Here is a 115,343-nt window from a genome sequence, read left to right as displayed (position 1 = left end):
TTCATATTCTAAGGCAACTGATTTTTCTTCAGCTTCTAAAATCAAAGTCTCTAATTTTTTCAATTCCGGTGTAATGAACCGTTCAGCATTGGCTAACGTTTGTTTCCGCTCATACTTTCCTTCTTCCAAGTTGGCAAGATTTGATTTCGTAATCTCGATATAGTAACCAAATACGCGATTGTACCCAACTTTCAATGTCTTGATCCCAGTTTCTTTACGCTCGCGTGCTTCCAATTCAGCCAGCCACGTTTTTCCGTTTTTCATTGCTTCGCGGTATTGATCCAATTGTGTATCATAATCATCTTTGATAACATTTCCTTCAGTAATCTGCAGTGGTGCTTCTTCGTTGATGGCTTTTTCAATCAACGTAACTAAATCATCCATTGGCTCCATATCCACCAATAGTTCATTCCACTCTCCTTGATTGATCCCCAGCAACAATTGACGAATCTGCGGTACTTGCATCAATGACGTTTTTAATTGAATCAAATCTCGGCCGTTGACATTGCCAAAAGCAACACGTCCGGCCAAACGTTCTAAGTCATAGACTTTCGTTAGTGCTTCATTCAAATCCATCCGTTCAAAATAAGCAGCAAGTAAAGAAGCGACCATCGCTTGTCTGGCATTGATCTGACGTTTTTGTATCAATGGTCGATCAATCCATTGCTTCAACAAACGACCTCCCATTGCGGTTTTCGTTTCATCCAACAGCCATAACAGCGTCCCTTGTTTTTTTCCTGTCCGGATTGAACGAGTCAATTCTAAATTCGTCTTAGAGAAATAATCCAACTTCAAGAAATGTTCTGGTTGATATTCTTCTGCTTTTTGGATATGACCTAAACTGCGTTTTTGTGTAACCGATAAATAAGTCAGTAATTTTCCCGTTGCTTCTTTTTCAGCTTCATTCATAATATCAGCCGTTAAAAAACTAAATTCTGCGTTGTCTTCGATTGTCTCTTGCTTAGAAAAAACTAACCCTAACCGCTCTGCTAGATTTTTTTGCAGACCTGCTGGGATTTCACTGCCTAAAACAATTTCTTTTGTTTGTAAGGCGGTCGCTTCGTTCATCACTGCTTCTTCATCGTGTAATACAGCCGTTTTTAATTCACCCGTTGAAAGATCGACGTAAGCAAAACCAAAGGTATCCTTTACTTGAGTGACCGCGGTCAAAAAATTATTGGCTTTCGCTTCAATGCCCTTGCCTTCCATCAATGTCCCTGGAGTAATCAGTTGGACGACTTCTCGTTTGACCATGCCTTTTGCCTGTTTTGGATCTTCCATTTGTTCACAAATAGCGACTTTATATCCTTGCTCAACTAATGTGTCAATATAGCCTTGAGCAGAATGATGGGGTACGCCGCACATTGGGATTGGATCTTCTGCGTTTCGATTGCGACTTGTCAATGTTAACTCTAATAATTGTGAAACTTTGACCGCATCTTCATTGAAAAGTTCGTAAAAGTCTCCTAAACGATAAAATAAAAAGGCATCTTTATACTGTTCTTTGATCGCCAAATACTGTTCCATCATCGGCGTATTTTTCGTTTTTTGAGGCATCATTGCTCCCCTTCTCTTGTTAATTCGTCGGCTTCTAACGCAGCGTTGACTTCTTTTTGGATACTATTAGTCAAGTGCTGCAACAACTCATTTGCTTCGTATAACTGCTCACGATAAGCAATCACCAGTGGATGCTGATTGAACTCTTTGGTTAGCTGATCGGCTTTTTTTAATGCTGCCCGCTCTGCTTCGGGTTTATCATAATGAGCAAACTGAACTGCTTCTTTTTGAGCAGTCTTGATTCCTTCTTCCAATTCTTTAAGTGTCTCATTTTCAGCCACTCGTTTCTTGAGTTTTTGATAATCCTGAATGACTTCATTTTCACTTAATAATGCCGTTAAATGCGTTAAAGCCGCATCAACGGCGGCTTCATTTTTTAAATTCATTTCGTACCTCTGCTTCTATTCTCTAAATGGACGATCTTCATTGATCAAGATCGTTTCGATTTTCTGACCGTGACCATTTTTATCAATATCAATCACACAAGCTGATAATAACGTTCGGCCTTCTTCAACTACTTCAAAGCGACGCGGCAATGCCGTCATAAATTTTTCAATGACCGGCTCTCTTTTCATTCCTAAGATACCGTCATAAGGTCCGGTCATCCCGACATCAGTCAAATAAGCCGTTCCTTTAGGCAAAATTCGAGCATCATTTGTTTGAACATGTGTGTGGGTCCCAACAATCGCTGAAACGCGCCCATCGACAAACCAGCCCATCGCTTGTTTCTCACTAGTCGTTTCGCCATGAAAATCAATAAAAATATACGGTGTATGTTTTTGCGCTTCTGTAATTAATTGATCGCCGATGCGGAAGGGATCATCCAGATCCGTCATAAACGTCCGACCTTGTAAATTGATAATCGCTAGTTCTAAATCATTCACTTTCACATATAAATGACCTCTACCTGGTGTACCCGCTGGAAAATTTGCTGGCCGAATAATTTTTTTCGCTTCAGGAATAAAATCAAAAATCGCTCGGTTATCCCATGTGTGGTTGCCCATTGTCACAACATCTACACCGTCTTGCAAAAATTTCTTATAGATTTTTTCCGTAATTCCACGACCCGCGGCCGCATTTTCCCCGTTGACGATCGTCAACTGTGGATGATATTTCTTTTTCAGTCGTGGCAAATAATCACTTAACACTTGCCGACCTAAAGAACCAACAACATCCCCAATAAATAGTAAGCGCACTTTTTTTCCCCTTCTCTAGTTAAGCATCTCGTCTTATTATAGTTGTTTTCGTTGGAAAATAAAAGATTCCCTTAATCGCTACTTAGAAAATAGTTTTGTTTCTTTGCTTAAAAAAATTTAATCGAAGCTCTTGCAATTCATTTGATTCCTGTTATAATGATTAAAAATTAATTACAGAAAACGTAGAAGGAAACAGTAGATTTAGCATCGGATTCTCAGAGAGCCGTCACTAGTGGAAAGCGGCAGTCCAACTATTTTGAACATCATTCCTGAGTCAATGTCGATAAGTAGAACATTGTGGCTGCCACCATTATCAGGCTAGCAGATAGCTGTCATCGTCTGCGAAAGAGTTAAACAAAAGGTGGTACCGTTCATTCAAGAACCCTTTTTTCCGATACCGGAAAAAAGGGTTCTTTTTTTATCAAAACGTTGATGTACTGTAAAGAATTTAATTACTTGCTAGTTGAGAGGGGGGATTTTTTTGGATGTTGATATTTGCGACATTTTGAACAATTTGAAAAATTTGGGAGGAACTATCTATGATGGAAACAACAAAAAAAGTCTCTTGGAAACAATTATTCGTTTTAAGCTCTTTGATCTTCGGCATGTTTTTTGGTTCAGGTAATTTGATTTTTCCAGTTCATTTAGGACAAATGGCGGGCAGTCATTGGTTTGTGTCAGCTTTGGGATTTGCTATTTCTGGTGCACTTTTCCCACTACTGGCCATTCTTGCAGTAGTAGTAACAAAAAGCGATGGGCTTTATGATTTGGCAAGGCCGGTCGGAAAAACCTATGCTGCACTCTTTCTGATCCTCGTTCATTTAACGATTGGGCCATTCTTCGGCACACCAAGAACTGCTGCAACTGCTTTTGAAATTGGGCTTAAACCATTCTTAGCTGAAAAAAACTGGGGAATCGGGATGCTGCTTTTCTCAGCGGCTTTCTTTTCACTTGCTTACTTTTTAACGCTTCATCAAAACAAACTAGTTACTTATATCGGAAAATACTTAAACACAATCTTCCTTGTTCTGTTAGCGGTCATCTTCTTAATCGCTGTCTTTCATCCAATGGGGAATTTGACACACTCAGCAACTGTTAATTATGCACAGCATCCATTAACTAATGGGGTATTAGAAGGGTATAACACGGTTGATGCTGTCGCTTTACTTGCACTTAGTGTCACGTTTGTCCATGCAGTCAAAGCGATGGGTTTTCATAAAAATGATGCTCGTGTCACAGCTCAAGCCGGAATTTTCAGCGTCTTATTAGAAGTTTTGATCTACTTTGGTTTAGTATTAGTCGGTGCAATGAGTCTTAATCGTTTTAACCTTTCTGATAACGGTGGAACTGCACTTGCTCAAATCGTTCATTATTACTTATCTGATTTTGGCTCAGTATTCTTAGGAGTTTTAGTCACATTAGGTGTCTTTACTACTGCGATGGGTCTGCTTGTTTCTTTCGCGCAAGATTTTCATAAATTATTCCCGCGCGTCAATTATAAAACTTGGTTACGCATCACTACAGTCGTTTCTTTTGTTGTCGCTAATGCCGGATTAGATCGAATCATCCAATGGTCCTTACCAGTATTGATGCTCTTGTATCCTTTATCATTAGCCTTGATCTTATTATCACTGACAGCACGCTATTTCGATAATCATCCATTTGTTTATCAGTTGACTATCGGTTTCACCTTGCTTCCTGCTGTTTTAGACATGCTCGCTAATGCGCCAGAAATGATTGCAACACAACCAGCTGTTCAGACGGTACTTGCCTTGTATCATCACTATTTGCCTTTTGCTTCTTTAGGATTAGGGTGGATCGTGCCAACCTTAGTTGGTTTTGCCGTTGGTGTCTTCTATGTAAAAGTAATGCCTGTCGCTGTTTTAGAAACAAATAAATAAACTGTCATCCGTTTTCAGAATCAAACAGGAAGTCTGAAAATAACCAGAGGCTGTGACCGATAGTGGTCACAGCCTCTTCTATTAATGAACTAACTCTAATTTTCGTAATGCTTTATAAATACCATCTTGATCGTTTGTATCTGTTACAAGATTAGCCGCTTCTTTGACATGTGTTGCCGCATTTCCCATTGCAACACCCGTCCCAGCTAAATTCAGCATTTCAATATCATTGTTTCCGTCACCAAATGTGACGATATTTTCTGGTTTGATACCGACTCTTTTGGCTAAAGCTAAAATCGTTTGCGCTTTTGACCCGGGATTAGGAATGATATCGACACTATTTTCATGCCAACGAACTAAGCGGAATTCTGGAAATGCTGCTTCAAACTCAGCATCTTTTGACTGATCATAAAACGCACAGCCTTGGTAAACTTCGTGTTGAGAAAAATAATTTTCTTCATAATCTGGCGCTTTTTGACCAAAAGAACCCATCGCTTCTAATACTTTTGGCTCATCGAATCGAGTCACTCGGGCAAATGAATCTAATCCAAATAAAGCAATATCTACCTTACGTTCACTGGCAAAATCAATCATACGTGTCAATACTTCACGATCTAATGTATGTTTGTACACTTGTTCATGATCAAGAAACGCCGCTGATCCATTACAAATAATATAATTCGTACAGCCTAACTGATGGATCACGCTGCCAGCCAGTAAGCGGGAACGTCCAGTCGCAATAATCACTAGATGGCCAGCTTGACGCAATGCCTTCAACGCCTTTACAGTGCTGTCCAATGGTTTTCTTTGACTACTCAATAAGGTACCGTCAATGTCTAATGCGATTAATTTTCTTTCCAAAATTTTTCTCTCCATTTATATGTATTTGCTACCCTCACGTAAGGCTAGCTTACTTAATGAATGCTGTTGCATAAAATCTTTTACCCAATCAGGAGCCACTTTACTATAATCTCGCAGTGCCCAACCAATTGCTTTTTGGATAAAAAATTCATCCGTCGGCAGATCTGCTAAGATTGCTCGCGTCAATAACGCCGTATCGGTCTGTTCTTTAAAGCCAAGTTGTAAAATAATTGCTACCCGTCGATACCAAAAATTTTCATGTTGATAAAACCATCCAAAGATCTGCTCTAGCTCTGCTGGATGAGCAAGACCCCAAGTGGAATAGACTTTACGCCATGCATCGGTACTATCCCACCAACTTTTCTCAGCTAACAATGGGAGCAATTCAATCAGCTCCGCACGTGAAAATCGTTGGATATTCTTTTGTGCTAGATCAATCGCATAATAGTGGTATTCGCGTTCTGTTTGATGATAATTTCTAAAAATTTCGTGAATCAACGCAGGAATCGACAAAGTTAGACTCGCTTGCAAATACGGATATTCCAACTGTGCTCGTTGTGGTTTTTTGACTCCGCAAAAAGAAAACTGGTCTCTCATATAATGAGCCATTGCTTCTGCATTTTCTGCTAGTGTTGGAAAAATCAACGCATCCATTGCATTGCTCCTTAATAAATTTGTTGAACAGATATTTTTATCTCTACATTGTAGAGAACTTTCAAAACATTTGCAAAAAAATTATTCTATTGTTTCATTTACAGACACGTCAACTAACAGGTGTTGTTTTTTATCACCTCTCAACAATTAACATATTTTTTTCAAAAAAGCAACACCTGAACTTGACGTAGCTGACGCTTTTCCGTTATACTGACATTTGTGTAAAATAATGCAGCAGAAGAATAATAACCCGTCCCCAGTTCGTTGCCAATTTTGGTTCAATTGTGTAACTGCGGCTGCGAAGGTGAAGATTGAAGAACGAACTACACGGATATGAATTTTTCAACGGATTATTTTACTCCAAAACAATTTATTGGAGGAATTTTAAATGTCACGTTATACAGGACCATCATGGAAACAATCTCGTCGTCTTGGTATCTCATTATCAGGAACAGGAAAAGAATTAGCACGTCGTCCCTACGCTCCAGGTCAACATGGACCAAACAGCCGCGGAAAGAAATCTGAATACGGCTTGCAAATGTCAGAAAAACAAAAATTACGTTTCATCTACGGATTAAACGAACGTCAATTCCGTAACTTATTCGTACGCGCTAGCAAAATCAAAGAAGGTAAACACGGTGTTAACTTCATGATCTTACTAGAACGTCGTTTAGATAACGTTGTTTACCGTCTAGGTTTGGCTTCAACTCGTCGCCAAGCACGTCAATTAGTCAACCATGGTCACGTAACAGTCGATGGCAAACGTGTTGACATCGCTTCATACGAAGTAGAAGTTGGCCAAGTTATCGGTATCCGTGAAAAATCTAAAAACATGGTTACTGTAAAAGAAGCAGTTGAATCAGCTGTTGGTCGTCCGGCTTTTGTTAGCTTCGACGATGAAAAATTAGAAGGTTCATTGTCTCGTTTACCAGAACGTGATGAAATCAACCCAGAAATCGACGAATCATTAGTCGTTGAATTCTACAACAAATTAATGTAAGACTTCTTACAGACACTCAAGTCCTTGTGTTGCAGGGATTTGAGTGTTTTTTTGAATTCTTCAAACATTTGTTGACGAATATACTTTTATCAATGATAATTATCAAGTGAAAATTATTTGTACGTTTCAATGATAAAGAAAAGGGTGGGAAAATGAACTATTGTCCAAATTGCGGTGCGGAATTACGAGCGGGAGCAAAGTTTTGTCCGACATGCGGCTATAATGTAGTACAAGATGAGTCAATCGAGAATGAAGCAGCAGAAGCAGCAGAAGCAGCTACTCAAACTACTCAAGAGACCTTCAAACTTGAGCTTGAACAAGCAGAAGGACTAAATATTACTCGCGCGGCAATAAAAAAACGCGCCCAAGAAAAATTATCCGGCAGATACGGCGAATGGTGTAAAACAATCATCTTACTAGTTGTCGCTAGATTTATCGCGGGATTTCTTTTCCAAATTGCTTACGTCCATTTTTTTGCTAATGGTATGCTTCAATTATTTAGCGTATTTATGCCCTATAGTGCGTATGGTTACGGTTATAATTATGGGTACGGTAGTCCGTATGCTAGTTTTTCATTATTCTTATGGTTTTTACTGATGATCATTGCAATCATTTTAATTTTTTTGATTGCGGCTTTATCCACTGCAGTATTGCAATGGTGTGCAATCCATACGTTGAGAGGTAACCGTGCCGATGGCTTGAAAATATTTGCTTATTTTATCAAATCACAAAAAGATCGGATCCTAAAAGCAAACATCTTAATCGCAATCTATACCTTTTTATGGTCGTTATTGTTTGTTATCCCTGGAATCATAAAGTCAGCTTCCTATGCGATGACCAATTACTTGTTGGAAAAAGATGACCGTTTAAGTGCTTCTGAAGCGATTTTACTAAGTCGACAAATCATGCACGGCTATAAACTAGAATTTTTAATTCTGCGCTACTCATTTTTCTTCTGGCATATCGCTACTATTTTCCAGGTAACTAATTTTTATGTAATGCCCTATCAAAACGTGACTGAGATCCAATTTTTAGATATGCTGTATAATCATTACGTCGCACAAAACAAATAAAAAAGACATCAGCTGATGTCTTTTTTATTTGTTTTTTCTTATTCTGTTAAACAATGAAAGAGCGTTTTATTCCGTTAGTTACTAAAAAAAATGACAGCAATGAAATTTTCTCTTTACAACTTGTCAATCCTCCCTTATACTTTCGTTAACCTAAATATTTAATTGAGTTAACGAAGGAGTGAATCTATTGAAATTAAGTAGTCGAGAAATTGTTTTAGCTGGATTGTTCGCAGCTGTCATTAGTATTTTAGCACAATTTACTATCCCTCTTGGTCCAATCCCATTGACCTTACAAACTTTTGCGGTTGGATTTGTCGTGACCATTTTAGGAAAAAAGACTGGAACAATCGCTGTTTTGATTTATTTATTGATGGGGATGATCGGCTTGCCTGTACTAGCTGGCGGTGCTGCAGGAATCGCCCACTACTTTGGACCAACCGGCGGATTTTTAATTGGTTTTATTTTTCAAGCTTATTTTACTGCCTTGATTATTGAAAAAACCCAGTTCAATTATTTTTGGTCGATTGTTGCAAATATAATCGGCGCTTTTATTACGTTGCTGTTCGGTTCCCTCTGGTTGAAATTTAGTGGCGATTTGCCTTGGAACACAGCTTTTTCAGCAGGAATGATTCCATTTATCTTACCTGGTATCATCAAGGCGCTTGCTGCAGGTTATCTCGGCGTCCTACTCGGTAAAAGATTGCCCATCACAACATATGCCGCTCATTAAGTTTCCATTATTGGAAACTTTTTTTATCCAACTTTTTTAAGAAATTAGTTTTCTACTGATAAGAGATTTGCTTGGTTCGCCAGTTGGTAAATGGGCGCTAATTTTTCATAGGTAGCGCTCATAAAGTCTTGTGCTGCTTCAGGATTTTTCCACAAGGGATCACCTTTTGGGATAATTCTCCCAATTTGAAACTCGCCTTTTTTGACATCACGAAACCTTATCAACAATTTTTGGAGGGTTTCTGGTGATAACTTTTCGACTGTTGATTTCGTATGGTCTCCTGATAAAACAAAGTCTGGGGATAAATCCTCAAAAACTGCTTGATTCTCCAACAGCAATTGTGCGATCTCCCGTTCATTTTTTGGTTGATCAATACACGCTAGCCACATAAAGACATACTCTCCGCCAATTCCTAATTGAAAATGCGGTTCCATCTTGTAGCCTCGTTTTTGTCGACTCAATGCAGACCACGTATTTTCTGGTGGATACGTCGTTCGTCTGCGATGCTGTGCGATGTGGATAAATAATTTTTCATTTACCAATGGTTCAAGCAACTGTTGAAAACTTTCATTTAATTGTTGAAAAGTCGGTTGAATCTCTTGGCGGATCGCTGCCATACGTTCTTCTAATCCGGCAACTTCAAAAACTTCGAAACTCTGTTCATTAAACATCTTGTTCCTCCTCATTTCAAAATTCTCATTGTTAGATTTTATTTCCATTGTTTCATTCCGTTTTATGGTGATTTTCAAATAAAATTGGTATGCTATATAAGATGTGATTGCCAAATGCACCAATCTCATTTTACCTATCCCGCATTTGACTCACAAGAGAAGGATTCTTTTTCTGCAAATTTTTATTTTTGAGTGATCATGCTGCAGAAATTAGGAAAACGTTTCAATTCTTTCACTATTTTAAAGAAATTATTTCCCTCTCTTTGTTAAATCAAGTATATTATATAAGTAGCCATTTCATTATTGGAGATTCAGAAATTTATTTCTGAGGAGGATAACACGAATGATTTCAGACGCAGTAGGGTTCGAGAAAAAATTTCGTTTAAAAGAAGATACCAAATTTGAACAGTATAAAATCATGCTCCCCAAATTGCGAGAAAATGATCTAATGATAAAGATTTCCGCGATCTCTATCAGTACATTAGACACACAGATTCGCCAAACAATCAAAGGTGCGAAAAAACCGTATATTTTAGGTTTTGGTGGTGTAGGGATTATTACGCGCTTAGGTAGCAGCAACTCGCGATTGAACGTTGGAGATCGTGTATTGTATGTAAATAGAGTAGGAAAATACGGCAGCTACAGCAACTTTCAAATCGTTGATGTCCGCTCTGTCGTAAAACTACCAGACTCATTTCCTACCGATGAAGCTGCTGCTTTTTCTTATAGCTTTTTCCTAGCTTTCGAAGTATTGTTCAATCAGTTGAAATTGATTCCGCATCCAGGAAAAAATCAAGGAAACCTATTAATCTTAAACACTTCTGACGGACTGGGAGCGACTATTATCCAATTAGCTAAATGGGCTGGATTGAAAGTTGCCGCTACTATCAATAAAAACAATTCAGAAATCTGGATCAAAAACATGGGTGCTGATGTCGTATTTTCACAATCGACCCATTTGTCCCGTGAATTGACTAATGCAGAAATGATGCCAGTCGACTATGTGATTAACTTAGATACTGAAAAAGAGAAAAGTTTTGATCACCTAGCTGAATTCAAAGAAACTGCTAAAGTCCTTTTACTACATTTCGTCAAAAAGAAAACGAAAAATTTTGATCCTGATTATTTGCATTTTTATTGCGAAGAATTTTTAGAAACTTCTTTTGCAACGGAAGAAGGCATTGCTTATTCCCACAAAGCAATGGAATTACTGGTCTATTTATGGAGTAAAAATCAATTGACTTCTATTTTGACCGCACAATTAAATGGTTTTTCAGATAAAAATTTCTATGGAGCCCACAAATTGATTGAAAATAATCCAAATTTTCGTCACCTTGTTCTAATAAACTAAGAAAATCTCGTTCAATTGAATGAGATTTTTTTACTTAAAAGCAAATTTTTCCTTAAAAAGCTTAGATTCGTCACCTCCGCAACATTTATCGTCATTTATTAAATAAATTTACTGTTTTTTTGGAGTTAACATTTGCTAAATTTTGGAAATCAGATTAAGATATAAAATGAAATTTTCATTTGTATTTTCATTTCAATTATTTTTAGGAGGTCTTTATGGATTATTCACTGACTACTCGGTTAGCGGCTGAGTTTTTGGGAACTGCTTTGTTAGTTATGCTAGGAAATGGTGCAGTTGCCAATGTTGATTTAAGAGGGACGAAAGGTTACGGAAGTGACTGGATGTTGATTGCAGTAGGATACGGTTGTGGGGTCATGATTCCTGCCATGATTTTTGGTGGTATCAGCGGTAACCACATCAATCCAGCGTTTACAATTGGTTTAGCAGTTAGCGGTATGTTCCCTTGGTCGGAAGTTCTTCCTTACATCGTTGTACAATTCCTTGGTGCGATGGTTGGACAATTAGTCGTAGTAGCCAGCTACAAACCCTATTACGATCAAACTGAAGACAAATTACATGTGCTAGGAACATTTTCAACAATCAACAGTGTTGGTTCTAAGTTCAACGGCTTTGTAAATGAATTCTTCGGATCATTTATTTTATTCTTTGGTGCCCTTGGTATTACCAAAGCACCTTTTTTCCAAGACAATTTAGGGACTGCTCATTTGGCTTTAGGTTTCTTAGTTTGGACCTTAGTTGCTTCATTTGGCGGACCAACTGGACCAGGTTTGAATCCTGCACGTGATTTAGGTCCTCGTATTATGCATGCCTTATTACCATTAAAAAATAAAGGCGATTCACAATGGAGTTACTCTTGGGTCCCTGTAGTTGCCCCAATCGTTGCTTCAATCATTGCGATTGCTTTATATAAAGCCTTATTTATTTAAAAAGAAACTGCCGCAAATCTTGCGGCAGTTTTTTTATCCAACTTATTGTTTGGATTATCATACGACAAAAAAACTGCAGCCCTCAGTCAAGGCTGCAGTAAGAGATTAGTTACTTAAAGAAGTGAGTGCATTCTCGATTAACTGTTCTACCGTCGCTTTTGGCATAACAGATAAAATATCGGTAATTTGTGGTGCTGATTTGCTATCTGTAAAGACGACATTTAACGGCATATATAACTTACGGCCTTTTTGTCCCGTTTCCTTTTGAATCACTGACAAGATCGCTGGGTAATCCACAGGATCTGGTGCGTTCTTCAATTCTGCTGACATCACAGTCAAAATTTGTTTTACGCTTTCGCTATCAAATTCTGCTAAGTCGGTATAAGTGAAGGTCACTTGTTTCGCATTTTTGATAAACAAGATTTTTTCCATGAATGTCATCAACGTTTTGGCTTCAGTATGATAGATGTCTACGACTTTTTTTATAAAGTCTGGTTCGTTTTCGATTCCAATAGCTTTTAATTTTTCAGCAACATCGGTTTCTGCTGCACCAACTAAAGTCAAGATTCGTTTAGTCAATTCATCGACAGAAAGTTTTTTGATATATTCGGCATTGGTCCAGTCTAATTTCTTTTGATCGAAGTAAGCAGGCGAGGCTGACATCCGATTGATATCATAAGCTTCGATCAATTCATCCCGGGTGAATAATTCTTTTTCCCCAACTGGTGACCAGCCAAGAAAGGCGATAAAATTCAATAATGCTTCATTCAAATACCCATATTTACGGTATTGGCTAATGAATTGCAATGTATTTTTATCACGTTTACTTAATTTTTTATGTGTATCCAAACTATAAATCAATGTAATATGACCAAACAATGGCTTAGGAATGTCTAGTGCTTCATATACAGCGATTTGTTTTGGTGTATTCGCAATATGATCATCTCCACGCAACACGTGGCTAATCTTCATTAAATAGTCATCAATGACTACCGCAAAATTATATGTTGCCATTCCATTACTTTTTTCGATGATGAAGTCGCCACCAATATTGTCTGAATTAAATTCAACTCGACCTTTAATCATATCTTCCCAAGCATAGATATGATCTTCAGGAAGATGCAAACGAACAGTTGGTTTACGCCCTTCAGCTTTGGCTTGTTCGATTTGTTCTTCTGTTGCGCCATACCAACGACCATCATAATGCGGTGCGATTTTCGCTTCGATCTGTTGGTCATGTAATTCTTTTAGTTCTTCTTCTGTCGCATAGTCATAATAAGCAAGACCAGCGTCTAGTAATTGTTGTACATATTTATGATACAAGTTCACACGATCTTTTTGGTGGTAAGGGGCAAATTCTTTTTTAGGTTTATCCGGACCTTCATCCCAGTCGATACCCAGCCAATGAAGATTCTCCATCTGGCTTTCTTCGCCATGGGGTACATTACGTTTCAAGTCAGTATCTTCGATTCGCAAAACCCAAGTTCCCTTATAATGTTTCGCAAATAAGTAGTTGAATAACGCAGACTGCGCGTTTCCTAAATGCAAAAAACCTGTTGGACTTGGTGCGTATCTCACTCGTACGTCGCCGGTAACTTCTACTTTTTCTTTTTTCAATTTGATTCCCTCCAGTTTAAAAGTCCTGATGGTGAATTGCATTATCAGGACTTTAATAACAGTAGCTATTATAAGTTAAGATGCGTGATGAATCAAATGATTCTGATTTAAATCGTCGATTGCACGAGTCAAATCTTCCATAAAGTCATCACAAATGGCCATTGTCATGGATGGGCGAACAACGATCCGACTGATTGTCACATCGTCAAGATTTGCAGGAAGTGGATATGCTGGTACTTGCCAACCGTACTCTTTCAACTTGTCTTCTAAATCATAAAGATTCCAAGTTAATTCAACACTATCCGCAATTTTCCAGCAGTTGATTGGTAATTGTGAACCATCGTTGATGATTTCAAAAATACCTAGTTCTTTTAATTCCTTATTGATTCGTTGAGACACACTGCGTACATTGTTCATGATTGCAGTAAATCCTTCGCGACCAAAACGAATCAAATTGTAATATTGGGCAACGATATGGGCACCACTATGTGAGAAGTTGATTGCAATAGAATCCACGCTGCTGCCTAGATAAGGAACTGAGAAACGCATTTCTGCTGGTAAATATTCTTCCGTATTTTCGCGCCAAACAATCCAGCCAATACCAGGATAAACCATCCCGTATTTATGTCCTGAAACATTGATTGATGCTACATTTTTCAAACGGAAGTCCCATGGTTGGAAACCATCAATAAATGGTGCGAAGACGCCGCCAAATGCTGCATCGACATGGATCTTGATTGGTAATTTTGCTGTTTTGTTGTATTCAGAAACAAGTTCATCTAATTTTTGAATATCATCTACACGGCCAGTGTAAGTAATCCCTTGGATTCCTACAATACCAATGGTGTTTTCGTCAACATAATCCATGACAGTGTCAGTATTTAATGACATATGGTTTTCATCCATTGGAACTTCCCGCATCTCGACATTCCAGTACGTACAGAATTTTTCCCATACAACTTGGAACGCAGAATTGATGACTAAGTTAGGTTTGTGTTCATGTAAGTTGTCAATGTCTAAGCCAGCAGCTTTTGCACGATGTTTCCAGCTGTGTAATAACGCAAGACCACCTAGCATACAACCTTCAGAAGAACCTACTGTTGAAGTCCCGATAAAATCTTTATATAATTTTTTGCCTTCACCGATGTTCCACATATGAGCAATCATACTGATTGCATAATTTTCCATCGCTGCAGTTTTTGGATATTCTGATTTGTCAATCGCATTCGTTTCAAGTGAGCCCATCATCAAGCGATCTGCTTGCGGTTCCATTTGAGTTGTACAAAATGTAGCCAAGTTTTGATCTGCTTTTGCTTCATTCAACCGAATATGATTGACGAGCGTCTCGGCTGTGTCAGGGTTCATACCCTCATCAGGTAATACTTCTTTAGGCATGCTGCGAGCAGCTTCTTTACTTCCTAAAAATGAACTTTCTAAATAATCTGTATGCATATTAAAAATCTCCTTAGTTATGATGAAGGATCTTAAATCCTTTTTTGCAACACGATATTTCTTAATGTGCTGGATGATGCACATCGTTTCTAGCTTTATCTTGATGATGCACTGTCCAGTTTCCATGGAACAAATACATAATAAACGGAATAAAGAAAACGATAATAAACGCTGTTAATAATAAGGTCAGATACGTATGTTTTTGATGCATGTTGTATGCAGCTGGTGGGAAGAATGTTACGACAAATCCGAAAGCTGACAATACAAAACCTAGAACACCCATGATGACACGCATTACTTTAGATTTTGCTGCACGGAACGTACGCTCTAAATCATTGTGTTTGAAGACTAAAACTAAATAAGTAACGAACATCAGCATATACATTAAGGTATACAATGCAACAGTCAAACTCATAGCTGTTTGGAATGAAAGATTCGATTTATCTCCACCAGCACCGAATGTTAAAAGTGCTGCCATAATTGAAACAATCACACCTTGTAAGACCATAACGTTTGTCTCAACACCATACGCATTGGTTTTAGCAAAACGTTCTGGCAAATACCCTTCTTTTGCTGCTTCATACATGCCGGCATTTGGTCCGACAACCCAACTACTGATTTCACCGATGATTCCAATAGCAAGTAGCAATCCGATTACACGTTCAATAAAGACAACATTGATTCCTGGGAATTGTTGAACTAAAGCACCATATGCATAGACAATCCCTGTACTTAATTGGATTTTAGCGTTTGGAATCGTTGCAGCGATAGAGATTGTTCCGATAATATCAGAAACAATCGCACTGATTGCTAAAGCCAACATCACCTTAGGATAGATTGATGGTTTCTTTAAATCTTTTACATGAGTCGCTGATCCTTCAGCGCCAGCAAAAGCTAGAATAAATGGAACAAAACCGACCAAAACATTTCCACTCCAACTTGATGGTAAAATCGTATGCGGATTGATTTTGATCAACATTGGATTTCCTTTAACTAAATAAGTAATGGTTAAAAACAATAATAGGAAGACTGGAATAATAACACCAATCGTAAAACTCCATTGAGCAATTTTTCCGGTAATTTTTGTTCCGTGTTGTTGGGCGAAAATCAATCCCCACAAAATGACCATCATAATGATGAATTTGAATAATGGATTTGTATTAATCACGGGAACATTCAAAGTAATAGATAAACAGCCGATGATAAAATACATCATCGTACACATACCGACTGTAATATGAATCCATTGATAAAATAGTGCCGACCATCCAAGTCGTTCGCCGATCATGTGACGGCCCCATGTGAAGATCCCGCCTTTGCTCCAGCCATCGACTGAAGCCATTTCACCGGCAGTACGTGTTACAGGAATAAACCATAAAACACCTGCTAAAAATAGGAAGAACAAAGCAGTTGGTCCTTGTTTAGCAAAGGCCGCAAAACCGTACACAGTCATGACCATCGAAGTAGTCATTGAGAATAATTGAACACCTGTGAGCTGATTATGCTCGCTCAAAGATACGTTCTTCTCGTCGTTATTCATTTGTGACACATCCTTTAAATTCTTTGCAATCGAAGTGCGCACTTCCGGACTACAGCCATCATATTAGCCTTAAAAAAAACAAAGTCAAACGACCATTTACGCTTCTATTAGAAGATTTATTAAAAAAATTTCTGCCATGATAATGGAAGAAATCCTTTGATAATCACCACTCCAACTTTCAATTTTCTCCTGGCAATATGCGTTTTTTAAGAAAAAATAAAAAAGGTCCAAATTATGCAAGAATCCCTCGCAAATTTTTGGAACCTAATGCTTGATTTTTTCATTTAATCATAATATTTCTCACATAAAGCGCAACCAAAAGTACATTTTCGCAGACTTCTCTAAACGAACTTCCCTATGTTACTTAATCCAACCTTAATGAGACTAGACTATACTTTTAACACAAAGGAGTGTTGTTCATGAATATCGATCGATTATTAGATTTTGAAAGTCAGGCACTTTTTTCTATCTTCACTTATTTAAAAGAAAACTCTGGTTTTCACGATATCAATGAAATCTCAGAACAAGTCGGGTTCGAAAAGCGAACGACCTTAAAATACCTAGAACGACTTGCCAGCCTTTCTGATGAGGTGGAAAATCAGCTCGGCATCCCTCCACTCATCGTTTCTGAACGCATGTATCAAATATCCCGAGAACACTATACTGAAAACAAAGAACTTTCCTTGGCAATCTATCATATTTCAATCAAGATCAATTTATTAGAAGGACTCCTCTCAAATAAAGCAAATACAATGGCTAACTTGATGGAAAAATATAACTTAAGTTATTCTACTTTAAAAAAAGATGTTTACGAAGTTCGAGACTATCTTAAATAAGTCGAGATCGAACTGCATATTCGAAATGGTGAACTCGTGTTATCCGGACTAGAACCTGCAATCCGTCTATTCTTTTTAAGTTTTTTCTGGCAGCTTTATGGTGGGTACGGACAGCCTTTTGAACTTGACAGTTCTACTGAGAAGAATTTTATTTTTGAGAAGCTTAGTTTTTTACTTTCCGATCACATCGATCCGATCACTAAGCTCCAATACGACTATCTAGTTGATATCACTTTGATTCGCTACTTAGCTGGACATAAAATTGAAAACAATGAATTGCCGATTGAGTCAATCCTCATTGGAAATAAATTCGTTCAGCATTTTCACTTCATTACAGAGGAAAATGTCTCTGCTTATGAAAATTTTAAAGATGAGCTGTATTTTATCTTATTATTTCTACAATCAAAAATGGTCTTTTATCGTAACGATCAGTTCTTTCAAGAGCTAAAAAAATACCATCAATTGATTGACTCCAATATTTTCCAAGCCAATCAGTTCTTTTTTCAAAATATCGGCTTGCTCTTCAACGAGTTTCACTTTGATCATGATGAATTAGAAAAAGAATTATATGTAGTCCATACTCGATTACTGTTCAAAAGCTTTTACAATCATGTCCCGATTGGTGAATATTATAATCTTTATCCTGAAGACATAGCGATTGTACAAGAAAACCTGCGTTTACGACTGGAGAATATCCATTCTCGAAATAGTTTAATCTACTCTCAACTCGATTATGCAATCTTTCTATATGCCGCAATCAGCTTGGCAAATGAATTTATGACTGGATGTGAAATCTCGGTCTTCATTGATGATTCACAAGGAGAATTCAATTCTATTTGGTTGAAAAATTTCTTTACGGAAAGTATGAAGGGCTTGGTCAAACTAACTTTTGTCGATCCCAATCGCTTTTTGTTAGCAGATAATTCTGTCGATCTAGTCATCAGTACAAATAAATTTTTCCCAATCGAGAATGCTCAAAATAAACCGATTTTATTTTTAGAATGCAAAGATAAGTATGAAGATTTAAAAATCTTTCATTCGATGATCCGTAAAATTATGATAGAAAAAACCCGGGCACTCCAACCGAATTAAAATTATGCAGCCTTTTTAATCATAAATTTGACTTTTTTGGTAATTCTTAGAAAATCAACGATAAAATGCACTTCAGCCAATCACATCGTCAAAAGTGGCAACATACTTTTGTGCTATACTATCTTTAGTTAGTTTCTCTTTCCAATTTCAAACTAACTGACAAAGACGATCGACCGACATATTCGATCGTCTTTTTGTATGTTTTCCTCTGGAATTAATCGACTACACAAAAACCCCTCTTAGAATAAATTCTAAGAGGGGTTTTCCCAGTATCAACATGTGATAGAAAGGTTCTTCGTCCACTAAGCTTCTTTCCGACACCCTGAAATCCGACAGGTGACTTGCGTCGTGTGCCTCTGGTATCGAAGGATCATCAGATCCACTCGACTCGTCGCATGTGGTACACTATAGCACATTCTCTTCCTCATTGACAATCATTTTTGATTGTTCTCATAAATTGCTTCTGTAATCGCCACTGTTTTTAAGGTCAATTCTTTGGTAACTATCGGACTTTCCAACAGTCCTCGTTCCAAACAATCGTTCACATGGTCGATTTCAAACACAAATTCACTTTTTTGTGTGCTGCTTAACTCTTCTATCTGACCATCTGCATAATGAATTTCAGCCGTTGCTGTTTTCCAAAAATCCGGAACGATGATTTTTCCTTTTTCTCCATAAATGATCAACTGCTTTTTTAAATCTAGTTCTACTGTTAAAAAGAGCGTACCGACTATTTCTTTTGGAAAACGTAAAGTAATTTGAGCTTGCGCATCTGATTGCCCATCAGGAAAAACAAGCATTCCTTGATATTCTTCTGGCAAAGCAGCTAACAGATACTGCATGTATTCTAACGGATACGTGCCTGCACCGCGAAAGACACCGCCGCCTGCACTCAAATCACGAAACCATGAAATGTGATCGATATTAGGATACGCCATTACCGCATCTAACCAGTGGATCGTTCCGATTTTTCCTGTGTTGATTGCTTGCTGCACTTGTTTTGTGATCGGTAAGAAAAGCGATTTTTGGGCTTCCATTAAAAATAAACCGCGTTCTTGTGCAAGTAGAAATAATTCTTCGGCTTGGGCAAGCGTCATGGTAAAAGGCTTTTCCAATAGTACATGTTTGTGATTCATCAAAGCCAATTTTGCCGCATCGTAATGGCCCTTGTTATAGACTGCAATATAAACAATATCGACTTCTGTACTTTGACACAGCTCTTCATAGCTGCCAAAAGCACGAGGGATTGCTAATTTTTGGGCCATTTTTTGTGCTTTTTCGATGCCGCGTGAAGCAATTGCGGTCACGATTCCTTTTTGACTTTCTTCTACCCCCTTTACAAAACGAGGAACTACTTGTGCTGTACTCAAGATCCCGTAACGAATCATTCTTCCCATCTCCTATTTAGAACTATTGACAGTTATTTCTTATTTTATCCTCAAAACAATCGGTCTAAAAATTTGCGACGGTCTTATTCAAAATAAATAAACAAACATAGCCATAGGATGCCACCGACCAAAGTTTAAAGGTCAAAAGAATTTTCAAGTATTCGATAAAAGAAAGATCAGTCATCCCTGCTACTAGACAAACTAAATCATCGGGGAAAAAGGGAAAAATAAAACAGACAATCAATAATCTTTTGATGTCTTGCGTATGATCTTGTAATGTCGTTTCAAATTTTTGAAAATTCTTCTCAGATAGTACAAGGTGGGCAAATTTTGGACCAAAACGACGAATCAACAAAAAGAGCCCTATTTCTCCAACTACCAGTCCAATATAACTATATAAAATACCTGGGATATTACCAAACATCAGCATTCCAACGACTGTTGCAAAACCGCCGGGTAAAAAAGGAACAATCGGTTGGATGGCTTGAACGACAATAAATGCTGCTACTGCAAAACTGCCAAAATGTTTAATGAAATGTTGTAAATCCGCAATCGAGCTGAATACTCCAGATCTTCGAATATATATCAATAGCAGAATAAATGCTGCTAAACCAATGACAGGTAAAATCTGGATCACCTTTTGTTGCCACGGTGCCCGATAAGATTTTTTTGGTTTTATCTGCTCTCTTCTTTGCTTCTTATTAATCATTATTGATAAAACTCTCCTATTTGATCAACATACGGAAGTGATTCTTTTAATGGATAGATAACAAAATCATGCATCATGCCGACTACGACCTCTAAACGCATCGTCGTTCCCTGGCTACGCTTGATCCGATCTTGCAATCGCAAAACATCAGGATACAAAATCTCATCCGTTCCTGCTACTACTAATAATTCTCCTAACCAATCGAAATTCCCATAAATCGGTGAAACGACAGGATCAGTTAAAGACAGTTGCCCCGCATAATTTGCCCCAGCTTCAGCTAATAAATCTTTCTCCAACAAGACATCTTTTTCTTGAAGTTCTTGTGAGCGTGGATCACTCAGCGATGCATCCAGCCAAGGGGACGCTAGCGCAATTTTTTTAGGACGTTTTGGTAGGTCGATATCACGCAAATGCTGGGCCAAACTCATCGCTAATCCACCACCTGCAGAATCACCAAACAGATAGAAACAATCATCTGGATATAAATACGTCAATTGTTGAAACGCTTTTTTGGTCAAGGGAACCGTTTTTTCTGCCGTATTCTCCGGCGCCAACGGATAATCAAAATAACTGACCTTTAGATTATAACGCTTCACGAAACGTTCTTGAATCTCTTTATGAAATGGGGAAGCTTCCAATGCGTACCCGCCACCATGTAAATAAAAAACATGATGTTTAGTGGGTAATTTAGGAAATAATGTGATCAATTGATGTCCGTCAATCGCTGAGTTTTTTTGTGGGATGTCCGTCTGAGACAGCCGCCGACTGATCAACTGTCGTCGTTTCGGTGGATCGACCATCGTTGCACCGACAAGTTTTTTCATATTAATCACTTTAAAAACATTTTTTACAAATTTGGCTGAATAACGCATCGCTAACCTCCTCATATTAAAATTTTTATTCGTATCTGCTCTAAGATCGATGATTGCCTCGTAAAGTCCAGTTTTTACGAACTGACATTCAGAAAATAAGCCAGACGATTCTAATTCCTATAAAAACCACGTAGGGTCGCTTTTTTCATGCTACAATAGATATAAGAAACACTTGCCGTTTGCTCCTTAAGCATAACGGAATCCAAAGGAGGTGTCCACAATCACAAAACCAAATCGTGAATACCTTTATGATAATATTCGCGGTATTTTGATTTTACTCGTGGTCTTAGGACACGCATTGGAATATTTTCGTTTAGATAACATTGTGGGAGAATTTATCTACATCTTCATCTACTTGTTCCACATGCCTGTTTTTATTTTTATCTCTGGGTATTTTTCAAAAAATCTAGCCAAAGGACGTTCTACAGCAGTAGAAACCTTTCTCGTCCCTTATCTCTTATTAAATATGATTTTATCTCTCATCATGTTGGCTATTGGAAAAATCGATGAATTTACGATCTTAAGCCCTGGCTGGACACTTTGGTATCTATATTGTATGTTCATTTGGCGTTTATTGCTGCCGGATCTAGTAAAAGTTCGAAGAATTTTAATTTTAAGTTTTATTATCGGGATTTTTTCTGGGTTTTTGACCGAATTCGGAACCTATATGGCAATGGCTCGAACATTAGGCTTCTTGCCCTATTTCTTAGCTGGGTATTTTATGGATCGTTCTTTATTAGAAAAGATCCATCAACTGCGCTGGCGTAAAATCATCAGTGGGGGAATCATCCTAATCGGCTTAGGCGTCGCTTATTTTTGGGTCCAAACTGATCTTCCTCCAGAGATTTTATGGCGGGATCGTTCCTTCCTACTGTTCAAATTACCGATTTATCAAAATATATTAAATAGCCTGCTATTATACCTCGTAGGATTTGCTTTTGTCTTTGTCTTTTTGAGCTTAGCAGCACCAAAACCCCACTTCTTTACTTCATGGGGACAGAAGACCTTAGCAATCTACTTGCTCCATGTTTATTTAGTAGCACCGCTTGTGCAGTTTACTCAATATGTAAATAGTCCGCTGCTCCATTTAATTTTATTAGTAGTCGGGACGCTTTTGATCTTGTATGTATTATCTAGGCCAAAAGTAGCCACGACTTTACAAAAGACCATCGCCCGAATATTACATTTTATCATGCCAAACAACTGATTTACAAATGATGTTTCAAATAAAAAAACGGCGGCTCATCACGAGTCGCCGTCTTCTTTATTCAAAACTACTTTCAGTTAAACAATCAGTGTAGATTTCTTTGACTGCCACTTCATCTAACGGAACAAAAGCATCCGTTTTTATCTTACTGTGAGCTACTGCATGTTTCGCCATCTCATCAAATTTCTCATCAGTGATTCCCACTTCTGGCAAAGTCATTGGGATTCCGCAAGCTTTAAAATAATCATACAATTTTTGAATCCCGATACGCGCAGCGAGCATAGGAACTTTTTCCTCAACATTCCAGACATTCCAAGCAAAGCTGGCAAACTTATCAACAGTATCATCATTTAATACATATTCCATCCAGCGAGGAGTCAAGATTGCTAATCCTACACCATGTGTAATATCATAAAATGCACTTAATTCATGCTCCATCGGATGGCAAGACCATGCACCCGCCTTACCATTACCAGTTAACCCATTCAAAGCCAACGTACTAGCCCACATCAAATTTGCACGCGCATCATAATCTTCTGGTTGTTTCAATGCAATCGGACAATTTTTGATGACTGAACGCATCAATCCTTCAGAAATAGAATCTTGTACATCAGTTCCTTCTGTCCGTTTGAAATAATTTTCGATTAAGTGATTCATAATATCAGCTGAACCGGCTGCTGTTTGATACGTATTCACACTGAATGTATTTTTCGGATCTAAAAATGATACTTTAGGTAACATGACTTTGCTTCCCGTACCTAATTTTTGATGGGTCGTAAAATTAGTAATCACAGCTCCGCTATTCATTTCACTCCCAGTCGCTGCAAGTGTCAAAATGGTCACTAACGGCAACGCATCTCCTTGATAGTTTCGACGTTGTAAAACTAGATCCCAAGCATCTCCTTCAAATTTTGTAGCTGCTGCGACTACTTTCCCACAGTCGATAGTAGATCCGCCGCCAACTGCTAGCACTACATCGACCTGCTCTTTGCGGCAGATTTCTACGCCTCGCCGCACGGTTTCTACTCGAGGGTTAGGTTCGACTCCTGCTAATTCAAAAACATGATTGTCGTTTGCTTTTAACTGATCGATCACTCGATCGTATAAACCGATTTTCTTGATGCTGCCGCCACCATAAACAAGCAAAATATTTTTACCAAATTGGTTCAATACTTCCGGTAATTCTGCCAAACGATCTTTCCCAAAACGAATGTCTGTTGTTACATGAAAGTCAAAATTATCCATTAAAATTCCCTCCCTATTTACTTCTATTATTTATCATAAGCCAAATTTTTTTGAAATGAAACGAATTTCCCTCAATTTATCAAGCATTTTTGCTTTAAGAAATCTTATTCAAATTTGAAGCAAAAAACTCTGTGATCTGATCCATGGTCGCAATCTGAACAAAATGACGTTCTTCTGCACTGACAAACGTAATATTTGTTTGGGGATTCGCCTTAATAAAATCTGCTGTTTGTTGGTAAGGAACCTTTTCATCTTTTGTTCCATGCCAAAAAAAATAATGGTCGTCCAGCTACTTTTTCTGGAGATAAAGACAAATCATAGGTTTCCAGCCATGATGTCAACTGACGATAATCATTGGGCAAATAAAACCCTAATTCCTTTGCATGCATTCGAATACGTTCCCGATAGTTGATTGGAGCAGGAGACCCCATCACACAAGCAGCAACATCGATCTCCGTGTGTTGTGTCAACAACATACACGTTGTGATGCCACCCATCGAGATACCGCCAACCCCGATTTTCCCCACTGTTAAACCAAGATTTTCAAAATAATCCACTAAATAACCAAACTCATAAAGATTGGTTTGGATACTATCCCAAAAAGTTAGTGAAGGAATCTCCGACGTTTTTGTTTTACGTTCACCATGATTAGCAGCATCTGGCAATAACACACGAAATTTTTTTGCTGCTAATCTGCGTCCTTGTGTCAAGACCAATTCTTTGGCTGTCTGCCAGCCATGATAGTAAATAATCAAAGGGAGCGGTTCATAAATTTTATCTTCTGCGACTACTTCCAACAATGGGATATTCCCCACTGTTCGCTTACGTACAACAACTTTCATACAATCCTCCTTAGATTTTCTTTCCACATCCATACAAAAAACTGCCCTCAAAATAAAAGGGCAGTTTTTCTCTAAGCAATGATCGCTTCTAATCCAACATACATCATGTCTTTGAATGTATTTTGGCGTTCTTCTGAAGTTGTTTCTTCGCCAGTGATCATATGATCGCTGACAGTCATAATCCCTAGCGTTTGAACATTGAATTTTGCGCCTAAATAATACAAAATCGCCGCTTCCATCTCAACACCCAATACGCCATACTCTGCTAAGTTGAACGTAGAGGTCAGATCATCTTTATAGAATGTGTCTTCTGATAGTACATTCCCTACATGGGTAGTGAATCCTTTTTCTTGCGCTACTTTATAAGCTTGCATCATCAGATCAAAATCTGCAATCGGTGCAAAATGAAAACCAGGAAATTGTTTTTCTACCATTGATGAACTTGTCACCGCACCTTGAGCAATAATCAAATCACGAACATGGACATCTTTTGATAATGCGCCGCAAGTTCCGACACGAACCAATTTTTTCACACCATACGATTGGATCAATTCTTGTGCATAGATTCCGGCAGAAGGCATTCCCATACCGGTTCCCTGCACAGAAACACGCTCACCTTTATAGGTACCGGTATATCCTAGCATTCCTCGAACGTTGTTGTAGCACTTCGCATCCTCTAAAAAATTCTCTGCGATAAACTTTGCTCGCAGTGGATCTCCTGGTAATAAAATCTTATCGGCGATTTCATCTGGTTTTGCTTCAATATGAACGCTCATTTTATTCCTCCTCTTACTATAAAACAGCCAGTGTTTCTTTGATTAATTTTTTGAAGTCTTCTTTGACTCGTTCAGTCGTTTCCACTACTTCTGTATGATTTAAATTTGCCTGCATCCCAGCAGCTAAGTTAGTGATACAAGAGATTCCTAATACTTTCATGCCACTATGAGCTGCTACAATCACTTCTGGAACAGTCGACATGCCGACTGCATCTGCACCGATTGTTCGTGCCATTCGAATTTCGGCAGGTGTTTCATATGTCGGACCAGACATTCCAAGATAGACTCCTTCTTGCAGATCAATCGCTAATTTATCAGCAATCTGCCGAGCTTTTTCTTGGTATTCTTTCGTATAAGCTGTACTCATATCTGGAAAACGCGGCCCCATATTTTCATCGTTTGGTCCAATCAACGGATTGGTTCCCATAAAGTTGATGTGATCTGTAATCAACATCAGATTGCCTGGTTGGAAGGATTCATTGACCCCGCCAGCAGCATTTGTCACTACGATCGAGTGGATGCCCAATGCGGCCATCACACGAACTGGATACGTCACCGTCTTCATTGGATTGCCTTCATAATAATGGAAACGTCCTTGCATAGCCAAAACATTTTTTCCTGCCAAACGTCCATATACTAATTGTCCAGCATGACCAATTACGGTAGAGACTGGAAAATGAGGAATTTCATTGTACGGAATGACTACAGGATTTTCAATTTCTTCTGCTATCTCTCCTAGCCCTGATCCTAAAATTAATCCAAATGCGACATCTGCTACTCCTTTGTCTTGGATGTAACTAGCTGTTTGTTGAATTTTGTCTCGTAAGTCTGTCATAAAGACCTCCTATTTTATATTAATACCACAAATTTCTTTATGTTAAATTGTTGGTGTGCTTTTTAATCGCACACTCTTTAGTTACAGTTGCTTATCTATGGCTTACTTCAAAAGTTTTAAGAAACTTTCTCCATTTTCTGTTGCAGGAACAGCAAAATTTTCAGCAATCGTTGCAGCAATATCTGAATAATAGCCTTGTGGCAATTTCCCTTGTTCTGTCATTTTTTTGCTGTATACCAAAAATGGAACATATTCACGTGTATGGTCTGTTCCTGTAAAGGTTGGATCGTTACCGTGATCTGCAGTAATCATTAATAGGTCATCTTCTTGCATCGTCTCCAAAATTTCTGGAATCCGTAGATCAAATTCTTCAATGGCATGAGCATAACCTGTGACATCACGACGATGACCAAACAATGCATCAAAATCAACTAAGTTCGTAAAACTCAAACCAGTGAAGTCTTTCTTCATGACGTCTAATAATTTATCGACACCGTCCATATTGCTCTTTGTCCGAACCGCATCTGTGATTCCTTGTCCATTGAAGATATCATTAATCTTCCCAACAGCGATTACAGCTTTTCCATTATCTTTCAATGCATCTAGCACTGTTTTGCCAAATGGATCAAGGGCATAGTCATGACGATTGCTCGTACGCGTAAAGTCCCCAGGTTGACCTACATATGGACGAGCGATGATTCGGCCGATCATATAAGGATCATCTTTTGTAATGTCACGAACATACTGACAAATCTTATACAGTTCTTCGAGAGGAATGATTTCCTCATGCGCTGCAATTTGTAAAACTGGATCAGCAGAAGTATAGATGATCAAATCACCTGTCTTCATTTGTTCTTCACCAAAATCTTTGATAACTTCTGTACCACTGTAAGGTTTGTTTGCCCCCATAATAATTCCACGACCAGAAAATGCAGAAATCTTATCTAATAATTCTTGGGGAAATCCTTCTGGAAAAACACGGAATGGTGTTTTGATATTTAATCCAGCAATTTCCCAGTGCCCTGTCATCGTATCTTTCCCAACTGAGATTTCTTCCAATTTGGTCGCATAGCCATCGTGATCTGCTACATCTTTGACTCCTTGCAATGGACGAATTGTTCCAAGACCTAGTTGCTCCAAATGCGGGATATTCAATCCAGCTTTTTCCGCAATATGTCCCAATGTATCTGATCCAACATCTCCAAATTTATCTGCATCAGGTGCTTCCCCGATACCGACAGAATCCATAACAACTAAGTGAATGCGCTTAAACATTTCTATTCCCTCTTTCTATTAATTTATATCCAATAAGCAAGTCAATTTTTGCTCATAAATTAACGACGATCATCCCTTGCTAAAATAATCAACTCAGTTCCAGTATATTGAGTTAATCATATTCCGTAAACTGAAAGCTATTGTTCCTATTAAGTAAGAAAATCTAGCCAGAACCAGAATCCATAATAAACTGTGGAAAGTTAGACTGGTAGTTGATTCTATTTTCACCACACATCCGATTCCACTAATCATGTAGAAGTACGAAGCGAAATTCGCAAAAAGGGCACGACTAAGAACATTGTCCCATAGTCCCACCCTTTAATTACAAAAGAATTATTTTGATTTGATATAGTTGACGCCATCGGCTTTTGGTGCAGCTGATTTTCCTAAGAAAAGAACCAGTACGATGATAGTCAACACATATGGTGCTGATTGCAAATATACATCTGGGATTTTGTCGATGATTGGTAAATTTGAACCGGCAATACTCAAGTTTTGAGCAAATCCGAAGAAAATCGCCGCTCCCATCGCACCTAATGGATTCCACTTACCAAAGATCATTGCAGCCAATGAGATGAATCCTTGACCAGCAATCGTTGTTGCAGCAAATCGTCCAGCGATTGATTGTGCGAAAACTGCTCCACCCATCCCGCCTAGGAAACCAGAAAGCAAGACACCTGAATAACGCAAGGCGTAAACATTGATTCCTAACGTATCAGCTGCTTGTGGATTTTCACCAACTGAACGTAGACGTAGACCAAAACGTGTTTTAAAAATGACAAACCAAGAAATCACAGCAACCAAAATAGCAAAATATGCTGGTAAACTTGTATTTTTAAAGAACAACTCACCAAGGATAGGAATCTTACTTAGCCCTGGGAAATCAAAGTAGCCAAACTGTTGTTGAATCGTATCAGTTTGTCCTTTTCCATATAACACTTTGATTAAAAAGATTGCTAATGGAGGCGCTAAAAGATTCATAACTGTTCCGCTGATGATATGGTCTGCACGAAAATTGACCGTTGCTACAGCATGTAACAGTGAAAAGACCATCCCAGCTAGACCTCCGACTAAAACACCTAACCACGGCGTCATCGCGCCAAATTGTTCGGCAAAAGCTAGGTTGAAAACAACTGAGCTGAAGGCACCAGCTACCATGATTCCTTCCAAACCAACGTTAACGATTCCGCTGCGTTCAGAAAATACTCCGCCAAGAGCAGTTAGAATCAATGGTGCAGAATACACAAGTGTCTGAGCAATAATCGATGCTAATAAATCCATATTCATTAGACCTTGCCCCCTTTGTTAGATTCTTTGTTCGGAGCACTTTCTACTTCTTGAACTGTTTTGACTTCTTTTTTACCGCCCATTATTTTCGCAAGAGCGACTCGAACGATATAGTTGATTGCTACAAAGAAGATAATCAATGGGATAACACTATTGGCTAATTCACTAGGAATTCCTGAAAATTGCATTCCTTGTCCGCCAAGTTTCAAGATACTAAACAGCAACGCCGATAACAAGATACCGATTGAGCTGCCGTTTCCAAGTAACGAAACCGCCATCCCGTCAAACCCAATGCTGAGTGAAGAACCTTGAACAAAGTAGTTCATAAATGTTCCAAGTCCATAGACAACACCGCCGAGTCCAGCTAACGCACCTGAGATGATCATCGAGATCACGATTGTCCGTTTACTACTCATACCAGCATATTCTGAAGCAAAAGGATTCAACCCAACTGAGCGGATCTCAAATCCTAATGTTGTACGTTTCATCAAGAACCATACAAGTACTAGAAATACAATCGCTAAAATAATTCCCAAATTGACCCGCGAGCCCCCAAACAAATTAGTTAGCCAAGGTTCTCGTAACGATGCGTTCAATCCAACTGCTTTGGTGACGCCCTTATTAGAAATAATATCTGGAGACATCACATGATTGACGATATGGTTTGCGACGTACAAAATTACATAGTTCATCATAATCGTTACGATTACTTCACTCGTTCCAAAGAATGCTCGCAACAAACCAGGAATCGCTGCAGCTGCAGCTCCTGCCAATGCTCCGACAATGATTGCGACCGGCAAAACGATGATTTTGGGTGAATCTGCCATACTCAATGCGATCCAGATACTTGCGACCCAACCGCATAACGCTTGTCCAGACAGCCCGATATTGAAAAAACCTGCCGAATTGGCGACCGAAAAGCCTAACGCTGTAAAGATCAGCGGCCCGGCTCCCACTAAAATTTCTCCGATGGACATCTTACTTTGGAAAGCTGAATTGAACATCGCGCTGTAACCTTCGATTGGATTAAAACCAAACACGATCATCAAAATAGCTCCGAGAATAAATCCTAAAATAACTGAAACAATTGGTACTAAAATATTTCTAATTTTTTCTGAGCGATCATTCATTTGTCTCACCAGCCTTTGCTAATTCTGCTCGTGCTTCTTCTAAACTATACCCAGCCATCAATAAGCCAAGTTCATTTTCTGAAGTTTCTTTTGGATCCACGATTCCCACGATTTCACCCGCGTGGATAACTGCAATCCGGTCAGAGACATTTAAAATTTCATCTAGCTCAAAACTTACTAGCAATACACCTTTTTGTTTATTGCGTTGCTCAACTAAGCGTTTATGGATATACTCAATCGCTCCGACATCCAACCCGCGCGTCGGTTGTGAGACGATCAATAGATCAGGATCTCGATCAACTTCTCGTGCAATGATTGCTTTTTGTTGGTTCCCACCTGAAAGTGACGCAGCAGGAGCTTTTTCACTCGTTGTCCGCACGTCGTATTCTTCGATCAACTGTTTGGCGTAACGATCAATTTCACCATAATTTAAGATTCCATTTTTACTGAATGGTTCATGATAGTATGATTGCAAAGCGATATTTTCTGATAATGGCAATGGTAAAATCAATCCGTATTTGTGACGGTCTTCAGGAACATGACCTACACCTGTTTCTGTGATTTGACGCGGCGTTTTGCTAGTTACATCTTTACCGTTGATCGTCACTGTCCCACTTTCAACTTTGCGCAACCCTGTCAATGCTTGAATCAATTCTGATTGGCCATTGCCATCGATGCCGGCAATTCCGACAACTTCGCCTCGATGAACATCTAGTGACAAGCTCTTAACCGCTTCTAAACCGCGACTTTCTTTAACTACTAAGTCTTTGATTGATAGAACGACTTCACCTGGCGTTGCTTGTACTTTATCTGTTTTAAATGAAACAGAACGCCCAACCATCATATCCGCCAATTGTTGTGAACTGACATCTTTGACGTCGACAGTACCGATATATTGTCCGCGTCGAATAACAGAACAGCGATCAGCAACTTTTTTGATTTCGTCTAATTTATGCGTGATTAAAATAATTGATTTACCTTCTTTGATCAGACCTTCCATAATCGTGATCAATTCATCAATTTCTTGTGGCGTTAATACAGCCGTGGGTTCATCAAAAATCAAAATGTTCGCACCGCGATACAAAGTTTTTAAAATTTCTACCCGTTGCTGCATACCGACTGAAATATCTCGAATATACGCATCAGGATCTACCTTCAATCCATATTCACGGGATAAACGTTCAATTTCGGTTCTAGCTTTTTTTTGATCCAGTACGCCATTTTTACTTGGCTCACTGCCTAAAATAATATTTTCTGTGACGGTAAAAGCATCAACTAACATAAAATGCTGATGAACCATTCCTATCCCTAACTGATTTGCTTTAGTGGGACTTGAGATATCGACCTTTTGACCATCCATCAAAATCTCACCTGAAGTTGGCTGTAATAAACCTGACAAAACATTCATCAATGTCGATTTACCGGCACCATTTTCTCCTAAAAGAGCATGGATTTCGCCTTTTCGAACTTGTAGATTAATGTTGTCATTTGCTTTAAACGTGCCAAATTGTTTGGTGATATTGCGCATCTCAATGACATTTTGTTCTTCTGCCACTTTCTTTTCACATCCTATCGCTTTCTAAACCTAACAAACTATTGCAACGTTAAGGGCGTTCTTCCCTTAGACAAACCAAGCCCAAGCTGTGACTTGTCTAAAAAAAGAAGGCTTTTTTTAAAAGAGAACCATAGCCCCTTGGTTTAGGAGCTATGGTTACCTGAATTATTTTTCAGGAGTTTCTGGAACTTTGATGTCGCCGTTTGAAACTTGGTCTTTTGCTTCTTTAACAGCGGCTTTTGTGTCGTCAGAAAGGAATCCGTCAGTTAAAGAAACACCGCCGTCTTTCAACCCATAAGATAGGTGTTCGCCACCAGGGAATTTATCTTCTAATGCACGAGTTGAGATATCTTGTACAGCGGCACCTACACCTTTAAGTGTTGAAGTCAAACAGAAGTTGCTTTCTTTGCCATCTTTAGAAGTATATTTACCTTCTTTTTGTTGATCACTATCAACACCAATGACCCAAACTTTGTCTGCTTCGTCTAATTTTTCATTACGAGCTTTTGCTTCTGAGAAGACACCTTGACCAGTACCACCTGAAGCATGATAAATGATATCTACTCCACCGTTGTACATATTTGCTGCCAATGCTTTCCCTTTAGATGGGTCACCGAATGAAGCGGCATATTGTACATCTACAGAGATATCTTTATCTAATTTTTTAGCAGTATCTGCTACGCCTTTTTCAAAACCAGCTTGGAAGCGGTCGATTACGGCACCTTCTTCACCACCAACAAAACCTAATTTATTTGATTTTGTTGTTTCAGCTGCTGCAACACCTGCTAAGTAAGCAGCTTCTTGGTCTTTAAATGTTGCTGAAGCGACGTTATCTTTACCTTCAATAACTGAATCGATGATAACGAAGTTTGTGTCTGTGTTTTGATCTGCTGCTGCTGAGATTGGGTCAGCTAACAAGTAACCAATCCCAAAGACTGTTTTAAATCCGTTAGAAACAGCTTGTGAGATATTTTGTTCATATTCAGAAGCATCGTTTGATTGGATATAGTTGTATCCGCCGTTACCTTTTTTGATATCGTGGTCTTTCCCCCAAGCTTGAAGACCTTCCCAAGCGCTTTGGTTAAATGAACGGTCGTCCACTCCACCAATATCTGTTACGATTGCAACACTGTGTTTTGCATCTTCTTTAGCCGCTCCGCCTGAGGAATCAGTTGAACCGCTACCTCCGCCGCAAGCTCCTAGTGCTAGCAATGCTGCCATCGCTACAGTACCTAGGCCAAATAATTTTGCTTTTTTCATTTCTGTAAAGCCTCCTAAATATGTTTTTTTTCAACAGTCTTGCGACTGAATGAACATGGTTTATAAATCTTTGTCAGTGAAGATATACGGAAGTAATCCCTCAACGGTTGTCTCTTTAATCGTCCCGTTGTCACCAATCAAGGTTACTGGCATCGTTGGTTCACAAAATTCTGCCATAACTTGGCGACAAGCACCGCATGGAGAAATTGGTTCTGGTGTATGACCAGCAACGACTAAATGACTGAACTCTCTTTCGCCTTCCGATACTGCTTTAAAAAAGGCAGTACGTTCCGCACAATTGGTCAATCCGTAAGAAGCATTTTCAATATTGATTCCCTGATATGTCTTGCCTTCTTTTGTTACCAGACAAGCACCTACAGGAAATTTAGAATATGGAACATAAGCTTTATCAAGTGCTTCGACCGCGATGTCTATCCATTCTTGTTTGCTCATAAAACGCCTCCTAGTACCCCGTACCGGAAAGTCCGTTCATGATTGCCACACCGGAACTAACACCTAAACGAGTTGCACCTGCTTCGATCATTGCTTCTGCTTCTTTGGCATTATGGATACCTCCAGAAGCTTTCACACCCATTTCAGAGCCGACAGTTTCACGCATCAAGCGGACATCTTCCACTTTGGCACCACTTGTCGAAAAACCAGTAGATGTTTTAACAAAATCTGCCCCTGCTGCTTTTGATAATTGACAAGCTTTGATTTTTTCTTCGTTTGTTAATAGTGCTGTTTCAATGATGACTTTGACTAACGCTTTATCTTTAGCTGCTGCAACAACTGCTTCGATATCTTTTTGAACTTTTTCATCGTTGCCGCCTTTTAATTCGCCAACATTGATGACCATGTCAACTTCATCTGCACCATTTGCGATGGCATTTTCAGTTTCAAAAACTTTAGTCTCTGTCGTATTTGCCCCAAGAGGAAAGCCGATTACTGTACAGACCGCAACAGGTTCACCTTGCAATTCTTTTGCTGCAAGCGCTACCCAAGTAGGATTGATGCAGACTGAATAGAAACGATATTTTTTTGCCTCTTCGATAATTCGCATCACATCTGCTTGTGCAGCTTCTGGTTTTAAGATTGTGTGATCGATCATACGGTTGATTTCCATTGATGATTCCCCATTTCTTTTTTATTCATTTCTTTTATTATAATCTATTCCTTCATGTTATAAAGAAATTTTAAATACTTATTCAGTAATTATATCATGGATCAAAATAGGTTCTTCGGGTAGATCACCGATCGAAATATTTTGATACAATAATTTTTCAACTTCAGCAAGCTCTTTTGAATTGGCGTAAATCGTTAATAATGCTTCACCTTCAGCGACTGAATCGCCAATTTTTTTATGCAGTTTGATTCCTACTGCATGATCAATATCGTCTTCTTTTGTTTTACGTCCTGCACCTAGTAACATCGCAGCGATTCCAATTTCATTGGCAACTAATTTTGTAACATAGCCAGAAGACTTAGCTGGCAGATCAATTTCATACTCAGCTGTCAGGATTTTTTCGTTTTGATCGATCACAGTGACATCGCCACCCTGGTCTTTAACCATCTCACGGAATTTTTCCAATGCTTTTCCAGAATGTAAGGCTTCTTCCAACATTGCCCGAGCCTCTTCCAAGGTCTCAGCTTTTTTCGCCAAGACAACCATCTGGCTGCCTAAAACGTAACACATTTCTGTCAAATCAGCTGGGCCGTGTCCCTTTAGCGTATCAATGGCTTCAACGATTTCTAAACTGTTTCCGATCGCTTCACCTAACGGCTCTGACATATCTGAAATAACCGCCATTGTTTGGCGACCAGCAAGTTTCCCGATTCTTACCATCGTTTTCGCTAAACGTTTTGCGTCTTCGATGTTTTTCATGAAGGCACCTTCACCTGTCGTCACATCTAAAACGATCGCATCTGCACCTGCAGCGATTTTTTTACTCATGATTGAACTTGCAATCAATGGAATGGAATCCACAGTTGCTGTTACATCACGTAAAGCATAAAGTTTTTTATCTGCTGGTGCTAGATTTCCTGATTGACCGATTACTGCTACTTTGCTCTTATTTACAACATCAATAAATTCTTGATCCGACAATTCGATTTTAAAGCCGGGGATCGATTCAAACTTATCCAAAGTTCCGCCAGTAAAACCAAGGCCTCTGCCGGACATTTTTGCTACTGGCACACCGACACTTGCAACAAGCGGCGCTAAAACTAAAGTCGTCGTATCACCAACACCACCGGTTGAATGTTTGTCCACCTTGATTCCGTCAATAGAAGATAAGTCAATGATGTCCCCTGAATTTGCCATCGCTAAGGTTAAATGTGAAATTTCTTCATCGGTCATATCTTGATAAAAAATTGCCATCAGCAATGCACTCATTTGATAATCTGGAATATCACCAGCTGTATAACCTTCAATAATAAAATCAATTTCTTCTTTTGATAGAACATTTCCATCTCTTTTTTTCTCTATCAAATCTACCATTCTCATAGGTTTTCCTCCAAGCTTCACAAAATATTATACAATAAAATGGCGAAAGGTAAACCACTTTAGTAAAACAGTTTACTTAAAGAAGAAGCGCTTTCTGTTAGCGCTGCCATTACTACTATACCGAGTTGAAAACACCTTGTCAACCCCGGTCAGCTTTTTTTACACTCTCACGAATAATTAATTTAGTTTGAAAGATTTTATTCGGAATTCGCTGAGATGGAAAATTAATAGCATCCACTAAAAATTTTGCCGCAGAAAATCCAATCTCCGTACTTGGCTGAAAGACTGTCGTTAAAGGCGGAACCATGTATTGACTGACCTCCAGTCCATCAAAACCTACCACTGAGATATCCTCAGGAATTTTTAATCCAGCTTCATAGATAGCTTGATAACAGCCGATAGCCATTTCATCATTGCCACAAAAAATCGCTGTGATCTTTTCATTTTTCAAAACTTCTTTTGCGGCATGATATCCTCCAGCAATCGTCAATTGACCTGAACAAATATAACTTTCTTCAAAAGGCAGCTGATATTCAAAAATAACTTGACGATATGCTTTCACTCGTTCGGTCAATTGGTAATAACCTTGACTTTCTTTTAACATACCGATGTGTCGATGGCCTTTTTCCACCAACATACGCAAAACTTCTTGTGCTCCTGCATATTCTTCAACTAATAGCTGTCCCCAATCACGATCATTCAATCCACGATCGATTAAAACAATGGGATGTTTACGATAAAACTCACTGCCGAGTTTGTGTTCATCAGCTAAGTGGTTCGGTGTCGCTAATAAGATCCCATCTACTGATCGATGAGACAGTTCATTCAAATAACGTTTTTCTTGTTCGACATCGTGACGAGAGTTGCATAAAATAATCATATACCCCAAAGGATTCAAGTAACTTTCTACACCTTCAATCACTTTGGAAAAGAAGAAATCCGTCACGTCAGGTACGATCATCCCAATCGTTTTGGAGTGACGATTAATCAAATTTGCCGCAAAAAAATCTGGCTTGTATTGATATTCATCAACAATCGCCAGGACTTTTTTACGCGTTTGTTCACTGAAACGACTGCCCTTATTATTTAAAATCTGTGAAACTGTCGTTACCGAAACGCCAGCCATTTCAGCGATTTCTTTGATAGTGATCTTCATCACGGACCTTCTTTCTACATTTTTTTTAAGTGTAGCAAAGGAAAATTTAGAAAGAAAGGTTTTTTGGTCAAAAGCTAAGATTTCCTCGCTGTTAGATAAAAAGACCTACAAGTTCACCAGGATACTTGTAGGTTCACGGTTTATTCTTTTGTGCTGCGAATAATGTAATACCCTTTGTCTTTTGCTACGATCTCTGCGTTGCCGAAGACTTCTTCCATCTTACTCTTTGCGCTAGGTGCCCCTTGTTTTTTTTGAATCACGATTGTTAGTGTTCCACCGATTTTCAACAACGGTTCAGCCTCACTTAAAATCTGATGAACAACCTTTTTTCCTGCGCGAATCGGCGGATTGCTGACGATGGCCGCATACTCTTTTTGATGGACGTTTTCATAAATATTTGATTGATGGATATCTGCTTCGATGTTGTTTCGCTTCGCATTTTCTTGTGCTAGCGTCACCGCCCGATTATTCACATCGATCATTTCCACTGAATGTTCGGTTTGATGAGCGAGCGCCATACCGATTGGTCCATACCCGCAGCCAACATCTAACAACGTCCCTGCGGGTAGACCTTCTGTTTCAAAATGTTCAATCAAAGCTCGCGAACCATAGTCCACTGTATCACGAGAAAATACCCCGCTATCCGTAACAAACTGGAAATTTTTTCCTGCCAATTCAAATGACCACTGATGCAGGTCATGCGCAGTCTCAGGATTTTCTGAATAATAATGATTTGTCATAAACTTACCCTTCTGCTAATAATTTTTCTTTGATATCCCGTGCAATCAAGGCGCCTAAGAAATGATACCCTTCCGTCGATGGATGGATGCCGTCGAATGTCTGGATAAATTCATTGGGTTTAGGATAAACTGTTAGATGATGATAAAGATCGATCACGTTTACACCAATGTCTTCAGCAACTTGTTTGGCCTTTTGTACATACCGCTGCTGCCGATTATTGTCGCCCATCGTTATGATAGCTGTGTTGAGATAGCCAGTCGTCAATAAAATGACTTTGGAGGCGTCAAAGGACTCAATCATTTCTTTTATATTTTCTCCAAATACTTCCACTGTATTTTTTTGTCTCAACGAATCGTTCGTTCCAAAGGAGATGACGACAAAATCACCTTGAGCCTCCACCGCTTCATCGACCCTAGCCAAACCATCAGTAGAAGATTCTCCACGTTTTCCTAAATTGACTACTTCATAGCCGGGAAAGCCCATCTCTGTTAACTCATCAAGGATATAACGATTTAAAATCTCACTTGGTTCACCCTTCATTACACCAGCCAATAAGCTGTCGCCGAATAAAACAATTTTTTTCATCACTAACGCTCCTTTATGCTACCTTATCAATAAGCAACGGACTCTATAGTCTGTTAGGTTTTTTACTTATCTGATCCTCTTTATCATAGCACGAAACATCCGATTATTTAATCAAATAGTATGATGCAACTTGCTAGCATATTTTTTTGCCTGCTGACTTATCGCTATTTTGTTCCTGAGACTCAGAGATCTTTCTTACTTTTTCTTAATTTCTCACTAGTTTTCTCACCCACAACTAAAAAAACAATGAAACTCCTACCATTATAATAGCTTTTTATTGTTTCTTTCGGCTAAAATATAAAATAGTATTTTTTATCAAGAAATTATTCGGATTTCTTGAAAGCGAAATACTTTTACAGGTTTTTTTTATGGTAGAATAAGCGCAGTTATTAAAGGATGTCCGTTTACACTGCACATTTATAGTTTGTTTCAGTCAATCTGTAACATGGTGGCGGCAAAACCTACTCATTTTATCTTATTGGAAAATGAGTACCTTAATACGAATAAGGAGGTCATTATGAACGAAAGAGGGAACTATTTTCGAATTGCCCGCGACCAATGGCAAGATTTTTACACACCGGGAAATACACCACTAACACAAGCAGAACTTGATAGTATCAAGAGTTTGAACGACCGAATCTCAATGAAAGATGTAACAGATGTCTATGTACCGTTATGTCATTTGATCCATCTTTATATGAAAGATTTTGAGTCGTTGACGTTAAGTAAAGGGCTGTTTTTGCATCGCTATGTGAAGATGCCGCCATTTATTATCGGAATCGCCGGAAGTGTCGCTGTCGGAAAAAGTACCACCGCTCGTTTATTACAGACTTTATTGGATCGCTTATTCAAACATCAAACGGTACAATTGATTACCACTGATGGTTTTTTATATCCAAATGCCGTTTTAGAAGAGCGCGGCATCATGGATCGCAAAGGATTTCCTGAAAGTTATGATATGGAAAAACTGATCGATGTCTTAAATGAAGTGAAATCAGGCAAAGAAAAGATTCCGATTCCAAAATATTCTCATGATGTTTACGATATCGTCGAAGGCGAATACGAGCTGATCGATTCTCCAGATATTTTGATCGTTGAAGGGATCAATACTTTGCAGCTGCCAGCTAATCAACAAATCTATGTCAGCGACTTTTTTGATTTGTCGATTTTTGTCGATGCCGAACCAAAATTAGTAGAGAAATGGTATTTAGAACGTTTCGAATCTCTCTTAGATACCGCCTTTAAAGACCCCGACAACTATTACTATGACTATGCTGTCGGTGATCGGAAGAATGCATTAGCCATGGCGGAAGATGTCTGGAAAAATGTCAACTTGAAAAATTTGGAAGAGTATATCTTGCCAACAAGAGGGCGAGCTGATATCATCTTGCACAAGGCAAAGCATCATATCATTGATGAAATCTATTTGCGTAAATACTAGCTTATAAAGAAAGCTTGCTTTCTTTTATAATAAAACTTGAAAAGGGGTAATAATTGTGACAAATGTTTCTACTGAATTAACAAACGTAGAAAAAATCATTGTACTTGATTATGGTAGTCAGTATAACCAATTAATCACTCGTCGTATCCGTGAATTCGGTGTTTTCTCAGAACTTATGAGCCATCGCATCACTGCTGAAGAAGTCAAAGCCATGAATCCAAAAGGGATCATCTTATCAGGTGGCCCAAATAGTGTTTATGACGAAGATGCCTTCTCTATCGATCCAAAAATTTTTGAATTAGGGATCCCAATTTTAGGTATTTGCTACGGCATGCAACTTATCACATATAACTTAGGCGGGAAAGTAGAGCCTGCGAAAAATCGTGAATACGGTCAAGCAACTTTGGAGATTCTCTCTGACGATGCTGTGCTGTTTGCCGACACTCCAAAAGAACAAACAGTTTGGATGAGTCACGGTGATTTAGTTACCCAATTACCAGAAGGCTTTGAAAAAGTCGGTACTAGCAAAGATTGTCCGATTGCTGCGATCCAAGATACTAAACGGAACTTTTTCGGAATCCAGTTTCATGCTGAAGTTCGCCATTCAGAATACGGCAATGACTTATTGCGTCACTTTGCCTTAGACGTTTGTCAATGCAAAGGTGATTGGACGATGGACAACTTCATCGATATGCAGATTGCCAAGATCCGTGAACAAGTCGGTGACAAAAAAGTTTTACTAGGCCTATCTGGTGGTGTTGATTCAAGTGTGGTCGGCGTGTTGCTGCAAAAAGCCATTGGTGACCAATTGACTTCTATCTTCGTCGATCACGGTCTATTACGTAAAGGCGAAGGCGAACAAGTCATGGAAGCTTTAGGCGGAAAATTTGGTTTGAATATTATCAAAGTCGATGCCCGTGACCGTTTCTTAAATAAATTAGCTGGCGTTTCTGACCCAGAGAAAAAACGTAAAATCATCGGAAACGAATTTGTGTATGTCTTTGATGACGAAGCAACCAAACTTGCTGGTCAAGAAGGAGTTTCATTCTTAGCTCAAGGCACGCTTTATACCGATGTCATCGAATCGGGTACAGAAACCGCCCAAACCATCAAATCACACCATAATGTTGGCGGCTTACCGGAAGATATGCAATTTAAATTGATTGAACCATTGAATACCTTATTCAAAGACGAAGTTCGTGAATTAGGAACACAGCTAGGAATGCCTGATTCTATCGTTTGGCGTCAACCATTCCCAGGACCTGGTCTAGGAATCCGCGTCATTGGTGAAATCACTGAAGAGAAATTAGAGATTGTCCGTGAATCAGATGCAATCTTACGCGAAGAAATCGCTAATGCCGGTCTTGATCGTGATATTTGGCAATACTTCACTGTTTTACCAGGCATCCGTTCAGTCGGTGTGATGGGCGATGGGCGAACTTATGACTACACAATTGGTATCCGTGCAGTTACTTCCATCGACGGCATGACTGCAGACTTTGCCCGTATCCCATGGGATATTTTACAAAAAATCTCAGTCCGCATCGTTAACGAAGTCGCACACGTCAATCGTATCGTGTACGATATTACCAGCAAGCCACCAGCAACAGTTGAGTGGGAATAGCAAAGAAAAGCTTAGAATCCTTTAAGTATAAGGATTCTAAGCTTTTTTATACGATCAATCTGATTTGTAAATTTCCATTTATTATAAAAAGATGATGACAACCATTCAGTTCAACTTGTTGAAATTAGTTTTTACTTGTCTTAGCTGGTTTATTTTTGGCTTCTGCTAATGTTTTTTGCAACATATCCATGTAAAGTTTCTCACCTTCAAGATTGCCAGCAAAGTGGGTTGTATCAGATTCTCCAAAAATCTCCTTGTGTTCTGAGGCAAGTGTATTCCAATTTGCCAAAGTCACAAATGGATATTTCTTCGGTAACGTTTGTTCGTAATTGGCCAGCTTTTGAGAGTTCCAAGTTTCATCGGCACGTCCATCATACGGCGTAACAAAAATTAATTTATGTCCTGGATTCAGTGTTGCGATCAATTCTTCGATTCTTTTTTCATAGTCATCAAATGTGTTGGTCCCACAAGCGATGATAACGTATTCTCGTAATAATTTTTTCTCTTGCTGACTTTTCATGACTTCATTGGCTTGTTCCATGCGTCGGCCGCCTTCAGCATCTACCCGACTATCATTGATTTGATCCAAGATTGCCTGTCTGACACCCAATGTCACAGAATCACCAATAACGCTGATTCCTTTTACTATTTGATACTCGTCGGTCGCTTTTTTATCTACTAAATCTCGCATCTCTTGCATGGCATCTTCATCTTGCTGGAGATGGCTGATCCAAAGTTCTTTTTCTAACGAAGACATTTCGGGTGCTTTGGAAGCGACGGTAACTGTCGTAGTGAGCAGCAATAAACCGACTACTGCAGCCGGCACTCCAGCATACTGCCAATTTACCGAAATTTTATGAGTAAAAATTTTCGGTTTTTTTCCCACTAATAATGGTTCCAAAATATAATAAGAAATTGCTGCAAACAATGTAGAGAGTAAAACAGTCAATAATACTGCTAAATGATTGTCTAAGCGATTACTAAAAATCGTATAAAAGGGCCAATGGAATAAATAGATTCCATAACTGATGTCTGCAAAGAAAACCAAAAGCTTCGGCTCTTTCACATTTGGTGTTTTTTCATGCAAGACCCGAGCCGTATAGATCATCACTGCTGTTGCCAGACTAGCAACTAGAAAATAAATAAGATAGGTCAAACGTTGGTCGAATTCGATAAAACGACCTAACACCAGCAAGACAATCAAACTACTGAAAAAAAGGATTAGTGTCTTCTTTATCGTCCATTTTTTTACGGTATTTTCAAAATTTTTCGGTACATTCTTAATACCTGTCATGGTCGCTAAAAAAGCTCCGATGAAAAATGGGAAACTGTGTGAAATACTAGAAAAATAAATCGGTGTGAATTCTTTCAAACCAAAAGCTCGAAGAAACATCGTCAAAAAACTGGCAATAAAAAATAGAAGCGACACTAGCGCAAGCAACGCTCGGAAACGACTGATTTTCAACCGAGGATCTATCTGTGAATGATTGATTCTTCGTGCAATCAAATAGACCAAAAGTCCCCATATCAAATAAAAATGAACCTCTACCGCTAACGACCAAGTATGGACGAATAAATGCGGGAAAAAGGAATTCTCATAGCTTCCACCGGTTGCGATCTCGAAGTAATTTGTCGTGAATCCCAATGCTGCAGCAATTTGTCTACCAATATTAGCAACATAGTCTTTCGTCACTAAGAGTGTGAAAGGAATCGTTAACAAGACTGCTAAAAGTAAGGAAGGAAAAATTCTATCTAACCGTCTACGATAAAAACCTAATAGATCAAGTGACTCTTTTTTCTCCAATTCATCGATGAACAAAGCTGTAATCAAAAAACCAGAGAAGGTAAAAAATACGTCAACGCCAATAAATCCTCCAGGAAATTGTGTTATGTAAAAATGATACAACAAAACCAGGATCAACCCTGTTACCCGAATACCACTAAACCATTTAATCCTCATTTTGTCTGATACACCCCGTCTTTAAATTTTCCTTGATAAACGGCCCCATTTTCCACTGTCAGTGTCCCCTGACCTTCTGCTTGACCATTTTTGAAATTCCCGACATACTTCCACCCATCTTTGGCTATATATTTTCCTGGTCCGTTGAAATAACCATTTTTAAAAGTTCCCTTATATACACTCCCGTCATGAAAATGCAAAGATCCTTGCCCGTTGAATTTCTGTCTCACAAGATCACCCGAGTATTTAAGCTTTCCTTGATCCAAAGCAACTACTGCATCTTTTTTACTCTCGACAGGCTGCATACTTATCACCGCACTTACAAAGATCACTGCCAACATTACCCCAACCCAAATTTTCTGCCTTTTATCCAATTTCATTTGTAACTCCTATCCCATTTCTATTTAATAACTCCTAGTGCAACCAAAAACAATTTCATCTGCTATAGCTTCTTTTTCTATAAGAAAACTATTGCTTTTTTATAATTATTATAAGCTAAAATAGTGATCGATAACATCTTTTATTTTGTTTTACCTATCCTTTATTCAAAAAAATAGAATCACTGTGACAAAATCCATATTAGAGGCAGTCTTGCTTTTTTATCCATAAAAAAACCGCTCAGATCGACTTTCGTAAATCTGAACGGTTTTTAGAAATTCAATTTTTAAGCGCCTTCTACCATATCACGGCGTTTGTATCCTAAATAGCCGACAAATAAGAAGACGATACTGATAACAGTGATCACTGCAAAAATTGTTCCATCAAATTCTTCCATCGGTAAGCGTGGAATCCAACTTTGAATCGCCGTTTTTGAGAACCAATCTGGCAAATCTAAGATTCCGCCGAAATAATTCAAAGCAAAGGAATAGCCTAGATAAGCATAGATTACTTTTCCAAATTTTGGCAACCAGCCTAACGCTAAAGCAGCCAAACCAATATAAAATAAGATGGAAGGGAGAAAATTGTATCCAGCAGCTAAGAAATCGGTCAGATCCATAGTCGATTCATTTTTCATCGCAGAAATCGCCGTTCCACCTAATCCCGCTGATGCTAAGCCAATGCCTACGACTCCAGCAAAAACAGCTAAAAATATCGTTGTCCAATATAATTGGCCTCGCGTAATCTTCGTTACATACAGTTGGCTCAGATGCAGTCTTGTTTCTTCTGCAAATAATTTATTGACCACCGCGATTGGCAAGATTGTGACTAATCCAATCATTACCATCATGATCGTTGCCGTAAAGGATTCTTCAATGGAAACGCCAGATTGAGTGAACATTTGTTTCATCAGTTCATTTCCGCCAAGAAAGACTTGCATATCTCCATAAATGGAGCCATACGCAGCTCCCATAACGACAAATGCGATCAGCCAACCAATCATTACTCCTTTATTAATCTTGAAAAACAAACCAGGTACAGAAAGTAGTGATTTCTTCGCTGTCGCACGCCCTTCTCGTTCAGGAAGATAACCTGCGCCCATGTCGCGATGTTCTTCCAACACAAACGCAAGTACGGTAAAAACAAGACTAAAAATCAAAGCAAATAATAATGGTAGCCAGTTATTTTTTGTGAAAGGATAGGTCAAGTAAATCCATCCCATTGGATTGAACATTGATAGATCAAGATTAGACACATCTGTTCCGGCGCGCACGATATACAAAAGTCCTATAAGACTTAATGTCGAGCCGGTTGCTCCAGTAGAGGTCGCCATAATCTGCGACATCACAAGTGCCAATACACCACCGATAATTCCCGCCAATGCAATTGATCCTCCGAACAAGAAAGCTCCTTCGGCATCAATCGTTTTTACACCAAAACTCATCATGAGTCCGCCGATTAAAAGACCTAATAAAAGATTGATCAACAGCATCTCACTGATAACAGCTAATGAATTGGCTTGTCGTCCTACTCGAAATGAGCGAACCAATTCAGTCAAACCTAATTCTTCTTCTTTTCGCGTGTGGCTCACCACATGAAGTGCTGAGATAATCATTGCGAACAATCCGCAAAACAGCAACATCTCTTGAGCATACATCGCTCCTAAAGTATAATCCGTACCTATTTTGATTGGTGTAGGTCCAACCATCGAGATCATCGCTGGATTTTGCATCGTTTCAAACATCCCTAAAAGACCTTGTCCTTTAGCAATCTCTTCAAATGCTGGTACAAATGCTCCTGAGAACAAACCCAAACCTAAAACCCAAACAATTATTTTTTTCCAATCGCGTTTCACGTATTGAATGAACAATACGTTCCAACGGGCAAATTTTTCATTCATTTTCTTTTCCTCCGTTCCGACAATCAGCCTTCGTAATGACGCATGAATAGATCTTCAAGCGTTGGCGGTACAGATTCGATTTTTGTCACACCTAATTTGGTTGCCTCGGTCAGAATCGTATTCATCGCTTCATTGTCAGCAGAAAAAGTTGCTTTGCCGTCTTTTTGAACAAAATCATGCACGCCAGAGAGCGTCGCAAGTTTCTCAATATCGCCTTCTGTCACTAATGTAACTGTTGAGCGAGTCAAATGACGCAATTCATCTAATGTACCTGTTTCAACTACTTCTCCACGTCGAATGATTGCTACTTTATCTGCTAATCGTTCAACTTCACTTAAAATATGTGAAGATAATAGAATCGCTTTGCCATCATTTTTGATTTTTTCTACTTCTTCTTGGAATACTGCTTCCATCAATGGATCTAGTCCTGAAGTCGGTTCATCTAAAATATACAGATCAGATTCAACTGAAAGTGCAGCAATCAAACCGACTTTTTGACGATTTCCTTTAGAGTAACCTTTGGCTTTTTTCTTTGGATCAAGTTCAAATCGTTTGATTAAATAATCGCGCTTTGCTTTGCTCCCGCCGCCATGAAGTTTGATAAATAGATCAATGATTTCTCCACCAGTCAGGCTGCCCCAAAGAGCAACATCTCCAGGAACATACGAAATTCGTTTATGGATTTCTAGACTATCTTTCCAAACATCTTTTCCGAATATTTGGACATCTCCTTCGTCTCGGTTGATGATTCCTAGCAGTGTACGAATCGTCGTTGACTTTCCTGCTCCATTTGGTCCGATAAAACCAACAACTTCACCGGCTTTTACTGTGAATGAGACATCTTTCAACGCCTGGAATTTACCAAATTTTTTTTGCAAGCCTTGTACTTTTACAATTTCTGTCATGGTACATAACTCCCTTTTCTTTTGACATGATTTTATAACGAGCTTTCCAGTCTGAACAAAACGCACCTTTTTTATGAACTAATACAATATGTATCATTCATAAAATACCTCTTTATACTTTGTTTCAAACCAAAGTTCTTTTACAGCTCCAATAATATTCTTTTTTATTTTAACAGTCAATAAAAATAATTTTAAATTTAAACCTATAATTCCATTGTTAGTTCGTATTCTTTCCTATATAATATATACAAAGTTAGTTTTGAACTATAATAAACAAAAATTCTTTTTTATAGAAAGTAGGCATTTTTAATGGATGGTTTTGAACGAAGAACAGAAGAAAAAAAGAAAAAAGTTTTACGAGCTGCTTTTGATCTGATGAATACAGATACGGGAATCGAGAATTTAACGATCGATGCCGTAGCCAAAAAGGCCAATGTAGGAAAAACTTCTATTTTTAAATATTTTGGCAGCAAAGAAAAGCTCATTCATGAAGTCTTTATCCGGTCAATGGATGAAATGGGGGAAAAAGCTAAAAAAATCATGGAGAAAAATGCATCATTTGAAGAAACTTTGATCGCCATGAGTCAAAATAAAATCGATTACCTCGAAAAAATCAATAAACAATTTTACTTAGATTTAATGAGCTATTACACTAAAAAAGAAGACAGCGGCTTTACCCGAATGATGGAAGCTTATACAAAGCAAAGTTTTGGCATTATGTTGGATTTATTCCATCGCGGGCGTAAAGAAGGAAAAGTCGATTTAAAATATTCAGATGAATTTTTGATGTTGTATTTTCAAGCCATGATCGAAGGCATCTCTAATCCGCAGATTTATGAAAAAATCCTGCCTTATACAGCGGAATGGACTGAGCTGTTGGTAAAAGGAATCGCTCCGAGACAATAGTTTTGTGAACAACAAAAGAAGAAATACTCGCCGAATCCACAAAAAAATAAAATGCATGAATACAAATCAGAATCGATTCATCTGCTAGGTGCATTCGAGATACATATTCACAACTAAAATGTGATGCAATTGTCTCAGAGACAGCCGCTTCTCACAGATTGATCGTAGTCGGCTTCTTTTCTTATTGACTACGGATTTCTTTATTAAACGGTTCTTTTAAGATTTTTCGAGAACAATTATTCGTCTTAAAAAGAAATTCATAGTAGAATATACTTACTTATTGGAAGTAAACTTTTCTGATAATTAGTATATTAAGGAGGTCATCTATCGTGAAAAAAATTGGCTTTTTGAGTTTTGGGCATTGGATGGACCAAGGATCCCTTGTTAAAACAGCGGAAGATTCTTATTTGCAATCAATTGAATTGGCTGTTGAAGCTGAAAAGATCGGAATCGACGGTGCGTACTATCGTGTCCATCACTTTGCAGATCAAATCGGTTCGCCGTTTCCATTGCTTTCAGCAATCGGTGCAAAAACGAATACGATCGAAATTGGAACTGGCTTGATTGACATGCGTTATGAAAATCCATATATGATGGCAGAAAATGCTGGATTGACAGATATCATCACCCAAGGAAGAGTACAATTAGGTGTTGGTCGCGGATCACCCGAACAAGTGCTGGATGGTTGGAAATATTTTGGCTATGACTACAGTGAAGAAGAGATCAAAGATGTGACTCGCGAACGAACTTTGGAATTTTTACGATTGATTTCCGGCGAACGTTTTGCTGAACAAAATCCACAGCCAATGTTTCCGCAAGCTCCAGGAAAATTACGGTTAGAACCTTACTCTGAAGGACTGCGGCAACGTATCTGGTGGGGCGCTGGTTCGCAACAAACAGCGACTTGGGCGGCGCAACACGGAATGAATCTACAGTCGTCAACATTGGTGAACTATGAAACCAATGAACCCTTCCATATCCAACAAGCAAAACAATTGCGGGCTTATAAAGAAGCTTGGAAAGAAGCTGGCCATGATTTTGAACCTCGAACATTAGTGACGCGTTCTATCCAACCGATTACTACGGACTTGGATCGGCAATTGTTTGGCAACCAAGGCAGTGATACAAATTACGATCAAGTTGGTTTTCTTGCTTATCATCAAAATCCAACAATCTTTGGTAAAACCTTTGTTGGCGAACCTGATAAAATCGTTAAAGAATTAGCTGAAGATGAAGCCATCAAAGAAGCAGATACCGTATTAGTCACCATTCCAAATACTTTAGGTGTAGAGTATAATATCCACTTGCTAGAAACACTTGTAAAAGATGTTGCACCAGATTTAGGTTGGCGCTAATTACCCAAAGATTCGTAAACTAAGCAGATATTTTATTATTGAAGAGCTGATGTAGACATCTACATCAGCTCTTATTTGTTCCTAATCTATGGAGTAAATAAAACTTTTTCTCTATTGAGCAATAATAATCAGTCTAAATTTTTCTCAATTACTACTCTTCCTCTAGAGCAATTATTTGTAAATTTTTATGGAACAGATGATAATTATATATTATGATTGTCAGTCACTCTTATTTTTATTCCTGTCAATAACAATCAAAAAAATTTTAGGGAGAAGGTATTATGAAAAAAAAAAATCAGCCGTGAAGAAGTTCAAAAACATTTGATTGATGATGCCTATTTCAAAAAAGGTCACCACTCGTTGAATATTTTTCAAACAATTATTGCTATTTTAAGTTGGCTAGCCGTGCTCGTCCCTTTTATTTGGATCGCTTTGCCGTTTATATTCCCAAACAATACAAAATTGAAGCATTTTTTAGTCTATAAAGATGAATTGCAACTGCTAAAATTTTTAGAAATCTTTTTAGGAATCGCGTTTGCGACTATTCTGGTTGTTTATATCCTATTAACGATTTGGAACAATCATCGGTTCAAAACACTTTTACAAAAAGCTACCCAATACGACGAAGACCAGCTAGCTATCCGCCGTCAATTGTTAAAAGAAGAGTACGATAAACGGTTTGGACCCGAAGAATTCCGTAAAGAAGTTTGTTTTTATTCAGTCAAAGAGGAACAAAATTTTAACACAGACTTTATTCGAAATCTATATGAAAAGAATGGAGCTAAGTTATGATCGCTTTATTACAAATGAGTAATCAGGTGCTGGATACCAGCTTTTTCATCCTTTTTCTGCTTTTGATTACCTATCCTGTGATCGGCGGATTTGCATGGTTTATTGGAAATTTATGTTATTCTTTTTTGTTTAAACGCCGCCAAAAGGAATGGAACGAAATCCCTGAAGAAATCGAACCATTTATTACAATCATGGTCCCTGCACACAATGAAGAGATCGTCATTGAACATACGATTGATTATTTAATGACCAAAATCAACTATGAGCATTACGAAGTCCTTGTCACAGATGATGGTTCCACCGACAGCACACCGGAGATCCTCACAAGCTTGCAAAAAAAATATCCTAAGCTTCGAGTAATCCGGATTGAAAAAAAACAAAGGAAAAGCGCATGCTTTCAATATCGGACTAGGTTTTGCCAAAGGGGGATTGATCTTGAGCAACGATGCAGACACTGTTCCTGAGCCAGATTCACTCAATCGCTATATCAATTATTTTTTACGTCCCGATTCAACCAATATCTCTGCGGTAACAGCCAATATGGACGTACAAAATCGCTCAAAACTAATCGCAAAATCGCAAACTGTTGAATTTTCCAGTATTGTTGGGATCATCAAACGGACTCAAATCGGGGTATTAGGCAGTATTTATGCCTACAGTGGAGCAAATACGCTCTATCGAAAAAATGCTTTAATCGATGTAGGGCTATTCAGACAAGATCGCGCAACAGAAGATATCAGTATTGCTTGGGATCATCAAATGGATGGTTGGCTGTCTTTGTTCGCTCCTCAGATTATGTTTTTCATGGAAGTCCCTGAATCGTTGACAATGCTTTATCGACAAAGAAAACGCTGGGCCAAAGGCGGAACAGAAGTCTGGTTGACCAACTTTAGAAAAGTCTTGCTGCATCCATTTAGAAATATTGGTCGGACTGTAATGTTCATCGATCAATCACTCAGCATTATTTGGTCATTCTTTTTCTGGATCTCTTCGATTCTTTTTCTCTGGCAATTATTGGCCGCCGGATTCTCAAAAAATCCGGAAGATATTTTCCATATCTTGACGTTGTCTTTTCTCTTTATTTGTTTTGAAATAATTTCAAGCATGTTCCAATTGATCGCCTCTTTAATCGTTGATGATCAAGGAAAAAAAATAAAATATCTCTTTTTTGCACCGCTTTATATGCTGTTTTACTGGATAATGAATGCACTGACGATCGTCACTACCTTCATCCCTGCAGTTAAAACAATCATGGGGCTAGGTTCTGGTACGTGGAAAAGTCCTGAGAGAAAAGGAACTGCCAATACTACATCTGATTCTGAGAAAAAAAATGACTAGCTATTACTGCTTTTCTAAAAACTAAAAACAGGGAGGGAAAATATTCAATTTCCCTCCCTGTTTTTTTGCTGATTTTCCAAATAATCCTTTTAATAAATAAACGGTATTTTATCATTCATGATCTGTTCTGTACGTTCGATAAAGTAACTACGAGATAAGTCTTGTCCTTGATTAACATGAATCATATGCTGATTGGCTAATTCATCGGTGTAATCTTTTAACGCGTATGTTCGATAAGTTTGATAATTATCGCCAATGTAGGTGATTGTCGGCCAGAATTCCACGTGTTCAAATGTCAGATCTTTCTTTTTTGTGTTGTAATCGATCGTCCAACGGCCCATCCCGCCAAGCATCCGATCATTTTCTGCTTGAGAAGAAATGAAATTGCCTAACGAATACATTACTAACGTTTGGTTGCCAGATTTCCCTGTCAGATAATCCATCGGCTGGATAACGTGGGGATGACCGCCAACGATCACATCTACACCTGCATCGCTTAAACGTTGAGCTAACTGTATTTGATTTTCATTTGGAACAAATTGATATTCTTCGCCCCAATGCATGCTGACAATCTGGATATCACTTTGTTCTGTCAATTGTTTCATATCTTGCGCTATCTGTTCTTCATCAATCAGATTAACTAAATACTCTTTGCCTTCCGGTAGTTCTATCCCATTTAATCCATACGTATATGACATCAAACCAACTTTTACGCCTTTGATAGTTTTTACTTGTAGACGATTGGCTGCGGCAGATTTTTGTGAGCCTGTCACAGTAATATCAGGATACTTTTCCAAATACTCCAACTGCTTTACAATCCCTGCTTCGCCCCGGTCCATCGTATGATTGCTAGCGGCTGACAACCAGTTAAAACCTGCTGTATGCAAAGAGTCTAATACTTGCGTCGGGCCATTAAATGCTGGATAGCCTGATAGTCCCAACTCTTCACCTGCACAAATCGTTTCTAAGTTAATATAAGCGACATCTCGATCTTTGTTCAAATACCGTGTCGGTTCATACATTTCATCAAAACGGTACGTGCCATCTGATTGTTTCAGATGTTCATAAATATAATCATGAATCAAATTGTCTCCAACCGCAGAAAAATCAAGCTGTACCGTTGCATCATTCGGCTGTGTTGTTTTGGCAGAATGATTTTGTTCCGTTTTTCCGATTTCTTTATTCCCACACCCACTGAGAAATAAAAGAATCAACACACTCATCTTCAACATATTTTTCATCTTTTTAACTCCTAACTCGTATTGATCTACTAATCATCTTACCTTACACCAGCCCAATAGCAAAGTCTCCTTTGCTTGATTTCATATAGTATGATGAAACGCTTTTATTATGTTAGGATAATTTAAAAGGAAGCGATGATTATCACTAAATGCCTATCAAAAGGAGTGGTCTAGCATGGTTGAATATCCCATAACGCAAATCGTTGATATTTTAAACAAAAAGAAAAGTGTTACTGAGCATGTAATGGACGTTGAAGTTGTCGAATTATACCAAGAACTTGAGGTCTACTATCGTTCAGCCTTAGATAAAGTAGAAACAAAACTACTAATCATTGATCGTGAACTCAGCAGTAACAGTCATCAAGGAAGAAAAAATATGATCCATCAACTTCAAAAGAGAATCAAGCGATTTAAAAGTGTTGTAAATAAGTTGAACAGTAAACAGTTGAATTTTTCAAAAGATACGATTATTAATAACATTAGATACGATTATTAATAACATTCATGATTTTGCCGGATTGAGAGTCATTTGTTCTTACAGCGATGATATCTATACACTGATTGACTCCCTAAGTCATCACCCAGATATAAAAATTTTAAAAATAAAAAATTATCTGGAACATCCTAAACCCAGTGGGTATCGCAGCGTACATGTTCTTATTGAAGTCCCGGTTTATTTCCTTAAAGAAACAAAACAAATGACTGTTGAAATTCAATTTCGAACAATCGCCATGGATTTTTGGGCAAGTTTAGAACATAGTTTACGTTATAAAAATGACTGGAAGAGCCCCGAGTTGTCAGAAAAACTACAAACTATCGCAGATAATATCAATGATTTAGAAAATGATATGTTGACCATTCGAAAAGCGATTGATCGTTTAGATGATTGATTATTGAAAACCAGCTCTATGCCAGTTTGATAGTAGCAAACAAGCCCTAACTTATTTTTAAGCAAAAAAGACAGTCGAACAACAGACTGTCTTTACTACTTTTATCATTCATCTATTTTATTATTAAAAGGTTACGGTTTGATCGGCCCACTCCACCATTTCAACACAGTCGACCATAGTTGAGATTGGACAAGAAGTCTGCTCTTCTAAATGACGTGATTTTAAGCACGTGCCGCAGGCTAATAATTCACCGCCCAGATCTTCTAATTTTTTCATTTCAGCTGGGACATCATACTGCTTATCTTGGATACTTTCAATCTCGACCGCTTCTCCCATTAAAAAGAATTTAACTTCATGTTTTTTCTTCAAAGCAGCTACCCCAAAACGAAAAGCATTCCAGGCTTTTTCATGTTCTTTTGTTTCTAAAATGATTGCTAATTTCATTTTTTTCACTCCTTTAATCACTAAACTACCTACCTGTTCAATCACTTCAAAGTATAGCCCTTTCAACAATCAAAAACAATCCATTGAAAAAAAGCCAATCTTACATTGAACCAGAAAAAGTTCTAGGCAAAATGTCCCTTTCCTATTTTTTACACAGTTTTTTTATTACTCCTGTGAAATCAAACGCATAGTCTCTTTGAACTATGTTAAACTATACACATACTTTGATTACCTAGTTATAAGAAGTTGAGTATTCTATTTAAGAAGGAGAATGATCTTGATAAATAAGGAGTTTTTCTCTAACTGGTCTCAAAATCCAATCTCAAAATCCAAACAAGAAAAAAATTATGACCCTCGTTTTAATCATCGCTGGCTGCTTTTCTTTGGTTATGCTTATCAAATTTTTAATGACGAATAACTTGGCTTGGTTAGAAGGCCAATGGCAAAACCAAACAGAAACAATCGAGTTAACGACTGTCAATCATGACTATACAACTTGGGACATTACAGAAAATGAACATGCGCTTCTTACTAATGGACTTGTTACAGTGGATTCAAATTCAAAAAACCTCTTTTTAGTCAATCAGGCCCAAACTAAAAAAATCCATGTCACTAAGCTCAACCGACATAAATTAAAACTAGAATTGATTTATCGTAAAAAATTTTTAAAACAGTGATTCTGCAAAAAAAGAACACGCCAAATCACTTGTTTTCAATTTCTACTCACTGATTCTTTCTAAGAAACCAAACTTCTTATCTTGATCTTTTTCAGAAATACATACTATTATCCTAAAGAATTTACAGTATATAATTGATCACAAAAGAGGATAATTTCAATTCACAGATGATTATAAACTGCCTCGTCACGGTTGTTCTAATATCGCTCATTCTACAATCATTGCCAGCTGGATTAGGTTTTCAATGTTTAAAACTACCTACAATATAAGAAAATATACTTGTTAGATAATCCAACGTTGAATCATCTCTGCATAATAAAAAAGCTGCGACATTTTACTGTCACAGCTTTTGCTCACCAGCCGCCTGAGGCACCGCCGCCACCGGATGAACCGCCGCCAAAAGAACCCCAAGATGAACCGCCACCAGATCCATTATCATTATTGGACCAGTTTCTCGAATTATAATTTGATGCTAAGTAAGCGGTTGTTAAAATATCCCCATTTCCTGCATACAATGTGTCACCGATCAAGATACGGCCGAAACGTTGTTTTTTCGCATAAGGATTTTGTAATAGTTTTCCTTGAGTGATTGCACGGTTGATTCCGCCCACGGATAATCCAATCAACAGTCCGCTTAATAATATATTATATAGTTCTGTCTGTTTACTAAGCTGCTCTAATTCATCATCTTTTGTAATCGCAGACATTGTTGCTTGATAATTTTTGTAGGTAGTTTTCAAGAAAGTACTAGCCCGTAAAAGATTGATTACCAAGAGCAGACTGATTAGCACAAGTAGGGTTAATACCACGGTTTCCATCCAATGGACGACTATTAGTTGTGTCCGTTGGCTTTCTAACTGTTTTATTTGCGAATCAACTAACGCGGTCTTTGTATTCATGATTGCAAAGACCTCATCTAAAACTTGGTTGACTCCCTTATCATACGCTTCATCTTTAAATGCTTCTACAACATCATCATTATTGATGATATCATCTGCCTTACCATCTGGAAGCAAGCCTTCTAGACCATACCCCACTTCTAAACGAAATTCTCGTTCATCCAATGCAATCAAATATAATACGCCATTGTTTTCCGTCTTATTTCCAATTCCTAATTGGTTAAAGATTGTATTGGCATAAGATTCAATATCTTCTCCACGAGGCAATTTTGGTACTGTAATAACTTCTAACTGGGCACCGTTTGTACTGGCGGCTAGTTGTTTATTCAATTGATAAATTTTTTGTTCCGTCGTTTGACTCAGCATATTGGCATTATCAGAAACAAAGATATTGTTTCTATTGATTGTCAGCTGGCCATCTGTTCCATCGATTGCTACTTGATAACGATTGGCTTGTTTAGGATATTCTTTTAAATTTGCTAAATTATTATTCAGTGTCGTTTTGAAAGATTGTTTATCAGCGACTTTTTTGCCTGATAAAATATCGGTTCTTTCTTGTTTTAAACTAGTTAACTGCTGATCGTACGCCTCTTTTTTGTTACCATATTCGTTGTTTGTAAAAAGAGTCGAGAGGCCAAAACCACTAACTACTATAATGATTACTAAAATTAAGGTCAAGTAGCGATTGCGTTTGCGTAACTTACGATAATTCCCAACGATTTCTTGTTGAAGTCGTTTCCCTGAAATACGCTGCTTTTGCATTTTTATCACCTACTCAAAACTAACAGCTGGCACTTCTTTTGCATCATCATCAGCCTTGAAGTTTGTTTTTTTCTCAAATCCTAACATTTTTGCCGCCATATTTTTTGGAAAACGAACCAAGCTTTGATTGTATGCATTGACTTTCTCAATATAATTTTTTCGTTCAACAGAGATCCGGTTTTCAGTACCTTCTAATTGAACCATTAATGTTTTAACGTTTTCATTTGAAGCTAATGTCGGATAATCTTCTTGGATCACATTCACCATCGTACCTAATTCTTGAGTAATCTGCTCATTTGCGGCATTTTTTTCTGCAGGTGTTTGTGCATTATTGTAAGCTTTTCGTGCCTCGGTGATCTCTTTAACGATTTTTTCTTCATGATTCATGCTCCCTTTGACACTGTTTACTAAGTTAGGGATTAAATCTGCCCGCCGTTGCATCACATTTTCAACTTGCGACCATTTTGCATCGACAGTATTCTCAGCAGAAGCCAATGAATTGTAAGTCGTCACAAGGTATACTCCGATTGCCAAAACAATTATAGAAATCCCAACGATGATACCTGAACCTCTTCTTTTCATCTGTATCCCAACCTTTTTCTGATTTTTTCTTTGTGATTGAGCTAATTATAGCACTCACTGTCACAGAAGCCTCAGACTTTTGACCGATATTTATATTCAGAAGCAGTGGATTTTTCCGTAAAAAAATTGTAAGCCCCAGCTCTGATTAACGAGGGCTCACAATTCAATTGATTATCTAATAACTACGGCATATTTTTTCAAATGATAACTGGTTTCAAATTTATCTGCGGCGACCCAATATTTTCCAGCATTTGGATCTGATACATGATAGGTGTTGTTGTTTTGGTTATAGCCATCCAACGTTATGACATGCGCATTGTCGATCCCCGTACCCCAAAAATAATTTCCGTACTGTGGCTTGGCAAAATTCAATGTCACATAGACAACGAGAGGATTTCCCTTGCGTAGTTCTTGTTTCAAGGTAGCTACAGAACTGCCAGAAATATTTGCAGCCGTTCCGTAGTTGTTTGCCCAATTAGTCAACGGTGCTGGGAAAATTGATTGATACACTCCAGACATCACAATATCTGGGCGCCCCGCGAAACCATGATTCGGATTCTTATCTGCGGCTAAAGGCATTTCTTTAATGAACGTTTTCAACGTATGATTTCGTGCATACCCTTTTACTTGCAAACTTTGCAACAATACCGCTGCTTCACAGCCCATCGGCAGTCCTGCAGAGTTTTGATTGATGTATGGCGCATTTAGTAACACATAATCCGTGGTCGTTGATTGTACAGCCTTCCATGCAATTCCTTCATTGCGCCAACCAGCTCGAATCAGATCATCTCGTTCATAACTATATAATGTATAGTGATGCGTTCCCGTTTTTGCATTCGGGTTATACAACCGATACAACGGCTCTCCATTAGTTGGTGAATACCAAGAGACTCCTTCATCACGCCAGCCGGCTCGTTTTAAATGATCACGTTCATTTACATTTAATGTGTAATGATGATCGCCGGCATTTGGATTGTATAATCGATAGACTGGCTGACCACTTGATGGTGCATTCCATCCGATTCCCTCGTAATGCCAGCCAACTCGCTTCAAATGATCGCGCTCATATGTATTAGCAGTATAAAAATGTTCACCCGAATTTGGATTGTATAAACGAGCCATTGCGATTCCGGCGGCACGAGCAGAAATCGGTAAACAAAGTAGTCCAATCAGTACACCCATCAACAGACTAATTTTTTTCATTTGGTCGCTCCTCCGATCGCATTATCTTTTGACTCACACCATTGACGAATAAATTCTGCACATTTTTCGATATCATCAAAAGTGCTTGTTTTTCGCCGCATCAAATAAAAACTCCGCTTGAAACTATCATCCAATCTTTGATGAACGATCCCTGCTGCTGCTCGTTCAGAAATCACTGAGCAACCAAATCCTTGTTTTAACAATCCTACGATCACTTCATTATTTTGGATTTCCATTACAGGCGCATCGATGTCTTTTTCTTCCAAAAAACGTTTCGTATAATAGTAGACACCCGATGTATTTTCTCGAACTAGCCACGGTCCTTTTTGAGGATCGCCAGCTAAAACTAATTGATCTTCCATCAAAGGAAAGCGATGGATATTTGGTGCAGACAGTGGTTTTTCAATAAAACCAAGATCCACCGTGTGATGTTCCACTGCTTGTAAGACTTCTAACGAATTCATCATTTGAACACTGAAGCGAACTTGTGGAAATTTTTGATATAACTGAATCAAAAGCGGCGGCAATACATAATTGGCAAAGGTATGGGAAGCTCCAATCGTACAACGGATAATTTGTTGTTGATTTGTTTGGACTGCTTGATACAAATTATCCCATTCATCAATTAAACCGATGACTCGTTCATATAAGATCTCTGCTTGCGGCGTTACCAAAACTTCTTTTCGACCGCTGCGGATAAATAATTGGATATTCAATTCATTTTCTAATTGTTTGATTTGAGAAGAAACTGTTGGCTGAGAAATAAATAAAATCTCTGAAGCCTTAGAGAAATTTTTGGTCTCATATACTATTTTGAATGTTTCGAGCCACTTAAACATCGTAATCACTTCCATTACTTTTTTCTATCTAAATTATTATATCAATAAATTATAATAATGAAAAATATTGGTTATACTTTATGAGATAACTAGTGCTTTTTTAAATGAAAAAATAGTTGCCTCTCTCATTAGTAGCAGCGACTATCAAGAAAGGATCGACACGATGTTTACTAGCACAAAAAATAAAATAAGACCATTGTTACCAGGATTTTTATTGTCTCTGGCAGTCGCAATCGTTGCGAAATTATCAGCACTTCTCCTGCCGCAGTTAGGAGGAGCCACTTTAGCGATCTTATTGGGAATCATTTTAGGCAATACTTTATTCAAGCAACCTATTCTAGCTATGGGAACTAAATTTTCGGAAAGTCGCTTATTGGAATATTCCGTCGTCTTACTCGGCTTCACCGTAACTTTTCAAACCATCGGCGAAATGGGCATCAAAGGATTATTCTTTATCCTTTTGATGATGACCGTTGTTATCACAGGCGCTTACTTGATTGGCCGTAAGTTAGGATTCAACGAAAAAATGGCCTTGATGATGGCGGGAGGAAATGCGGTTTGTGGTTCTTCTGCAATTGGTGCGATCGCCCCTTCCATCGAAGCAAAGGATGAAGAAAAAGGACAAATTATTACACTTGTCAATTTATTAGGTACTGTGATGATGCTGACCTTGCCTTTTTTAAGCATAACTTTGTTTGGTGATAGTTTATTACCTAAAAGCGCCTTGCTTGGCGGAACGCTGCAATCTGTTGGACAAGTTGTGGCGGGAGCGAGTCTTGTGAATCCAGAAACTGTTAAATACGCGATGCTCTTTAAAATTACACGAATCATCTTTTTAGTTGTTGTTGTATTTACCTTTGAACGCAAAGTCCAACGTGATGGATTAGTTGAAAAAACAGGGGGAAAGAAAAAATTCCCAATCCCTTGGTATGTTACTTGCTTTTTACTTTTTTGCATCATTAATAGTTTCTTTTCGTTACCGTTGCTTTTTAGTGATGGTGCTCATTTTATCAGCACTTGGTTTGAAACGATTGCACTAGCAGCGATTGGACTGCGGTTAGATTTTCGAAAATTTTTAAAAGAAGGTCCACGTTTCTTACTTTATGGTCTATCTGTAGGAACACTGCAAACAATCGCAGCTGTACTGTTTATTTTTCTTTTACATATCTAAAAGAATGTATCACGACAGTTAACATTAAATAATCCGCATGATAGCAAATTATTTGCTCTGCTTATGAGCGTGCTATCATGCGGAATTTTTTTCCTAGAATTTCTATTATCGCTGCTTTTATTCAACAACTGCGACAACTTCGACTTCGACCAATGCGCCTTTTGGTAAATCAGCTACACCAACACAAGAACGACTAGGTTTTTCATTATCAAAAAAGCTTTCATACACTTGATTAAATGCAGCAAAATCAGAAATATTCTTCAAAAAACAAGTCGTTTTTACAACTTGGTCATAACTTACACCGGCTGCTGCTAAGATTCCGCCGACATTACGCAAAACTTGGTATGTTTGATCTTCGATAGAGTCTCCAACTAATTCACCATTTTCAGGATTTAATGCAATCTGTCCTGAAGCATACAACATCCCTTTCACGATTTTCCCTTGAACATAAGGACCGATTGCTTGAGGTGCCTTTGATGTTTCGACTGTATAGACTGCTGGTACTTGAAAGTTTACTTTAGTAACATTGTTTTCCATTATTTTCCACTCCTTTTTTATTAACACGACTCACAAGTTCGTTCATTTTTTATGGAACGACTTTGAGCTAACTATGAATATTCCTAACCAAGCTTTACTAATCAAGAGAACTTTCTGACAAAAAAAGCATCTCACTTAGCTAAGTGAGATGCTTGGAGAATCCCACTCAACAAATGTCAAACAGGACTTCAAACCGTTTTATCTAAAAACAGGTCTCAAGTCCTCAGTCTAATAATAATGATCATTTGTCTAGTAGTCATCGCGTTCATAGAGATTCTCCTTTTCTAAAAATTAGATTCGAATGAAAGTTTAGTTAATTTATGATTGTAATCATAACGGAGGTTTTATCATTTGTCAACAAGTTTAAAGAATTTTCTGATTTTTTAAATCTCTCAATTTTGTAAGCTGATTGTTCGCTTATTCCATGGCAAGTGTTTTACACTTTTGCTATTGTGTTATCAAAGAAAGAGAGGGATTTTTTTAATGAATAAAGGAATGACTGGTTTCCAGTTAAAGGTTTTAGGGGTCGTGACGATGGTATTCGATCACATTGGACAATTTTTTCTATTCTTAGGAGTGCCGATGTGGTTCCATTGGATTGGACGGATTGCTGCACCGATTTTCTTATTTGAAAGTTCAGAAGGATTTGTTCATACACGTAACCGCAAAAAATATATGTTTCGTTTATTAGCCGGCTATTGGTTAATGGGTATTATTAATTTAATTTTGAATAATTATTTTGCAATCGGTGATGCGATCGTGATTAACAATATTTTTGGGACATTATTCTTGGGTACTGTCTACATGCAGGCTTGCGAATATTTTAAACAAAAAAAGATTCTAAAAGGGTTGCTCTGGTTTTTTGTTCCGATCATTCTCAGCATTTTAGCGCTAGCATTGTTGTCCAATGATAGTCTGTTAAATTCTAAAATTGGTCTGATCTTTTTCCAAGCATTCACTTTAGTAGTTCCGACATTAATGATGGTTGAAGGCGGCGTTTTATTCATTCTTCTTGCCGTTTTATTCTACCTTTTCCATGGCAAGAAACCGTTGCAGATCATAGCCTTAGTTCTTATAGCAGCGATTACTTTAGTGACAGGCGGCGGCATTCAGCATGCCTTTACCTTTAATTACCAATGGATGATGTTCTTAGCAGCGATCCCGATCATTCTCTACAATGGAGAAAAAGGACGGAGCATGCGAAACTTCTTTTATATTTTCTATCCGGCACACATCGTACTTTTTGCCATTATCAGTTTTTTCATTCAACGCTAAACTTGACCTGAATGGCAAAAAGATTTACAATGCTGTTTGTGAATAAATCGTACAGATAACACGCAGCGCGTGTCGAGAGAGAGGCGGTTTCTATTAATTTAGAAACCTCTCTCTTTTTTTGTTCCTTTCTCTTTGATAGAGAAAACGCAGTGTACGAACATTCAATCAAACGAACGAGACAACCCTGGATTTTATCCATAAAAATCTTTTTTAGAGTCTTCAAACTGGGGTTGATTGTCTTAAAGTGAGGGAATTATATGAAAGAAAAGAAAATCCATTTGTTGTCAGCTGTCCTTGCCACCGGCATCATGTCCTTTGCAGGTGTTTTAATTGAAACAGCTATGAACGTGACCTTTCCTACCTTGATCGAACAATTCGGTATTTCCACCGGCATGGTGCAATGGGTCACGACCATCTATCTCTTAGTAATCTCCATCATGGTTCCTTTTTCCAATTATTTATTGAAAAATTTTTCCATTCGTAAATTATTCGTTGTAGCAAATCTCTTTTTCATTGCAGGGTTAGTGACCGATCTCTGGTCACCGACTTTTACTATTTTATTAGTTGGGCGTTTACTCCAAGGAATCAGTACAGGAATCGCTTTGCCATTGATGTTTCATATTATTTTGAATTTTACACCGATGCATAAACGCGGCACTATGATGGGCGTGGGAACATTGACCACTTCTATCGCTCCAGCGATTGGGCCAACTTATGGCGGAATCATGACCGCCAATCTTTCTTGGCACGCGATTTTTTTGTTTTTATTACCAGTCTTAGCTATCTCTTTAGTGATTGGTCTTTTCGCTATTCCAGAAATGCCGGTCAAGAAAACTGGCGCATTGGATCTCATCAGCCTGATTGGCGTCGCACTGCTTTTCAGTGGATTACTGCTATTTTTAAATCAACTTGGCAACTGGTCAAGTCTGATTTCATTAGTAATCGGCATTGTTGGATTACTGATTTTTTATCGCCAAGCAACTCGTGGGAAAAATCCCTTGGTACGGATCACTGTTTTAAAAAATAAAGCTTTTGTCTTATTTTTATGTGGTTTTTTAGTCTGCCAATTTTTACTATTAGGAATTTCTTTCGTCTTGCCGAACTTCATTCAGATTGTCTTAGGCAAAGATGCATTTATCGCCGGATTGGTGATGATGCCAGGCGCTGCAGTTGGGGCGATTTTAGCTCCGATTTCTGGCCGGATCTTAGATACCTTTGGTTCAAAAAAACCGATTTTACTTGGTTTAAGTTTTGCAATGGTTGGCTGGATCGCCTTGACCTTGTTATTACGTTCCCCACTCTTGCTAGGATTTGTTGCAGGTCATGTCTTTTATATGATCGGTATCGGCTTTTCTTACAGTAATTTGATGACTACGGGGATGAATCTACTTTCAGAAGCTGATTATGGCGATGGCAATACTCTGTTCAACACCTTGCAACAATTTTCCGGTGCAGTTGCTACTGCGATCGTTGCCACAATCATCAATCTGGCGCAACAAGCACAAACAGATTTTATCGCGGCAACTATTACCGGTTCACAACTCTCATTGCTTGTCTTACTCGGCTTACTGCTTGCTGTGTTTATCGCCTGTCTCATTCATTTTCGTAAAAAAACAGTGCTTGGCTAAAACATACATTAAAATTTGGCAAAATAGACGAATGATGGAAGGAAAAAACCTGTTTATCACAGGCTAATTCCAACTATCATTCGGTTATTTTTCTTACTCACTCTTTTTACTCCTCGCATTTTACAATCTCAGTTGACGTATTTATTGCTTCACTTCTTTTTATTTGTAAAACGAAAAGGATTGCAAATAAAACAATTACTGCTCCAAAAAGCGGAGTGTAGGCAATCCCTATTTTGTCAGTCACTTGTGCACCGACTGTTGATCCTAAGGTAATACCGACATTAAAAGCCGCGATATTGAACGCTGATGCTAGTGTAATATCTTGCGGCACATATTTTTCAGCTAATTGTACGACATATAACTGCAACCCCGGCACGTTCATAAAAGCAAACAAGCCCAAAATAATCGCCGCTAATAACCCTAAAAAAGTCGTTCCAATTAAGATAGTGATGAACAAAAAAAGCAGTGCAGCTAATAATAATCCAAACATATTAAGCAGTGAAGCAAGTGGTTTCTCATTAGCTAATCGACCGCCAATAGTGTTACCAATAGCAACCATCACTCCATAGACGATTAAAATGATCACCACTGCATTTGCAGAAAAACCAAAATTTTCCAAAATCGGAGAAAGATAAGTATATGCAGAAAACGTCCCGCCATAACCAAACGCAGTAATCAAAAAAGACAGCACTAAAGGTTTATTAGTAAATATTCGAACAAAACCTTTCAAATCGACTTTACCAGGAATCGGTAATTGATGCGGGACTAAGAAACTGCTGGCAATCAAACCAAGCAAGCCAACAACAGCAATAAAAATAAAAGACATATTCCACGTCGTTTGCTGGCCAATAAAGGTTCCTAGTGGCACGCCTGTCACTGTTGCAACCGTCAATCCAGTAAACATGATGGCAATCGCACTTGCACGTCGCGAGGGCGCCACAACATCAGCAGCAATAACTGTTGACACTGACATAAAGATTCCATGAGCTAATGCGGCCAGTACACGGCCTAGTAATAAAATCGGAAAAGTTGGGGCAAATGCGGCCAACAAATTTCCGCTAATAAATAGAAGCATAATACCGATCATCAAATTGCGCCGATTCCATTTTCCCGTCAAAATAGTCAACAGTGGCGCACCAATCGTTACTCCTAAGGCATACAACGATACGGTCAACCCCGCTTGAGCAAGTGTGACATTGAAACTTTTAACAATCATTGGTAACAAACCTACGCTGATGAATTCTGTTGATCCGATTGCAAAGGCATTGATCGCAAGTGCTAATAAAGTAAAATTGGGTGAAAGTTTCTTTTCCATTTTTTTCCTCCAGAAAAATTATTTGTAAGCTACGAGAAGATACTATATACTGTTGATGATCTTTTGATAAGTACCCACTTTTTTGTACTATAGGTACTTTTTAGTAACTTTTTGATGGTATCAATGTTTTGAAGGAGGAATTTTTTTTGGAAAATCGAGCATATATGATTGGAGTCGAAGCAACAATGGATGTTATCGGTGGAAAATGGAAACCAATCATTCTTTGTAATCTTCGCCATGGACCGATGCGTCCAAGCGATTTGAAGCGTGGTATCACTGGTATCAGCCAAAAAATGCTGACTCAGCAACTCCGTGAATTAGAAGATGACAAAATTATCGACCGGAAAGTGTATCAACAAGTCCCACCTAAAGTCGAATACTCATTAAGCGACTACGGTCAAAGTCTTTCAGATATTTTAGATAGTTTATGCAGTTGGGGCGAACAGCACGTCGCTCATCTACAAGAACAAGGACAAGACATTTACTTAAAAGCAAACTAAAAAACTGTGACGACTGTCACAGTTTTTTTAGTGAGATATCCTCTTGGATTGTTGCCCAATGATTTGTCGGACCATGACCATGACCAACAAAAATCGGCTGGCTGATTACTGCTTGAATAAATTTTTTCCCGACCACAATCGCAGTCTTCAAATCAGTCCCTTTGGCCAACTCAGCAGCAATGCACGCCGAAAATGTATCACCAGTCCCATGGGTATTGATTGTTTTAATGCGTGGTGCCTCTAACCAAAAACTTTCTCCGGAAGCCAGCAAAACAAAATCAGCTGCTTCTTTATTTTGGCTATGTCCACCTTTAACAACTACATTTTGAGTCCCCAGTGCTTGAATTTTTTTAGCTGCTTGGATCATCTCCTGATCTGTGGCAATCCGCTGATCAATGATCACTTCTGCTTCTGGTAAATTGGGGGTCACAAGCGTTGCTAAAGGCAATAATTTTTCATTAATCGTTTTTACTGCATCACTTTGCAATAAGTGATGCCCGCCTTTGGCTACCATTACTGGATCAACGACCAGTGGACCGAAATCTACTTGTTTCAATTTCTCTACGACTGTCTCTACTCGCTCTACATCCGCCAACATTCCTGTTTTAGCTGCTCCAATCACAAAATCAGCAGCTAAAGAGTCGAACTGCGCCTCAATAAACGTGCTGGGAATCGTCATGCTTTCTTGTACGCCGTAGGTATTTTGTGCGGTCAATGCCACAATGATGCTCATCCCAAAAGCCTTACGCGCTTGAAATGTCTTTAAATCCGCTTGAATGCCTGCACCACCGCCAGAATCAGAACCGGCAATCGTCACGACTTGTGGTGTTGAATTGATCATTGTGCTTCCTCCAATACTTCATTAATTGTTTGTTTTAAACGGCGAACTTTCTCACCGACATTTTGAGCTTTCATGATCTCGCTCACGATCGAAACGCCGGCTATCCCGCTTCCTGCAAGTTCAAGTAAATTACTTTCAGTAATTCCGCCGATTGCGACACTTGGAATCGTCACCGCAGCATTGATTGCCTTTAACATATCAAGTGAGGTGAGCGAGGTATCTTTCGTTTTAGTAGGAAAAATTGCACCAATCCCTAAATAATCCGCTCCGGCTTTCTCCGCTTCTACCCCTCTTGTCACTGTTTTAGCAGACACACCTAAGATTTTTTCGGGGCCAATCAACGTACGAACGACATTTACCGGCATTTCATCATCACCAATATGAACACCTGCAGCATCAACAGCTAAGCAAATATCCACGCGATCATTGATGATCAACGGAACATGATAATAATCTGTTATTTTTTTCACCTGTAAGGCCAAGTCATAAAATTTTCCTGTCATTAATTCTTTTTCCCGTAATTGAACGAGTGTCACACCATTTTTACAGGCTTCTTCAATCACCGCTAAAAATTTTTCATCACTAAAATCATAACGTCCTGTTACAAGATACAGAGACAAATCCATTATTTTTCCCATCCTCTCACCTCAGTCCACCAATTTTTTTCCATCAATAACGATAATTGGTCTAAGGTCGCTTGTCGAAAAGCAGCTAACCCTGCTGTTTTTTCTGCCTGCTCTCCACAACGATTAAAATAACTGACCGCAGCAATAACCGCGACAATTGGTTCGATTCCACCACCAAGTAAGGCTGCAATCAAAGCACCGACGATATCCCCAGTACCAGTGAATCGATCCAAAGAGGCTACGCCATTAGTCAAACGCCACTGATGGCCATTTTTGACAATTAAATCTTGACTACCAGTCGCTAAAAAGATTGTTTTCGGATATCGTTTAGTCAATGCTTGCATCGCTTCAGACAATTCATCAAGTGCTGCTGGATTTTGATCTAATGCACTGCTGTCTACGCCACGAGCTTGGCTTGATAATCCACAAAAATGACGCAGTTCAGAACTATTCCCTTTAATCACCGTCGGCTGTTCTGCTGCCAACTGTTGGCCAACTTGATTACGTGTCTGGCTCACTCCGTAACCAACTAGATCGACAACTGTAGGTTTTTTTGATTTATTAGCCAATTTTGCAGCAGCTACTAAACTTTCTTCACGTTCTTCTGATAAATGTCCAATATTCAATAACAAACTATCCGTCTGTTGAAATAATTCATCGAACTCTCTTCGATCAGAAGCCATAATTGGTTTTGCACCAATATACAATAAAGCATTCGCAACTGTTTCACACGTGACTTCATTGGTTATACAGTGGACTAACGGTGCCTCTAACAAGGGAAATACTTTTGAAATATCTGTCTTTATCATCCCAACATCCTTTCATTAAAAAATAAGCGCTGCCAACGTTTGAAGATTGCTGTTTCTTGCAGTTTTATCAAGACAATCCACGCGATTACCGAACCAATCAGTGTTGCACCAATAAATCTTGGTGTATAAATCAGCCAGTACAGCTCACTTCGACTACCGGTAAACCAGACCATCACTGGATAGGATAACAATGAGCCAATGAACCCAGTACCAATGATTTCACCGATCATTGAACAAATTAGGCGTTTTCCTATACGGTAAAATACACCGGCGAAAAATGCACCAAATACTGCACCAGTCAGAGCTAGCGGCGGAATACCCAACATCGTCATTCGTACTAATCCGCAGACAAATGCCATCAAAGTGCCGTAAACTGGACCTAATAATACACCGGCAATAATGTTCATCACACTAGACATCGGCGCCATGCCTTCAATTCGCATCACTGGTGACAAAATAACATCTAATGCAATCATTAAAGCTAGCAAAGTTAATTTATGAATCTTGTTTTTTTCCACATCAAACACCCCTTTTTTATAAGAAAACAAAAGTGGGGTCTAAAAAAACAGAAAAACCCAACCAAAATAAAATGGTCGGGTACAATCAGTCATTAGCTACATTTCCCTGCGACAGTCTTAACTGTATCAGGTTCCATGGGTATAATCTCAGCCAAACAGCACCCCAAATGTTTCTCTTCAATTAGTTTGAGTATAACATACTTTTTTTTACTCAACTAGCTTATAATAAGAAAAAAAGGAACGGAGGATTTTATGCAACCACCAGATTTTTCTGTCATCCATCACATCGCTATTATTGTTTCAGATTATCAACAGGCACGGCATTTTTATGTCGACATTCTAGGCTTGCCGATCATCCGTGAGAATTATCGAGCAGAACGACAAGATTATAAGTTAGATCTACAGTTAGCCGGCGCTGAATTAGAAATTTTTGCGGTACAAAATCCTCCGCAACGTCCCAGTTTTCCTGAAGCCGCTGGATTGCGTCATCTTGCATTTAAAACAGCAGACATTGAAGCAACAGTTGCTTACTTAACAGAACATGGGGTCGAATGTGAGCCTTTGCGGACAGATGATTTCACTGGTGAGAAAATGACTTTCTTTTTTGATCCAGATGGATTGCCATTAGAGCTGCATGAATAAGCAAAAAAATCGAGCTGGCTCAGTAATTGAGCTAGCTCGATCTATTATTTTTCCACTGGATACTTGATCGCATTTTTCTTTAATTTCTCACTGATAATCTCGTCAATGTCAAAATCTAAATTATCTGCCATCATGTAAGAATAGATCAATACATCCGCCAATTCTTCTTTTAAACGTTCCGTTTGAGTTCGTGCTTCTGCTGAATCTTTCCCCTGAAAAAGTTCCAATAATTCTGCCGCTTCCAAACAGATTGACAACGCCAAATCTTTTTCATTGTGGAATTGCCGCCAGTTCCGTTCATCACGAAACTGATTGATTTTCTCCATACTGTCCATAGTTCCCCTTCTTTCATCCATAGTCTACCATAAAATTGAGGACCTCATTTTCAATCACGCGTCGATCGAATTAGTTGAAAAAATCATCCGTTAAATCTTATTTCAACTTCTCAAAAATTGACAGCCACTCAGGTTCAAAAACGATAACTGTTGTTTTAAACTGTTGATTTTCTGGTCTGGTTGCTACTTCATAAAGAATCTGTGCAGCAGCTGCTTTAGGATACCCATAAATACCCGAACTCAATACAGGCAATGCAAGCGAATGAAGCTTATACTCATGAGCCAAACGAAAAACGGCTTCATATGCGGCAGTCAATAAAACTTTTTCCTGATGCGCACCATCGATGTAGCGTGGACCTACTGCATGAATGACGTACGTTGCCGGCAAATCAAATGCTGGAGTGAGCACCGCACTACCTACCGTTGTCCCGCCAATTTTTGCCATCGCCTCTTTTAACTCAGGACCAGCTGCCCGATTAAGTGCGCCATCGACTCCGCCACCAGGAATCAAATCCGCATTTGCAGCATTGACAATTGCATCCACTTGAAACGCTAACTGTGAGATATCGCCAAGTTTTATTTCAATCATTCTTTTTTCGCTCCTTTTCTTCGTTGCGGCTTATCGATTTATTCATCTGATATTTTGATGATGATTTTTCCTCTTGCTCGACCTGAATCAGAATAATCAAACGCTTTTTGAATAGCTTCTAGTGGCAGAACTCGATCAATAATGGGGTGAATTTTGCCCGCTTCAATCAAATCAGTTAATTTAGCTAATTGTTTGCCATCTGGCCGCATAAATAGAAAATGATAACTGACTTGTGCTTTTTTCGCTAACTTACTAAGTTTATGACTAGCCAACGCTAAAAGTTGCTGCTTCCAATAAGACAGACCATACGCTTCAGCAAATTGTTTATTGGGAATCCCTGAAAGAGTCACAACTTTTCCATTAGGTTTAACAATCTTGAATGCTTTTTCCAAAATATCGCCACCCATCGTATCAAACACATAATCATAATCAAAAAGAACCTCGTCAAAGTTTTCTTTATGGTAGTCGATGACACAATCTGCACCTAGCTCTTTTACCAATGCCGTATTTTTCTGACTGGTTGTAGTCGCTACATAGGCGCCTGTTAATTTTGCCAACTGAATCGCAATTGTTCCGATACCACCTGAACCTGCTTGTATTAGCACTTTATCTTTTGCTGTAAGTTCCATAATCTCATACAAGGCTTGATAACTGGTCAATCCTACTAAAGGAATGGCCGCCGCTTCTTCAAAATTCAAATTCTGCGGCATCAAAGCGATGTCTTCTTGTGCGACTGCAAGATACTCTGCAAATGTCCCGATCCGCTCTTTCTGCACACGTCCATAAACTTTATCACCAATCTTATAATCTGTTACCTTCGCTCCGACCTCTACCACCGTTCCCGAAAAATCATTGCCTAAAATTAACGGCATTTGATATTTTAGCAATAACTTCATCTTTCCACTTTTTATCTTCGAATCAATCGGATTGATGCTCGCAGCTGCGACCTTGACCAAAACATCATTTTTTTGAATTGATGGAGCCGCAATCTCTGCTAATTCCAATTTTTTTTGCCCATATTCACGAATCAATGCTGCCTTCATTTTTTACTCCTTCTTTCTGAATGATCTATTTAGAAAATAGCCTATTTATGTCATAATCTAATATTTTCTAGCCTTGTGCTAGATTTATTCAAGTTTATTCGTTTAAACTTTTGAACCATTGTCACAAAATGTATCTTAGCTGATTCAAAATCTTTCGTCAACTTCTTTGTTTTGCTAAAAATTGACAAGCCAGAGCATTGATGGTTCAATGGTTTGAAATAATAAACAAAAGAGGGGCGCTCATGCACGATTTAAAACAATTACAAAATCGGTTTTCAGAAGCCAGTGATTTTTTACTTGCTTTAGGCGATGAAAAACGGCAAGCGATCATCATCGCATTATTAGAAGACCCTGCTTGTAAAGGACTGCGAGTAACTGAGCTGACTGAAGCGACAAACCTTTCTCGGCCAGCTGTTTCTCATCACTTGAAGATCTTAAAACAAGCAAAACTCATCAATTATCGCAGTGAAGGAACGAAAAACTATTACTACTTATCTCACGATACTACCGAGATCGATAAACTCAAAGACGTATTGACACTTGTCAGCACTATCATTGCAACGACTGATCACTCAGAGTAAAACCTATTTAGGCTTTCGTTTTTCCAATGAATCATAAACTTTATTTTAATCTAATCATTTGATCAATAACTATGAACCAAAAGACCCTATTTCTCAAGATGAACCGTTAGAGATAGGGCCTTTGTTTAAATAAGTTCTGGATGTTTGGTTTCAAAATCTGCTAGAATCTCTCGGACTTCAGCTGTTGCTTTTGTATTCATCAGCCGAACCCTTAAATCATTTGCTCCTGGAAATCCTTTGACATAAATTTTGAAAAAGCGATGCAGTCCAACAATCGAACGTGGGACTTGCTCTGCGTATTTATCTTGTAAGTTTAGTTGCAGACGTAACAAGTCAATCAGCTCTTTAGGTGTATGGTCTTGTGGTTCTTTTTCAAACGCATAAGGATTTTTAAAAATTCCGCGACCGATCATCAAACCATCGACGCCATATTTTTCTGCCAACGCTACGCCCATTTTCCGATCTAAAATATCCCCATTAATCGTAATCAATGTTTGCGGGGCGATGGCATCACGTAGTTTTATGATTTGCGGAATCAATTCCCAATGAGCATCCACCTTACTCATTTCTTTTCGTGTTCGTAAATGGATGGAAAGATTGGCGATATCTTGCTTCAATAAATGACTGATCCATTGCTCCATTTCAGCCTTGTCTGTAAAACCAATCCGCGTTTTTACACTGACAGGTAACCCACCTGACTTCGCTGCTGCAATCAATTCTGCGGCCACTTCTGGACGCAAAATCAATCCACTGCCTTTGCCACGTTCAGCAACATTGGGAACTGGACAGCCCATATTCAAATCAATCCCCTTAAACCCCATATCTGCCAACGCATGACTCATCTCACGGAAAAATTCCGGTTTATCTCCCCAAATATGAGCAACCATCGGCTGTTCATCTTCGGTGAAAACCAATCGCCCCCGTACACTTTCAATCCCATCTGGATGACAGAAACTATCAGAATTGGTGAACTCCGTAAAAAAAACATCCGGCGCTCCTGCTTCTTTTACAACATGCCGAAATACGACATCTGTCACATCTTCCATCGGCGCCAATATAAAAAAAGGTTTTGGCAATTCTGCCCAAAAATTATGTACCATATGTATAACTTCCTCCTAGCGCAATACGCGATCTTCTACATTTCAAAACAACGCTATTATACTAAGGTTTGTAGGAAGAAGCAAAGCGAAAGATCGAATCTGTCACTTAACAAAAAAACACGCCTCAAACGAGATTGAGCCGTATTTTTTGTAGGATAAACTAAGTTAAAATCGCTCGCAGATTTGCGCCAAAACCGCATTACAACTTCACCGCAGTTAGATCCTCTTTGGTTATCTTTGTTATATCCCCATTTTCATCTTCATAGAGTCTAAGTGCTAATTTTCTTATGATCCGTTCATTCAAGTTGCGAATCCAGCGACCATTACTAAAATCATTGGTCCGGTCAAAATTATGATGGACCAATGCAGAATAGTCATCTTCATCTACTATGTAGCTTTGCGCTTTAAGCTGAGCTAAGGAAATAAATTCTTTGATATCTGCTTTGATACTGCTTAGTCCAATCATTTCATTCAACTTCTCATAAGAAGTTTTCTCACCAAAGTAGTTGATTTTCATCTCATTTTAGAATCGGCTACATAGATTTTGTGTTTTCCGTCTCTGATAGAGCTTGGCATAATCGTTATTTTATTCAATTCTAGCTTTGACTGTTCCTTTACATAAACAATTGGATAATTTTCTCCTTCAGTCGCTGTATTTTCTATCACGACATTTTCCGCAACCACAGAGGATCCGTTGCTCACATTCAAACAATTACTTTTAGCAATTTGTCTGCGGATACCGATGTTGCGCAAAGTAACAGCAGCCTTATTTTTGACAAATAGCCCACCTTGAATGGTAGGGATTATTTGACCATCCTTTGTTTCGGCTAGTTGGCCTTGAATGGTGATATTCTTGTCTATGATGATATTTTCTTCATTCTTTTCAAAAACAACAAAAAATTCTCGTTCAATTTCCAGTGTATCACCATCTTTTGCTGCTGCTAAAGCCGCTTCAAAATCCCATGTAGATCTTTTTTTGAATAATGTCTTATTATCTGCCCCTACCAAATATACTGCCATTTCTATACTCCCTCTTTCAAACAGTTCCTTGCTTCTTATTTAAATTACACCTTTATTTTTAGATAGTAAAGAAAACAAAGAAGCACTTACTTAAAAATAAGTAAGCACTTCTCATTTACTATTTATTCATTATTCAAGTACAGTGACTTCCGATGTATCCATGAATTTTGAAGACATAACTTTATAAGTTACAGGAAATCCATTTGATCTGTCTCCTTCTTCCAATTGACCTTGTTCATTCACCCGAAACCCGGTAATCGAGTCTATTTGCATCTCACTATGCTCTACTCGAACATACGCATATCCTTCATGATCTTCTACAGTCAATGTGTACGGAAAGGAAGATCTTCCCATGCTGAATTGTTTGTCTAATACCGCACTGACCCACTCTTTTAATTGGCTTGCAGTTAAATTTTTTGTATCAACAATCGTATCTGAAGTATTTTCGGAAGAATTTTCCGCAGCCTCTCCCTCAGGCTCAAACGACCAAGTAATCGTATGGCCTTGATCTTCTGTTGTCCATGACTCAAATGAAATCAGCCCATTTTCAATAGAATAAGGAATTGTATGCTGGTTAACAGTCAATGTACGGGACGTTAATGTATACGCCGTATCATGATCGGGCCTGTAAGAACCTGCTAATCCAATGTGTGCGGTAGCCTCATCCATAAACCGAATATTAGCGACCCCATCATGGAACAAATTTTGCGGCGCCTTTTGCTCATCCATCGCTTGATTGACCGGTTCGCCATCATATAACATTGGTGATAGGACAAAGCTTTTTCCTATCAATAAACTCTGGGCGTCAGCAACGATAGCCGATTCACTATTAACCGTGCTACTTTGCATTTCTGAACTGCTGCTTGAACGCTCGATCGTTGTACCACTAGATTCTTTCGTAACACTACTCGTTTGTTCTGTAGATTTTACTACTGTTTTATCTGATTTTTGACAAGCACCCAACAACAACGAACTAACTAAAAGGCTTCCAACCACTAATCTTTTCACTTTTTTCATCCCCAAACAATGTAATGATAATACTAGTTATATAATACCAACAACAACTACCTTTAACAATCAATCCTATGAATAACTATGCTCAAAAACAAGTGAAAAATACGAGAAAAAAGACACCCTCCAAAAAATGGAAAGTGTCTGAAACGTTGATGTAACAAAGATTAACGTTTTGAGATGTGACTCGTACTTATTACAAGTACTTCTATCAATAGAAATACAATTATATCAACATTACAAACATCTAAAAAACAGTTTGATATGGATAAAATAGGATTAATATTGATATTACTTGAACCAATTTGAACCAAAGATGAATGGTAGTTGAATACAATTTTCTTACTAGTTTATCAATCTTTTTTAGAGTTATTCCTCCCCTCTTATTTATTTGAGACCGTATTGATGGCTGGATAGCTGTCTAATAGGGGTTTCAAGGCCAGAATTAGCTAAGCTACTAGATTCTCGAATAATTGTATAAGCCGGTCACACCTACTTAAATGTGATTGAGAAGGTCAAATATAGGGTCAAAAAATACTCGTCAGTATGTCAGATAGATAAATCCAATTTTACGCCAAAAGCAGATTCTTTTCTCTTAAAATAGTAAGAGCCATCGAAGATTTATGTTTCACTTCGCACGGCTTTTACTTTAATTTTCCAATTTATCAAAAGGACATTTTACGTCTTTTTATCTTTTACCGAGATAGATGACAGTTGCTACTTAATCTAGCAAATTCGCTACACGACTTTTTATATCATCTCTAATTTCTCTGAATTTATTAATGATTTCTTCTTCTGTTCCAGTTGCTTTGGCTGGATCTTCCAAATCCCAATGAGCATGCTCAATCCCTTTTGGAATTACTGGACATTTGTCTTTGGCATCACCACATAGCGTAATAATTAGGTCTGCCTGATTAAAATAATCCATATCGATCAAATCAGATGTTTGCGTAGAGATATCTATCCCTTCCTCAGCCATTACTTGAACAGCTCTAGGATTTAACCCATGTTGTTCAATGCCGGCACTTTTAATTTCAAATTCAGCAGTTGGCAAAATAGCTTTTCCATAACCTTCTGCAATTTGACTACGACAAGAATTGCCTGTACATAAAAAGTAAATTTTTCTCATTGTTATTTCCCTCCGATATCAGACAATTCTGATGGATTTTGAATGAACCAATTTTTTGTGCGATTAGATATTTTAACTAACAGTAACATGACTGGTACTTCGACTAAAACGCCAACTACAGTCGCTAACGTAGCGCCGGATTGTAACCCAAATAATGAAATAGCTACTGCAACGGCTAATTCAAAAAAGTTACTTGCGCCGATCATACCTGCTGGTGATGCAATATCATGCGGTAGCTTCCAAAGCTTAGCCCATCCATAAGCGATTGTAAAAATAAGAAAGGTTTGGATAATTAATGGAATCGCGATAAGTAAAATATGCATAGGGTTAGCTAAAATCTTTTCTCCTTGGAAAGAGAAGATAATAATCAATGTTAATAATAACCCCATAATGGTAACCGAATCAAATTTCTTTAAGAAGACATTTTCAAAATACGCTAAGCCTTTATTTTTTATAATTATCACGCGTGTGAAGAAGCCTAATAATAGCGGTACAACCACAAAGAGCAACGTTGATAGTAAGAGTGTCCCCATTGGAACGGCCACATTGTCAACACCTAGTAAGAACGCTACGATAGGTGCGAATAGAAATAGAATAATCAAATCATTGATAGCTACTTGAACCAAGGTATAACCTGCGTCTCCCTTTGTTAAATAACTCCAGACAAAAACCATAGCGGTACATGGTGCTGCGCCGAGAATGACTGCTCCGGCAACATATTCCTTAGCTAGATCCACGGGAATTAGATTTTTGAAGACAACATAAAAGAAGAAGGCTGAAATGGCATACATAGTAAATGGTTTAATCAACCAATTGGTTACACAGGTGATAATTAGTCCTTTGGGTTTCTTTGCTGCACGAGCAATGCTAGTAAAATCAATTTTCAACATCATCGGATAAATCATTAACCAGATTAATATCGCGGTTGGAATAGAGACTTGATAATACTCAAACTTACTTAATGTGTCTGCCACAGCTGGAATAAACTTCCCAATCAACACACCTACTGCCATACATAAAATAACCCATAAAGTCAGATACTTTTCAAAAATCCCTAATCCTTGTTTTTTATTTTCAGCGCTCATTTTTTCCTCCTAGTGGCTTACGCCTTCTTTCGTAAAATATTTTTGCTTAAATTTCAAAGCAACATTTACTAATGCGATGAGTACGGGCACTTCAACTAGTGGACCGATAACGGCTGCAAAAGCTTCCCCCGAATTAATCCCAAAGACGTCTACTGCCACAGCAATCGCTAATTCAAAGTTATTACTTGCTGCGGTAAAAGAGAGCGAAGCTGCGACTGGATAACTCGTGCCCATTTTATTAGAAATGAAGAATGAAACGAAAAACATAATAATAAAGTATAAAAATAATGGAATGGCAATTCTTACAACATCAAGAGGTAATTCAATGACTTTTTCCCCTTTAACAGAAAACATAATCACGATTGTAAGTAACAAAGCAATTAATGTAATTGGACTAATTTTAGGAATGAATTTTGTTTCAAACCACGTTTTCCCTTTGAATTTAAGTAAAAGAAATCTTGAACTAATCCCAGCAATAAAAGGAATTCCTAGATAAATAAAGACACTTTTGGCAATTTCACCCATAGTTATATTTACCGAATGTGTTTCTAAACCTAACCATGTCGGCAAAACAGTCACAAATATATAGGCAAATAGCGAATAGAAAACAATTTGGAAGATCGAGTTAAAGGCAACTAAGCCTGCCGTGTACTCACTATCGCCTTGAGCAAGTTCACTCCAGACAATGACCATCGCAATACATCGAGCAATACCAATCATGATCAGTCCAACCATGTAGTCTGGATAGTCATGAAGAAAAACTACCGCCAGTACGAACATAACAATGGGACCGACGATCCAATTTTGCACTAAGGAAAGCAACAAAACTTTCCAATTCTTGAATACACGCCACATTTCTTCATATTTCACTTTGGTTAAAGGGGGATACATCATCAATATTAGACCGATTGCAATAGGGATAGAGGTTGTACCGACTTCTAAATGGTTAATCATCTTGGGTACGCCGGGTAAGAAATAACCTAGGCCAATCCCTACAGCCATTGCGATAAAAATCCATAAGGTTAGATATCTATCTAATAATGATAATTTATGATAATTTTTTTGTTACTTGATTCACTTATTTCATCTCCAAAGTTTCTAGAATTTATTTTATATCTTCTAACTTCAATCCTGTCAATTCACGTATTTGTTCGATAGTTGGATATTTCCCTTCCAGATAAACTTGTCCATCTACGAGAGTCAGCGGCAATCCTTCTACTCCAGATTCTTTCAATTTTTGATTGACTACTTCACTTCTGACAAAGGCTTGTGGATTCTGTGACAAATTTCTTCTATAGATTCGATTTTCCTCAGACGCATTGACTTCTTTTGTGATTGCCGTAATTGTCAATAACTCCTGATCCACAGAGGGACCACACACGCCGGTAGGACAACACATTGCCGGTTCATAAATTTCAATTTTTCTCATAATTATCATAACCTCCATTTAGATAGATAAGTCCCTTTAAGAAAGAAACTCATCTATCGTAAAAGTAAAACGTTTAGTGGACGAATTCTGCTTCAAAATCAGACACCCATTCAGCCACTGCAAAATGCCCGTTGGATACTTCAGCCACTTTCTCTATCCATTCAATCTCATTGGCTGCCCGAGCTTTTAAAATTACGTTCGATGTGTCTGTCGCATACATACTCTGATTGACTAGCCACCATGTATGAGCAATTTTTGCTCTATCCAAATCCGCATCAAGCCGTAATGATTCATAAACAGGCGTCGTTTCAGGTAAGGTGACCATTAATACTTCAGTTTCAGCCTTATTTTGTAAACGCGGCAACAGTTTTTTGATAGATGCTGGAACTTCACCAGCACTGCGTTCGACCTCTTTTGCATAGCTTTGGGTAGAATCTAATAATAACAATGTATGACCGGTTGGTGCGGTGTCTATCACAACAATCTCATTTTCAGCCTTATCGACAATCTCAGCAAAGGCTCTGAATATGGCAATCTCTTGGGTACAAGGGGAACGCAAATCTTCCTCCACATACGCAACATCATCCGCACTCATCGTTTCTCTTGCTTTGGCTAAAACTTCTTCTTGGTAAGCTTGCAATTCCTTTTCTTCATCAATATGGCTCACAAAAATTTCTTTAGTCTCTGCTAAATAAAGGCTTAAGTGATCGGCCGGATCTGTTGTCGCTAAATGAACTTTCTTGCCAGCTTTTGACAAAGCTTTCGCTATTTGAATCGCAATAGTGGTCTTCCCTACGCCACCTTTACCCATTGTAAAAATAATTTTTTTATCTGTTGCGATAAAATCAGCGACAATCTCACTGAGTGTAGGCAATTCAATCGCTGGATTTGTTTGTTCTGAAATCGGTGGTTGATTCTTATCAAGTAAAGTCCGTAGATTCTGGATACCTGTTACGTTGTACGCTCGTAACGGAACATAGAATTGCTCAAATTTCTTTAATCCTGCGGGCATCTCACTTAAATCTTTTTGTTGTTGGTCGTAAATCGTTTGTGAAATAGGATCATCCGCTGTTTCAAGTAATCCATTAACAATTAATTTTTGGCTAAGAATACCTAGTTGACTTAATTCATCAGACGCTCGAGTCGCCTCGATTATTGCCGCTTTTTGAGGGCGAGTCACTAACATTAGTGTAGTCAATTCTTCTTGGCTTAACGTTTTAACTGCTTCAGCGTACATCTCTTTTTTATCGCCTAAACCAGATAACTGTCCTAGACAAGAAACACCTGTCGTATTTTCATCTAAGTAATTACTCCACGCAGAAGGCAGCTGCAGCATCCTTAATGTATGACCGGTCGGAGCCGTGTCAAAAATGATGTGATCGTAGGCTTCTTCAACAGATTTATCTGTCAAAAAATTTGCAAATTCATTAAAAGCCGCAATCTCCACGGTACATGAACCAGACAGCTGCTCTTCCATGTTTTCTAATGCGCTATCGGGTAGAATCCCTCTGTAAGGACCAACAACACTTTCCTTATATTCAGCTGCGGCCGTCACTGGGTCAAAATTAGCTACTCTCAAATTAGGAATGCTGTCGATCGTTTTTGGTTTATTGGTCAATTCTGTCTGAAATACATCTTGCAGATTCGAAGCAGGATCCGTACTAACCAACATCACCTTCGCGCCATTATCTGCTAAACTTGTCGCTGTCGCACAAGCAACCGTTGTCTTACCCACGCCACCTTTACCAGTAAAAAATAAATATTTTGTCGGATTCAGTTGATTTAATTCATATCGTTGCATATTTACATCTCCCTTAGCAGCAGCCAGATCCGCCACAACAACCGCCTGTCTGTTCAGAATTTTGGTTAACAAATACCAACCCAGTGTAGTTAGAAAGTTCATCTATTGTTGGATACGCACCCATTTTAACAATGGCACCATCTATCACTGTAACTGGCAAGATTTCATTGCCTTTTTCTTGCATCACCTTCAACACAGTCTCATTATTGACAAACGCATCTGGGTCGCTGGTCAAATTGTGACGAGTCGCTTCAATTTGAAAGACTCCCTGTAGCGCTTCAAAAACTGAGGTAATCATGAGCAATGTTTCATCCACTGAGGGACCACAAACACCGGTTGAGCAACACATTGCTGGTTCAAATAGTTCTAATTTTTTCATGTACTTCTTCTCCTTTTTCTACACATTCTTTATTCTGACAGATACACGTTTGCTCGTCATTAGACAGCAGTTGCATCATTGAACCCAAAAATTCTCTGACAAACTCTTCTTGTAACGTATAATGATGCCATTTCCCTTTTTTACTGACTGAAATAATTCCAGCTTGTTCTAGCACCTTCATATGATGAGATAGTGTTGGCTGAGTAAAGTCAAAATGATCCAGTAGATCACATGCACAAAGACTGCCACAAGAAAGAAGATCCACAATCTTCATCCGTTTTGGATCAGCCATAGCCTTTAATAATAATGATGTTTTTTCATAGTTCATAGCTTTTCTCCTTCATATTGATAACTATCTATGTATAAAATATAGATAATCATCTATGTTTTGTCAAATGTTTCTGTCTTTCAGCTCAAATTACTTAGTTACTCTTTTGGGCTCGATTAAACCAAGTTTGAAAATCACTACTCTATAGATTCATCATTCAATCTTTACTGTTCCCTGTATATTCAAATGATAACTTGAATATAATAATAATCTATGATACACTTCATTCAAATATCAATTAGAATAAAGGGGGGAGCTGTATGAAAAACGAAATTTGTGAAATCTCATGTGTTCATGAAGATAAAGTTTTACTAGGAAAAGAAAAGTTACAAACTGAAGATATTTCGAGCTTGAAAAGTGTCTTCAAAATTTTAGCTGATGAGAATCGCTTAAAAATTATCTACGCCCTAAGTTATGAGGATGAATTATGTGTATGTGATATCGCAGCAACTATTGAAGCAAGCGTGGCAACAACCTCACACCATTTATTATCATTGAAAAAGAATGGAATTGTGGTGAGTCGGAAAGTAGGGAAATTGGTTTATTACTCTATCAAGAATGATAAATTTGTCCAACTACTAAATTCCAAACTATATTTAGAAGATGAGGTGCTAGTATGAGTGAAAAAAAACAAGTCTATCGGGTTGAAGGATTGAGCTGTACGAATTGTGCGGCAAAATTCGAAAAAAATGTTTCTCAAATACCAAAAGTTACCGATGCAAAAGTAAATTTTGGTGCCGGAAAAATCTCTATCGAAGGCGAAGCGACTATTGCAGAAATTGAAGCTGCAGGAGCTTTTGAGAATCTGAAAGTTCAGTCCGAACATGATACAGAACCTCGCATTGAAACAAAAGAGCCTTTTGTGAAAAGAAACTGGAACCTATTGGTTTCACTGTTTTTAATTATTTTGGCATTAGTATCTCAAGTAGTTAACGGTGAAGATGCGCTATTAACAGAAGGATTATTTATACTAGCGATTATTATCGGCGGATTTAGTTTGTTTAAAGAAGGATTTTCAGACCTATTTAAATTGGATTTCTCAATGGAATCTCTTATGACAATTGCAATCATTGGTGCTGCAATTATTGGTGAATGGACTGAGGGCTCAATCGTTGTTATCTTATTTGCAATTAGCGAGGCTTTAGAACGATTTTCAATGGATAAAGCAAGACAATCAATACGTTCCCTAATGGATATTGCTCCGAAAGAAGCATTAATTAGAAGAAATAATGTTGAACAAATGATTAATGTTTCAAAAATCGAAGTAGGCGATATTATGATCATTAAGCCTGGACAAAAAATTGCTATGGATGGTCAAGTCATTAAAGGCCATTCCTCAGTGAATCAGGCTGCGATTACCGGTGAATCTGTCCCTATTGAAAAAAATATTAATGATGATATCTTTGCAGGAACGATTAATGAAGAAGGTGCACTTGAAGTCAAAGTAACAAAACATGTAAATGATACGACTATTGCAAAAATTATTCACTTGGTTGAAGAAGCACAGGGTGAACGAGCACCTGCTCAAGCATTTGTCGATAAATTTGCGAAATATTATACACCCACCATTATGGTGATTGCCGCATTAATCGTCATTGTTCCCCCATTATTTTTTAACGGAGATTGGAATACTTGGTTGTATCAAGGGCTCTCTTTATTAGTTGTTGGCTGTCCTTGTTCTTTAGTAATCTCAACACCTGTGTCTATCGTTTCAGCAATTGGAAACTCTGCTAAAAATGGTGTTTTGGTAAAAGGCGGTATTTATCTTGAAGAAATTGGTGGCCTCAAGGCCATTGCCTTTGACAAAACAGGAACATTAACTAAAGGAACACCAACGGTAACAGATTTCACTACAGTTGATTCAAAAGACGAAGAGAAATATTTCTCAATTATTACAGCATTAGAATCATATTCTCAACACCCTCTCGCGTCAGCAATCTTAAAAGAAGCTGATAATAGAGCGATTTCTTATAAATCAGTAGTTGTTGACGAGTTTACTTCAATTACTGGAAAAGGAATACAAGGAAACATTGAGGGAATTACCTATCTTGTAGGGAGTCCAAAGCTTTTTGAATCTATTTTAACAGATAACTCGAAGATTATTGAAACTTACCAAAGACTTCAGCAACAAAGAAAAACAGCGATGCTCTTAGGGACGGATAAACAAATTTTGGCAGTCATTGCGGTAGCTGATGAATTAAGAGAATCAAGTAAAGCAGTCATTGAAAAATTACATGATTTAGGAATCGAGCATACGATAATGCTGACTGGTGATAATGCTACAACTGCTCAGTCAATTGGAAAACAAACAGGTGTAACTGAAATAAAAGGCGATTTGATGCCTCAAGATAAATTAGATTATATTAAATCACTCAAGGAAACCTATGGAAAAGTTGCCATGGTTGGTGATGGTATTAATGACGCGCCAGCATTAGCTGCCTCAACAGTCGGTATCGCAATGGGTGGTGCTGGAACAGATACAGCTTTAGAAACAGCTGATGTTGCTTTAATGGGTGATGACTTACAGAAACTTCCCTTTATTGTTAAATTAAGTCGCCAAACATTGAGAATCATTAAGCAAAATATTACCTTCTCATTGGGAATCAAACTATTAGCATTATTACTTGTAGTTCCCGGCTGGTTAACATTGTGGATTGCTATCTTAGCTGATATGGGGGCAACTATATTAGTTACCTTGAACGGCTTACGACTGATGAAAGTTAAATCTAAATAGACAAGTAGTAGCATAAAAAGAGGAAAGACTAGCGACGGCAGCGCCGTATAAGCTAGTCTTTCCTCTTTTTAATGCTGTTGCAGGACGGCGTAGCCGGACGGCATGGGCAAGCCCCTCTTTCTAACAGGGGGCTAACAAAGAACAGGAAACTGTGACAACTACCCATTTGGGAGTGTCCTAGCAGTGTTTTCTTTGTCACATGCTTATCAATCTTGTCACCTTATTTTGATTGCGGATACGCTGCATTTAACAGGCGTTCTTTCTCGATTTCCATTGCGAATGGAAGATAGAGGTATTGTTCTTCTAATAGGTATAGATTATCTTCTGTGTATTGATAGGAGGCTGTTTCTTTTGAATAGACTAATGGGGCGATTCGAACATCGCCGGTCAATTGATTGATCGAGTATAGAAGGATGGCTTTTTCAACAAGTTTCTTGGGCAAATGTTTCCCAAAATAGGAATAGGATTCTTGATTTGCTAAATAGACGAGTAAGCGATCCATACTAAAGTTGGAGAAGGTAAAGGGCATTATGTGCAGAATATGATTTTGATTATCATGGTGTAAATAGAGTTGCGCTTCTTTACCAAAATTAGTTGAACCAAGGTAAAGTTGCTTTTTCTCATCGATACATTGGAAAGTAAACTGGTCTTGTTCGGTTGGTGGAATGAGGTTTGTAATAAAAAATTCAATCATCCGATCCATTTCTTTTTCACTAACAAGACCGGCTTGTTTCATTTCGTCTACTATCAGTCCTTCAATCTTAGGATCAAGCTTACCAGCCTTTTTTTGAAGCATTTCTAAAATGTATTGATTTTCTTGATCACCATACAAAAGATATTCGTTTGTGACATGACCCACCTCTGCAATTTGGTGAAGGGTTTCGGTTTTTGGAAGGTTAATTCCACGTTCCCAGTTATTGACTGTACTTCGTGGTAAATCACCAATTAGTTTGCCAAATTTCTCCATACTCAACTTTAACTCTTGGCGAATCTGCCGAATTCGATTGCCCACTGCTTGCTTGTCTATCTCCATGAAAAATCCTCCTCATGATAAGTTCTTAAATTCAGTATACGCTTGTACTTAAAAAAAGTCAAAATGTATTGACTTAAAATAAATACAGGCGTACAATCGATTTGTACTTAAAATAAGTCTGATGGTTCTTTGACAATTTAATAGCAGAAGGAGGTTTTTCTATGAACCAAGTCAATCAAAATGATCTCGGGGAAGCCATTCGAGTTTCTCGAGAAGAAAGGGGGTGGACCCAGCGATATTTAGCAGAAAAAGTGGGGATTTCGAGGTCGTTACTATCAAAGGTAGAAAAAGGAACGAGACGATTAAGTGCAGAAAAACTGAATCTTGTATTGGATAGTTTGCAAGAAGAGATTGTTCCAGTTAATCGTGTTTTGATTGATTATCTAACCATTCACTTTTTCTCGAATCAACATTTAAAGTTGATTGAAGAGATTATTGGCATGCCTATTGAACGCTTTGAGGAACTGGATTATGCGCCAAAGGGCTATATTGGGCAATATGTTTGGAATCAAGTAATCACGATTCGGTATTCCATTGATGATACGGTAAAAGGAACCGTAATGGAGTTTTCAGGTCAAGGCTGTAAACATCTTGCCATGCGTTTGAAGACCGCAAAATCAAACTGGCAAGAGTTCTTCCGTAAGGTATTAGATTATCAGGGAAACTTTACACGGATTGATTTTACTTTAGATGATTTTGTGGGGAGTCTCAGCATTCCAGAACTGAAGCGTAAGGTAACACTAGGCCATGTGTGGACCACTTTTCAAGTGAGTGAATCTCATGGCGGTACGGATATCATAAACAATGAATCAAATGGTGAGACCTTGTATTTAGGCTCAAAGAAGAGTCAGTGTCGCTTTTGCTTTTATCAGAAGGATTATGAACAACGAAAGCGACGAGGAATTTCTTTAGAAGAAGCAGAAGTAAAAAATCGCTTTGAACTACGGTATCGAAAAGAGAAAGCGCAAAGCTTGGCAAAGATTATTTCAAAAACCCATGATTTAACCAAACTATTCTTTGAGTTACTTAATGGGGCAATTTGTTTTTATGACCGTGCTCCAAATGATCCAGGTGCAAAAGTCGATGCCAAATGGGCAGCCTTTATTGGCAATCATGGCGCAATCACCATTTCTTTAGAAACAATTCCTCAAAGCTTTGAGAAAAGTATGAATTGGTTAATTCACAGCGTTTCTCCCACCCTCGCATTTATTCAAGAGGTAGATAATCATTTTGATTCAAATTTGATTAACGAGATTATTAGCTGTGGGGAACTTAGTTCAAGGCAGCAAAAAATATTAGAAAATTTGATTGCTGAGCCTGATTATTATCAGGAAGAAGTAGAATTTTATATCCAGTGTCTTCAAAATATGAAGGCAGAAAAAATACACAAAAAAAGCAAAGCACAGCTTACACATTAAAATGTATAAACGTACTCCGCCCTAGACAAGTTGAGTATAGCACATTTCCTTGTGTCAGCCAAAAAACATTTTTGGAAAGGAAATAAACTATGAAAAATACAATAACTACTTATGAATTGCCCTATCTACTTACTAGAGAACAAGCTTCTCATTTTTTAGGGATCGATCCAAAATCTTTTGATAAATTCGTTCGCGCAAACGATGAGTTAGAGCGTTTTATGATAGGAAGACAAGAACGATACACTGTCACTTCCCTCATTAATTTTATTAAGACGCACTCTATCTAGCTAAAATATCGTAGGATGGTTGATTAGATGCTTTTCGCCATGTAGAATGACGGTGTATTCAACTAGCATTTATCAACCATCTTTCAGTGAAAGGATTTGTTATAAATGCCTAGTATAATTAAACGTGGTAACTCATATAGAGCTCAGATCTCACTTTACAATCATGGTCAACATAAGAAATTGACAAAATCATTTAGCTCTAAAAAGGAAGCAACTCGTTGGGCTTTGGAAAATGAATTGGAGAAAGGAAATGGAAAACAATTAGCAGAGCGTACAACAACATTTGCTGACTTCTTTGAAAACTGGATTCATATCATAAAGAAAAACGATGTAAAAGAAACGACTTTTCAAAATTATCAAAGGACTTCTCAAGTGGTGAAGAAATTATTTGGCGATATACAGTTAAAGGATTTGAACGATATTGTAGTACAACGAAAAATAGATAAGTATGCAGAAACTCATTCTCGTAAAACCACTCATGAAGTACTATTGAAAATCAAAACGGCATTACGTGATGCTTATGCTCGTGGCTATCTTGCTACCGATTTTGCAAATTTAGTCAAAACACGAGGGAAAGTTTTAGATAAGAGAAACCGTGCACTTTCTATTACCGAATTAAAGAAACTGCGTACTTATGTCATTAATCATCGAGAAAATGAGTTTAACATTCTTGTACTCCTTGCCTTAGAAACTGGTATGAGACGCGGAGAGCTTTTAGGTATACGTCCCGAAGACCTCTTTGAATATGGTATCCATGTCAGACGTTCCCTTAGTCCAACTTCTGAAGATACCTCGTTAAAAACAAAAAATTCAAGACGAGATATTTCCATTAACCAAGAAGTCTACGATATTCTAAAATCTGTCCCGATTAAAGATAATGGATATTTTTTTGATCCTGACGGCTTTCAACAATCTGCTAAGCTCGCCAGATTACTGAAAAAACTAGATATTCCAAAAACTACCTTCCACGGCCTAAGAGATACTCATGCTTCTTTTCTATTTTCACAAGATATTGATATTGCCTATGTATCAAAACGCTTAGGTCATATCAATATTCAAACAACGCAGAACTATTATCTTGAATTGATGCCAGAAAAAAAGCACCAGCAAGATGCTGATGCTTTAAACCTCTTAAATTCTTTGTCAAATTTATAATTTGAACCAACTTGAACCAAAAAATTCTTGTAAACGTTGATACAATAAGGAATTGATTAACGTTTTGAGAATTGTGATGCTTTACGGGCTTTTTTAAGACCTGGTTTTTTACGTTCAACCATACGTGAATCACGTGTAAGTAATCCAGCGCGTTTTAGTGGTGCACGGAAATCAGGATCTACTTCTAATAAAGCACGAGAGATACCATGGCGGATAGCGCCGGCTTGACCTGCGTAGCCTCCACCGTTCACGTTTACGAATACATCGTATGAACCTGCTGTTTCAGTAACGCCAAATGGTTGGTTGATTACTAAACGTAGGTCAGCATGTGGGATATATTCTTCAACGTCTTTTTTGTTTACAGTAATTTTACCAGTTCCTGGTACTAAACGTACGCGAGCAACTGCATTTTTACGACGGCCTGTGCCGCTATATTGAACTTGTGCCAATGAATTTCCCTCCTATTTAAATTAAGTTTGTGATGTCTAATACTTCTGGTTGTTGTGCTGCATGTGGATGCTCTGCTCCACCGTATACGTGAAGTTTCATGCCTTGAGCGCGTCCTAAAGTGTTTTTAGGAAGCATCCCTTTAACAGAAGTTTCGACCAAACGGCGAGAATTTTTAGCACGCATTTCGCCTGCTGAGATTGATTTCAATCCACCAGGGAAGTTTGAGTGACGGTAGTAAATCTTATCCGTTGCTTTCTTACCTGTTAATTTAACTTGATCTGCATTGATTACAATTACAAAATCACCAGTATCTACATGTGGTGTGAATGTTGGTTTATTTTTTCCGCGTAGTATAGAAGCAACAACAGTTGAAAGACGTCCTAAAGGAACATCAGTTGCGTCTACTACGTACCATTTACGTTCTACTTCGCCTGGCTTAGCCATATATGTTGTACGCACGTTTTTTTCCTCCAATTTCAATTTCGAATGTTTGACAAACACTTGAGTTTCCGGGGCTCTCATGGGGCAAACAATACCATTTACCATAATACTTGCAAAGCCCCGCTATGTCAATGTTTTTCTCTTTGAAAACACAAAATAGTTTCATCTTCCTCTTCTTTCCCCACTATTCATAATAGTTAATAATATCCTTGATAAAATGAATAAAGAAACGTAATTATAAATTATTTTGCATAAATATTTAAAAAATGCTTGCTTTTTGTATTTTACGATGATACTATAGCCTCAACACATTAATTAGAATTTAATGAAAAAGCAATAAGGGAGCAATCAGGATGAAAGAAAAAGTGATTTTAGCATATTCAGGCGGTTTAGATACTTCAGTCTCTATCAAATGGCTCGTCGATGAAGGTTACGACGTAATTGCCTGCTGTTTAGATATCGGTGAAGGCCGCGATACCGAATTTATAAAAAATAAAGCATTACAAGTTGGCGCAAGCGAATCTTATGCGATTGACGCACGTGAAGAATTTTCACAAGATTTCGTTTTAGTAGCCTTGCAAGGAAATACTTACTATGAAAATTCTTATCCATTGGTCTCCGCTTTGTCTCGTCCATTGATCTCGAAGAAATTAGTAGAGCTAGCTCACCAAACAGGAGCAACAACAATAGCTCATGGCTGTACAGGTAAAGGAAATGACCAAGTTCGTTTTGAAGTGTCCATCGCTTCACTCGATCCAAATTTAAAAATCATTGCCCCTGTTCGTGAATGGAAATGGTCACGTGAGGAAGAAATCAATTATGCCGCTGAAAAAGGCGTACCAATCCCTGCTGATTTAGACAATCCTTATTCTATTGATCAAAACTTATGGGGACGTGCTTGCGAATGCGGCGTCTTGGAAGATCCTTGGGCAACACCGCCAGCAGGAGCTTATGCAATTACTGCAGAATTAGAAGAAACACCGGATAAACCAACAGCTGTTGAAATCACTTTTGAAAAAGGTGTACCAACTGCATTAGATGGTGAAAAATTATCTTTAGCAACATTGATCATGAAATTAAATACGCTCGCAGGCGTTCACGGGATTGGCAGAATCGACCATATCGAAAATCGGTTAGTCGGGATTAAATCACGTGAAGTGTATGAATGTCCTGGTGCAGAAGTCTTAATGAAAGCTCATAAAGAATTGGAAGATCTGACTTTCGTTCGCGAAATGGCTCATTTCAAACCGATTATTGAACAACAATTAAGTCAAATGATCTACGATGGTCTTTGGTTCAATCCAACAATGGATGCGTTGATTGCTTTCTTAAAACAATCACAAGAAGTCGTAAACGGTGTGTTGCGTGTGAAATTATTCAAAGGTAACGTAATCGTTGAAGGACGTAAATCTGACAACAGCTTGTACAATGAAAATCTAGCAACTTATACTTCTGCCGATACATTCGATCAAGATGCGGCTGTTGGCTTCATCAAATTATGGGGCCTACCAACGAAAGTAAACGCTGAAGTTCAAGCCGAAAATAATCAACCAAGTATCTAGGATGGTTGAATGAATCTGTTCTTTTTCATAGGATATATTCATTCAGCTGGATATAAGCGCAAGAGAAACCAGATGTGAGGCGGCTTTTACTTGCCGGTAAATAAGGCCGTCCGGTTTCACATCTTGCCATTGCTCTTAGGAGAGTTTCTTTTCCGGTAAGGAAATAAGGAAACCAGCAATGTTTTCATCCTGAGGTATCTGAGAAGATGCCTCCTCCTTAAAAGAAAAAGCTGTGTAGACTCGCTTGAAAGAGTCCGCAAGTATAGTAAAAAAGATGCATTAAGGCAAAAAGACCGTTGCGACGGTCTTTTTTGCTAAAAATTAATTAGATAAAGTGAGGATACAACAATGGCAAAATTATGGGGTGGCCGTTTTGATGGAAAGAATGAAGCTTGGATCGATGCATTTGGTGCTTCGATTCCATTTGATCAACAATTAGCCAAACAAGATATTACCGGCAGTTTAGCTCATGTTAACATGCTTGGAAAAACAGGCATCATCACAAAAGAAGAAGCACAGCAGATCTCAGCTGGTTTAAAAATTTTAGCTAAAAAAGCCGCCAATCATGAATTAGTCTTTACAATTGAAAATGAAGACATTCATTTGAACTTAGAAAAAATGCTTCACGACGAGATTGGTCCAGTGGCTGGTAAACTTCACACTGCTCGTAGTCGAAATGATCAAGTTGCTACAGATATGCATTTATATTTGAAAGAACATATCCACGAAATCATTGAGAAAGTTCAACATTTCCGGACCGTTTTAGTTGATAAGGCCGAAGAACACGTGGAAACGATCATGCCAGGCTACACTCACCTGCAACACGCGCAACCAATTTCTTTCGGGCATCACTTGATGGCATATTACGGTATGCTGACTCGGGATCAAGCACGTTTGGAAGAAAGTATTAAACGGGTAGACATCTCGCCTCTAGGCTGTGCTGCATTGGCCGGAACGACTTTTCCGATTGATCGGCAAATGACCGCAGATGAATTAGGCTTTGCTGATCTTTACATGAATAGTCTCGATGGCGTCAGCGATCGTGATTTTATTCTTGAATTTTTAAGTAATAGTTCGATTTTGATGATGCATTTGTCTCGTTTTTGTGAAGAAATCATCTTATGGTGCAGTCATGAATTTAAATTTGTTGAATTGACGGATACCTTTTCTACAGGCAGTTCCATCATGCCGCAGAAAAAAAATCCCGATATGGCAGAATTGATTCGAGGGAAATCAGGTCGGGTTTTCGGAGATTTGATTGGCTTACTAACCGTGATCAAAGGTCTTCCACTAGCCTATAATAAAGATCTCCAAGAAGATAAAGAAGGCATGTTCGATACAGTCCACACCGTAGCAACAAGTTTAGACATCATGGCTGGTATGATCGCTACTATGAAAGTCAACACACAGACCATGCACGACGCTACCGAAAAAGATTTTTCGAATGCTACCGAGTTGGCAGATTATTTAGCAACTAAAGGTATTCCTTTCCGGCAAGCTCACGAAATTGTCGGAAAATTAGTATTATCTTGTACCCAAAAAGGAATCTATCTACAAGATGTCCCGCTAGAAGAATACCAAGCCATTAACCCAGTAATCGAAGCAGATATCTATGATACATTGGCCTCTAAGACTGCAGTAATTCGTCGACATTCATTAGGCGGCACCGGCTTTGATCAAGTCAAAAAACAAATTCAACTTGCTAAAGAAAAACTACAAGAAAAACGGCTATCCAATGGATAGCCGTTTTTCTTATAAAGAGATATTATCGTTTTTCAAATCATTATTCACTAATGATTTGAATACTTCTCCAGAAAACCTTTACATTATTTTATAAAACATGATACGGTTGAATAGTATTATATTAAAAGAAGTTATATAAAGGTTTTTTCTTAAAAAAATATAATTCATTTAAGTTATTCAGCATTTTTTACATTTCACAGAGATCTACTCTGTATACAATAAAAAAAGGAGTGAAGCTATGAATCAAAAACTAAAAGAAAATATTTCTGAATCGTTGTCGGCAGTTTTGCCGATCACAATTACCGTTCTAGTTATCAGCGTTTTTTTAGTTCCAATGGAGATTGGGACATTTGCTATGTTTTTAGCCGGGGCAGTGATGCTGATTATCGGAATGGGCTTCTTTCAGCTTGGTGCTGAAATATCCATGATTCCACTTGGTGAAGGGATAGGAATCCAGCTTTCCAAAAGTAAAAAAATATTTTTACTGATCCTCAGCGTGTTTATTATTGGAGCGGTGATCACAATCGCTGAACCTGATCTACAAGTATTAGCTGATCAAATGCCGGCAATCCCCAGCAGCTTATTAGTATGGACTGTAGCTGTCGGGGTCGGGAGCTGTTTGACGCTGGCCGTCTTGCGAATCTTGTTTAAAATCAATTTATCTTTAATATTGATGATTCTCTATTTCATTGTAATCCTCCTTTCATTTCTGACCCCAAATGATTTTGTCCCCGTCGCATTTGATTCTGGCGGTGCTACCACCGGTCCTATTACGGTGCCCTTTATTTTGGCTTTAGGTGTTGGGCTAGCTTCCGTACGAAGTGATAAAAATGCTTCTGATGACAGCTTTGGTTTAATTGCCATTTCCAGTGTTGGACCTATTTTGGCGGTTTTGCTGTTGGGGATTTTCTTCCGTCCAACTGATACGCCTTATACCCCCATCGAGTTTCTTGATGTCACCACTACCCAAGATATCATACGTGAATTTATGCTAGAATTGCCTCATTTTGCAATAGAAGTCGCTATTTCTATTTTACCAATCGGTTTGCTTTTTTTGCTTTTCCAATTGATTAGTCGGCGGTATCATCATCGACAATACGTTCGGATGATTATCGGATTTCTATATACTTATATCGGTCTCGTCCTTTTTTTGACAGGTGTCAGCATTGGATTTGCTCCTGTAGGCAGTTTGTTAGGCAGCGAGCTGGCCGCAAGTGAATTTAAATGGTTGCTGATTCCAATCGGGATGTTGATCGGCTATTTTATCGTAAAAGCGGAGCCGGCAATTCAAGTATTAAATCATCAAGTCGACAATGTTACCGGCGGTTCGATCGCAGCAACGACTATGAACGCTTGCCTTTCAATCGGTGTTGCAATCAGTGTTGGCTTAGCGATGTTGCGTGCACTCACAGGTATTAGTATCTATTGGATCATCATCCCTGGATATATTATCGCGTTGATTCTTTCTAAATTTGTTCCTAAGATTTTTATCGGGATTGCCTTTGATTCCGGCGGTGTAGCAAGCGGGCCTATGACTAGCACCTTTTTGCTTCCTTTGTGTATCGGAGTTAGTAAATCCCTCGATGGAAATATTATGGCGGATGCGTTTGGTGTAGTAGCTCTTGTTGCATTGACACCTCTGATTGCCGTACAGATTATGGGGATTATTTATAAATGGAAAGCCGCAAAATCTCTGCGGAATATAGATTTAGTAAAAGAGGAACTCAATGGCATTGAGGAATGGGAGGATTCTGAAGATGACGTCTAATAAACCGGCAATTCGAATGTTGCTATTGATCATCAATTATAAAGATATAAAAAAAGCTCATGCTATCTTTGCTTCACAAAAAGCACCCGCTCAATATTTGTGTACCGGTGAAGGAACCGTCACAAATGAGATCATCGATCTTTTAGGACTAGGTGTTTCTGAAAAGGCGATTCTTTTTTGTCCAGTGTTAAAAACACAAATGCCGGCATTATTCGATGCGCTCACCGAGGGGCTCTCGCTTCACAAACCCAATAGAGGATGTGCCTTTACTTTTCCCATCTCTGGAGCAAGTGCGTATATTATGAAAATTCTAACGTCTTCTGAGTTATTCCATGAAGAACAAAAAGAGGAGAAAAAGGAGGAACATCAGATGATTCATGAAACAAAACACAGTTTATTGATCGTCACTATCAATCAAGGATTCAGTGAAGAAGTCATGACTGCAGCAACTACCGCTGGTGCTGCTGGTGGCACAGTCGTCCACGCTCGCCGCTTAGATTCAAAAGAAACAATGAAAAAATGGGGAATAAGTATCCAACCGGAAAAAGAGATGGTATACATTTTAGTAGAACAGGACAAAAAAACAGCCATCATGAAAGCCATCAGTGAACAATGTGGTCTACTAAGTCAGGCTCAAGGAATTTTAATCGCTATTCCTGTTGATAATGTCGTTGGTCTGAATACGGATTCCCCCTTATAACTTCGCGCAAAAAAGCGGCTATCATCAATGATAGCCGCTTTTGATTATAGATTTTATAGCTTATGCATCAATTTCTGGTGCTTTGCCTAAATGTGCTTGAATCATCCAAATACGTTTTTCAGTAGCTGTTTTAAATTCGATGAAAATATCTTGTGTTGGATCGTCGCCTTCTTCACCGCTCACTTCGATCCCTTTTTGATAAAGGTCTGCCAAGTAACGGTAACCGTCAACAAGAGTTGCTAAACGTTCTTCCATCGTACGATCCCAACGACCTACTTCATCTGGAATTTTTGTTTGTTCAGCCATTTCATGCAATGTAGAGTAAGGAGAACCGTCTAACGTGATTAAACGTTCAGAAATTTCATCTAATTGATCATTCACGTCATCCATGAAATCATCCATCATTGGATGCAACGTTAAGAAACCAGGACCACGCATGTACCAATGTGTTTGATGAATAACCATAGACATTTGACTCAAATCTGCTACTAATTGGTTTAAGACTTCTTTTGTTTTTTCAAATTTCATTTCTTTATACCTCCTAAATTTTTTGCTCCATCAAAAGCATAATACAATTACGGCAAAAGTACAAAGAAAACGCTAGAAAATCCTCCCTTTCTCGTATCTTATTACAAAAGGAGATGAGAACGATCAAACAGTTTATTTTCGGCACAATTATGGGGTCTTTTTTAGCCGTCGTTTGTATTCGGGTTCCACAAAAAAAATCTTTGCTCTTCCCTTCTTCTTGCTGTGATTATTGCGGACAACGACTTCATCCGAGCGAAATGATTCCTTTGTTTTCTGCTCTGCGTCAAAAATTTCACTGCTCCCACTGCCAACAGCCTTTTTCTTCACGTAGTTTTTGGTTGGAACTGATTTGCGGTCTCCTATTTTGGCTTTTTTTACGAGATTTCCATTGGCTCCTGTGTTGGCAATTGTTTTGGTTACTAAGTTCATTGGTGTTAGCCGTGATTGATTGGGATCACTTGATCGTCGAAATGAGGATTTTCTTAAGTACCGGGATGATTCTACTAATCAGCGGTTTATTTTTAGTTCCTATTTATTGGTTACATCCGTTAATTGTCGGTAGCGGATTTTTTCTCAGTCAAAAAATTTTCCCAAACAGCTTAGGTTTAGGAGATCTCTGGGTGATTGGTTTGTGGAGCCTCTTTTTAACCGGCTATGAATTGCTGCAACTTTTGTTTATTGCCTCTGTAAGCGGCCTGATCTTTTTCAGCTGCCAATTGCTTCGTAAAAAAAAGCCAGAACGGTTGCCCTTTCTGCCTTTTTTATTTATCGGCTTGTTGATTCTTTTAATAAAAAATCATTGATTATCCCAGTGTTTACGAATAAATCCTTTACGACCAGAACCTTCACTGTAGGCATTGTAATGTGCCGGATTTTTACGGTAAAAATCCTGATGATATTCTTCTGCAGGATAGAAAGTCTGAGCTGGCTCAATCGTTGTAACGATCGGATCTTTGAATCGACCACTAGACTGCAGTTGATTTTTTGACATTTCGGCTACATTTTTTTGTTCAGGAGAAGTATAAAAAATTACTGGACGATAAGAGTCTCCCCGATCAGCAAATTGACCAAAAGCATCTGTCGGATCTGTTTGTTGCCAATAAATATCAACTAACTGCTGATAAGAAATTACTGCTGGATCAAACGTGATCTCAACTGCTTCTGTATGTCCAGTCATCCCGCTGCAAACTTCTTCATAGGTCGGATTTGGTACTTGTCCGCCGGTATAACCCGAAACAACTTGTTTGATACCCGGCATTTGATCAAATGGTTTCACCATACACCAAAAACATCCGCCAGCAAAAATTGCTCTTTCTTCTGTCATAAATCCTTCCCCCTTTTTGATTTCATCATAACCATTTTTAGAAAAAAGAAAACAAATCTGCTCGATTAGCAAAAAATACGACCGATAATCGGTCGCATTTTTTTTGTATTTAATAGTTTTCTTCATCGATTGGATAGATGATTGTTCCATATCCCGTGTAATCATAATGTGTTCCCGCACTAATTTTTTCGACTTCGCTATCATCGAAAAACAATTGATTGTCGTCTTCTTCTGCTAAATTCGGCAACTTTTTCTTCGTAGGCAGTTCAAGCTGTTTTTTCAACCTATTTTGTTCATCCAACAAACTGTTCAGTCCTAATATTTGGAAATAGATAGTGTCGATCATCTCGCCTTGACCTTCTACTTGCGTCTGCTTGATTGTCTCTGCTGCTGGGGTATAATTTTTTACAATCGTTACCATCTCATTCCAACTAAGATCTGTTCGAACGTAATCTTCTACCGCATGTAAGTACCGTTTATATTTAGTGACCGAATTGACAGACAGCATTTTATGAATGATTTTTGATAAAATCTCCCGTTGCCGTGCTTGCCGACCAACATCGCCTTTCGGGTCTTCATGACGCATACGGACATATTCCAACGCATGTTTGCCATCTAAAGTCTGTTTGCCTTTTTTTACGTGCACACCATCCAAGGTAAAATCAATTTTATTATCCACTTCAATTCCACCAACTGCATCGACCAATGTTTTCAAACCTTTCATATTGATCTCAACATAATGATCGATTGGAACATCCATCATGGTTTGTACAGTTTCAATTGCCATCTTAGTACCACCCAATGAATAAGCCGCATTCAATTTATCATAATACGTATCCCCTTTAGCAACATAGGTGTTCTCATCTCCGTGATAACCAACGATTTGCGTATAAATATCACGCCCTAAACTAGTCAATAAAGTCTGCTTTTTTTTAGGATTGATGGTCACTAACATCATGGAATCCGAACGTCCTTGATATGTCCGCCCCTTGTCTCCCGTATCTGTTCCCATTAACAAAATCGAGAAAGGTTCTCCACTCGCTAAATCGACCGAAGCGGTACGTTTTTTCTTATAATTAACTTTTCTTGTCATTTTACTGATTGCCTGATCGACATCGTTATTCACTTTTAATAAATAAATACTCGCTGCTCCGACGAATAGTACAAGTATTCCTACGACGATCAAGATAATTTTCTTTGCTTTGCTCATGTAGCACCTCAAACATTTTATACACAAATATTATTTCTGCCATTTTCTCATAAATTATCTTATGACAATAGTCTTTATACGATGCTCTAAACGAAATTTAATATCTACTCAAAGAGATTGTTATCTTTTTCATCAACTATCTTCTTAAGGATAGCGTAAAAAGAAAAAGACCACAAGATTCAAACGAATCTTGTGGTCTTATCAGGTTAGTTCAATGGATTGTTTAAAGCATCTTCAGCAGCCATTTGCGCTTCAATGTCAGAGATACTGTAGACATTTTCGCTAGCTACAACGACTTCTTTAGGTTCCATATTACGATATGTTGCCATACCAGTACCGGCAGGGATGATCTTACCGATAATAACATTTTCTTTCAATCCAAGTAATGGATCTTTCTTACCGCGGATTGCAGCATCGGTCAAGACACGTGTTGTTTCTTGGAATGATGCGGCTGATAAGAAACTGTTTGTTTCCAATGATGCTTTAGTAATACCAAGCAAGACTGGACGAGATGTCGCAGGCGTACCACCAGCAACCAAGGTATTGTAGTTTTGGTCTTTAAAGTCAGCGATATCAAGCAAGGTACCTGGCAAGATATCCGTGTCGCCTGGGTCCATGACGCGGACTTTACGCAACATTTGACGAACCATTACTTCAATATGTTTATCGCCGATTTCTACCCCTTGCATCCGGTAAACTCGTTGAACTTCACGTAGTAAGTACGTTTCAACTGAGATGACATCACGAACTTGCAGCAAGTGTTTCGGATCGATAGACCCTTCAGTCAAGCGTTCACCACGATGGATCATGTCTCCTTCTACAACTTTCATCCGAGCTGTGTAAGGAACTGTATACGTACGAGTGTCTGTTTCACCTTTGACAGTAACTTCTTTTGAACGTGTCGCAGCATCTTCTGCAATTTCAACGACTTCACCAGTAACTTCAGTAATGACAGCCAAACCTTTAGGGTTACGAGCTTCGAAGATTTCTTGAACACGAGGAAGACCTTGTGTGATATCGTCTCCGGCAACACCCCCGGTATGGAAGGTACGCATGGTCAACTGTGTACCTGGTTCACCGATTGATTGAGCAGCGATTGTACCAACTGCTTCACCAACTTCAACATCATCACCCGTTGCTAAGTTACGACCATAACAATGTTTACATACACCATGTTTGGTATTACATGTAAAGACTGAACGAATCGTTAGTTTTTCAACGCCCGCGTCGATGATTCGTTTTGCATCTGTTTCGCTAATCAATGCGTCACCAGGTAAAATAACTTCACCTGTTTCAGGATGCATAACAGATTTTTGTGTATAACGTCCAACTAGACGTTCTTCTAAGGATTCAATAATCTCATTTCCTTCACGGATTGCAGAAATCTCTAGACCGCGATCAGTTCCACAGTCTTCTTCACGAACAATGACATCTTGAGCAACGTCAACCAAACGACGAGTCAAATAACCTGAGTCAGCAGTCTTCAAGGCAGTATCGGTCATCCCTTTACGAGCCCCGTGAGTTGAGATAAACATTTCCAAGACAGATAATCCTTCACGGAAGTTAGAGATAATCGGCAATTCCATGATTTGTCCATTCGGAGCGGCCATCAATCCACGCATCCCAGCAAGCTGAGTAAAGTTGGAGATGTTACCACGGGCTCCAGAATCAGACATCATGAAGATTGGGTTTTTAGCATCCAATGATTCCATCAGACGTTGTTGGATATCATCTTTAGCGGCATTCCAAACGGCGATAACTCGTTCATAACGTTCATCATCTGTAATCAATCCACGACGGAATTGTTTCGTAATAGTGCCGACTTGTTTGTGGGCATTATCGATGATTTCTTGTTTTTCAGCTAGAGCCATGATATCAGCGATACCAACAGTCATACCAGCATGGGTTGAATGTTTATAACCTAAGTCTTTCATTCGGTCAAGCATCATAGAAGTGTCTGTCACTTTGAAACGTTTGAAGACTTCAGCGATAATATTTCCAAGATTTTTCTTCTTGAATGGCAAGATAATTTCTTGTTTTTTGATCGCTGCAGGAATATCTGCACCTTTTTCGACAAAGTATTTGTCTGGTGTATGTTGTGTCAAGTTGAAATCAGTTGGTTCGTTCAAGTAAGGGAATTCTTGCGGCATGATTTCGTTGAAAATAATTTTCCCAACAGTCGTAATCAACATCCGTTCTTTTTGTTCTTCTGTGAATGGTTTATCACCTAATGTATTAGGATCAACAGCCACACGTGAATGCAAGTGAACATAGCCATTGCGCCATGCTAGGACAGCTTCATTCATATCACGGAAGATCATTCCTTCACCTTCACGGCCTTCTTCTTCCATTGTTAGGTAGTAGTTCCCTAAGACCATATCTTGAGATGGTGTAACAACTGGTTTTCCATCTTTCGGGTTCAAGATGTGGGTTGCAGCTAGCATCAACATCCGAGCTTCTGCTTGAGCTTCTTCTCCTAAAGGTAAATGGACAGCCATTTGGTCTCCATCGAAATCGGCATTGTACGCTTCACAAACTAATGGATGAAGACGAATTGCACGACCTTCAACTAAGATTGGTTCAAATGCTTGAATACCAAGTCTGTGCAGCGTAGGTGCCCGGTTTAGCAAGACTGGATGTTCTTTGATAACTTCTTCTAAAACATCCCAGACAACATCTTCTTGACGTTCGATCTTACGTTTTGCATTTTTGATATTTGAGGCAATCTCACGTTGAACCAATTCTTTCATTACGAAAGGTTTGAACAATTCGATTGCCATTTCTTTTGGCAGACCACATTGATACATTTTCAAGAATGGCCCAACAACGATAACTGAACGTGCAGAATAATCGACCCGTTTACCCAACAAGTTTTGACGGAAACGACCTTGTTTCCCTTTCAACATGTGAGATAAAGATTTCAATGGACGATTCCCTGGTCCAGTGACTGGACGACCGCGACGACCATTATCGATTAATGCGTCAACTGCTTCTTGCAACATCCGTTTTTCATTTTGTACGATGATATTTGGTGCATTCAAATCTAACAAACGTTTCAAACGATTGTTACGGTTGATTACCCGGCGATATAAATCATTTAAGTCAGAAGTCGCAAAACGACCACCTTCTAATTGAACCATCGGACGTAGATCTGGCGGGATGACAGGGATAACATTCATTACCATCCATCCTGGAAGATTACCAGAAGAACGGAATGCTTCCAACACATCTAAACGGCGAATCGCACGTGTCCGTTTTTGACCTTGAGCTGTTTTCAATTCTTCTTTTAATTCTGCAGATTCACCATCTAGATCTACTTTATCTAGTAATTGTTTGATGGCTTCAGCTCCCATTGCCGCATGGAATTCTTGACCGTATTGATCACGTTTTTCACGATATTCACGTTCAGTCAATAATTGTTTCTTCTCTAGGCTTGTATTACCTGGATCGATTACGACATATGATGCAAAGTAGATAATCTCTTCTAACGCACGTGGACTCATGTCTAAGACAAGTCCCATCCGAGAAGGAATTCCTTTGAAGTACCAGATATGCGTTACAGGTGCTGCTAACTCGATGTGACCCATTCGTTCACGACGAACTTTTGAGCGTGTTACTTCTACTCCACAACGGTCACAAACGATACCTTTATAACGGATCCGTTTGTATTTTCCACAGGCACATTCCCAGTCTTTGGTAGGCCCAAAAATTCTTTCATCGAATAATCCTTCGCGTTCAGGTTTCAATGTACGATAGTTAATGGTTTCCGGTTTTTTTACTTCACCGTATGACCAGCTTCTGATTTTTTCAGGAGAAGCCAAACCTATTTGCATACTTTCGAATTTATTTACATCGATCAAAAGGGTTTCCCTCCATTTCATTTTATCGTAAGTCAGCTAGGAGTTAGCTGACTTACATCTGGCAAGCATTACTCTTATAAGTCTTCAGCAGTTTCGATTTCTTGGATCAACTCTGATTTTTGTTCGGCTTTCTCAGCAGCTGCTTTTGCTTCGACTTCTTTAGCAGATTGTTGTTGTTCTGCGTATTTGGTCAAAGCATCAACCGTGATCAAGTCTTCATCATCATCATCCATGTCTCGCAACTCGATTTCTTTGTCATTGATATCTAAGACTTGCATATCTAAACCAAGAGCTTGTAATTCTTTCACTAATACGCGGAAAGATTCAGGCACACCTGGTTTTGGAATAGGTTCACCTTTGACGATGGCTTCGTAAGTTTTCACACGACCAACCACATCATCTGATTTGTAAGTCAAGATTTCTTGTAACGTGTAAGCTGCACCATAGGCTTCCAGTGCCCAAACTTCCATTTCCCCGAAACGTTGTCCACCAAATTGAGCTTTACCACCCAATGGTTGTTGTGTAACAAGAGAGTATGGTCCAATTGAACGAGCATGCAATTTATCATCAACCATGTGAGCCAATTTGATCATGTACATCACGCCGACTGAAATCCGGTTATCGAACGGTTCACCTGTACGGCCATCATAAAGAACCGTTTTAGCATCTGCTGCCATACGAGCTTCACGCACCGTTTCCCAAACATCACTATCTTGTGCACCGTCAAAGACTGGTGTAGCAACATGGATACCTAGTTGACGTGCTGCCATACCTAAGTGTAATTCCAATACTTGTCCAATATTCATCCGTGATGGCACCCCTAATGGGTTCAACATGATATCAACTGGTGTACCATCTGGTAAGAACGGCATATCTTCTTCTGGCATGATACGAGAAACGACCCCTTTATTCCCGTGACGTCCGGCCATTTTATCACCTTCATGAATCTTACGTTTTTGCACGATGTAGACACGTACTAACATATTCACGCCTGGAGATAATTCATCGCCTGCTTCACGAGTAAAGATCTTCACATCATGAACGATTCCGCCACCGCCGTGAGGAACACGTAGAGAAGTATCACGAACTTCACGTGCTTTTTCACCGAAGATTGCATGCAACAATCGTTCTTCAGCTGATAATTCCGTTACCCCTTTAGGAGTGACTTTACCAACTAATAAATCACCATCATGAACTTCTGCACCAATGCGGATAATCCCCATTTCGTCTAAGTTCTTCAGGGCATCTTCCCCAACATTAGGGATTTCGCGTGTGATTTCTTCAGGTCCTAATTTTGTATCACGAGCTTCTGATTCGTATTCTTCAATATGAATAGATGTATATACGTCATCTTTTACCAAACGGCGGCTCATGATGATTGCATCTTCATAGTTGTACCCTTCCCAAGTCATGAAAGCTACGACTACGTTTTGTCCAAGAGCCAATTCACCATTTTCCATTGAAGGTCCATCAGCTAAGATATCGCCAACTTCGACTTTTTCACCTAATCCAACCAAAGGACGTTGATTGTAACTTGTTCCTGAGTTTGAGCGGCGGAATTTAGTAATATCATATTTATCTAATGCGCCATTGTCGCGACGTACACGAACTTCGTGAGCGTCAACAAATTCAACGACACCGTCATTTTTACATAATAAAGCAGCACCTGAGTCATGAGCGGCTTTGTATTCCATACCAGTACCAACCCAAGGTGACTTAGGATTGATCAACGGCACAGCTTGACGCTGCATGTTGGCACCCATCAAGGCACGGTTAGAGTCATCGTTTTCCAAGAATGGGATACAAGCGGTCGCAACAGCAACTACTTGTTTTGGTGATACGTCCATATAGTCAACTTTATCAATCGTTACTTCCAAGTTTTCAGATGTTGCACGGGCCATAACGACTTCTTCAGCGAATGTGCCGTCATCGTTTAACTTGCTGTTTGCTTGAGCAACAACATAATGGTCTTCGATGTCAGCTGTTAAATAATCGATTTTATCTGTTACACGACCAGTTGCACGATCCACGCGGCGATAAGGTGTTTCAATAAAACCAAACTTATTCACTTTGGCATATGAAGCCAAACTATTGATCAGACCAATGTTAGGTCCTTCAGGCGTTTCAATCGGACACATCCGGCCGTAGTGAGAATAGTGAACGTCACGGACTTCATAACCCGCGCGATCACGTGTCAACCCACCAGGTCCTAAGGCAGATAGACGACGTTTATGGGTCAATTCCCCTAATGGGTTGGTTTGATCCATGAACTGTGACAACTGAGAAGATCCAAAGAATTCTTTGATGCTGGCAACTACTGGTCGAATGTTAATCAATTGTTGCGGTGTCAATGTCTCTTGATCTTGGATTGACATTCGCTCGCGCACGACACGCTCCATCCGAGCCAAACCAATCCGGAATTGGTTTTGTAATAACTCACCAACTGAACGAATCCGGCGATTTCCTAAGTGGTCGATATCGTCCACATTGCCGATACCTTCCATCAAGTTTAAGAAGTAACTCATTGAAGCAATAATGTCTCCTGGACGAACTGTACGTACAGAAGAATCAGGATAAGCATTGCCGATCACTGTTACTTCACGTTCTGGATCTTTTGGTGAAAAGACTTTGATGACTTGGACTGTCATAGGATCAGTTACGACCGCATCTTCAGATGGATAATAAGTCACAGAATTCAAGCCATTTTCTAAATGAGCACCAAGGGTTTCTTCCATTACTTGATGAGTAAGAACTGTACCTTTTTCTACGATAATCTCACCTGTTTCAGGATCAACCAATGTTTCTGCCAATGTTAAGTTCAACAGACGTGTTTTAAGGTCTAATTTTTTATTTACTTTGTAACGACCAACATTTGCTAAGTCGTAACGTTTTGGATCGAAGAAACGAGCAGTCAACAAACTACGAGAGCTGTCTGCTGTTTTTGGTTCACCAGGACGCAGACGTTCATAAACATCTTTTAATCCTTCTTCAGTACGCGAATCACTTGGATTCTTGTGTAAGTCTTTCTCAATTGTATTGCGTAAAGATTCACTTTCACCAAAGATCTCAAAGATTGTATCATCTGAACCAAAACCTAGAGCACGTACTAACGTGGTCAAAGGAATCTTACGGGTACGGTCAATACGTACATAAGAGATGTCTTTTGCGTCTGTTTCCATTTCTAACCATGCGCCACGGTTAGGAATGACAGTCGAGCCAAAGCCTTCTTTTCCGTTTTTATCCACTTTCCCATGGAAATAAACGCCAGGAGAACGAACCAATTGAGAAACAATAACTCGTTCTGCTCCGTTGATGATAAAGGTTCCTTGTTCAGTCATTAAGGGGAAATCACCAAAGAATACTTCTTGTGATTTGATTTCTCCTGTTTCGCGGTTTACTAAACGTAAAACTACATGTAATGGTGCAGAATAATTTGCATCGTGTGCACGTGCCTCTGCAACGGTGTATTTAGGTTCTTTCAATTCATAGTCAACAAATTCAAGTGACAAGTTTCCATTAAAATCTTCAATTGGCAAAATGTCTTCAAACATTTCTTGCAAGCCCTCATCTAGGAACCATTGATAAGAATCTGTTTGAATTTCGATCAAATTCGGTAATTCCAACACTTCACTGATTTGTGCGAAGCTTCTACGTTCTCGGTGTTTCCCGTATTTCACTACGTGTCCAGCCAAGTTCTTCACCCCTCTTAAAAGTTTGAAAACCGTTCCGAAGATAAATTACATTTATGTTACAAAAATTAAATTAATGTAACACCCGACATTTTTTGCGGCTTTTAGGCAAAAAAAAACCAAAAATAGAACGTTCTCTTGAAAATATTCGCGAGCTTCTACTTTTGTTTCCTTATTAAAAGCCGGAACGGACAATATTTCGTTCCTGCCTTTTATCGTTTCAGATAGTTTTAGCAAATTAATATGATACATGACACCAACATAAAAGTCAATAGCCGCTAGCCTTAACTTCAGTTTTCGCAAACTTTTCTTAAAACTTTCAATAAGCATAAATGGAAGGAATTGATCGGTATTTTTGAATATTCAGAATATTCATCTGTTTTTTATTGACATCTCATTTTTCTTACCGTATACTAATGTACATCTTAACAAGTTGGAGGTTGTTCTTATGCTGAATACAACAAACACACAACTGAATAACCGCTATTACTTTAGCTATTTTAGATAGGTTTGTATTCATCATGATGGATACAAACGACCCAAGTGTTTTTTGTATCTATGATGGCTAGAGCATTTCAACGTACTACCGGCCGCATAGAGAAATCTAAGTGGCTGAAAGATCATACTATTATTGTATTTGTCTCACCCACTTAGAAGTTTGTTCATTCTAAGTGGGTGATTTTTTATTACAAAAGGAGCGAGAATAATGAAAAAAATGGTATTAGCAGGAATTGGATTAGTAAGTTTATTGATGTTAGGCGCTTGTGGCAATAAGGAAGCTGACAGTAACGACGGAGCAAAAAAAGTAGGCGTCTTGCAATTGGTACAACATCCTTCATTAGACAATGCTTATGAAGGATTCAAAGAAGGCTTGGCTGAAGGCGGCTATAAAGAAGGCGACAATTTAAAAATTGATTACCAAAATGCCCAAAACAATCAAGACAACCTAAAAAGTATGAGTGAAAAATTAGTCAATGACGAACCTGATTTACTTTTAGGAATTGCAACTCCTGCTGCTCAATCTCTCTTAAATGTAACCACAGAGCTCCCAATCACGGTCACTGCTGTTACTGACTTAAAAGAAGCTAAGTTAGTCAACAGTGATAAAAAACCTGGAGGAAATGTCACTGGCACAACCGATATGGTCCCAATCGACAAACAAATCGATCTATTATTATCAATCGTCCCTGAGGCAAAATCAATCGGGATTATGTACAACGCTGGAGAAGCCAATTCAAAAATCCAAGCTGATCTCGCTGAGAAAGCTCTGAAAAAAGCCGGTGTTGCTGTAAAAATAAAAACAGCAAATACTACCAACGATGTCCAACAAGTCACTGAGTCGTTAGCCGGTGAGACCGATGGAATCTATGTTCCTACAGACAATACTTTTGCTAGTGCAGCAGCAGTTATTGGAGATGTTGTGAAAGAAAAGAAAATCCCATTAGTAGCGGGTTCAACAGAACAAATCGACAGTGGCGGTCTAGCAACTGTCGGAATCGACTACAAATCTTTAGGAAAACAAACAGGAAAAATGGCAGCTAAAATTTTAGACGGTGATGCAAAACCAGCAGATACTCCAGTCGAATCTGCAGACACCTTAAAATTAGTGGTGAACAAAGAGATGGCTGCTGCTTTAGGAATTGATCCAGCCAGCATCAAAGAACCTAAATAACTAAATCAGTTGAACGTAGTTTCATAAAGGAAGAAGGAAGAATCATGAATGTTATTACTTTATTATTATCAGCGACATCGCAAGGAATTCTCTGGTCATTGCTGGCGATTGGCGTGTATATGACTTTTCGTATTTTAGATATTGCTGATCTAACTGCTGAAGGAAGTTTTCCTTTAGGCGGCGGGATCGCTGCTGTGGCCATCATCAATGGAATACACCCTGCTCTAGCAACATTACTTGCTTTTGGCGGCGGGATGTTAGCCGGATTGGTGACGGGGATCTTAAACACCAAATTCAAAATCCCTGCCTTACTAGCTGGAATCATCACCATGACGGGATTGTATTCGGTAACTTCCCGTGTGATGGGAGCGCCAAACATCGCTTTACTTGGTGAAAACACTGTTTTTACAGCAACTCAAACAATGGGTTTGAGCAAAAACAATGCCGTAATTCTGATTGGTCTATTAATCACATTGCTCGTCATTTTTCTGCTCGTCTTATTTTTTCAAACAGAAATTGGTTTAGCCGTTCGAGCAACTGGTGATAATCCTGATATGAGTGAGGCAAATGGAATCAAAACAGAGAATATGAAACTGTTGGGTTATATGATCTCAAATGGCAGCATCGCTCTTTCAGGGGCGCTGTTGGCGCAAAATAACGGCTTTGCCGATTTGAATTCAGGTGTCGGAACGATCGTCATCGGATTAGCCTCAATCATCATTGCTGAAGTTTTGCTCCACAACAAACCAATCTGGGTTCGATTGATTACGATTGTTGCTGGTGCCATTATCTACCGCTTCATTTTAGCTTTAGTCTTTGAAATGAATGTGGAGCCTACTGATTCAAAATTGGCTTCCGCAATCGTATTAGTTATTTGTTTATCTTTACCACAGATTCGTTCAAAATTTACCTTCAAAACAAAGAAAGGGGCGAATGTCCATGCAACCAGTTCTAAGAATCAATAACCTCCATCAATATTTTGAACGCGGAACCGTTAATGAAAATCACGTGTTGCGCGGGATCAATCTAAGCTTGGCCCCTGGTGAATTCGTTACTATCATCGGCGGAAATGGCGCAGGAAAATCAACGTTACTTAACAGCGTCGCTGGGACTTTACCGATTGAAGAAGGACAAATGTTTTTGAATGAAGAAGAAATCACGAAGTATTCTGTGACTAAACGTTCAAAAAGAATCAGTCGCGTTTTCCAAGATCCTAAAATGGGAACTGCCGTACGTTTAACAGTGGAAGAAAATTTAGCATTGGCTCTAAAACGCGGTCACAAACGCGGATTTTCTCTTGGTGTAAAAAGCAAAGACCGTAGTTTCTTCCAGGAACAATTAGCAATGCTGAACCTAAATTTAGAGAATCGACTCGATGCCGAGATCGGTTTGCTCTCTGGTGGACAACGTCAAGCCATCACCTTGTTAATGGCAACTTTGCAACGGCCAGATCTGATTTTATTAGATGAACATACTGCAGCACTTGATCCAAAAACTTCGTTGACTGTCATGCAGCTGACTGAACGTTTGATCCGTGAACAAGAATTGACTGCTTTTATGGTAACTCACAATATGGAAGACGCCATCCAATACGGCAATCGTTTGATTATGCTGCATCAAGGACAGATTGCTTTAGATCTAAATCAAGCAGAAAAACAACACTTGACCGTTCCTAAATTAATGGAGCTCTTCCAACAAAATTCCGGTGTCGAGCTTAAAGACGATGCATTGTTATTAAGCTGATAAACAATAGATTCCCACTCTTCTTTCTTGGCAGGTTACTTTTATGTGGCCTGTTTTTTTGTTACACTAAATCTCAGAACGAATAATCCACCGTCAGACATCTACAAGTAAAGGAGGCAAGCAATTGACAACAAAAGAAAAAGTTTTAGCGCGTTTAAAAGTAGCAACCGAAGTGCTGTCCGGCGAGGTCTTGGCCCAAGAATTACAAGTATCACGAACAGCAATCTGGAAAGCGATCAAAGAATTAGAAAAAAAAGGCTATCAGATTCAACATTCAGCAAATGGTTATCGCTACCAAACTTCGGATATTTTAGATGCCAAAGAAATCCAAGAACAGATTCAGCAGCCCCTCGAGGTTACTGTGCTGGAATCCTCTGTCTCAACGATGAAAGATGCTCAACTCGCCGTACTAGAAGGAAAAAAATCACCTTTACTAATCGTGGCGGACATGCAAGAAGCGCCCCATGGACGTTTCAATCGGCCTTTTTTTGCAGCAAAACAGCAAGGAATCTACATGAGTCTGTTGTTGGAACCTAAAGAGCAATTGCAAGAACTGCCGCAATATACGATCTTGATGGCTGTCGCTGTCGCTGAAGCAATCGATGAATTGTTAGGTGTCGATAGTCAAATCAAATGGGTTAATGATATTTATTTAGACCAGAAAAAAGTGGCTGGGATTTTATCAGAAGCAATGACTGATATTGAGACTAATTCATTAAAATACATCATTATCGGTATGGGGATCAACTTTTCGATTCCACAAGAAAAGTATCCCGAAGCATTACAAGAAAAAGCGACCTCTCTCTTTCCTGATGGTCAAGCAACAATCACCCGAAACCAATTGATTGTCGCTATTTGGAATCGTTTCTTTAAATTATTGACTAAACAAATGGGATTTTTAGATTCTTATCGTAAAAAATCTTTTGTATTGGGGAAAAAAATTACTTTCAAGCGCAAAGACCGTACCTATCTGGGAACAGCTATTGCTATTACTGATACAGGAGAACTCATCGTAGATTTAGGCGATGAGCAGATTACACTTTCATCAGGAGAGATCAGTTTGAGCTCAATCCAATAAAAAATGATGCGCCATAATCGGCACATCATTTTTTTAACGCATCGTTACAAATTCTTCACTACCTGTCGGGTGGATTGCAACAGTGTCATCAAAATTTTTTTTCGTTGCCCCCATTTTAATTGCTACCGCAAAGCCTTGCAGCATTTCATCTACCCCTACACCAATTGCATGTAGGCCGATGATTTTTTCTTCTTCTCCTAAACAAACCAATTTCATATCACATTTTTGACGATAGTCACTTAGTGCAAAATACATCGGGGTAAAACGAGAATGATAGATTTTAATCTGGTCTTTGCCGTAACGTTCAAGGGCAGCTTCTTCAGACAATCCGATTGTCGCAATCGCTGGATGAGTAAAAATCACAGTTGGGACATTGTCATAATCTAAAAACTCTTCGGATTTGCCATTAAAAATCCGCTCGGATAAGCGGCGGCCTGCAGCAATCGCAACCGGCGTCAAATCAAGTTTTCCAATCACATCACCTACGGCATAGACACCTTCACTTGTTGTATTTTGGTATTTATCAACAATCACAAAGCCTTTTTCATTCAACGTCACCGAAGTGTTCTCCAAACCTAATTTATCAGTATTTGGCAAACGCCCTCCCGCAAACAAGACTTTATCGCCGGTCAATGAATTTCCGTTTTCAAAATAAACTATATACGTCCCATCACTATTTTGTTTGATCTCTTTTGCGACATGATGATCATACAGCTTCATCTTGTTCTCGCGATAGATTTCAACCAAATGATCTGCCAACATTTTATCAAAAGTCCGTAACGGACGACTATGACGAAATGCCCAATGAACTTGAGTGCCCATGCCTTGTAATACTCCGCTTAATTCCGCAGCGATGTAGCCAGCCCCTAAAACGACCACCTCTTTAGGTTGTTCAGTCAATTCAAAGAAACCATTGGAATCAATCGCAAGTTCTCCACCAGAAATATCCATCCGACTAGGACGGCCGCCAGTTGCAATCAAGACATTAGGTGCCGTATAATCATTACCGTTCACGCTGATGACATGATCCGACTTAAAGGTCGCATACCCTTCGATTCGTTCTACATGATTGCTATCAAGCCCACGATCATAGGCGCTATGTAAAAAATCGATATATTTTTCACGACGTGCCACTAATTCTTTAAAATCAAATTTTTCAATAGCTGCTCGAACACCATAACTAGGTGCATCCCGCTCAATCATTTCCAACATACTGCTAGCTTGCCACATAACTTTTTTCGGTACACAACCTACATTGACACAAGTTCCGCCGATTTTGTTTCCTTCAATTAGCAAAACTTTTGCTCCATGCATTCCTGCCCGATTGGCCGAAGCGATTCCGCCGCTGCCGCCACCAATAACGATGTAATCATATTCTTTCATTTATTTTCCTCCTACTATGGTCTTTAGGCTAGACGTTTCTTCGTTTATCAGTAATGAATAAACTCATTCTGGCCTATCAAATAGAATTAAGCGCCTAAATAGATGACCTCAAATTCAATACGTTCATTCTAATACATTTTATTAAAAATGCACCGTCTTTTGCTTTTAGATTATCCGTGACTAGAAGTTACAAAAAATACCGACCCCAAAACATTCCTTTTTGGCGTCGGTAAGAGTCTAGTCTTTTTTCTTTCGAATCATATCACCAGGTTTGACTGGTTGAGCGACTGGCATGGTTATAATCATCATTGGATTTGGCGCCCGATCGATTGATTCGCCTTCATCATTTTTCATTTCAGTAATCGTTTGTTCAAAGTGATGGAAATTTGGTCCGTAAAATTCGATCTCATCTCCTACTCTAAAGTGATTTCGTTGGCGGATTGTCGCGATTTTGCTCGTTTCATCATAACTCAAAACTTCGCCAATAAACTTATACACGGGGATTTTTCGACGAGGACCGAATAATTGCTCATTTTCTGTTGGCACTTGGTAATAAAAACCAGATGCCAACTCACGTTGTGCGACCTTCCATAATTCATCGATCCATTCTTGTTTGCAGACATAATTATCTGGATCAGCAATATAACTATCTACTGCTGCTTTGTATACGTTTGATACTGTAGAAACATAATGGATGGATTTCATTCGTCCTTCGATTTTCAAGCTGTCTACGCCGTTTTCAATCAAATCAGGAATATGTTCGATCATAGACATATCTACTGCACTCATCGAAAATTCTTCAGTTACATCGCCATTTTCTGTCAATGAACGGTGTTCTTGTGCAAACGGCATATCGAATAATTCGTACTTCCAACGACACGACTGCGAACAACCGCCTCGATTGGCATCACGCATAGACATATGGTTCGATAAAGTACAACGACCTGAATAAGAGATACACATTGCGCCATGGATAAACGCCTCGATTTGAACGTCCGTATTGCGGCGGATTTCGGCTAATTCTTCCATCGAAACTTCCCGTGCCAATACGACTCTTTCCAAGCCTTCGTTTTTCCAGAAGTTCAATGTCTCTGCATTAGTTGCAGAAGCTTGCGTGGACAAGTGAATCTCTAAGCCCGGTGCTTCTGATGCACAAATCTCAATCAATGCTGGATCAGAAATAATCACTGCTGAGATTCCAATATCGCGTAATTTTTTGAAAAATTCGCCGGCCCCTTCTTCATTGCCTTCATGGGTCACCATATTTGCTGCGACATATACTTTGGCACCATATTTTTTAGCAAATTGGACGCCCTCTTCCATTTCTTCAAATGAAAAATTCCCAGCTCGAGAACGCAAACCATAAGCGTCTCCCCCGATATATACTGCATCGGCACCATAGTGAATCGCTGTTTTTAATTTTTCTAATGTTCCGGCAGGTGCTAAAACTTCCGGCCGTTTCAATGTTCTTTTTGTCATGTTGCCATTACCCCTATTTAATCGCTGTTGGGTCTAAATGATAAAAACCTGTATCCATTCCTCGACCAACAGGATGATATTTTTGAATCTCTTGTTGTGCAGTTTTTGCTGCTGTTTCATTCCAAGTATTTGCTTCGATTGCTTTCTTGGCTGAAACGAAAATTTTTGCGATTGCGACAAAATCTTCCCCTGGTGTAAATAACCCATCTAATTTCCATGTTTGATAGCCTGTTTGATTTAATTCTGATAATTCATTGATTAAATTTAAATCATTATCAGCAAAAACATGGGTACCATGCAGATCTTCATAGATGGAATAGTGTGTCTCTGGTTTTTTAGGTTCTGAAATAAACAAGCCACGCTCTTTTGATACGTCTTCTGTCTGTTTCGTATAGTTAAAATAATTGTCTAATAGCGGTCTTTTCGACTGATGAATGCAAGTCGCACCATACACCAATATTTCCACTGGTACAGTGACCTGTTGGCTCAAACGTTGCATCTCTTCAAAGGGAACTTCACGGGCCAATACTGCTCCTACCGCTCCTCTTTTTTGCCAAAAATTGATTTGTCTTGCATTTGTCACCAATGTTTCGGCATCATAAATATAAGGCAGATCATATTCTTGTAATAAATAAATGACACCTGTATCTCCTACAACGACATTATCTGGTTGGACTTCTGCAAGAAAGGCCAAGTATTCTGGGATTTTTTTCATTTTATCCGTATGCATGATGCCATTTACAGCAATATTCACTTTTTTTCCTTGCGCATGTGCCAACTCAATCAACGCGCGCTGTTCTTCACGAGAAAAAGAATGTGCAAGTCGCAGACCAAATTCCTCTTCTCCGATATATAATGTGTCCACGCCGGCAGCTAGCAATTCTTCCGCTTGTGCTACTGATTCAGCCGTCGCAATTAAATCGATCATCGTGTAACCTCCTAGTTCCGATTGATGAAGTCTATCTTTTGACGGTACTTCATCCGGTATCCCATTTAACTGACTAGTAAAAAGGATATTTTGACTTTTAACTACTTGCCTAAAAGAACCATTGGGTCAACATTCTTTTAGACTTTTTCATACTATCACAGCTTCAAAAAGTTTCCAACTGGCGATCAAAAAAAGAGGATGACGCATCAGCATCATCCTCTAATCAATCAAACTTTTTCTGGTATTTTTTCTGCCTTGGCATTTTTTACTGTCAATGTGATCTTACCTTTGCTGGCTCCGATCGTTACCGCATCTCCTAATTGAATTTGACCTGATAATAACGCTTCAGCAAGCCGATCTTCAATTTCTTTTTGCAAAGCTCGACGAATAGGTCGCGCACCATATTCAGGATCAAAACCAACTTTTCCAATCACATCATAAGCAGCCGCCGTAATCTTTACTTTGATTTCGTGTTCTTTCATCCGGTCTAGGATCGAACGACTCATAATTTTCACGATTTCATGCACTTGTTCCTGATCCAATGATTTGAAAACGACTGTTTCATCAATACGATTGAGAAACTCTGGCCGGAATGCTGTTTTCAAGATTTCTAAAATACGTTTTTCCATTGCACGATGGTCTCTCGTAATATCTTTTACGTTGAAACCAACATTTTTTTCTTCACGAATCTCTGTTGCACCAATATTTGACGTCATAATCAAGATTGTATTACGGAAATCAACTTTTCTTCCTTTTGAATCTGTCAAATGACCATCATCTAAAACTTGTAATAAGATGTTGAAGACATCGGGGTGGGCTTTTTCCACTTCATCTAACAAAATAACTGAGTACGGTTTTTGTCGAATTTTTTCAGTTAATTGCCCTCCTTCTTCATAACCAACATAGCCTGGAGGAGAACCGATTAAACGACTCGTACTGTATTTTTCCATAAACTCAGACATATCCACCCGTATCAATGCTTCTTCACTACCAAACATCGCTTCAGCCAAAGCTTTAGCTAATTCTGTCTTACCGACACCTGTTGGTCCTAAAAACATGAATGAACCGATCGGACGGTTAGGATCTTTCAAGCCGCTGCGTGCTCGACGAATAGCGCGAGAGATTGCTTTAACGGCATTTTCTTGCCCTACAACTCGTTTATGCAAAACTTTTTCTAAATCCAATAGACGCTGACTTTCTTTTTTCTCTAGCTGTTGCAATGGTACGCCGGTCCATTGTGAAACCACCGCCGCAACATCTTCATCAGTCACTTGATCAATATAGCCATTTTCTTGTTTAGCTGCTTTGATTTTAGCTTGTTCCAACGTTTCCGCTAATTGTTTTTCCCGTAACCGTAAACGAGCGGCTGATTCAAAATCTTGATTTTGGATCGCCTTTTCTTTTTCAGTCACTAAATCTTGTACTTCTTCCTCCAACTCGGTCAATTCCGATACTTCATCGGTGGAATCTAGGCGGACTTTAGCAGAAGATTCATCCATTAAATCAATCGCTTTATCTGGAAGCTGCCGAGAATTGATATAACGTACGGATAGAGAGACTGCTGCATGCAGTGCTTCATCCGTAATCTCAACACCATGATGTTCTTCATAACGCGGACGCAGACCTTTTAAAATTTCCTCTGCTTCTTCCGGTGTAGGTTCTTCTACTTGTACTCGAGCAAAACGCCGTTCTAAAGCAGAATCCTTTTCAATATATTTCTGATATTCATCTAATGTAGTTGCACCGATTGTTTGTAATTCGCCACGAGCCAAGGCTGGTTTCAAAATATTGGATGCATCAATCGCACCTTCAGCGCCACCAGCTCCGATTAGCGTATGCAATTCATCGATGAACAAAATAATTTGACCATCATGATAAATTTCGTCAATCACTTTTTTTAGTCGATCTTCAAATTCTCCACGGTATTTTGTACCAGCTACTAAAGCGCCCATATCCAACATCATCAAGCGTTTTCCGCGCATGTCTTCCGGCACATCACCAGAAATAATTCGTTGGGCTAGCCCTTCAACGATTGCTGTTTTACCGACACCCGGTTCACCAACTAATACAGGATTATTTTTTGTTCGACGACTCAAAATTTGAACTACTCTTCGTACTTCGCTATCACGACCAACTACAGGATCTAACCGTTTTTCTCTGGCAAGTTTTGTAAGATCTCGAGCCAGACCATCTAAAGTCGGTGTTCCTTGCGAATTATTTTGTATTGGTTTTGTCGGTGTCTTCCGTCGATTTCCAGTACCTTGATTCCCATTCGGCGCTTCATTCACACCCATTTTTTTCAATAGAAGTTGACGCATTTTTGGCAGACTCAATCCTAAATTCACCAGGATATGAGACGCTAAGATCTCGTCATCACGCAAAAGCCCCAATAAAATATGTTCCGTTCCAACTAATTTTGCATTAAAACGCTTCGCTTCATCATCAGCAAAAATCAAAATTTGTTTGGCTCTCGGAGAATAAGGTAGATAACCACCTTCAGGATAGGATTTGACTGATCCGTAGCCTGTCATATGTTCAATCTCTTCACGAATGTCGTTTTCATTTGAATTCATCTGACGCAATGTTTTACCTGCGATTCCTTGTTGTTCGATCACTAATGCTAACAATAAATGCTCCGAACCAACCGAGCGATGTTTAAAATACTTAGCTTCTTGTTGTGCAATCGTTAGCACTGCTTTTGCACGTTCTGTATACAGCTGATCCATATCCTCACTCCTTTTTCTCATAACTTAAACGTTCTAAAAATCCATGGAGGATTCGCGAACGCAGCCTATTTTCAATTTGACTGATACCAAGAATATTCTTTGATACGGCGCTTAACATCAAATTGCCTTCATTTTCAGTAATAATCTCCTCTTCAAATAACTTTTGAATAATCCCAAAAGCATTTGCTTCAGAAATCTCGTTACCGAAAGAATCCATTAATTGCTCCAAAAAATAATGTTGATCAGAGATCTTCACTTTACTTATTCGAATATAGCCACCACCACCTCGTTTGCTTTCAACCAAATAGCCGCGCTGAAAGGTAAAACGTGTATTGATCACATAATTTATCTGAGAAGGTACACAATTAAATAACTGCGCCATTTCAGCTCTTCGAATTTCGATTATTTCACTGTTCTCCAAAATATTCTTCAAGTAAGATTCGATCAAATCAGAGGTATTTCTGCCCATAATATCGTCTCCTATTGACTATTCCTGACCATAATTATAGCGAATTTAGACTACGAAATAAAGAAGAACGCCTTTTTTAAATGAAGATAAAAAAAAAGAAGGCTTACACCTTCTTTTTGATCGGGAAGACAGGATTCGAACCTGCGACACCTTGGTCCCAAACCAAGTACTCTACCAAGCTGAGCTACTTCCCGGGAAAATAAAAAAAACTATGCACCCGAGAGGACTCGAACCTCTAACCCCTTGATTCGTAGTCAAGTACTCTATCCAATTGAGCTACGGGTGCGT

105 protein-coding genes, 2 tRNA genes, 4 pseudogenes and 1 riboswitch (1 of these 112 running past the window's edge) are annotated in these 115,343 nt (G+C 38.7%); of the genes and pseudogenes, 39 read left to right on the top strand and 72 right to left on the bottom strand.

What is annotated here, in order from left to right; genetic code table 11:
• The 3 genes in view from mutS to P7D84_RS05815 are tightly spaced (at most 15 nt apart) and all read right to left on the bottom strand, a layout consistent with a single transcriptional unit that may run on beyond the window.
• Window positions 1–1,557 carry the 5' portion of a DNA mismatch repair protein MutS gene (gene mutS, locus P7D84_RS05825; protein WP_311805540.1) on the bottom strand. 999 nt of this gene lie to the left of the window's left edge, so the window shows 1,557 of its 2,556 coding nt (coding positions 1–1,557); it begins with the start codon at window positions 1,555–1,557; its stop codon lies off the left edge, out of view.
• A complete protein-coding gene (locus tag P7D84_RS05820) occupies window positions 1,557–1,943 on the bottom strand; it encodes a YlbF family regulator (protein ID WP_311800364.1) in 387 nt (128 codons plus the stop codon). The genes mutS and P7D84_RS05820 overlap by 1 nt, the downstream gene beginning before the upstream one ends.
• 15 nt (window positions 1,944–1,958) lie before the next feature.
• On the bottom strand, window positions 1,959–2,753 hold the full coding sequence (locus P7D84_RS05815) for a TIGR00282 family metallophosphoesterase (protein WP_311805487.1): 795 nt from the start codon (window positions 2,751–2,753) through the stop codon (window positions 1,959–1,961).
• Window positions 2,754–3,295: 542 nt separating this feature from the next.
• Between P7D84_RS05815 and brnQ the strand changes: the two genes are divergently transcribed.
• Complete coding sequence (gene brnQ / locus P7D84_RS05810; RefSeq protein ID WP_311800403.1) at window positions 3,296–4,654, top strand: branched-chain amino acid transport system II carrier protein; 1,359 nt, start codon at window positions 3,296–3,298, stop codon at window positions 4,652–4,654.
• Between the two features lie 81 nt (window positions 4,655–4,735).
• Here the strand turns inward: brnQ and P7D84_RS05805 are convergent, their stop codons facing one another.
• Together P7D84_RS05805 and P7D84_RS05800 are read right to left on the bottom strand one after the other, a co-directional pair.
• Complete coding sequence (locus P7D84_RS05805; protein WP_311805485.1) at window positions 4,736–5,515, bottom strand: HAD family hydrolase; 780 nt, start codon at window positions 5,513–5,515, stop codon at window positions 4,736–4,738.
• A gap of 15 nt (window positions 5,516–5,530) precedes the next feature.
• The gene (locus P7D84_RS05800; RefSeq protein WP_311805483.1) at window positions 5,531–6,169 is read right to left on the bottom strand and encodes a DNA alkylation repair protein; all 639 of its coding nucleotides are present in this window, start codon (window positions 6,167–6,169) and stop codon (window positions 5,531–5,533) included.
• Window positions 6,170–6,557: 388 nt separating this feature from the next.
• On the opposite strand from P7D84_RS05800, the gene rpsD reads away from it, so the two are divergent.
• The 3 genes from rpsD (at window position 6,558) to P7D84_RS05785 (ending at window position 8,972) form a co-directional block, all read left to right on the top strand.
• Entirely contained in the window at window positions 6,558–7,169 is a 612-nt protein-coding gene (gene rpsD, locus P7D84_RS05795; RefSeq protein ID WP_016181608.1) for a 30S ribosomal protein S4, read from the top strand.
• A gap of 152 nt (window positions 7,170–7,321) precedes the next feature.
• Window positions 7,322–8,242 (top strand): DUF975 family protein, encoded by a 921-nt coding sequence (locus P7D84_RS05790; RefSeq protein ID WP_311805481.1) that lies wholly within the window; start codon window positions 7,322–7,324, stop codon window positions 8,240–8,242.
• A gap of 187 nt (window positions 8,243–8,429) precedes the next feature.
• The gene (locus P7D84_RS05785) at window positions 8,430–8,972 is read left to right on the top strand and encodes a biotin transporter BioY (RefSeq protein ID WP_311800369.1); all 543 of its coding nucleotides are present in this window, start codon (window positions 8,430–8,432) and stop codon (window positions 8,970–8,972) included.
• A gap of 44 nt (window positions 8,973–9,016) precedes the next feature.
• Here P7D84_RS05785 and P7D84_RS05780 read toward each other — a convergent pair whose 3' ends face one another.
• Entirely contained in the window at window positions 9,017–9,643 is a 627-nt protein-coding gene (locus P7D84_RS05780; RefSeq protein ID WP_311805479.1) for a DUF1054 domain-containing protein, read from the bottom strand.
• A gap of 343 nt (window positions 9,644–9,986) precedes the next feature.
• Between P7D84_RS05780 and P7D84_RS05775 the strand changes: the two genes are divergently transcribed.
• A complete protein-coding gene (locus P7D84_RS05775) occupies window positions 9,987–10,994 on the top strand; it encodes an alcohol dehydrogenase catalytic domain-containing protein (RefSeq protein WP_311800371.1) in 1,008 nt (335 codons plus the stop codon).
• A 215-nt stretch (window positions 10,995–11,209) separates the two neighbouring features.
• Window positions 11,210–11,941, top strand: coding sequence for an MIP/aquaporin family protein (locus P7D84_RS05770; RefSeq protein ID WP_311805477.1), 732 nt, complete (start codon window positions 11,210–11,212; stop codon window positions 11,939–11,941).
• A 105-nt stretch (window positions 11,942–12,046) separates the two neighbouring features.
• On the opposite strand, the gene gltX is transcribed toward P7D84_RS05770, so the two are convergent.
• The 3 genes from gltX to P7D84_RS05755 all read right to left on the bottom strand — a co-directional run bounded on the left by gltX (window position 12,047) and on the right by P7D84_RS05755 (window position 16,550).
• Complete coding sequence (gene gltX, locus P7D84_RS05765; RefSeq protein WP_376715959.1) at window positions 12,047–13,600, bottom strand: glutamate--tRNA ligase; 1,554 nt, start codon at window positions 13,598–13,600, stop codon at window positions 12,047–12,049.
• Window positions 13,601–13,633: 33 nt separating this feature from the next.
• Window positions 13,634–15,010: a glutamate decarboxylase gene (gene gad / locus P7D84_RS05760; RefSeq protein ID WP_311805473.1), complete on the bottom strand. Its 1,377-nt coding sequence runs from the start codon at window positions 15,008–15,010 to the stop codon at window positions 13,634–13,636.
• 61 nt (window positions 15,011–15,071) lie between these two features.
• Window positions 15,072–16,550: an amino acid permease gene (locus P7D84_RS05755; protein ID WP_311800375.1), complete on the bottom strand. Its 1,479-nt coding sequence runs from the start codon at window positions 16,548–16,550 to the stop codon at window positions 15,072–15,074.
• Between the two features lie 419 nt (window positions 16,551–16,969).
• On the opposite strand from P7D84_RS05755, the gene P7D84_RS05750 reads away from it, so the two are divergent.
• Both P7D84_RS05750 and P7D84_RS05745 read left to right on the top strand, forming a co-directional pair.
• On the top strand, window positions 16,970–17,386 hold the full coding sequence (locus tag P7D84_RS05750; RefSeq protein ID WP_311805472.1) for a helix-turn-helix domain-containing protein: 417 nt from the start codon (window positions 16,970–16,972) through the stop codon (window positions 17,384–17,386).
• 36 nt (window positions 17,387–17,422) lie between these two features.
• On the top strand, window positions 17,423–18,478 hold the full coding sequence (locus P7D84_RS05745; RefSeq protein ID WP_311805471.1) for a hypothetical protein: 1,056 nt from the start codon (window positions 17,423–17,425) through the stop codon (window positions 18,476–18,478).
• A gap of 434 nt (window positions 18,479–18,912) precedes the next feature.
• Here the strand turns inward: P7D84_RS05745 and P7D84_RS05740 are convergent, their stop codons facing one another.
• The 3 genes from P7D84_RS05740 to P7D84_RS05730 form a co-directional block, all read right to left on the bottom strand.
• Entirely contained in the window at window positions 18,913–19,866 is a 954-nt protein-coding gene (locus P7D84_RS05740; protein ID WP_311800377.1) for a Gfo/Idh/MocA family protein, read from the bottom strand.
• Between the two features lie 64 nt (window positions 19,867–19,930).
• Window positions 19,931–20,575, bottom strand: a complete 645-nt coding sequence (locus P7D84_RS05735) for a TVP38/TMEM64 family protein (RefSeq protein WP_311805469.1) — start codon at window positions 20,573–20,575, stop codon at window positions 19,931–19,933.
• Complete coding sequence (locus P7D84_RS05730; RefSeq protein WP_311800379.1) at window positions 20,575–21,447, bottom strand: alpha/beta hydrolase fold domain-containing protein; 873 nt, start codon at window positions 21,445–21,447, stop codon at window positions 20,575–20,577. The genes P7D84_RS05735 and P7D84_RS05730 overlap by 1 nt, the downstream gene beginning before the upstream one ends.
• Before the next feature lie 211 nt (window positions 21,448–21,658).
• Between P7D84_RS05730 and P7D84_RS05725 the strand changes: the two genes are divergently transcribed.
• Window positions 21,659–22,654: an acyltransferase family protein gene (locus tag P7D84_RS05725; protein WP_311805467.1), complete on the top strand. Its 996-nt coding sequence runs from the start codon at window positions 21,659–21,661 to the stop codon at window positions 22,652–22,654.
• Between the two features lie 57 nt (window positions 22,655–22,711).
• Here P7D84_RS05725 and P7D84_RS05720 read toward each other — a convergent pair whose 3' ends face one another.
• The 15 genes and pseudogenes from P7D84_RS05720 to P7D84_RS05650 form a co-directional block, all read right to left on the bottom strand.
• Window positions 22,712–23,899 carry an iron-containing alcohol dehydrogenase gene (locus P7D84_RS05720; RefSeq protein WP_311805465.1) on the bottom strand — a complete coding sequence of 396 codons (1,188 nt, stop codon included), beginning with the start codon at window positions 23,897–23,899 and terminating at the stop codon, window positions 22,712–22,714.
• 94 nt (window positions 23,900–23,993) lie between these two features.
• Window positions 23,994–24,741: pseudogene (locus tag P7D84_RS05715) on the bottom strand (alpha/beta fold hydrolase).
• Window positions 24,742–24,812: 71 nt separating this feature from the next.
• Window positions 24,813–25,517 carry a purine-nucleoside phosphorylase gene (gene deoD, locus P7D84_RS05710; protein WP_311805464.1) on the bottom strand — a complete coding sequence of 235 codons (705 nt, stop codon included), beginning with the start codon at window positions 25,515–25,517 and terminating at the stop codon, window positions 24,813–24,815.
• 16 nt (window positions 25,518–25,533) lie between these two features.
• Window positions 25,534–26,352: a purine-nucleoside phosphorylase gene (locus tag P7D84_RS05705; RefSeq protein ID WP_311800384.1), complete on the bottom strand. Its 819-nt coding sequence runs from the start codon at window positions 26,350–26,352 to the stop codon at window positions 25,534–25,536.
• Window positions 26,353–26,454: 102 nt separating this feature from the next.
• On the bottom strand, window positions 26,455–27,627 hold the full coding sequence (deoB, locus tag P7D84_RS05700; protein WP_311805462.1) for a phosphopentomutase: 1,173 nt from the start codon (window positions 27,625–27,627) through the stop codon (window positions 26,455–26,457).
• A gap of 333 nt (window positions 27,628–27,960) precedes the next feature.
• Entirely contained in the window at window positions 27,961–28,914 is a 954-nt protein-coding gene (locus P7D84_RS05695; protein WP_311800386.1) for an ABC transporter permease, read from the bottom strand.
• The gene (locus P7D84_RS05690; protein ID WP_311800387.1) at window positions 28,914–30,044 is read right to left on the bottom strand and encodes an ABC transporter permease; all 1,131 of its coding nucleotides are present in this window, start codon (window positions 30,042–30,044) and stop codon (window positions 28,914–28,916) included. The genes P7D84_RS05695 and P7D84_RS05690 overlap by 1 nt, the downstream gene beginning before the upstream one ends.
• Window positions 30,037–31,572 carry an ABC transporter ATP-binding protein gene (locus tag P7D84_RS05685; RefSeq protein ID WP_376713390.1) on the bottom strand — a complete coding sequence of 512 codons (1,536 nt, stop codon included), beginning with the start codon at window positions 31,570–31,572 and terminating at the stop codon, window positions 30,037–30,039. Before P7D84_RS05685 ends, P7D84_RS05690 begins: the two co-directional genes overlap by 8 nt.
• Before the next feature lie 192 nt (window positions 31,573–31,764).
• Window positions 31,765–32,859: a BMP family lipoprotein gene (locus tag P7D84_RS05680; RefSeq protein ID WP_311800389.1), complete on the bottom strand. Its 1,095-nt coding sequence runs from the start codon at window positions 32,857–32,859 to the stop codon at window positions 31,765–31,767.
• 60 nt (window positions 32,860–32,919) lie between these two features.
• On the bottom strand, window positions 32,920–33,312 hold the full coding sequence (locus tag P7D84_RS05675) for a cytidine deaminase (RefSeq protein ID WP_311800390.1): 393 nt from the start codon (window positions 33,310–33,312) through the stop codon (window positions 32,920–32,922).
• Between the two features lie 10 nt (window positions 33,313–33,322).
• Window positions 33,323–33,985, bottom strand: a complete 663-nt coding sequence (gene deoC / locus P7D84_RS05670; RefSeq protein ID WP_311800391.1) for a deoxyribose-phosphate aldolase — start codon at window positions 33,983–33,985, stop codon at window positions 33,323–33,325.
• Between the two features lie 78 nt (window positions 33,986–34,063).
• Window positions 34,064–35,365 (bottom strand): pyrimidine-nucleoside phosphorylase, encoded by a 1,302-nt coding sequence (locus tag P7D84_RS05665; protein WP_311805460.1) that lies wholly within the window; start codon window positions 35,363–35,365, stop codon window positions 34,064–34,066.
• Window positions 35,366–35,504: 139 nt separating this feature from the next.
• The gene (locus tag P7D84_RS05660; RefSeq protein WP_311805458.1) at window positions 35,505–36,521 is read right to left on the bottom strand and encodes a LacI family DNA-binding transcriptional regulator; all 1,017 of its coding nucleotides are present in this window, start codon (window positions 36,519–36,521) and stop codon (window positions 35,505–35,507) included.
• A gap of 140 nt (window positions 36,522–36,661) precedes the next feature.
• Window positions 36,662–37,261 (bottom strand): class I SAM-dependent methyltransferase, encoded by a 600-nt coding sequence (locus tag P7D84_RS05655; RefSeq protein WP_311805456.1) that lies wholly within the window; start codon window positions 37,259–37,261, stop codon window positions 36,662–36,664.
• Between the two features lie 4 nt (window positions 37,262–37,265).
• On the bottom strand, window positions 37,266–37,847 hold the full coding sequence (locus tag P7D84_RS05650; RefSeq protein ID WP_311800395.1) for an SGNH/GDSL hydrolase family protein: 582 nt from the start codon (window positions 37,845–37,847) through the stop codon (window positions 37,266–37,268).
• Between the two features lie 517 nt (window positions 37,848–38,364).
• Between P7D84_RS05650 and coaA the strand changes: the two genes are divergently transcribed.
• Window positions 38,365–39,288, top strand: coding sequence for a type I pantothenate kinase (gene coaA / locus P7D84_RS05645; protein WP_311800396.1), 924 nt, complete (start codon window positions 38,365–38,367; stop codon window positions 39,286–39,288).
• Window positions 39,289–39,343: 55 nt separating this feature from the next.
• Window positions 39,344–40,912: a glutamine-hydrolyzing GMP synthase gene (gene guaA / locus P7D84_RS05640; protein ID WP_311800397.1), complete on the top strand. Its 1,569-nt coding sequence runs from the start codon at window positions 39,344–39,346 to the stop codon at window positions 40,910–40,912.
• Between the two features lie 124 nt (window positions 40,913–41,036).
• On the opposite strand, the gene P7D84_RS05635 is transcribed toward guaA, so the two are convergent.
• The 4 genes from P7D84_RS05635 to narA form a co-directional block, all read right to left on the bottom strand.
• On the bottom strand, window positions 41,037–42,872 hold the full coding sequence (locus tag P7D84_RS05635; RefSeq protein WP_311805454.1) for an acyltransferase family protein: 1,836 nt from the start codon (window positions 42,870–42,872) through the stop codon (window positions 41,037–41,039).
• A complete protein-coding gene (locus P7D84_RS05630) occupies window positions 42,869–43,252 on the bottom strand; it encodes an MORN repeat-containing protein (protein ID WP_311805452.1) in 384 nt (127 codons plus the stop codon). The genes P7D84_RS05635 and P7D84_RS05630 overlap by 4 nt, the downstream gene beginning before the upstream one ends.
• A 284-nt stretch (window positions 43,253–43,536) precedes the next feature.
• Window positions 43,537–45,150 carry an ionophore ABC transporter permease subunit NarB gene (gene narB, locus P7D84_RS05625; RefSeq protein ID WP_311805451.1) on the bottom strand — a complete coding sequence of 538 codons (1,614 nt, stop codon included), beginning with the start codon at window positions 45,148–45,150 and terminating at the stop codon, window positions 43,537–43,539.
• Between the two features lie 23 nt (window positions 45,151–45,173).
• Window positions 45,174–46,055, bottom strand: a complete 882-nt coding sequence (narA, locus tag P7D84_RS05620; protein ID WP_311805450.1) for an ionophore ABC transporter ATP-binding subunit NarA — start codon at window positions 46,053–46,055, stop codon at window positions 45,174–45,176.
• 309 nt (window positions 46,056–46,364) lie between these two features.
• On the opposite strand from narA, the gene P7D84_RS05615 reads away from it, so the two are divergent.
• The 4 genes and pseudogenes from P7D84_RS05615 (at window position 46,365) to P7D84_RS05600 (ending at window position 50,446) form a co-directional block, all read left to right on the top strand.
• Window positions 46,365–46,961 (top strand): TetR/AcrR family transcriptional regulator, encoded by a 597-nt coding sequence (locus P7D84_RS05615; RefSeq protein ID WP_002326773.1) that lies wholly within the window; start codon window positions 46,365–46,367, stop codon window positions 46,959–46,961.
• Window positions 46,962–47,290: 329 nt separating this feature from the next.
• On the top strand, window positions 47,291–48,316 hold the full coding sequence (locus P7D84_RS05610; RefSeq protein WP_311805448.1) for an LLM class flavin-dependent oxidoreductase: 1,026 nt from the start codon (window positions 47,291–47,293) through the stop codon (window positions 48,314–48,316).
• Between the two features lie 321 nt (window positions 48,317–48,637).
• A complete protein-coding gene (locus P7D84_RS05605; protein ID WP_311805446.1) occupies window positions 48,638–49,108 on the top strand; it encodes a cell division protein in 471 nt (156 codons plus the stop codon).
• Window positions 49,105–50,446 (top strand): annotated as a pseudogene (locus P7D84_RS05600) (glycosyltransferase family 2 protein). The gene P7D84_RS05605 and the pseudogene P7D84_RS05600 overlap by 4 nt, the downstream one beginning before the upstream one ends.
• Window positions 50,447–50,535: 89 nt before the next feature.
• Here P7D84_RS05600 and P7D84_RS05595 read toward each other — a convergent pair.
• Window positions 50,536–51,687 (bottom strand): CapA family protein, encoded by a 1,152-nt coding sequence (locus P7D84_RS05595; RefSeq protein WP_311805444.1) that lies wholly within the window; start codon window positions 51,685–51,687, stop codon window positions 50,536–50,538.
• A 175-nt stretch (window positions 51,688–51,862) separates the two neighbouring features.
• On the opposite strand from P7D84_RS05595, the gene P7D84_RS05590 reads away from it, so the two are divergent.
• Window positions 51,863–52,183: a hypothetical protein gene (locus tag P7D84_RS05590; protein WP_311805443.1), complete on the top strand. Its 321-nt coding sequence runs from the start codon at window positions 51,863–51,865 to the stop codon at window positions 52,181–52,183.
• Between the two features lie 22 nt (window positions 52,184–52,205).
• The gene (locus P7D84_RS05585) at window positions 52,206–52,577 is read left to right on the top strand and encodes a GTP pyrophosphokinase (protein WP_376715958.1); all 372 of its coding nucleotides are present in this window, start codon (window positions 52,206–52,208) and stop codon (window positions 52,575–52,577) included.
• Between the two features lie 123 nt (window positions 52,578–52,700).
• Here the strand turns inward: P7D84_RS05585 and P7D84_RS05580 are convergent, their stop codons facing one another.
• On the bottom strand, window positions 52,701–53,021 hold the full coding sequence (locus P7D84_RS05580) for a DsrE/DsrF/TusD sulfur relay family protein (RefSeq protein WP_311805442.1): 321 nt from the start codon (window positions 53,019–53,021) through the stop codon (window positions 52,701–52,703).
• A gap of 347 nt (window positions 53,022–53,368) precedes the next feature.
• On the opposite strand from P7D84_RS05580, the gene P7D84_RS05575 reads away from it, so the two are divergent.
• On the top strand, window positions 53,369–53,698 hold the full coding sequence (locus tag P7D84_RS05575; RefSeq protein ID WP_311805441.1) for a hypothetical protein: 330 nt from the start codon (window positions 53,369–53,371) through the stop codon (window positions 53,696–53,698).
• Window positions 53,699–54,051: 353 nt separating this feature from the next.
• Here P7D84_RS05575 and P7D84_RS05570 read toward each other — a convergent pair whose 3' ends face one another.
• The 4 genes from P7D84_RS05570 to P7D84_RS05555 form a co-directional block, all read right to left on the bottom strand.
• Window positions 54,052–55,359: a TPM domain-containing protein gene (locus P7D84_RS05570; protein WP_311805440.1), complete on the bottom strand. Its 1,308-nt coding sequence runs from the start codon at window positions 55,357–55,359 to the stop codon at window positions 54,052–54,054.
• Between the two features lie 9 nt (window positions 55,360–55,368).
• Window positions 55,369–55,941, bottom strand: a complete 573-nt coding sequence (locus P7D84_RS05565; RefSeq protein WP_311805438.1) for a LemA family protein — start codon at window positions 55,939–55,941, stop codon at window positions 55,369–55,371.
• Window positions 55,942–56,112: 171 nt separating this feature from the next.
• Window positions 56,113–57,144 carry a C39 family peptidase gene (locus P7D84_RS05560; protein ID WP_311805437.1) on the bottom strand — a complete coding sequence of 344 codons (1,032 nt, stop codon included), beginning with the start codon at window positions 57,142–57,144 and terminating at the stop codon, window positions 56,113–56,115.
• Complete coding sequence (locus P7D84_RS05555) at window positions 57,141–57,983, bottom strand: LysR substrate-binding domain-containing protein (RefSeq protein ID WP_311800563.1); 843 nt, start codon at window positions 57,981–57,983, stop codon at window positions 57,141–57,143. Before P7D84_RS05555 ends, P7D84_RS05560 begins: the two co-directional genes overlap by 4 nt.
• Window positions 57,984–58,146: 163 nt before the next feature.
• Between P7D84_RS05555 and P7D84_RS05550 the strand changes: the two genes are divergently transcribed.
• Complete coding sequence (locus P7D84_RS05550; protein WP_311800564.1) at window positions 58,147–59,154, top strand: YeiH family protein; 1,008 nt, start codon at window positions 58,147–58,149, stop codon at window positions 59,152–59,154.
• A gap of 117 nt (window positions 59,155–59,271) precedes the next feature.
• On the opposite strand, the gene P7D84_RS05545 is transcribed toward P7D84_RS05550, so the two are convergent.
• The gene (locus P7D84_RS05545; protein ID WP_311805436.1) at window positions 59,272–59,691 is read right to left on the bottom strand and encodes a Rid family detoxifying hydrolase; all 420 of its coding nucleotides are present in this window, start codon (window positions 59,689–59,691) and stop codon (window positions 59,272–59,274) included.
• 483 nt (window positions 59,692–60,174) lie between these two features.
• Here P7D84_RS05545 and P7D84_RS05540 point away from each other — a divergent pair, with 483 nt between their 5' ends.
• Window positions 60,175–60,966, top strand: a complete 792-nt coding sequence (locus P7D84_RS05540) for a TraX family protein (RefSeq protein ID WP_311805434.1) — start codon at window positions 60,175–60,177, stop codon at window positions 60,964–60,966.
• Between the two features lie 257 nt (window positions 60,967–61,223).
• Window positions 61,224–62,594 carry an MFS transporter gene (locus P7D84_RS05535; protein WP_311805433.1) on the top strand — a complete coding sequence of 457 codons (1,371 nt, stop codon included), beginning with the start codon at window positions 61,224–61,226 and terminating at the stop codon, window positions 62,592–62,594.
• Window positions 62,595–62,700: 106 nt separating this feature from the next.
• On the opposite strand, the gene P7D84_RS05530 is transcribed toward P7D84_RS05535, so the two are convergent.
• The gene (locus tag P7D84_RS05530) at window positions 62,701–63,909 is read right to left on the bottom strand and encodes an MFS transporter (RefSeq protein WP_311805431.1); all 1,209 of its coding nucleotides are present in this window, start codon (window positions 63,907–63,909) and stop codon (window positions 62,701–62,703) included.
• A 146-nt stretch (window positions 63,910–64,055) separates the two neighbouring features.
• Here P7D84_RS05530 and P7D84_RS05525 point away from each other — a divergent pair, with 146 nt between their 5' ends.
• Complete coding sequence (locus P7D84_RS05525) at window positions 64,056–64,409, top strand: winged helix-turn-helix transcriptional regulator (protein WP_311800570.1); 354 nt, start codon at window positions 64,056–64,058, stop codon at window positions 64,407–64,409.
• Window positions 64,410–64,425: 16 nt separating this feature from the next.
• Here P7D84_RS05525 and thiD read toward each other — a convergent pair whose 3' ends face one another.
• From thiD to thiW, 4 genes are read right to left on the bottom strand one after another with little or no spacing between them, the layout of a single operon-like run.
• The gene (thiD, locus tag P7D84_RS05520; protein WP_311805429.1) at window positions 64,426–65,250 is read right to left on the bottom strand and encodes a bifunctional hydroxymethylpyrimidine kinase/phosphomethylpyrimidine kinase; all 825 of its coding nucleotides are present in this window, start codon (window positions 65,248–65,250) and stop codon (window positions 64,426–64,428) included.
• A complete protein-coding gene (gene thiE, locus P7D84_RS05515; protein ID WP_311800572.1) occupies window positions 65,247–65,888 on the bottom strand; it encodes a thiamine phosphate synthase in 642 nt (213 codons plus the stop codon). The genes thiD and thiE overlap by 4 nt, the downstream gene beginning before the upstream one ends.
• The gene (gene thiM / locus P7D84_RS05510; protein ID WP_311805427.1) at window positions 65,876–66,685 is read right to left on the bottom strand and encodes a hydroxyethylthiazole kinase; all 810 of its coding nucleotides are present in this window, start codon (window positions 66,683–66,685) and stop codon (window positions 65,876–65,878) included. Before thiM ends, thiE begins: the two co-directional genes overlap by 13 nt.
• A complete protein-coding gene (gene thiW / locus P7D84_RS05505; protein ID WP_376716918.1) occupies window positions 66,682–67,161 on the bottom strand; it encodes an energy coupling factor transporter S component ThiW in 480 nt (159 codons plus the stop codon). Before thiW ends, thiM begins: the two co-directional genes overlap by 4 nt.
• A 128-nt stretch (window positions 67,162–67,289) precedes the next feature.
• Window positions 67,290–67,379: riboswitch (TPP riboswitch) on the bottom strand.
• A gap of 76 nt (window positions 67,380–67,455) precedes the next feature.
• On the opposite strand from thiW, the gene gloA2 reads away from it, so the two are divergent.
• Window positions 67,456–67,845, top strand: coding sequence for an SMU1112c/YaeR family gloxylase I-like metalloprotein (gloA2, locus tag P7D84_RS05500; protein WP_311800575.1), 390 nt, complete (start codon window positions 67,456–67,458; stop codon window positions 67,843–67,845).
• Between the two features lie 44 nt (window positions 67,846–67,889).
• On the opposite strand, the gene P7D84_RS05495 is transcribed toward gloA2, so the two are convergent.
• The 3 genes from P7D84_RS05495 to P7D84_RS05485 form a co-directional block, all read right to left on the bottom strand.
• A complete protein-coding gene (locus P7D84_RS05495; protein WP_376716917.1) occupies window positions 67,890–68,180 on the bottom strand; it encodes a nucleotide pyrophosphohydrolase in 291 nt (96 codons plus the stop codon).
• A gap of 97 nt (window positions 68,181–68,277) precedes the next feature.
• Complete coding sequence (locus P7D84_RS05490; RefSeq protein WP_311805423.1) at window positions 68,278–68,769, bottom strand: macro domain-containing protein; 492 nt, start codon at window positions 68,767–68,769, stop codon at window positions 68,278–68,280.
• A gap of 38 nt (window positions 68,770–68,807) precedes the next feature.
• Window positions 68,808–69,812 carry an NADP-dependent oxidoreductase gene (locus P7D84_RS05485; protein WP_311805421.1) on the bottom strand — a complete coding sequence of 335 codons (1,005 nt, stop codon included), beginning with the start codon at window positions 69,810–69,812 and terminating at the stop codon, window positions 68,808–68,810.
• Between the two features lie 242 nt (window positions 69,813–70,054).
• Here P7D84_RS05485 and P7D84_RS05480 point away from each other — a divergent pair, with 242 nt between their 5' ends.
• On the top strand, window positions 70,055–70,393 hold the full coding sequence (locus P7D84_RS05480; RefSeq protein WP_311805419.1) for an ArsR/SmtB family transcription factor: 339 nt from the start codon (window positions 70,055–70,057) through the stop codon (window positions 70,391–70,393).
• A 125-nt stretch (window positions 70,394–70,518) separates the two neighbouring features.
• On the opposite strand, the gene P7D84_RS05475 is transcribed toward P7D84_RS05480, so the two are convergent.
• The 11 genes and pseudogenes from P7D84_RS05475 to arsR form a co-directional block, all read right to left on the bottom strand.
• Window positions 70,519–71,493 carry a tRNA dihydrouridine synthase gene (locus tag P7D84_RS05475; protein ID WP_311805417.1) on the bottom strand — a complete coding sequence of 325 codons (975 nt, stop codon included), beginning with the start codon at window positions 71,491–71,493 and terminating at the stop codon, window positions 70,519–70,521.
• Between the two features lie 199 nt (window positions 71,494–71,692).
• Window positions 71,693–71,959 (bottom strand): hypothetical protein, encoded by a 267-nt coding sequence (locus P7D84_RS05470; RefSeq protein ID WP_311805416.1) that lies wholly within the window; start codon window positions 71,957–71,959, stop codon window positions 71,693–71,695.
• A gap of 47 nt (window positions 71,960–72,006) precedes the next feature.
• Window positions 72,007–72,513, bottom strand: a complete 507-nt coding sequence (locus tag P7D84_RS05465) for a right-handed parallel beta-helix repeat-containing protein (RefSeq protein ID WP_311805414.1) — start codon at window positions 72,511–72,513, stop codon at window positions 72,007–72,009.
• Window positions 72,514–72,642: 129 nt separating this feature from the next.
• On the bottom strand, window positions 72,643–73,521 hold the full coding sequence (locus P7D84_RS05460; protein ID WP_376716916.1) for a hypothetical protein: 879 nt from the start codon (window positions 73,519–73,521) through the stop codon (window positions 72,643–72,645).
• Between the two features lie 724 nt (window positions 73,522–74,245).
• Window positions 74,246–74,653 carry an arsenate reductase (thioredoxin) gene (arsC, locus tag P7D84_RS05455; protein ID WP_010750094.1) on the bottom strand — a complete coding sequence of 136 codons (408 nt, stop codon included), beginning with the start codon at window positions 74,651–74,653 and terminating at the stop codon, window positions 74,246–74,248.
• Window positions 74,654–74,655: 2 nt separating this feature from the next.
• Entirely contained in the window at window positions 74,656–75,738 is a 1,083-nt protein-coding gene (gene arsB / locus P7D84_RS05450) for an arsenite efflux transporter membrane subunit ArsB (RefSeq protein ID WP_070293508.1), read from the bottom strand.
• 9 nt (window positions 75,739–75,747) lie between these two features.
• A pseudogene (gene arsB / locus P7D84_RS05445) lies at window positions 75,748–76,788 on the bottom strand (ACR3 family arsenite efflux transporter); the annotation flags it as partial.
• Between the two features lie 55 nt (window positions 76,789–76,843).
• Window positions 76,844–77,167 carry an arsenite efflux transporter metallochaperone ArsD gene (gene arsD / locus P7D84_RS05440; RefSeq protein WP_010750091.1) on the bottom strand — a complete coding sequence of 108 codons (324 nt, stop codon included), beginning with the start codon at window positions 77,165–77,167 and terminating at the stop codon, window positions 76,844–76,846.
• Between the two features lie 73 nt (window positions 77,168–77,240).
• Window positions 77,241–78,968: an arsenite efflux transporter ATPase subunit ArsA gene (gene arsA / locus P7D84_RS05435; protein WP_025480573.1), complete on the bottom strand. Its 1,728-nt coding sequence runs from the start codon at window positions 78,966–78,968 to the stop codon at window positions 77,241–77,243.
• A 13-nt stretch (window positions 78,969–78,981) separates the two neighbouring features.
• Window positions 78,982–79,347, bottom strand: a complete 366-nt coding sequence (gene arsD / locus P7D84_RS05430) for an arsenite efflux transporter metallochaperone ArsD (RefSeq protein WP_010750089.1) — start codon at window positions 79,345–79,347, stop codon at window positions 78,982–78,984.
• On the bottom strand, window positions 79,325–79,675 hold the full coding sequence (gene arsR / locus P7D84_RS05425; RefSeq protein ID WP_010750088.1) for an As(III)-sensing metalloregulatory transcriptional repressor ArsR: 351 nt from the start codon (window positions 79,673–79,675) through the stop codon (window positions 79,325–79,327). Before arsR ends, arsD (P7D84_RS05430) begins: the two co-directional genes overlap by 23 nt.
• Window positions 79,676–79,935: 260 nt before the next feature.
• On the opposite strand from arsR, the gene cadC reads away from it, so the two are divergent.
• A complete protein-coding gene (gene cadC / locus P7D84_RS05420; RefSeq protein ID WP_002406511.1) occupies window positions 79,936–80,295 on the top strand; it encodes a Cd(II)-sensing metalloregulatory transcriptional repressor CadC in 360 nt (119 codons plus the stop codon).
• Window positions 80,292–82,409, top strand: coding sequence for a cadmium-translocating P-type ATPase CadA (gene cadA / locus P7D84_RS05415; protein WP_070293505.1), 2,118 nt, complete (start codon window positions 80,292–80,294; stop codon window positions 82,407–82,409). Before cadC ends, cadA begins: the two co-directional genes overlap by 4 nt.
• A gap of 220 nt (window positions 82,410–82,629) precedes the next feature.
• Here cadA and P7D84_RS05410 read toward each other — a convergent pair whose 3' ends face one another.
• Entirely contained in the window at window positions 82,630–83,442 is an 813-nt protein-coding gene (locus P7D84_RS05410; protein ID WP_137604951.1) for a helix-turn-helix domain-containing protein, read from the bottom strand.
• A gap of 161 nt (window positions 83,443–83,603) precedes the next feature.
• Here P7D84_RS05410 and P7D84_RS05405 point away from each other — a divergent pair, with 161 nt between their 5' ends.
• The 3 genes from P7D84_RS05405 (at window position 83,604) to P7D84_RS05395 (ending at window position 86,302) form a co-directional block, all read left to right on the top strand.
• Window positions 83,604–84,860, top strand: coding sequence for a replication initiation factor domain-containing protein (locus P7D84_RS05405; RefSeq protein ID WP_174124127.1), 1,257 nt, complete (start codon window positions 83,604–83,606; stop codon window positions 84,858–84,860).
• A gap of 89 nt (window positions 84,861–84,949) precedes the next feature.
• Window positions 84,950–85,147, top strand: coding sequence for a hypothetical protein (locus P7D84_RS05400; RefSeq protein ID WP_002372025.1), 198 nt, complete (start codon window positions 84,950–84,952; stop codon window positions 85,145–85,147).
• Window positions 85,148–85,252: 105 nt separating this feature from the next.
• A complete protein-coding gene (locus tag P7D84_RS05395; RefSeq protein ID WP_002406008.1) occupies window positions 85,253–86,302 on the top strand; it encodes a tyrosine-type recombinase/integrase in 1,050 nt (349 codons plus the stop codon).
• A 56-nt stretch (window positions 86,303–86,358) separates the two neighbouring features.
• On the opposite strand, the gene rpsI is transcribed toward P7D84_RS05395, so the two are convergent.
• Window positions 86,359–86,751, bottom strand: coding sequence for a 30S ribosomal protein S9 (gene rpsI / locus P7D84_RS05390; RefSeq protein WP_010744355.1), 393 nt, complete (start codon window positions 86,749–86,751; stop codon window positions 86,359–86,361).
• A gap of 16 nt (window positions 86,752–86,767) precedes the next feature.
• Window positions 86,768–87,196, bottom strand: coding sequence for a 50S ribosomal protein L13 (gene rplM / locus P7D84_RS05385; protein WP_311800782.1), 429 nt, complete (start codon window positions 87,194–87,196; stop codon window positions 86,768–86,770).
• A 350-nt stretch (window positions 87,197–87,546) separates the two neighbouring features.
• Between rplM and P7D84_RS05380 the strand changes: the two genes are divergently transcribed.
• The 4 genes from P7D84_RS05380 to P7D84_RS05365 all read left to right on the top strand — a co-directional run bounded on the left by P7D84_RS05380 (window position 87,547) and on the right by P7D84_RS05365 (window position 92,966).
• Window positions 87,547–88,755, top strand: coding sequence for an argininosuccinate synthase (locus P7D84_RS05380; protein WP_311805403.1), 1,209 nt, complete (start codon window positions 87,547–87,549; stop codon window positions 88,753–88,755).
• Window positions 88,756–89,103: 348 nt separating this feature from the next.
• Window positions 89,104–90,498, top strand: coding sequence for an argininosuccinate lyase (gene argH / locus P7D84_RS05375; RefSeq protein WP_311805402.1), 1,395 nt, complete (start codon window positions 89,104–89,106; stop codon window positions 90,496–90,498).
• 238 nt (window positions 90,499–90,736) lie between these two features.
• Window positions 90,737–92,266, top strand: a complete 1,530-nt coding sequence (locus P7D84_RS05370; RefSeq protein ID WP_311805401.1) for a DUF1538 domain-containing protein — start codon at window positions 90,737–90,739, stop codon at window positions 92,264–92,266.
• Window positions 92,256–92,966 carry a transposase gene (locus tag P7D84_RS05365; protein WP_311805399.1) on the top strand — a complete coding sequence of 237 codons (711 nt, stop codon included), beginning with the start codon at window positions 92,256–92,258 and terminating at the stop codon, window positions 92,964–92,966. Before P7D84_RS05370 ends, P7D84_RS05365 begins: the two co-directional genes overlap by 11 nt.
• A gap of 60 nt (window positions 92,967–93,026) precedes the next feature.
• On the opposite strand, the gene P7D84_RS05360 is transcribed toward P7D84_RS05365, so the two are convergent.
• Window positions 93,027–93,494: a Dps family protein gene (locus tag P7D84_RS05360; protein WP_137604447.1), complete on the bottom strand. Its 468-nt coding sequence runs from the start codon at window positions 93,492–93,494 to the stop codon at window positions 93,027–93,029.
• Window positions 93,495–93,607: 113 nt separating this feature from the next.
• Between P7D84_RS05360 and P7D84_RS13825 the strand changes: the two are divergent.
• Both P7D84_RS13825 and P7D84_RS05350 read left to right on the top strand, forming a co-directional pair.
• Window positions 93,608–93,811, top strand: a pseudogene (locus tag P7D84_RS13825) (prepilin peptidase); the annotation flags it as partial.
• 123 nt (window positions 93,812–93,934) lie between these two features.
• Window positions 93,935–94,297, top strand: a complete 363-nt coding sequence (locus tag P7D84_RS05350) for an A24 family peptidase (RefSeq protein WP_246022714.1) — start codon at window positions 93,935–93,937, stop codon at window positions 94,295–94,297.
• On the opposite strand, the gene msrA is transcribed toward P7D84_RS05350, so the two are convergent.
• The 4 genes from msrA to rpoB all read right to left on the bottom strand — a co-directional run bounded on the left by msrA (window position 94,291) and on the right by rpoB (window position 103,580).
• On the bottom strand, window positions 94,291–94,818 hold the full coding sequence (gene msrA / locus P7D84_RS05345) for a peptide-methionine (S)-S-oxide reductase MsrA (protein ID WP_311805396.1): 528 nt from the start codon (window positions 94,816–94,818) through the stop codon (window positions 94,291–94,293). The genes P7D84_RS05350 and msrA overlap by 7 nt on opposite strands.
• A 109-nt stretch (window positions 94,819–94,927) precedes the next feature.
• Entirely contained in the window at window positions 94,928–96,028 is a 1,101-nt protein-coding gene (locus tag P7D84_RS05340) for an LCP family glycopolymer transferase (RefSeq protein ID WP_311805395.1), read from the bottom strand.
• Window positions 96,029–96,234: 206 nt separating this feature from the next.
• Window positions 96,235–99,888, bottom strand: a complete 3,654-nt coding sequence (gene rpoC, locus P7D84_RS05335; protein WP_137604451.1) for a DNA-directed RNA polymerase subunit beta' — start codon at window positions 99,886–99,888, stop codon at window positions 96,235–96,237.
• Window positions 99,889–99,962: 74 nt separating this feature from the next.
• Window positions 99,963–103,580: a DNA-directed RNA polymerase subunit beta gene (gene rpoB, locus P7D84_RS05330; protein WP_311805393.1), complete on the bottom strand. Its 3,618-nt coding sequence runs from the start codon at window positions 103,578–103,580 to the stop codon at window positions 99,963–99,965.
• A 703-nt stretch (window positions 103,581–104,283) separates the two neighbouring features.
• Between rpoB and P7D84_RS05325 the strand changes: the two genes are divergently transcribed.
• The 4 genes from P7D84_RS05325 to P7D84_RS05310 all read left to right on the top strand — a co-directional run bounded on the left by P7D84_RS05325 (window position 104,284) and on the right by P7D84_RS05310 (window position 108,070).
• Window positions 104,284–105,249, top strand: a complete 966-nt coding sequence (locus P7D84_RS05325) for an ABC transporter substrate binding protein (RefSeq protein WP_137604453.1) — start codon at window positions 104,284–104,286, stop codon at window positions 105,247–105,249.
• Between the two features lie 44 nt (window positions 105,250–105,293).
• On the top strand, window positions 105,294–106,214 hold the full coding sequence (locus P7D84_RS05320) for an ABC transporter permease (RefSeq protein ID WP_311805392.1): 921 nt from the start codon (window positions 105,294–105,296) through the stop codon (window positions 106,212–106,214).
• A complete protein-coding gene (locus tag P7D84_RS05315; protein ID WP_137604455.1) occupies window positions 106,189–106,992 on the top strand; it encodes an ABC transporter ATP-binding protein in 804 nt (267 codons plus the stop codon). The genes P7D84_RS05320 and P7D84_RS05315 overlap by 26 nt, the downstream gene beginning before the upstream one ends.
• Window positions 106,993–107,116: 124 nt before the next feature.
• Window positions 107,117–108,070: a biotin--[acetyl-CoA-carboxylase] ligase gene (locus tag P7D84_RS05310; protein WP_311805391.1), complete on the top strand. Its 954-nt coding sequence runs from the start codon at window positions 107,117–107,119 to the stop codon at window positions 108,068–108,070.
• Window positions 108,071–108,103: 33 nt separating this feature from the next.
• On the opposite strand, the gene gor is transcribed toward P7D84_RS05310, so the two are convergent.
• The 7 genes from gor to P7D84_RS05275 all read right to left on the bottom strand — a co-directional run bounded on the left by gor (window position 108,104) and on the right by P7D84_RS05275 (window position 115,341).
• The gene (gene gor, locus P7D84_RS05305) at window positions 108,104–109,453 is read right to left on the bottom strand and encodes a glutathione-disulfide reductase (RefSeq protein ID WP_311805389.1); all 1,350 of its coding nucleotides are present in this window, start codon (window positions 109,451–109,453) and stop codon (window positions 108,104–108,106) included.
• Between the two features lie 237 nt (window positions 109,454–109,690).
• Window positions 109,691–110,932, bottom strand: a complete 1,242-nt coding sequence (locus P7D84_RS05300; RefSeq protein ID WP_311805388.1) for a peptidase U32 family protein — start codon at window positions 110,930–110,932, stop codon at window positions 109,691–109,693.
• A gap of 13 nt (window positions 110,933–110,945) precedes the next feature.
• Window positions 110,946–111,860 carry a peptidase U32 family protein gene (locus P7D84_RS05295; protein WP_311805386.1) on the bottom strand — a complete coding sequence of 305 codons (915 nt, stop codon included), beginning with the start codon at window positions 111,858–111,860 and terminating at the stop codon, window positions 110,946–110,948.
• Between the two features lie 227 nt (window positions 111,861–112,087).
• Entirely contained in the window at window positions 112,088–114,586 is a 2,499-nt protein-coding gene (locus P7D84_RS05290) for an ATP-dependent Clp protease ATP-binding subunit (RefSeq protein ID WP_137604460.1), read from the bottom strand.
• Window positions 114,587–114,590: 4 nt separating this feature from the next.
• On the bottom strand, window positions 114,591–115,055 hold the full coding sequence (locus tag P7D84_RS05285) for a CtsR family transcriptional regulator (RefSeq protein WP_376716915.1): 465 nt from the start codon (window positions 115,053–115,055) through the stop codon (window positions 114,591–114,593).
• A 120-nt stretch (window positions 115,056–115,175) separates the two neighbouring features.
• Window positions 115,176–115,249 (bottom strand) — tRNA-Pro (locus P7D84_RS05280).
• 18 nt (window positions 115,250–115,267) lie between these two features.
• Window positions 115,268–115,341 (bottom strand) — tRNA-Arg (locus tag P7D84_RS05275).
• Window positions 115,342–115,343 lie beyond the last annotated feature (2 nt).

The organism is Enterococcus dongliensis (genome assembly GCF_031927985.1).
Taxonomy (GTDB): domain Bacteria; phylum Bacillota; class Bacilli; order Lactobacillales; family Enterococcaceae; genus Enterococcus_A; species Enterococcus_A dongliensis.
This window is presented reverse-complemented; position numbering and strand designations above follow the sequence as displayed.

Excerpts from the sequence above, each read along its gene's own strand:
- P7D84_RS05790 (WP_311805481.1), top strand. The coding sequence starts at position 7,322 with ATGAACTATTGTCCAAATTGCGGTGCGGAATTACGAGCGGGAGCAAAG.
- msrA (WP_311805396.1), bottom strand. The coding sequence starts at position 94,818 with ATGACAGAAGAAAGAGCAATTTTTGCTGGCGGATGTTTTTGGTGTATG.
- argH (WP_311805402.1), top strand. The coding sequence starts at position 89,104 with ATGGCAAAATTATGGGGTGGCCGTTTTGATGGAAAGAATGAAGCTTGG.
- P7D84_RS05730 (WP_311800379.1), bottom strand. The coding sequence starts at position 21,447 with ATGCGTTATTCAGCCAAATTTGTAAAAAATGTTTTTAAAGTGATTAAT.
- P7D84_RS05470 (WP_311805416.1), bottom strand. The coding sequence starts at position 71,959 with ATGATTGGACTAAGCAGTATCAAAGCAGATATCAAAGAATTTATTTCC.
- P7D84_RS05380 (WP_311805403.1), top strand. The coding sequence starts at position 87,547 with ATGAAAGAAAAAGTGATTTTAGCATATTCAGGCGGTTTAGATACTTCA.
- narA (WP_311805450.1), bottom strand. The coding sequence starts at position 46,055 with ATGACAGAAATTGTAAAAGTACAAGGCTTGCAAAAAAAATTTGGTAAA.
- gad (WP_311805473.1), bottom strand. The coding sequence starts at position 15,010 with ATGCATACAGATTATTTAGAAAGTTCATTTTTAGGAAGTAAAGAAGCT.
- P7D84_RS05615 (WP_002326773.1), top strand. The coding sequence starts at position 46,365 with ATGGATGGTTTTGAACGAAGAACAGAAGAAAAAAAGAAAAAAGTTTTA.
- brnQ (WP_311800403.1), top strand. The coding sequence starts at position 3,296 with ATGGAAACAACAAAAAAAGTCTCTTGGAAACAATTATTCGTTTTAAGC.
- P7D84_RS05750 (WP_311805472.1), top strand. The coding sequence starts at position 16,970 with ATGAATATCGATCGATTATTAGATTTTGAAAGTCAGGCACTTTTTTCT.
- P7D84_RS05370 (WP_311805401.1), top strand. The coding sequence starts at position 90,737 with ATGAATCAAAAACTAAAAGAAAATATTTCTGAATCGTTGTCGGCAGTT.
- P7D84_RS05770 (WP_311805477.1), top strand. The coding sequence starts at position 11,210 with ATGGATTATTCACTGACTACTCGGTTAGCGGCTGAGTTTTTGGGAACT.
- thiD (WP_311805429.1), bottom strand. The coding sequence starts at position 65,250 with ATGATCAATTCAACACCACAAGTCGTGACGATTGCCGGTTCTGATTCT.
- coaA (WP_311800396.1), top strand. The coding sequence starts at position 38,365 with ATGAACGAAAGAGGGAACTATTTTCGAATTGCCCGCGACCAATGGCAA.
- P7D84_RS05630 (WP_311805452.1), bottom strand. The coding sequence starts at position 43,252 with ATGAAATTGGATAAAAGGCAGAAAATTTGGGTTGGGGTAATGTTGGCA.
- thiW (WP_376716918.1), bottom strand. The coding sequence starts at position 67,161 with ATGATTGCATTAGATGTTATTTTGTCACCAGTGATGCGAATTGAAGGC.
- P7D84_RS05580 (WP_311805442.1), bottom strand. The coding sequence starts at position 53,021 with ATGAAATTAGCAATCATTTTAGAAACAAAAGAACATGAAAAAGCCTGG.
- P7D84_RS05410 (WP_137604951.1), bottom strand. The coding sequence starts at position 83,442 with ATGGAGATAGACAAGCAAGCAGTGGGCAATCGAATTCGGCAGATTCGC.
- arsD (WP_010750089.1), bottom strand. The coding sequence starts at position 79,347 with ATGAAAAAATTAGAACTATTTGAACCAGCAATGTGTTGCTCAACCGGT.
- arsA (WP_025480573.1), bottom strand. The coding sequence starts at position 78,968 with ATGCAACGATATGAATTAAATCAACTGAATCCGACAAAATATTTATTT.
- P7D84_RS05565 (WP_311805438.1), bottom strand. The coding sequence starts at position 55,941 with ATGAAAAGAAGAGGTTCAGGTATCATCGTTGGGATTTCTATAATTGTT.
- P7D84_RS05675 (WP_311800390.1), bottom strand. The coding sequence starts at position 33,312 with ATGAGCAAACAAGAATGGATAGACATCGCGGTCGAAGCACTTGATAAA.
- P7D84_RS05545 (WP_311805436.1), bottom strand. The coding sequence starts at position 59,691 with ATGGAAAACAATGTTACTAAAGTAAACTTTCAAGTACCAGCAGTCTAT.
- P7D84_RS05300 (WP_311805388.1), bottom strand. The coding sequence starts at position 110,932 with ATGACAAAAAGAACATTGAAACGGCCGGAAGTTTTAGCACCTGCCGGA.
- deoB (WP_311805462.1), bottom strand. The coding sequence starts at position 27,627 with ATGTTTAAGCGCATTCACTTAGTTGTTATGGATTCTGTCGGTATCGGG.
- P7D84_RS05320 (WP_311805392.1), top strand. The coding sequence starts at position 105,294 with ATGAATGTTATTACTTTATTATTATCAGCGACATCGCAAGGAATTCTC.
- P7D84_RS05400 (WP_002372025.1), top strand. The coding sequence starts at position 84,950 with ATGAAAAATACAATAACTACTTATGAATTGCCCTATCTACTTACTAGA.
- gor (WP_311805389.1), bottom strand. The coding sequence starts at position 109,453 with ATGAAAGAATATGATTACATCGTTATTGGTGGCGGCAGCGGCGGAATC.
- P7D84_RS05405 (WP_174124127.1), top strand. The coding sequence starts at position 83,604 with ATGAACCAAGTCAATCAAAATGATCTCGGGGAAGCCATTCGAGTTTCT.
- P7D84_RS05590 (WP_311805443.1), top strand. The coding sequence starts at position 51,863 with ATGGTTGAATATCCCATAACGCAAATCGTTGATATTTTAAACAAAAAG.
- P7D84_RS05315 (WP_137604455.1), top strand. The coding sequence starts at position 106,189 with ATGCAACCAGTTCTAAGAATCAATAACCTCCATCAATATTTTGAACGC.
- P7D84_RS05365 (WP_311805399.1), top strand. The coding sequence starts at position 92,256 with ATGACGTCTAATAAACCGGCAATTCGAATGTTGCTATTGATCATCAAT.
- P7D84_RS05735 (WP_311805469.1), bottom strand. The coding sequence starts at position 20,575 with ATGATTAATAAGAAGCAAAGAAGAGAGCAGATAAAACCAAAAAAATCT.
- P7D84_RS05655 (WP_311805456.1), bottom strand. The coding sequence starts at position 37,261 with ATGACAAATCATTATTATTCAGAAAATCCTGAGACTGCGCATGACCTG.
- P7D84_RS05485 (WP_311805421.1), bottom strand. The coding sequence starts at position 69,812 with ATGAAGGCAGCATTGATTCGTGAATATGGGCAAAAAAAATTGGAATTA.
- P7D84_RS05820 (WP_311800364.1), bottom strand. The coding sequence starts at position 1,943 with ATGAATTTAAAAAATGAAGCCGCCGTTGATGCGGCTTTAACGCATTTA.
- P7D84_RS05495 (WP_376716917.1), bottom strand. The coding sequence starts at position 68,180 with ATGGACAGTATGGAGAAAATCAATCAGTTTCGTGATGAACGGAACTGG.
- P7D84_RS05705 (WP_311800384.1), bottom strand. The coding sequence starts at position 26,352 with ATGACAGACTTACGAGACAAAATTCAACAAACAGCTAGTTACATCCAA.
- thiE (WP_311800572.1), bottom strand. The coding sequence starts at position 65,888 with ATGGGAAAAATAATGGATTTGTCTCTGTATCTTGTAACAGGACGTTAT.
- P7D84_RS05680 (WP_311800389.1), bottom strand. The coding sequence starts at position 32,859 with ATGAAAAAAGCAAAATTATTTGGCCTAGGTACTGTAGCGATGGCAGCA.
- P7D84_RS05560 (WP_311805437.1), bottom strand. The coding sequence starts at position 57,144 with ATGAAAAAAATTAGTCTGTTGATGGGTGTACTGATTGGACTACTTTGT.
- arsC (WP_010750094.1), bottom strand. The coding sequence starts at position 74,653 with ATGAGAAAAATTTACTTTTTATGTACAGGCAATTCTTGTCGTAGTCAA.
- P7D84_RS05360 (WP_137604447.1), bottom strand. The coding sequence starts at position 93,494 with ATGAAATTTGAAAAAACAAAAGAAGTCTTAAACCAATTAGTAGCAGAT.
- P7D84_RS05480 (WP_311805419.1), top strand. The coding sequence starts at position 70,055 with ATGCACGATTTAAAACAATTACAAAATCGGTTTTCAGAAGCCAGTGAT.
- P7D84_RS05755 (WP_311800375.1), bottom strand. The coding sequence starts at position 16,550 with ATGAATAACGACGAGAAGAACGTATCTTTGAGCGAGCATAATCAGCTC.
- P7D84_RS05295 (WP_311805386.1), bottom strand. The coding sequence starts at position 111,860 with ATGATCGATTTAATTGCGACGGCTGAATCAGTAGCACAAGCGGAAGAA.
- arsB (WP_070293508.1), bottom strand. The coding sequence starts at position 75,738 with ATGAGCGCTGAAAATAAAAAACAAGGATTAGGGATTTTTGAAAAGTAT.
- P7D84_RS05465 (WP_311805414.1), bottom strand. The coding sequence starts at position 72,513 with ATGGCAGTATATTTGGTAGGGGCAGATAATAAGACATTATTCAAAAAA.
- P7D84_RS05325 (WP_137604453.1), top strand. The coding sequence starts at position 104,284 with ATGAAAAAAATGGTATTAGCAGGAATTGGATTAGTAAGTTTATTGATG.
- arsR (WP_010750088.1), bottom strand. The coding sequence starts at position 79,675 with ATGAACTATGAAAAAACATCATTATTATTAAAGGCTATGGCTGATCCA.
- cadA (WP_070293505.1), top strand. The coding sequence starts at position 80,292 with ATGAGTGAAAAAAAACAAGTCTATCGGGTTGAAGGATTGAGCTGTACG.
- P7D84_RS05665 (WP_311805460.1), bottom strand. The coding sequence starts at position 35,365 with ATGAGAATGGTAGATTTGATAGAGAAAAAAAGAGATGGAAATGTTCTA.
- P7D84_RS05690 (WP_311800387.1), bottom strand. The coding sequence starts at position 30,044 with ATGAATGATCGCTCAGAAAAAATTAGAAATATTTTAGTACCAATTGTT.
- P7D84_RS05570 (WP_311805440.1), bottom strand. The coding sequence starts at position 55,359 with ATGCAAAAGCAGCGTATTTCAGGGAAACGACTTCAACAAGAAATCGTT.
- gltX (WP_376715959.1), bottom strand. The coding sequence starts at position 13,600 with ATGCAATTCACCATCAGGACTTTTAAACTGGAGGGAATCAAATTGAAA.
- P7D84_RS05490 (WP_311805423.1), bottom strand. The coding sequence starts at position 68,769 with ATGATTGAAATAAAACTTGGCGATATCTCACAGTTAGCGTTTCAAGTG.
- P7D84_RS05660 (WP_311805458.1), bottom strand. The coding sequence starts at position 36,521 with ATGAAGATCACTATCAAAGAAATCGCTGAAATGGCTGGCGTTTCGGTA.
- P7D84_RS05595 (WP_311805444.1), bottom strand. The coding sequence starts at position 51,687 with ATGAAAAATATGTTGAAGATGAGTGTGTTGATTCTTTTATTTCTCAGT.
- narB (WP_311805451.1), bottom strand. The coding sequence starts at position 45,150 with ATGAATGAAAAATTTGCCCGTTGGAACGTATTGTTCATTCAATACGTG.
- P7D84_RS05475 (WP_311805417.1), bottom strand. The coding sequence starts at position 71,493 with ATGGTACATAATTTTTGGGCAGAATTGCCAAAACCTTTTTTTATATTG.
- P7D84_RS05720 (WP_311805465.1), bottom strand. The coding sequence starts at position 23,899 with ATGGATAATTTTGACTTTCATGTAACAACAGACATTCGTTTTGGGAAA.
- P7D84_RS05575 (WP_311805441.1), top strand. The coding sequence starts at position 53,369 with ATGACCCTCGTTTTAATCATCGCTGGCTGCTTTTCTTTGGTTATGCTT.
- P7D84_RS05780 (WP_311805479.1), bottom strand. The coding sequence starts at position 9,643 with ATGTTTAATGAACAGAGTTTCGAAGTTTTTGAAGTTGCCGGATTAGAA.
- P7D84_RS05695 (WP_311800386.1), bottom strand. The coding sequence starts at position 28,914 with ATGAATATGGATTTATTAGCATCGATTATTGCTCAGACACTTGTGTAT.
- deoC (WP_311800391.1), bottom strand. The coding sequence starts at position 33,985 with ATGGAAATCAACCGTATGATCGATCACACAATCTTAAAACCAGAAGCT.
- P7D84_RS05290 (WP_137604460.1), bottom strand. The coding sequence starts at position 114,586 with ATGGATCAGCTGTATACAGAACGTGCAAAAGCAGTGCTAACGATTGCA.
- gloA2 (WP_311800575.1), top strand. The coding sequence starts at position 67,456 with ATGCAACCACCAGATTTTTCTGTCATCCATCACATCGCTATTATTGTT.
- P7D84_RS05550 (WP_311800564.1), top strand. The coding sequence starts at position 58,147 with ATGTTTACTAGCACAAAAAATAAAATAAGACCATTGTTACCAGGATTT.
- P7D84_RS05650 (WP_311800395.1), bottom strand. The coding sequence starts at position 37,847 with ATGAAAAAAATTGTTTTATTCGGCGACAGCTTATTGGCTGGTGTAATG.
- deoD (WP_311805464.1), bottom strand. The coding sequence starts at position 25,517 with ATGAGCGTTCATATTGAAGCAAAACCAGATGAAATCGCCGATAAGATT.
- P7D84_RS05395 (WP_002406008.1), top strand. The coding sequence starts at position 85,253 with ATGCCTAGTATAATTAAACGTGGTAACTCATATAGAGCTCAGATCTCA.
- P7D84_RS05340 (WP_311805395.1), bottom strand. The coding sequence starts at position 96,028 with ATGAGCAAAGCAAAGAAAATTATCTTGATCGTCGTAGGAATACTTGTA.
- P7D84_RS05740 (WP_311800377.1), bottom strand. The coding sequence starts at position 19,866 with ATGATTCGTTACGGGATCTTGAGTACAGCACAAGTAGTTCCTCGTTTT.
- P7D84_RS05540 (WP_311805434.1), top strand. The coding sequence starts at position 60,175 with ATGAATAAAGGAATGACTGGTTTCCAGTTAAAGGTTTTAGGGGTCGTG.
- P7D84_RS05635 (WP_311805454.1), bottom strand. The coding sequence starts at position 42,872 with ATGAGGATTAAATGGTTTAGTGGTATTCGGGTAACAGGGTTGATCCTG.
- rplM (WP_311800782.1), bottom strand. The coding sequence starts at position 87,196 with ATGGCTAAGCCAGGCGAAGTAGAACGTAAATGGTACGTAGTAGACGCA.
- P7D84_RS05285 (WP_376716915.1), bottom strand. The coding sequence starts at position 115,055 with ATGGGCAGAAATACCTCTGATTTGATCGAATCTTACTTGAAGAATATT.
- thiM (WP_311805427.1), bottom strand. The coding sequence starts at position 66,685 with ATGATAAAGACAGATATTTCAAAAGTATTTCCCTTGTTAGAGGCACCG.
- P7D84_RS05530 (WP_311805431.1), bottom strand. The coding sequence starts at position 63,909 with ATGGAAAAGAAACTTTCACCCAATTTTACTTTATTAGCACTTGCGATC.
- P7D84_RS05535 (WP_311805433.1), top strand. The coding sequence starts at position 61,224 with ATGAAAGAAAAGAAAATCCATTTGTTGTCAGCTGTCCTTGCCACCGGC.
- arsD (WP_010750091.1), bottom strand. The coding sequence starts at position 77,167 with ATGAGAAAAATTGAAATTTATGAACCGGCAATGTGTTGTCCTACCGGC.
- P7D84_RS05685 (WP_376713390.1), bottom strand. The coding sequence starts at position 31,572 with ATGCGCAATATCACCAAACAATTTGGCACGTTTAAAGCAAATGACAAC.
- P7D84_RS05775 (WP_311800371.1), top strand. The coding sequence starts at position 9,987 with ATGATTTCAGACGCAGTAGGGTTCGAGAAAAAATTTCGTTTAAAAGAA.
- cadC (WP_002406511.1), top strand. The coding sequence starts at position 79,936 with ATGAAAAACGAAATTTGTGAAATCTCATGTGTTCATGAAGATAAAGTT.
- P7D84_RS05800 (WP_311805483.1), bottom strand. The coding sequence starts at position 6,169 with ATGGATGCGTTGATTTTTCCAACACTAGCAGAAAATGCAGAAGCAATG.
- rpsD (WP_016181608.1), top strand. The coding sequence starts at position 6,558 with ATGTCACGTTATACAGGACCATCATGGAAACAATCTCGTCGTCTTGGT.
- P7D84_RS05555 (WP_311800563.1), bottom strand. The coding sequence starts at position 57,983 with ATGTTTAAGTGGCTCGAAACATTCAAAATAGTATATGAGACCAAAAAT.